This window comes from Chryseobacterium sp. GW821-FHT04C04 (assembly GCF_059420365.1).
The window spans coordinates 57,672-173,014 of record NZ_JBWKTO010000001.1 but is presented as its reverse complement, the minus strand read 5'-3'; the positions used below and the strand labels follow the sequence as shown (position 1 = coordinate 173,014).

The following is a 115,343-nucleotide window of genomic DNA, read 5'->3' as shown; positions in this document are numbered from 1 at the left end:
AAGGCTAAGATAGACCAATTAACTTCCCAGGGTAAACAAATAGTAGCGGTTCACCTTTACACTGACGGTCTACTTTGTATTCCAAGTGTGAGGTTTATTAAAATGACTGTGAAAGTATTATAAATAGTTCTGCTAAAATTCAAAGCCCCAATTATGGGGCTTTTTTATTTAGGTATCCAGAAATCTGTTATTATTGCTTTTATCTACTTAATGAAGTTGTGCAGTTTTAATATAATTTCAGCCAAAAATAGGATTGATTGAGAAGTTATTGAATGAGAAAAGGAGGCTTTTAGCGGCAATAAGCATATTTTTATTTAATATAGTTGAATAAAAATTACAAAATAGTTGTACATATCATTTAAATACTTACTTTTGTACCGCTTTAAAAAACGGGGGATTGGCGCAGTTGGCTAGCGCGTTTGACTGGCAGTCAAAAGGTCACGGGTTCGAATCCCGTATTCTCCACTTGGTGCAACTGATACAATCTTCAAAATGCACAAAAAGGTTTATAAATCCTGCAAAAAATAAAAATTTTGCAGGATTTTTTTTATTTCTCAACTTGTAAAATCTTTAAATAAACTCATAAAGTTTGTGGCAAAATCACGGCCATTTTATTTTTTCTTATAAATAAAATTCAATGGTTTGATTATCAATGTCTAAATAAGCTTATCGACTTGTTTTCAAATACTTTTAATTCGACTTTTATTAATCTTTAAACGTTGTATTATGTTAGAACAAAGTTATGGAATGTCTTATTTTTTTAAGAGTTCAAAAAACAAATCAATCCGTATTTTTAGTAGGAGTTCATTAGATTGAGAAAGCAATTTTTGAATTTATATTTGTGGATATTTTTCCACAAGCTGATAAATGTATTTCCACAACATTTATAAAAACCTGCATAAATCTTAAAATATCTTTGTTCCCGTAATAACAATATCAATTAAGATATATAAAAGAATAATTAATGGTTAAAATTTACACAAAATTATTTTTTGCAGTGTTAGCTTTAAGTCCTGCTATTGTCTTTTCCCAGGCAGGAAATGTTGGTATTAATACTGTAAATCCAGGTTCCACTATGGATATCTCCGGATCATTAGCAGCAAATTATAATGCTGTCAATACAAATTCTTATAATTTGACCTCATCAGACTTCCATGTCTCTTATAATGGGAGTTCCGATGCTGTTTTTAATCTTCCTTCTGCAATCAGTGGGATAGGAAATTATAAAGGACGCATCTATAGGATTAAAAATAATACAAACTTTAGTATTACAGTAAATTCTGCAGCTCCGGAAACCATTAATGGAAATTCCAGCGTTCTTGTGCCAGCAAATCAAAGTGTAGAATTAATTAATACCGGGCTTACTGGAGCTGCTTCGACTTGGGAAATACTTTCAAAAGGAACTTCTTCTACAGGAGATTATATTATTGTAAAGCCTAATGCTATTCAATCAGTATCTACCGGATCAGATATTACATTCGGGTCTGTAATTGCATCTAATAATATTACTTATAATGCCGGTGTTTTTAATTTGAAAGCCGGGAAAACATATGTGCTCCGTTGTCAACTGCATGCTACAGAGTTTTCACTGGCTGGAGGTTTCTTTGTCTATGAATGGGTTGATGCTTCGAATAATTCTGTGCTTCCTTCCGGTACCACCGGTGTTGTTGATGCAATCAATAATTATCCTGCAACCTCAATCGGCGGACAGCCAGAGGCTTATGCTATTTACAGGCCTGCGGTTGATACTTCTGTAAAAGTAAGATTGGGAGGAGCAGGAACAGCTCAGCTGAATCCTCAAATAGGATTTATGACCATAACAGAACTTGCAGGAGGTAACGGAAATGGCGGAACAACGATTATTAATAACAATATTACCGCAAGTAATGCGCTTACTTTATCAGGTACAGAGGTAAAATTGGGAGGAACTCTTTCACAAGCTACTGATATTGCAATGGCGGGAAACAATTTAAGTATTAATGGTGCCGGGAAAGTCCTGATGGGGACCAATACAGTACCGTTAGGTGCATCTAATGCAAAAGTTGTTATTGATAACGGGACTACCAATGGAGCTATTCAGATTAAAGACGGTACTCAGCAGTTGGGTTATGTACTGACGAGTGATGCCAACGGTTTAGCAACATGGTCATCCACTGTTACGACAGCATTTGCCAATAACTGGACACCATATACCGGAACACTGATAAATCCTTATACGGGGGGAACCGGGGCTGCCGGATTAAATACGGGAGTTCAGGTCACTATTCCGGCAAAGGGCTGGTATTTTTTCCGATGTGGAATGGCCATTAATTCTGACTGTAATGATTACTTTTTCTATATTAATGGTATTGGTGATGTCTGGAGAAGCTACTGTGGATCAAACACTGCTGCATTCATGTTTCCAAGAGATCAGAACCGGGTATTATATTTCCCAACACCTGGAACTTATACTGTTTTAGCGGGTAAAACAAATGGAGTAGTACCAGCCTCATTTAACGCTGGAAACCCTTCTTTTTATCTGGATTTTGTAAAATTCCAAAACTAATATAGCCGCCTTTTTATCAGAATAATAAGGTTCAGCGATTCTAAAAACACATAATACTTTACTGCAAGGATTTATTATTCATATAAATTAACTGGCAGTCAAAAGGTCACGGGTTCGAATCCCGTATTCTCCACAAAAGAGCTGTAATACATTGTATTACAGCTCTTTTTATTTTCAGTATTGACATCTTTCTTAAACTTCTCGGAATTTCAAAAGAATAGCCTAGATTTGGAGAAAAATAGAACATGGAATTTTCTCCTTTTAATCCTGTGATCAAGCTTTGCCTGCAAGGGATGAGCTTTGAAGACAAAGGAATGCCTGAAGAAGCCAACAGATTATTTTTGCAAGCCTGGGAAGAGTCTTCAAATGACCATGAAAAATTTCTGGCTGCTCATTACGCAGCGCATCATCAGAAAACGATTGTTGATCGGTTAAAATGGCTTGAAACCTCTTTAGAATTTGCTTTAAAAATAAATGATGATACGGTTAAAAGTGCTCTGCCTTCTCTTTACCAGAATATTTCCAAATGTTACGAGGAGTTAGGAGATACAGAAACATCAAAAAAGAATGCTGAACTGGCATTGTTACTTAAAAATAACCCGTCTGATAAAGGTCCTTTCTACCACGGAACAAAAGCCGATCTGCCTATTGGAGATCTGCTTACGGCTGGCGGAAACTCGAACTATAAATCGGAATTAAAAATGAAGCATGTTTATTTCACAGCATTGACCAATGGAGCAGGACTGGCTGCTGCACTGGCAAAAGGTGATGGAGCAGAGCGGGTATATATGGTGGAGCCAACAGGAGATTTTGAAAATGATCCCAATGTTACAGATAAGAAGTTTCCCGGAAATCCCACTCGTTCTTATCGCTCCGAAATGCCTCTGAAAATCATTGGGGAAATTACGGATTGGAGTAAGCCGGCTCCTGAAGATCTTCAAAAATTTCGTGAAAAATTAGATAATAATAAAGGAGAAATCATTAATTAATATTTAAATGACACTATTTGATTATACTCATAAAGTGGCGGTTACATCCTTTCATAGATTTTAAACCATGAAAAATTTCAGAAAACTAACGAGAGACAATTTAAAAGACATTTCAGGAGGTGCAGGTCCAATTCCTCATTGCAGAATAGGATACATCTATATGTGTCAGGCAGAAGGAGCTTGTTTTCCTGATCAGGATATTTGGGATTGCGCTTGCGGGTGTGTACCTGTAACAAAACCAGTATAATACAAAGCCCTCTGAAAAGTGAGTTTCCTTTTAATAAAAACAGCCACAATATTTCATTGTGGCTTCTCTTTTTTGAAATAAAATATCAAGTATTATAAAGATCTGGAGCGGGCGATGTTGATAAGATACACAAGATGTGCATACATGTTTCGCTTTACAGACTCTATTTTTATATCTCCGGTCGTTTGATTGATTGTTGTTACAATGTCAGTATTACATTGCCCGCCGAAATTACCACTCCCTAAATAGTTTACTGTATTAGTGGCTGCTGTATAAGAAATTCTTGGATAGTCAGGAGCGGTTTGATTGGCAACAGCAGTTGCGTTCGAGAATCCTTTGTTATCTACATATCGAGCTGTCCATGTTCCCAGGAACTGCCCGTTAAATGTATTAATTCCCTGGCCTACCACAACCTGAGTGTCTACTGGATTGGTAAATCCTGCGCAGGAAGTATAATGGTTTAAAGAAACCGTACAGGAAGAAGCATTATCTGTAGGTTGGAAGCATTTTCCTTCATATAAGGTTAATCTTTGTTCAGTAGATGACATAGAGGTGTTGAGTAGAGCTTTTGGAGCAAAAATTTCTTCCGGGGAAATCAGAGTCAAAACTCCCTGATCATCAGCTGCAACAATTTTTTTTTCAGCATTTGAAAGTCCTCTTACTCTTACCAGACCATTGATATCCAACGTGTGAGATGGAGTGCTTGTATTAATCCCTACCTGCGCTGTTAAAGTACCACATAAAGCAATTGCTGCCAAAAAGAATGTTTTTGTTTTCATGTTATTTTTTGAAAAAGGTTAAATTTTTCACTAAGGTAAGAAATATCTTCAAAATAAGAAGAAAAACCCCTGAAATCTAATATAAAGTAATTGTAAACAAATATTGAATATAATAATATTGGTTTTTGAGTTTATTTTTAAAATAACTCAAAATTTAAACACCTTGTATTTGTTTGAAAAATATTTGTATTTTAGCCAAAATATGTTGTTTTTTAATAAACATATTGGACACTAATTAAAATTCAGATAATTTGAAGAAAAAATTAGTAGATTTGCACGGAACAAAAAAATAATAAATATTAAACACTATTCTCTGTAAAGGAACTTTTAAGAGAAACTCTATAGAGAATAACAGGACTTTAGGTTATAAAACTACTGAAACTATGAAGAAACTTTTTTTACTTTTATTAACGGCGTTTTTATTTATCGGTTGCAGCTCCAATGATGATACCATTTATGATTATGTAGGAACATGGTCTGGTTCTTATGAAGGAAATGATAAAGGAGTATGGAACATTGTGGTAGACAAGAGTGGTAAAGTGGTAGGTACCATGCATTCCGATGTTAATAATGAAAACTATAATATTTCCGGAAATTTAAGTGAAACAGGAGATCTTAACGCAAGAGTAGGACTTCCTTCACAAGGAGATTTCAAAGGAACTTTAACTACGGATAAAAAAGGTAACGGAAACTGGTCCAACTCAATTCCTACCCCTGCAAGAGCAGGAACCTGGAAGGGAGAAAAGAAATAAAACAAGAAAGTCTGCAGATTCTGCAGACTTTTTTATTTAAACAAACCCCATATGGGTAATTGTATTATTCTCATTCTTTAATGCTGTAAAATAGAGGAGAAGATCATCATCTGAAAAATCTTTTTTAAAAGAGCATTTCTGTTGCTTATCAAAACCCAATACTTCTTCAGTACATTCAGTACTATAGTTTTCAGAATCCAATTTTATTGTTAAAACAATTGCTGTATTTACATTGCAATGATCATCCTTATATAGGATATTATTTTGAATGCTGATACAATCCGAAACATTCTGAATGGTACCCAGCTGGAATCCTCTCAGAAGTTTTCTTCCTTCTTCAGTTTTTAATCCATTTTCAACAGTTCGTTTTCCTCTTTCGGAAACTACATCTAAATCTTTGATCGTGGTCATCAGCTTGGCAAACTTCTGGTAGAGGAGGGGATCTCCTGCTTCTTTTATATAGTCTGTAAGACTGTTTCTTATAGTCTTTCCAATTTTTGAACAATGCCCGAATTCCGAACTGTTTTGGCGGACTTTCTCATACGACGCATTTTTTTTAAAAGCCGTTTTATTGAACCCGCTTTTCTTCCGAACCACGTTTTTGCCATTCAGCTTATAAAATACCAGGTCGCCTAACGCCCCTGTGATCTTGATTACACTTTCATATGTTGCCATATCTTCAAAATAGAGATCAAATATACCAATAAATAATGGAAATCAAATTTTTAACATATATTTATAATATAGTTGTAGTATAGTTATACCGTAATTAAAATATAAAATGTATATTTGTAAAGAATTAGTTAAATAAGTATAAATCAGAGGAGTATGGGATTGGGATTATTTACACAAAGAATAAAAATAAAGCAGTTGTCTTTTTTGCTGATTACATCTGCTTTCGTGGTTTCCTGCGGATCATCGAAAAGTGCTTCCAGCAATAAGAAATCAGGGACCAAAACAGTCGCGAAATCTGAGAACCTCAGAAAACTGGATTCAAAATTTAATGGTAATGTCTCCAGGTCTATTAATGATATTCTTAAAGATGCCGAGAAATACATTGGCACTCCTTACAAATTCGGAGGAAATACATCATCGGGATTTGACTGTTCCGGGTTTACCGTAAAAGTATTTGAAGAAAACGATTTTAACCTTCCCAGAAGATCTTCTGACCAGGCTGAAGCCGGAAAGAATATTGATATCAAAGACGTAAAGCCTGGAGATTTGTTATTTTTTGCTACCGCTGGAGGAAGCAGGGTATCCCATGTAGGCATTGTTCATGATATTGGTTCGGATGGAGAGGTCAGATTCATTCATGCTTCTACTTCAAAAGGCGTCATGATCTCATCCCTGAACGAAAAATACTGGAATAAAGCATACCTTCATGCCCAAAGAGTTCTGTAAAAATATCTTTTAAAATGATAGAGAACCGGACATTTGCTTTTATTAAATCGGATAAAAAACTGATCAAGCTTTTCTTCAAAGATATCAATGTCATCAAGGGGCTTGGCAATTATGTGGAAATTCATACCATTGATCATAAAAGATTTATGTATTACAAAACACTTAAAGATCTGATTGAAACGCTGCCGGATGAATTCATGCGCGTTCACAATTCATATATTGTCAATTTAACGAATATTACGTCTTTTGAAGACAATCGGCTGATGTGTGGTGACTTAAAAATTACAGTTGCCAAAAGCTACAAAGAATGTCTTCATTCCACTCTCAGTAAAATGATGCTTTAAATCGAATCAACATCAGGAAAACATTCATCCAAATCATATTTCTGACCCTGTACATAAAAAATTTTTCCTTTCTGTTTTCTTGTCCTAGTTTTACCAAAAATTAAGATAATGAATAAAAACAGCGCACTAGATTACATTAAAAACAACAATATTATCGGAATAAAAGCAGGCCTGCAAAGACCGGATTTTCTTGAAATCTGGATGGTTGTTGTTCAAAATAGAGTATTTGCAAGATCGTGGGGGCTTGCCGAGAAAAGCTGGTATAATACCTTTTTAAAAGATTCAGCAGGAGAGATCTTGTGTGGCGAAACCATTTATCCTATAAAAGCAGTCATTCCCGAAGATATCAATGACCTTACCGAAGAAATTAATCAGGCCTATTTGAATAAATACAATACGGGTCATAACATCCAATATTCACAAGGAATTGTTCAGGAAAAACATGCTGCAAAAACAATGGAGTTCATTATTTTGGATTAAATAAATTTAAATCTGTATAATCTCCTCAATCTGCGTAAGAACGGTATGAAATATTCAATAGGAACGGGCTTTAGCCTGTTTAATGAGAAAACAAACGTTCAAATTGGCTTCAGCCAAAACTTACTTTGTTATATTCTTTAACCACCCTGCCAAAAATTCTTTGAATTTTCGCCACCCCTCCAAAGGATGGGAATTCTTAGGTTTCCAATTGAAACCTTTCTGCAATTAAAATAGACTGCTTTTCATTGCAATAGTATTGCATCATAAATCTGATGAAATTTGTCAAAAACAATTGTACTATGACCGATTTCATCAGATTCTTTATTCCCTTATACTTTATTCTTTTCCTTATTGTTTCCTTTTTAGGAATAAGTTATAAAGTAGCACAACAGATTGGTAAAAACCCTAACGTTCTCCCAAGAGACGGATCCGCCTATGCATTGGTAGGATTATACTTTAAACTGATTTTGCTGGCGCTGCTGGCATATGTGATGCTCCTTTTATTTTTTCCTGAAGATATTTTCCCTGCTTTTAAAATCAATTGTATGGAGGAGGATATTTTTAAATACACAGGCTTCGTGGTAATGATTTTCGCTTTTATTTGGGTATGTATTGCTCAGCTGCAAATGAAAGAATCGTGGCGCATCGGGATTGACCGCGAAATAAAAACGGAGCTGATCACTCATGGACTATTCCGTTTTTCAAGAAACCCTATATTTTTAGGAATAACCATAAGCCTGATTGGTTTTTTCTTTGTTGTTCCAAACGTCATTGTTTTTGCTTTCCTATTGATTGGGAGTATTTTGATGCAAATTCAGATACGGCTTGAAGAAGAGTATTTGCTGAAACAGCACGGAGAAATCTACCAGGCCTATAAAAAGAGGGTAAAGCGTATGTTGAACCTTTATTAAAAGCAGCATGTTAAAAACTGTTTTGCTGAACTTTTTTGTATCTTTGGGCAGTATAATTTTTCAAACTAATTTAAATAAGAAACATGTCGTTACAACAAACTATTGAAAATATCTGGGACAACAGAGAATTATTGCAGAATGAAGACAGCCAAAAGGCGATCAGAGAGGTTATTTCTTTAGTTGATAAAGGTGAACTTCGTACTGCAGAACCTACAGAAAACGGATGGCAGGTAAATGAATGGGTGAAAAAAGCTGTAGTAATGTATTTCCCGATTCAGAAAATGGAAACTATTGAAGTAGGTCCGTTCGAATTTCATGATAAAATGCCTTTGAAGAGAAACTATGCTGAAAAAGGGGTGAGAGTTGTACCACATGCAGTGGCGAGAGAAGGAGCTTACATTGCTCCTGGAGTTATTTTAATGCCATCTTACGTAAACATTGGTGCTTATGTAGATTCAGGAACGATGGTTGATACTTGGGCAACAGTGGGAAGCTGTGCACAGATCGGTAAAAATGTTCACCTGAGTGGGGGTGTAGGGATCGGTGGAGTATTGGAGCCATTACAGGCTGCTCCGGTAATCATTGAAGATGATTGCTTTATCGGTTCAAGATGTATCGTTGTAGAAGGAGTTCACGTAGAAAAAGAAGCAGTATTGGGTGCAAACGTAGTATTGACAGCTTCTACAAAAATTATCGATGTTACAGGAGATACGCCTATTGAAATTAAAGGAAGAGTTCCTGCACGTTCTGTAGTAATCCCTGGAAGCTATACAAAACAGTATCCTGCCGGAGAATATCAGGTTCCATGTGCATTGATCATCGGTCAGAGAAAGGAATCTACAGATAAGAAAACATCTCTGAATGATGCATTGAGAGAAAATAATGTAGCTGTTTAAGATTAATATTCTAAGCTAATACTACAATCTTGAAAGAAAAATTTCTTAAAATACTTTTAAACCCTAAATATATATTTGGGGTTTATCTTATTATATCGGTTGTTACAGCAATTTCCAAATACCTGAGAGGAGATTATGCGATCAATAATTATCTGATTTTTAAAAACGTATTCTTTAATACCATTCATCAGAAAAATTTATTTATCCATTATCCTGACCTGTATTTTGATCTAAATCATTATGGTATATTTTTCAGTGTATTGATTGCCCCGTTCGCTATGATGCCGGACTGGCTGGGAATCTCACTTTGGAATATTGCCAATACTTTTATCTTTATCTACGGGGTATATAAACTTCCATTTTCAGATAGTAAAAAAGCGATTTTTGGACTCCTTTGTCTTCAGGAATACATTACTGCAGCTTTAAGTTTGCAGTTCAATGTAGCACTGACAGGACTTTTACTCTTATCTGCAGTATACATTTACGAAAGAAAAGAAGTGAAATCTGTAGCCGCAATTTTAATCGGAATATTTGTGAAAATCTACGGAATTGTAGGATTGACACAGTTTTTCTTTATTAAAAATAAAACCAAATTTATTCTTTCAGGAGTTGTCATTGCTGTCCTGTTTTTCGTACTGCCCATGGCCTATTCAAGCCCACAATTTGTGATTCAGTGTTACTCGGACTGGTTTCAGTCTATTGTAGAAAAGAACAGTGAAAATCAGGTATTAGGAAACATGCAGGACATCTCGCTGATGGGCTTTGTAAGAAGAGTTTTAGGAGATGCATCTATTTCCAACCTCGTGTTTTTGGCAGGTGGATTACCGCTTTTTGCTTTACCTTATATCAGAGTTAAGCAATACAAGCACTATGCATTCCAATTGATGATCCTGGCCTCTACATTACTGTTTTTGGTATTGTTCAGCTCCAGTTCAGAATCTCCAACGTATATTATTGCTGTTGTAGGAGTACTGATATGGTTTTTCCTTCAGAAAGAAAGAACACCGTTGATTATAGGATTGCTTGTTTTTGTCATTATTTTCACTTGTTTTTCAACGTCGGATCTATTTCCGAAATTTGTAAAAGAAAACTATATCATCAAATATTCATTAAAAGCCGTACCTTGTATTGTGATCTGGTTGAGAGTGACTTATGAGCTTTTGACTAAAGATTTTGAGAAAAATTACAGCCTGAATTAATACATATGAAGAAAATTTCAATTGTAATTCCCGCCTATAACGAAGAAGGAAATGTTGCGATGATCCATCAGAAAATTAAAGAAGTTTTTGATGGCTTAAGCAGCTATGACTTTGAAATCATATTTGTCAATGATGGAAGTAGAGACAGTACGCAACAGAAATTAGAAGAACTTTCCCATCAATATGATGAAGTGAAATTCATCGAATTTTCCCGCAATTTTGGACACCAGCCTGCAGTGAAAGCAGGAATGGACAATGCGCTTGGAAATGCAGTCATTTCTATGGATGGAGATCTTCAGCATCCGCCGGAGCTTATCCCTGAAATGATTCAGAAATGGGAAGAAGGCTATGACGTAGTTTTTACCTATAGAACTTATCCCAAGGAGATTTCTTTTTTTAAAAGAAAAACATCAGACTTATTTTACAAGCTTTTATCAAGCCTGTCAGATGTTAATTTAACGAAGGGTGGCGGTTCAGATTTCAGACTGTTGGATGCAAGAGCTGTTGAAGTCATGAGAAATTTTAATGAAGACGATCTGTTCCTTAGAGGATTAACGAGTTGGATGGGTTTTAAACAAGCAGGGATTGACTTTACTGCTGCAGAAAGACTCTCAGGAAAAAGCAGTTACAACCTTAAAAAGATGTTTACTTTTGCCTTTACCGGGATCACAGCTTTCAGTGTGAAACCTCTTTATCTGGCAGCATATCTGGGCTTTTTGTTCTCGGCACTTTCTGTGATCGGGTATGGAACGTATGTGATTCATTCATTTATCGCCAAAACGGAGATTTCAGGTTGGGCATCATTGATTATGACCATTGTTTTCTTCGGTGGACTTCAGCTTATTATCTTAGGGATCATGGGAATTTATTTAGGCAAAATATTCAAACAGGTAAAAGACAGACCTAATTATATTATTAAAAACAAAAATTTTTAGAATGGTTTTATTGAGTTTTGACATTGAAGAATTTGATATGCCATTAGAATATAAGGGTGAAATTCCCTTTGAAAAGCAGATTTCAATTTCACAAACAGGATTAGAGAGAATACTTAATATCCTTAAAAAACATAATGCTAAAGCTACTTTCTTTTCTACAGTAGTTTTTGCAGAAAACAGCAGACACCTTATCGAAAGGTTATTAAATGAAGGTCATGAACTGGCTTCTCACACGTGGTTTCATTCAGAATTTGAAGATAAACACCTGAAGGAATCAAGAGAAAAACTGGAAGAATTATTTTCCACAAAAGTAACCGGATTAAGGATGCCGAGAATGATGCCTGTAGATGAAAAAGAAGTGGAAAGGGCAGGGTATTCATACAATTCATCAATCAATCCAACGTTTTTACCAGGAAGATATAACAACTTAAAAGTTTCAAGAACTTATTTCAAAGAAGGAAATGTTACTCAGGTTCCGGCCTCGGTTTCGCCTAACTTTAGAATTCCTTTGTTTTGGTTAAGCTTTCATAATTTTCCGTTGTCTTTTTACAAAAAACTGGCTTCAGATACGTTGAAAAAAGACAATTATCTCAATATTTATTTCCATCCCTGGGAATTTGCAGAAATTAAGGACAAAGCATTTAAGCTTCCTGGGTTTACTGTAAAAAATTCCGGGAAAGAGATGGTAGAAAGATTTGATTCATTTGTAGGCTGGCTGAAAGAAAAAGGGCATAGATTCGGTACATTTCAGGAATTTCAAAAACAGATACAACGATGAAGATTGCTTTTGATGCAAAACGGTTTTTTCACAATACTTCGGGTCTTGGAAATTACTCAAGAGACCTTGTAAGAATACTTTCCGAATATGAACCGGATAATGAATATCTGTTGCTCAACAAAAACAAATCGGAGCGGGGGAAAGATATCCTGAAGCGCCCGAATGTTCAGTTCATTGAAACCTCAAAAGGAAACTTTTCCCGTCAGCTGAAAATGGGTAAAGATGCCCAGAAGCAAGGTGCGGAGATTTTCCATGGTTTATCCGGTGAACTTCCTTTAAAATGGGATTCAAAACCTATTAAAAAAGTGGTTACCATTCATGATCTGATCTTTGTTAGATATCCGCAGTATTATTCCTTTTTTGACAGGAGAATCCATTTCTGGAAATTTAAAAAAGCGGCTGACATGGCAGATAAAATCATTGCTATTTCAGAACAGACCAAAAGAGATATTATTCAGTATTTAAAGGTTCCTGAGACTAAGATTGACGTTATTTACCAAGGTTGTCACCAGGCTTTTAAAGAACAGCAGTCAGCAGAACTGATGCAGGCTTCAAAAGACAAATATAAGCTTCCCGAAAGGTTTATTCTCAACGTAGGAACTATTGAAGCGCGTAAAAATCTTCTAAATGTTGTAAAAGCAATCAACGGTACCGGAATTCCTCTCGTAGTGGTGGGAAGGAAGGCAAAGTATTATCAGAAAATAGAAAATTTTCTGAAAAAGAACAAGATGGAAAAACAAGTGTTGTTCCTGGAGGGTGTTTCCATGGATGAGCTAGCTTGTCTCTATAAACTGGCAGATATTTTTGTGTATCCTAGTTTCTTTGAAGGCTTCGGAATCCCTGTTATTGAGGCACTTTTCTCTAAAACTGTTGTGGTGACAAGCAATACAAGCTGTCTTCCGGAAGCAGGAGGAAAAGACTCTGTTTATGTCAATCCCGATAACGATCTTGATATCCGTGCCAAAATACAATTTCTCTGGGAAAATGAATCCGAGAGAAAACGCCGTGAGGAAAAGGGTTTTGAGTTTGTTCAGAAGTTTAATGACGAACCCATTGCAAAAGAGCTGATGAATTTTTATCAAAAATTGATCTGAAAAAACTTTGTATTTTAAAAATAAATCCTACATTTGCATCACAATTCAATACAATGAAACCAATTTTTTTAGCATTACATCATTATTATCATCATCTCTGTTAGGCGGAATTGATTGATATATGTGTATGCTAAAATCAAAAATAATTAAAAACCGTCTGAGTAAATAGACGGTTTTTTTTGTTTCCTGAATTCTCCTCAGAAATTTCAATAGATCAGTTTTTATTTACTCAGACCCAAAAAGGCAAAATGAGTAAATTAAAAATTGCAATCCAAAAAAGCGGCCGGCTTTATGAAGAATCCCTACAGCTTCTCAAAGACTGTGGAATCTTCGTCAACAACGGAAAAGACCAGCTCAAAGTTTCAGTAGATAACTTTCCGATGGAAATCATGTACCTTCGGAATTCAGACATCCCGCAATACCTGGAAGACGGAGTGGTAGATGTTGCTATTCTAGGCGAAAATCTTCTGGTTGAGAAAGGCAGAAATATCAGAACAATCCAGAAACTTGGTTTTTCAAAATGCCGTGTTTCATTGGCCGTTCCCAAAGAAGTAGAAACCGATGAACTGTCTTACTTTCAAGGAAAAAAAATTGCCACTTCTTATCCCAATACCCTCAAAAATTTTTTAGAAAAAAAAGAAATTGTTTCAGACATTCACGTGATTTCAGGTTCTGTAGAAATTGCTCCTAATATTGGTCTTGCAGATGGGATATGTGATATTGTCAGCTCCGGAAGCACCTTATTCAAAAACGGATTAAGAGAAACGGTCACTCTATTGAAATCGGAGGCTGTTTTAGCTCAAACACCACAATTGTCCCCTGAAAAAGAAGCCATTCTGGAAAAATTGGTATTTAGGATCAAAGCTGTTTTAAAAGCAAAAAATTCAAAATATATTCTGATGAATGTTCCCAACGAAAAAATCCAGAAAGTAGCTGAAGTTCTTCCGGTATTGAAAAGTCCTACTGTTATTCCACTGGCAGAAGAAGGCTGGAGCAGCATTCATTCCGTGATTGATGAAGAGCGTTTCTGGGAAGTGATCGACGAACTGAAAGACAATGGTGCGCAGGATATCCTAATCATTCCCATTGATAAAATGGTTATTTAAAAATTGATAATAATTAACCATTAAGGTTATGAAGAGATTAAGAATAATTAATGTTGGAAAACGCAAAGGCGCAAAGTTTTTTCCTTTCTTCTTTAAAGTGCAAGAAAATCTTAGATTTTCAGCAAGATATAAATATGATTCTGTGTGTATTTAAGTATACATTATTCAATTTTATCGAAGATAAAATCCTTGCGCCTTAAAAAAGCATAGTATTCAAAGAGACTTTGCGCCTTTGCGTTTATCAAAAAGAATATAAACAATATAACAACTTAAAGAATCTTAATGGTTTAAAAAGGTTTAAAAATAATACAATGAAAATATACAGATATCCCACAAAAAACACCTGGAATGATTTGGTAAAGCGTCCTGTTTTGGAACAGAAAGAAATTTCAGGCCTGATTACAGAAATATTCTCAGAAGTTGAAAAAAATGGCGATAAAGCTTTAATAGAATTCAATAAAAAGTTTGATAAAGCAGAAACGGAGAACATAAAGGTTTCTGATGCTGAAATTCAGGAGGCAGAAAAACAGATTAAGAATGAATTAAAACAAGCCATTCAACAAGCGAAAGAAAATATTTCAAAGTTTCACACTTCTCAAAAGCAAGAAGTTCAGAAAATTGAAACAACGAAAGGGGTGGTTTGCTGGCGCGAAAACAGGGCTGTAGAAAGAGTTGGAATTTATATTCCCGGAGGAACGGCTCCTTTATTTTCTACAGTGCTTATGCTTGCTGTTCCTGCAAATCTGGCAGGATGTAAAGAGATTGTGCTGTGTACACCACCAGATAAAAACGGAAATATCAATCCTGCGATCCTGTATGCCGCAAAACTTTGCGGAGTTTCAAAAATATTTAAGACAGGAGGAGCGCAAGCTGTGGCTGCAATGACTTTGGGAACGGAAAGCATTCCTGCAGTTTATAAAATTTTCGGTCCGGGAAATCAATTTGTCGTAGCTGCTAAGGAATATGCACAACGTTACGGAGTCGCTATCGATATGCCGGCTGGTCCGAGTGAAGTTCTTGTTATAGCCGATGAGCAGGCTGTTCCTGAATTTTGTGCCGCAGATCTTCTTTCCCAGGCAGAACATGGCAGCGACAGTCAGGTTGCTTTTATTACGACAGACCTTAAAGTGTTTGAAGAGACAATAGAAGCTGTTGGGCAGCAAGTCAGAGACTTACCCAGAAATGAATTTGCAGGTCAGGCTTTGGGAAATAGTTCTTTTATTTTAGTAAACTCACTGGAAGAGGCTCTTGAATTCAGTAATCTTTATGCTCCGGAACACCTTATTTTGGCGATCAATGATTTTGAAAAATACATTCCGGGGGTTCAAAATGCAGGCTCTGTTTTTCTTGGAAATTACTCCTGTGAGAGTGCTGGAGATTACGCCAGCGGAACCAATCACACACTTCCTACCAACGCATATGCGAAGAACTATAGCGGAGTCTCACTGGATAGTTTTGTGAAGAAAATAACGTTCCAGCATCTTTCAAAAGAAGGGCTTCAGAATTTAGGAAAAACAATAGAACTCATGGCAGAAGCAGAAGGTTTGTTTGCCCACAAAAATGCTGTGTCAATAAGATTAAAATAATGAGGCTTGGAAAACGCAAAGACGCCTAAAAACATTCGATGAAAAAACTTTGCGCCTTTGCGTTTATCCAAAAAAGAATTCAAACCATTAAGGAAGCGAAGCTTTTAAGTAGAATTAAGATTCAAATACATTTGAATTTAGTTTACTGCTTAATAAATATCTGAAGATATTTCCTTCACTATTCTTAATAACTCAATTCATCTTAATGGTTTAAAAACGATTTTATATTAAATAATTATTTGATAATTAATTTTTAAAACGAAAAGCAATACAATGAAAAATAACAGTATCAAAACTTTAGTAAGAGACAATATATTACAATTACAGCCTTACATCAGTTTCAGGGACCACAATGAATTCAATGCTCCCGTTATGCTGGATGCCAATGAAAGTCCTTTTGGAGAGTGCAACCGCTACCCGGATTCTACCCAGAAAAAGCTTAAAAGCAGGCTTGCGGGGCTTAAAAACCTTTTACCTTCACAGATTGCCATAGGAAACGGAAGCGACGAGCTGATAGACCTTATCATCAAAATATTTTGTGAGCCTAAAAAAGATGCCATTCTGATGATGAATCCTTCCTTCGCGATGTATGGCTTTTATGCGACAATCAATGAGAATAAAGTGTTGAAGCTGGATCTGGATGAAAACTTCGAGATGATCAAAAATAACTTTTTACAGGTTTCACAAGATCCCTTTCTTAAGATTTTCTTTTTATGCTCACCCAATAACCCTACAGGAAACAGTGTAGATGATATTGAATTTTATCTTCAGAATTTCAACGGAATTGTAGTGGTAGATGAAGCGTATATTGAGTTTTCCGGGAAAAAATCGAGTCTGGAGCTTTTAGATCAATACTCTAATTTAATTGTACTGCAAACCTTTTCTAAAGCATGGGGAATCGCCGGAGCAAGAGTAGGTATGGCTTACGCATCGGAAGAAATTATCAGTCTTATCAATACGGTAAAGGCACCTTATAACGTGAACGTATTGAGCCAGGAACTGATTTTAAAGACATTGGATGATGAAAACAGACTTCAGGATAATGTAAGTAATATTCTGGAAGAGAGAACATGGCTGCAGGAACAGTTTAATGAAATTGAATGCATTGCAAAAGTATTTTCCACAGATGCCAACTTCTTTCTGATCAGAATGAAAAATGTGGATGAAGTATATGGAAAAATGTTGGAAGAAGAGATTTTAACCAGCCGAAGAGATCCTGCTATTCCCGGATGTATCAGAATCAATGTGGGAAATCGTAGTGAAAATGAAAAGCTGATTAGTCTTTTAAAAGGAATATAAATAAAATTACTTGCTACAATATAAACCATTAAGGAAAAGAAAGATGATAAGAAAAGTTAAGGTTCATCAAAGATGAAATAAATAAGAGAGCTGAATAAAATAGCTTTAGCTATGCTCTTAATCATTCTTAATCTTAAAAAACTTAATGGTTAAAAAAAAATATAAAAAACATATGAAAAAAGTACTCTTTATAGACCGCGACGGAACGCTGATTATTGAACCACCTACAGATTTTCAGGTAGATTCTCTGGAAAAGCTTGAGTTTTATCCGGGTGTTTTTCAAAACCTTTCAAAAATAGCCAATGAGCTGGATTACGAACTGGTGATGGTAACCAATCAGGATGGTCTCGGAACAGAAAGTTTTCCTGAAGAAAATTTCATTAAACCCCATGAAAAAATGGTGCAGGCATTTGAAAATGAAGGGATCATTTTTAGTGATATTTTAATTGATAAAAGCTTTGAATCCGAAAATCTTCCTACCCGGAAACCAGGAATCGGAATGCTTGGAAAATACATCTATGGCAATTATGATCTGGAAAATTCATATGTAATTGGTGATCGAAGTACTGATGTTCAACTTGCTAAAAACCTTAAATCTAAGGCTATTTATTTTAACCAAAACTTTAACAATGAAGCTGAGCTTTCTACCACAAAATGGGCAGACATTTACCAGTTCTTAAAATCAGGAATGAGAAAAGCAAAAGTGTCCCGAAAGACCAATGAGACCGATATAGAAATTGAAGTCAATATTGATGGAAATGGAAGGTCAGATATCTCAACCGGACTTCACTTTTTCGACCACATGCTGGATCAGATCGCCAGACACGGAAATATGGATCTTACCATTAAAGTGAACGGAGATCTGGCTGTAGATGAGCACCACACGATAGAAGATACGGGAATTGTGCTGGGAGAAGCCATTGTGAAAGCTTTAGGAAAGAAAAAAGGGATCGAAAGATATGGTTTTCTGCTTCCGATGGACGACTGTCTCTCTCAGGTGGCTATTGATTTCGGCGGAAGACCCTGGCTGGTTTGGGATGCAACGTTTAAAAGAGAAAAAATTGGAGATGTACCTACGGAAATGTTCTTTCACTTCTTTAAATCTTTTACGGATTCCTCGAAATCGAATCTGAACATTAAAGCAGAAGGAGATAATGAGCACCACAAAATTGAATCTATCTTTAAAGCCTTTGCAAAAGCCGTTAAAATGGCGGTAAATCAATCGGATACCAATTACAGCCTGCCTTCTACAAAAGGAAGTTTATAAATATGATTGCTATAATAAAATACAACGGAGGAAATGTAAACTCTGTTCAGAACGCCCTCAACAGACTAGGAGTTGATTCTGTGATCACCGATGATCCCGAGCAGATTTTAAAAGCTGATAAAGTAATCTTTCCGGGCGTAGGAGAAGCTTCATCTACCATGAAATTATTAAAGGAAAAAGAACTTGATCTTCTTATTCCAAGTCTTAAACAACCGGTTTTAGGAATATGTCTGGGCATGCAGCTGATGTGTAAAGGAAATGAAGAGGGAGATACTGAAGGAATGGGAATTTTTGATATCAATGTCAGAAAGTTTCCATCAAAAGATATTGTTCCGCATATGGGCTGGAATACGGTTTCAGGGCAGTCTTCACCATTGTTTTCAGGAATGGATAAGAACAGTGATGTTTATTTTGTTCACAGTTATTATTGTGAGCTTTCGGACTTTACGACTTCAGTTTGTAATTACATCCTGCCGTTCAGTGCTTCTTTGCAGAAAGATAATTTCTATGCCGTACAGTTTCACCCTGAAAAATCAGGAATAGTGGGAAATCAGATAGTAAGTAACTTTATAAATTTATAATGATGAAAATAATTCCGGCTATTGATATTATCGACGGGAAATGTGTCCGTTTATCAAAAGGAGATTACAATACAAAGAAAATATACAATGAAGACCCTGTAGAAGTGGCGAAAGAGTTTGAAAGTTTCGGCATTCAGTTTCTTCATTTGGTAGATCTTGATGGGGCGAAATCCAAGCATATTGTCAATCAGAAGGTTCTGGAAAATATTGCTGGATCGACTTCATTACATATCGACTTTGGGGGAGGCTTAAAAACGCAGGAAGATATTGAAACAGCCTTTAATTCCGGAGCAAAACAAATTACTTTAGGAAGTATTGCGGTTCAGGATCCTGAATTCTGTTTCGAAATGATACAAAAATATGGTGCTGAGAAAATTATTTTAGGAGCAGACTGTGAAAACCGGAAAATTAAAACTTCAGGATGGTTGGAAGAAAGTGATCATGACATCATTGATTTTATTCTTCAATATCAGGAAAAAGGAATGCAAACCGCTATATGTACCGATATTTCAAAGGATGGAATGCTGGAAGGTCCCTCAACAGGACTGTATATTGAAATTTTATATAAAACTTCAATTCAGCTGGTAGCAAGCGGCGGGATTTCGGGGATCGCTGATGTCTATAAAATGAAAGATATCGGATGTACGGGGACAATCATCGGAAAAGCGATTTATGAGGGTAAAATAAGCTTACAACAACTTCAAAATTTTATTGAAAATGCTTAAAAAAAGAATTATTCCATGTCTGGATATTAAAGACGGATGTACGGTGAAAGGAGTCAATTTTGAAGATCTTAAAAATGCAGGAGATCCTGTAGAACTCGCCAAAAAATACGAGAAGGAAGGTGCTGATGAACTTGTTTTCCTGGATATTACCGCCACTATTGAAGATAGAAAAACATTGGTAGAATTGGTAAAAGATATCGCAAAAGAACTTAGTATTCCTTTTACTGTAGGAGGTGGGATTTCGTCTGTAGAAGATGTTAGAAAGCTTTTGGAAGCGGGTGCAGATAAGATCAGCATCAATTCTTCTGCGGTAAAAAATCCAATGCTTATTGCTGATTTGGCTAAAGAATTCGGAAGCCAGTGTGTGGTAGTGGCTATTGATACAAAAAGGGTTGGTGATACTGATCTTGTTCATATCAAAGGAGGGAGAGAAGCTACGGAACTTCTTACTGTGGAATGGGCAAAAGAAGCTGCATCTCTGGGAGCAGGAGAAATTCTGTTGACTTCTATGAATGGTGATGGTACAAAAAACGGTTTTGAACTTCGTATCACGAAGGTGGTTTCAGAGGCAGTCAGTATTCCTGTGATTGCTTCAGGTGGTGCGGGAACGGTTGATGACTTTGTTAAAGTATTTAATGAAACAAAGGCTACAGGAGCATTAGCAGCCAGCGTATTTCATTTTAATGAAATAGGAATTCAGGATTTAAAAACTCAATTAAAAACTCAAAAAATAGAAGTACGATGAACATAGATTTTAATAAAGATAACGGTCTTGTTCCTGTGGTTATTCAGGACAGCAGAACCTTACAGGTATTGATGCTGGGCTATATGAATGAAGAAGCTTTTGAAAAAACAAAAGAAGAAGGTATCGTTACTTTTTTCAGCCGTTCCAAAAACAGACTCTGGACAAAAGGTGAGGAGTCTGGTAATTTCTTAACGGTAGAAAGTATTGATATAGACTGCGATCAGGATACAATATTAATTAAAGCTGTTCCTAAAAATGTAGTCTGTCACACAGGAAGTTTCAGCTGTTTCGGAGAAAAGAATACCAAAGGATTTTTATATGAACTGGAAGATAAAATAGCCCAGAGAATAGAGGGTAAAACTGAAGATTCTTATACTTACGCACTCTATCAGAGAGGAATCAATAAAATGGCTCAAAAAGTAGGTGAGGAAGCGGTAGAACTTGTCATAGAAGCAAAAGATAATAACGAAAAACTCTTTAAAAATGAAGCTGCAGATCTGTTGTATCACTTCCTGATCTTATTAAAAGCCAAAGGATTTTCGCTGGAAGAAATTGAAGAAATTCTTAAAAACAGAGATAAATAAAGAGGTGTTTTAAAAGTGTCATTCTGAATGAAATGAAATGTAGTGAAGAATCTCATGTGTCTAGTTATCAATAAGATTCTTCCTTTGTCAGAAATCGAAGATTCGACGTAGTCAATGACAAAATCCACATAATTTGGCTTTTGAGACAGCTCTTTTTCGTTAACACAGGAAAAAATTATGAAATCAAATATATTGAGGGAGCTTTTATACATGACGATTATCAGTTAACATTGATAAAATAAAGTTTATTCTAAATCTTGATTTATTATTTTATTTAAATAGGCTTTATAGATGCATTTAAAACTAAGTCATATGGCTAGCTGTTAAAACACCCAAATTTCGGAAACTGCTAAAAACCGTACTTTTGTTTTTAATTATTCTAAATAACACTTAAGTATGAATAAATCTATTTTTTTGATAGGGAGCCTTGTGGCATTTTCTCAGGTCGCTGCCCAGAAAAAAGATTCATTAGAACAGAACAGGCTTGATGAAGTGATTGTTACCGCATCAAGGTCTCCGGAAATTGTAAAGAAAACAGCTTCTACCGTTAATATCGTCAGCAAAAAAGAAATTGCAGAACAATCATTAATTTCTGCAGATCTCAGTAATATTCTTGCCTACAAAGTACCCGGATTAGCGTTTGGGAATAATCTGGTGAGCAATAGAGGACAGACATTAAGAGGAAGAAACGTTCTGATCATGATCGACGGAATTCCACAATCAAGCCCCTTGCGTAACAATGACAGAGAAATCAGAAGCATTGATCCTTCGGTTTTAGAACGAATTGAAGTCGTAAAAGGAGCAACTTCCATTTATGGGAATGGTGCAGAAGGAGGGATCATCAATTATATTACTCAGAAAAGTACTTCTGGTAAAACCTTTTCAGGAAGAACCGTATTAGGATTTACCAGCCATGATTTGTTTAATAACAAAATGTTCAAATCAGATGGCGGTGCAGGATACAGGGTTTCACAAAGTTTCTTTGGAAAAGCAGGAAAGTTCGATTATCTTGTGAATGGGACTCTTACTCAGAACGGAGTAAAAATAGACGGTGAAGGGTTGGTTCAGAATCCGCGATATGGATTGGGAGAAACTGCTGTCAATAATATTTTTGCGAAAATAGGGTATGACCTTAATGAGAACAACAGGCTGGAAGTAATGTATAATTACTATTCGAGTCTGCAGGATTCCAAATATATTTTGGATCTCGGGAAATATGGAGAACAGCCTTCTACCGGAAAATTAGGAGATAGAGAAGGGGTGAAAGAAGGAACAAGATATAATCATAACGGGTACCTTAAATATATCAACAAGAATATTTTCCGTAATACAAGCCTTAATACAACCTTGTATTTCCAGGACTTCTATACCATTTATGACTATAGAAATGCGCCGAGATGGAAAACAGGAGGACAATCGGCCATTTTAGAGAAAAAATACGGTTTCAGAGCAGATTTCAATACGGAGTTTGGAAAAGATAAAGGATTAAAAGGTTCATTGACTTATGGGTTGGATCTTTTAAATGAAAAAACAAGCCAGCCGTTGGTAGACGGGAGAATGTGGGTTCCTGAAATGAATATGCTGGCTGCAGCGCCTTTTGTACAAGGAAAATTATTCCTTACCGATGATCTGACAGTAAAGGCAGGAGTTCGATGGGATAAAATGTCTGTAAAAGTTCCGGATTATACTACGTTACCATCTAATAAAGATGTCCCATTTAATGTAGAGGGAGGAAGATTAAATTATTCAAATCTCTCTTACAATGTAGGAGTAAGCTATGTGGCATTTGATTTCTTCCAGCCTTTCACTTCTTATTCCAGAGGGTTTAATATCTATGACTTGGGCCGTGTACTTAGAGATGCTAAAAGCAATGTCTTAAGTGAAATTAATACTGATCCTGTGGTCATTGACAATTATGAAATCGGTTTCAACAGTAAAATCGGGCAGTATGTAGATTTTTCGGCCAGTTATTTCTATAATTATTCCAAGCTGGGTGCTGATCTCGTTTCTGTGAATGGTTTCTGGACTCCGCTTAGGGCTCCTCAGTACATCAACGGAGTTGAATTGTCAGTGAATGTCTATCCGACACGAGGCTTAACTATCGGAACCAGTTATACTTACCAGGAAGGGAAGGTAGATGTAAAGAATGATAACAGCTACGAAAAATATTTAAGCGGTTTAAGAATTGCACCCGCAAGGTTGAATTCTTTCGTTAAATGGAATGATAAAGCTCAAAAATTACAATTAGGAGTCTATCATATGTACTCATTTAAAAGAGATAAGTTTGAGCCCACAGCTTCAGGAAAGTATGATGAAGGAGAAGGACCTGTGAAAAGTTTTAACCTTTTCAATGTTCAGGGAAGCTATAAACTAAATAAATTCCTGACCATAGGGCTTGGAATAGAGAATATATTCAATACCTCTTATTTCACACCTACCTCAATGTATACTGCGCGTGATGCAGAATATGTACGCGGAAACGGAAGATATTATACGGTTTCTCTTAATTTTAATTATTAATATGAATCTTTTTTATAAAAACAGCCCTTTTCACAATAGAAAAGGGCTTATTTTTTAGTGAAATTATATTTTATTTTTCAATCATGATATTTGGAAGAATGCTTAATTTAGGAATTTAAATGGATTATTATAGAAAATGAAATATGCTTTAGAAGTCATAGGTGAGAATTTGTTTTATCACTGTACTCTTTTTTAATTTGAAGTAATGTTTTAAAAAGAGAAATAAAATGAGAAGATTATTTATACTGCTTTCTTTTCTTTCATTGATTAATTGTAAACCACAATTGAAGCTGGGAAGATATGCGAGTGTCTGTTATGTTACAGATGCACCAGGTACTATACTTGTACTTAAGAAGAATAGTAATTTCGTTTTGATTTATCCCGGTTCTGTAGAACAATTTTCCGGAATATGGAGTGTAAAAGAGGATACTTTATTTCTGAAATCACAATATCATAATACGCTGGGACAAAATGATAGCGCTTTTGTAAATGAAAAGGAATATTTCATAATAAAAAGAAAGAAATTAATACCTGCTCAAAATAAAAAATGTTTTTTAGTTTTAAAAAAAATAGATCAATCTCCTAAATAATGACTCCGTTACAAAAAGCTAAAGATTTGATGGATAGCGGGCAATATATGTCCGCTGTTATAATTTTGCAAAATATAAATGGATTATCTCCAAAGTCTGAAAACTACAGACTATTATTCATGTCAAACTGTTGGTACAAGTTAGAAGAATATCAGTGGGCTATCGATATTGCTAATAATGTATTACAAAAAGATGAATACAATGAAATAGCATCCCAGATAAAATATTTGTCCTATTGTGAACTTAAAGATTTTGATAACGCTTTAGCAGAGATTATACATTTTTTATCATTTAATGAGGCGGATCTTTATAAAGTAACGCTGGAGGAATTATTGACAGATATCAGAGATGGTTTTATTAATGACGAGGATATTGTTTCTAAAATCAAAGAATTGGCATTAAAAAATAACTGTTTTGAATAAAAATATTTGAACGTCTTCTTTTACAAATAAGAACAGCAGGAATATTCCTGCTGTTTTTTATTATAGATTGATTTTTTATCTTTCAATCATGATATTTTTAACAAGCGTCTGATCACCCACTTTCAAAACTCCGATATAGACTCCGTTTTGAAGACCGGAAACATCAACCTTTTTTTCATTATTCACTTTAAGCATTGTTCTTCCGAGTGAATTGTTGATTTCAAAACTGAAATTACTTTCTTTAGAATCCGGTAATTCAATGTTAATAACATTGCTGGCGGGATTAGGATAGATCTTTACAGCCTCTAATGAATTTTTTGCTACAGGTAATGTTGTAGAAGCCGTTGCAAAATGCTGTAATGCACCTACTGTAGCCTTTCCAATGTTATATACATAAACAGGATCCATATTGGTAAAAGTATCTTTGGAGGTATGTGGATAATTGCTTCTTATTCTTTCAAAAAAACCGGTAATCACTTCACCTTTCTGTTCAAAAGGAATATAATCGGTATCTGCTGCCGGATCTACGGCCGTCTGAAGAGGAGAGTAAAGTGCTGTACAGTTTCTCAGTTGCTGCGTTACCGCTGCAGAAGCAGCATTGTTGCTGGAAAGACCTCCCTGATCTTCATCACAATACACCGTGTTGTTGTTATTTCCTTTCACACCGCCTACCTGGTCCAGGTTGATGACCAGTTTGATATCCAATTTGCGGACACCCCCCTGATATACCACATTATTGACATAGTGGCTGCTTCCTCTCAATCCCTGCTCTTCGCCGGAAAAGTGAATGAATTTTATAGAATATTCAGTCGAAACATTTTTCAGAATCCTTGCTGCTTCAAGAATAATAGAAGTTCCGCTGCCATTGTCGTTTACACCGGGGCCAGTAATGGTGTCAAAATGCCCGCAAATAATAACATATTTGTTGGGATAAAGTGTTCCTGTTTTAGTGATGATTAGGTTTTTAGAGCTGGTGCTCCCGAAAGTAAAAGGGCTTTCCTCAATTTGGCTGGCTGTATACCCGTAAGAAAGGTACTTGTTTTTAATCCAGTTCATGGTATTGACATTAGCTTGCGAGCCCGTAGTTTTTACTCCCAGATTACTAAATTCCTGTAAGTTGGCAGTGATATTAGACTGAGTAACCATATCAGCCCTGTTTTTATAGGCTTGAATAAAACTTTGAGCTGAAATACCCTGCATCATTACTGCAGTGCATACAAGTGTTGCGATTTTTTTCATATATAATATTATTTTGGTAACACGAATGTAGTAAATAAATCACAACGAAGTGTTTAATGTTAATAAAATAAAATGAATTTTATTATGAATATCATATTAATAAATGGTAACGTGTTGTAAATATCTCAATATCAATACTGGCAAAAAAAATAAAACCTCTGAATTGCTTCAAAGGTTTTGTATATAATAAGATTTTATGGTAATCTGAATTTATCTTTCAATCATCACTTTTCTTACTACCGTTTGATCTCCGACTTTTAAAATACCAAGATAAGCGCCATTTTCCAGTCCTGAAGCATTGATTTTTGTTTCGTTGGTTCTCTTGAAAATAGACCGTCCCTGAAAGTCAGTAATTTCAAACGTGAAATTCTTAATCCCAGAATCAGGAAGTTCAATATTGATGATGTCTTTTACGGGATTAGGATAAATTTTTACGGTTTCCAATGTGTTTTTCAAAACAGCTTCATGGGTACCCAATGTTCCGGTAGCAACGGCAAAATGCTGTAAAGCACCTACAGCGGCCTTTCCTATATTGTAAATGTACACAGGATCTGTATTGGCAAAAGTATCATTCACAGTATGCGGGTAGCTGCTCCTGATTCTTTCAAAGTAGCCTGTGATCACTTCTCCTTTCTGCTCAAATGGAATATAATCTGTGGCTTCAGCAGGGTCTACAGCCGTCTGAAGAGGGGAGTAGAGTGCTGTACAGTTTCTTAATTCCTGTGTTACTACTGCAGAAGCGGCATTGTTTGAGGTAAGCCCTCCGAGATCCTGATCACAATAAACGGTATTGTTATTATTTCCCATCACGCCGCCTACCTGATCCAGATTAAAGACCAGTTTGATATCCAAAACACGGTTGCTTCCCTGATAAGCCACAGTATTTGCATAGTGACTGCTGCCGAGAAGCCCTTGCTCTTCCCCGGAAAAATGAATGAATTTTATAGAATATTCCGTTGGTACATCTTTCAGAATCCTGGCTGCTTCAAGAATAATAGAAGTTCCGCTTCCATTATCATTGATTCCCAAGCCTGTAATACTATCGAAATGTCCACAGATGATTATGTATTTATTAGGATATACAGTTCCTGTCTTGGTAATTATCAAATTTTTAGAAGTATACCCTGCTTCAGTAAAAGGATCCTCTACCATCTGACTGGCTGCATATCCATAGGAAGTATACTTATTTTTAAGCCATGTCAACGCATTGGCATTAGCCGGTGAACCGGTAGTCTTTACCCCTAAGTTGGCAAATTCCTGAAGGTACGTTGTAATATTGGTCTGAGTTACCATATTCGCTCTGTCCTGATAAGCCTGAATAAAACTTTGAGCCCCAATACTTTGAATAACGAGAGAAGCCAGTAAAAAAGTAGTGATTTTCTTCATTCTTTAATCTTAATATGTGATATACTGATGAGAGTAAGCTTGCATCAGCATTTCCGGTCCGGCATTATTTGTTGATGATTATTTTTTTTGATGTATTTCCTTTATCAGTCTTAATCAGAATGGTATACACTCCATTTTTTAAGCTGGAAGTATTTATTTTTTCCTGATTTTCAACTTGTAAAACAATGTTTCCTACCATATCATTAATTTCAACTTTAAATTGTTTTACTTTTTGTTGAAACTCTACTGTAACAAGATCTTTAGCAGGATTAGGATAAATTCTGATGGCTTCTGCTGATTTTTGTGCAGCGCTTTCATTAGTGCTTAAAAGATTATTGGCTGTTGTGGCAACGGCAAAATGCTGCAATGCACCTACAGTGGCTTTTCCAACATTGAAAATATACACAGGATCAAGATTAGCGAAAGTATCACTTACGGTATGTTGATTATTACTTTCGATAGTTTCATAAAATCCGGTAATGGTATATCCTTTAGCTTCAAAAGGCATATAATCTGAGTTGTAAGCATGAGATAGATTGGTCTGAAGAGGAGAGTAAAGAGTAGTACAGGTCATCAGTTCCTGAGTTATCGTATTGGATATTGCATTGTTGGAAGATACTCCGCCTTCATCTCTTTCACAGTTGATGGTATTGTTATTATTTCCTATCAGGCCTCCTACCTGGTCAATATTTAAAACAAGTTTGATATCCAGAACACGGGTGCCTCCTTGATAAGCAACATTATTTACATAATGATTACTTCCTACAAGACCTTGTTCTTCCCCGGAAAAATGGATAAACTTGATAGAATATTCTGTTGGAACGTCTTTCAAAATTCTTGCTGCTTCCAGGATAATAGAAGTTCCACTGCCATTATCACTCACTCCAGGCCCTGTAATGGTATCGTAATGTCCGCAGATAATGACATATTTGTTGGGATATAAAGTTCCGGTTTTGGTAATAATCAGGTTTTTTGATGTATTGCTTCCGTAGGTGAAGGCATCTTCAGAAAAGTCACTTGCGGTATATCCATAAGAAAGATATTTGTTTTTAATCCAGTCCAAAGCATTGTTATTAGCTGTTGTACCTGTTCTTTTTATCCCAAACCCGGCAAATTCCTGAAGGTTTGTATTGATATTGGTTTGAGTAACCATATTCGCCCGGTCTTTATAAACCTGAATAAAACTTTGTGCATCAATGGCTTGTAGTGCAATTGATGTTAACAAAAAAGCTGCAACTTTTTTCATTTTTGATACTTTCTTTAAAGATTGCTAATATAGCAATAAATCATCACTTATTGTTGGTAATTGTATTCATTTGTGTTATTTCAATTGTTTTTTTAATAATAATACATCGTTTTATACAGTTTATTAGAATTATAGATTTTAATTCATTTAATGATGGTTTTTTATTTATTTTTTTCTTTGGTTTTATTGGTATCATGTTAAATGTTTGGTATTTTGATCTTTAATATGATATTTTTATTTGATGATATGTCAATTTATATGAAAATGTGTTGGCTGAAACCAGATTTTGAAATAAAAATTAAAGTGTTTGTATGTTTAATTGATTTAATTTAATAAACATCGGTAATAATAAGAAAGCAATTGAATCTTCGTACCAGTCTTATAATATATCTTATTGTGTAGGGCAGCAGTATAAAAACAAAAAATCCCGGGCGAACCCGGGACTTATATTGATAACAAAATCTATTCTACATTATTTTACTTGATCTACAACAGCTTTGAAAGCTTCAGGGTGATTCATTGCTAAATCTGCTAAAACTTTTCTGTTTAGTTCGATGTTGTTCTTCTTAAGAGTTCCCATAAATTGAGAGTAAGACATTCCGTGCTCTCTAGCTCCCGCGTTGATACGAGTGATCCAAAGTGCTCTGAAATTTCTCTTTTTCTCTTTTCTACCACGGTAAGCATATTGCATTGCTTTTTCTACCGCGTTTTTAGCTACAGTCCAAACGTTCTTTCTTCTTCCGAAATAACCTTTAGCGTGCTTAAAAATTTTCTTTCTGCGAGCTCTTGAAGCTACGGCATTTACTGATCTTGGCATAATTTAAATTGTTTTTTTGAAAAGGGCGGCAACATATATTGCTCTTAGTGGCACCGTTTCAGGGTTAAAGTGTTGAATTTGTTTGAATTCTTATAAACCGAATATAGATTTATAAAAACTACTTAATTGCTAATTGACGTTGAACGCTTTTTTCGTCCACTTTAGCTACGTAAGAAGTAGTAGTAAGATTTCTCTTCTGCTTAGTTTCTTTCTTAGTTAAGATGTGGCTTTTGTAAGCATTTTTTCTTTTGATCTTACCAGAACCAGTAAGAGCAAAACGCTTTTTAGCACCTGATTTCGTTTTTAATTTTGGCATTGTTTTGCTTTTTTATTGTTTTTGTTATCAATATCTGTATTGGTTACCCCTAAGGACATTAGGAATAATAGTTTGCAAAATTACGAAAAAAATGTGACACGTGAAAGTAATTTTTAATCTGTATCTGTAGAGGGATTCTTATCATGAAATTTAAAAGGCAAACCCGCATCAATACGGGTTTGCCTTTTTATAATAGTAAGCTAATTAACTTCGTCTTTTAAAACTATGATTTGAAGAATTCTAAAAGATCTTTGTTGATCGTTTCAGCTTCCGTTGTCGGCATACCGTGCGGGAAACCAGGATACGAGATAAGCTTTCCATTTTTAAGAAGGGTAGCAGCTACTTTACCTGTGGTCTCAAAAGGAACGATCTGATCATCTTCACCATGCATAACAAGCACTGGTACCTCTACGCTTTTAAGATCCTCCGTGAAGTCTGTTTCAGAAAAAGCCTTTACACAATCATAATGCGCTTTAATAGAACCGTTCATTCCCTGTCTCCACCAGTTTCTCTGAATTCCTTCGGAAACATTGGCCCCTTCTCTGTTGTAACCGTAAAAAGGGAAGGTAATATCAATGAAGAATTGCTGTCTGTGGTGAGCTGTATTATTTCGGATATCATCAAAAACCGAAATAGGAACTCCGTTCGGATTATTCTCATTCTGAACCATAATAGGAGTAACTGCACTTATCAGAACCGCTTTTGAAACTCTTCCGTTACCATGTTTTGCTACATATCGGATGACTTCACCTCCTCCTGTAGAATGTCCTACATGGATGACATCTTTTATATCCAATGCTGTAACGATTTCTGCTACGTCAGAAGCATAAGTATCCATGTCATGACCGTAAGGAGTTTGTTCAGATTTCCCGTGTCCTCTTCTGTCATGAGCAATTACTCTGTAACCCTTTTCTAAGAAAAAGAACATCTGTGCATCCCAGTCATCACTTGATAGCGGCCATCCGTGATGGAAGAAAATCGGCTGTCCTTTTCCCCAATCTTTATAATAAATCTCTGTTCCGTCTTTTAATGTAAGTGTGTTCATTGTTTCTTTTTTAATGATTAATAAATAGTGTATTTGATTTTTTTATATTCACAAATGTAGATAGAAAATCTTCACTATATATTGATCTAAGATAATTATTGATTAAGAATTTTTAAACAATAATAAGATACAGGTAATAGTAGTTGAAATGCATGGTGTCTGCCATAAAATATAGCTGATAATCGGGATTGTCTTATCCTTCGATTCTCTCTAATATTGATTAAGATGATCAATAAAATTTCGAAACTTGAAAACAATAGTATTTAGTATCCTTTTTATGGCAGCTTCGACAGTGGCTTGTACACAGGAGAAAAAAGAAAACTCTTCATTAGTACCATCAAAAACAAAAACCATAAATAGTATTCCGTTTTTAACTAAGCAGCATGATTTTGTCTATGTAGATAAGATAAGTTTGAAATCTGTTACCAATCAGAAATTCAAAAATGCATCTGTGTTTACACCTACCGGTTTTGCAGTGGTTGAAAATCAGAAAAATGAATATGCCGTCATCGATGAAAATGGAAAGGCTGTTTTGGATTTCTCACCCAGCGAAGTCAATTTAAATGTGGTAAATGGACTTACCTTTTATAAAAAAGATATTGAATACGAAAAGAAAATGCCTGCCTGGAAATGGGATTGGAATATTTTGGGAGGCGGTATCAAGAAAGAACAAACCTATCATAAAATTGAGATTGGAGTATTGGAAACCAAACAAATCTTACTTCATGAAGATGTTCCGTATCTGGAGGATCATTATTATTTGAATTTTGTTTCTGTAGATGAAAACCATGTTTTTTGGAATGGGAGCCTTTACGAAATGAAAAAAAACCGCTTAGATAAAACTGAAGATAATATTGCTGAGCTATTGGAGAACAAACGATTTCTCAAAGCTTCAAACACAAATTTTTCAATATATGAACTGAATCAGAAAAAACCAATTTTCAGCGGACTAAAAGGTGCTGAAACTCTTTCTATCCGCTTTGGAAATGAAAATATACTATTGAATGAAGTGAATAAAGAACGGTATGAACCGGAAGTCCCTAAACTTTTAGCAGATAGCAAAACCGGTCATATTTACCCTTTTCCACAATATGAAAAAGTATTTCCGAAAGAAATTACAAAAGCAACAGCTTCTCAAATTGATTTTATAAAAAAAGCTTCCTTAGTATATTCTATTACCAATTCACCTTATTTTTTACTCGGTGTTTTCAATTACGATCATGATATCTGGGCTTTCGATTGGTTATATATCGATACCAAAGGAAAGGTTACAGATTCTATTGATACCTATAATTTTAAGGTTCTGGATCAGCTTGGCAATGTGATTTGGCCCGATAGAAAAATGATTTTACCCAGTGAATTCATTGAGAAAAACTGGAAATTCGGGAAAATAAAATCTTATCAGGGAATGGATGATTTATACCTTATTTCCATTGAAAACGAAAAAGAATTGAGAACAAAAGGCTTGTGGAACAGCAGTAAAAAGAGCTGGGAAATAAAACCTGAATACAACGAAATCTCGGTGTTGGATATAGAAAAACAGATCTATGCTCTTCAAAAAGAGAAAGATGGTTTGTACCTACTTTACGATAACAAGACTCAAAAAAATATTGGATCAAAAGCCTATCAATCCATTAATTCGGATGGTTTGGTGACTGCTAAGCTTAATTCCGGACAGGATTTATACTACTATATTGATATCTACTCAGGCAAAGAATATAAAGAATGATTATCTGAGTATTCTTACTACTGAACAGATTAAAAATAAGTATCAGATCGTGCAGATGTTCAAAATGAAATGAACTAAAAAACCACCAGTATCAGGGATATTTTCATGTGACACCTTTGACTATCTTTGGCTCAAAGATTTGTTTAAAATAAACGAGTGAAACATCTGATGATTTTAACCTTCTTAATTTTATAACTTTTATAGCTTTCTTTTTCACACCCAATTCAATGATAAATTCTTATTTCGAACACTACAATAAAAAAGATGGGTAAAAACAATAGCCAAATAAAATTGAGTGAAGAAGAAGCTGTAAAAGTAAGCAGATATTGGATTTTATAAAACCATATCATCAACTTCTGTGAAATTGGTGATGCAGACAAAGATAACTTTCCTGAGTTTTACCTTACTTATTTTGAAGAATCAGACGGATTAGATGTCAAGCCTTTGAAAGTTATTGTTTACACTAACACAGGGGGAAAAGTACTTTCAAAAGCAAAAATTATAGGTTGGATTTCGTTTCAGGAAGAAAACAAGTATCGGGAAGAAAAGGATGCCAATTTCAAGTTATTGCCTAAAGCGATAAGGATGAAAGCCGAAAAGATATTGAAAGATGCCAAAAACGGAATGAACTAGAGCTGCTAAAAAACCACCATTATCGGGGATATTTTCATCCACCTTCTTTAATTATCTTTAATTAAAAATAAAGCGGTGAAAAACCTCATGATTTTAACTTCATTTTTAACCCTGTTTGGGTGTAAAATCAGTGCTCAGAAAATGGAAGTGACTACCATTTATTCAGAACCCAAACGGATTACAAGAGAAGTTCCGGAAACAGGTAAAACATATACCTATACGAGCCATATGGAAGTTACAGAACGTCTTGCTCCCCTCATTTTCATGCTTTCCAAAAATGGTAAAACACTAAAATTCCGGATACAGGGAAATATCAGTTCTGGTGGACATATCATTCATCAGATAAGAAAAATCCGTTTTGAAGAAGGAGAACAAAATGGCAATTCCACTATACTGAGATATTTTGTAGAGATTAAAAATGTTCCGGGTAAAGAAAGCGCTAATATAAAGGGTTATAATTATACAAAAGATGAAATCTACACAATACCGAATGATGTTAAAATAATAAAAATTGAATTGTACGAAGACCGGATCAATAATGCATCAGGTACAATCCCAAAGCTTATTGCCCAACAGACCTTTAATTTCTTTGCAAAAATCTAAACACCTGAAAACCATAATAGGGAATACGGATTTTGGAGAAAATTGAATAAGTAATTAATACACTAAGCTACAATGAAAAAAACTTTTGCTTTCTCATTTTTGAGCGTCATTTTGATAATGATCTCCAGTTGCAAAAATCCGGAAAGAAAAAAAACAAATTTCCAGAATTACCTGAAAAACACCAACTGGATTGTAGATAGTGGCGGACCTATGACCCCAGATGGCGAGAAAACCTATTATCTATCCAAGAGAATAGACACTGCAATTATTTTCAACTTTCACGCGGTAAACTTTTTAGATGAAGGAAAATTCAAAAGCTATGATGTCTGGCAATGTGGAAACGATTGCTTCACAGAGATATATGGCAGATATTATTTTACGGAAGTCAACCAGATAAAAATGGAAGTCGATAGTATTAGAAAATCTGAATTCTGTAACGCGCCTACACAAACATTCAAACCACCCAAAGTCATGTCTTTTAACCTTTCAAAAGAAAGAAAACAGCTAAAATTAATAAGAAAATAAAATGAAGTTTCAAAGGTCAAATTTCAGTATGATATGAAAGATATGCGAGAGGGATTTAACCCCAATAAAGTTATCCTGAAAATAAAAAAAAAAATTGAGAATCATTATTCTGATAAATTTACATATGCTATGCCTGATTGGGCTATGTTGAGTGCTGAGCCTGATATTATATCCATTCTTAATATTCATAGTGAGGATGGGGTACGGATAGCAAAACAAAAAGTTAATTTTCCAGTTGATTTTTATAATATTTCTTCTGTTATAGACTATGTAGATTTTCTATCTAATCAAATGAATAGCCAGAAAGAAATAATAGGATATGTAATTTTTTATAACAAGAATACTCTCATTATAAAAGATCCCAATTATTTGCAGGATTTGACTGCATTTCAAGAAAATGAACTTAACAAGTATAACCAGACTCAATCGCAAGTTGATATTTCTCTCCTATTTACAGATCAAAATTGGGATGAAGTAGATGTACTTGATGATTTGTTGAATTAGATGAAATATAATTCTAATGACTATAAATACACATCATCTAAAATTGAAAAGAAAGTAAAATGACAGATTTAATAAAAATATTCCCCGCCTACGAAGACGTATTTTATGATGATATTGAAAATCATAAAAAGTATTTCCTTCCGATTTGCTCAATTAATTTAAAGATGATTGATCCATCAGAAGATCAATGGCTGCATATTGTTTCTGTAAAGGAAATTTACGATGGCTGTGTTGGGGAAGATAAACCAGAATATCATACAGAATTTACCAAAGCGGATATGTTTGGCTTTGATGTGATTGATGGCAAATACAAATTTGATGCAGATTGGAAGTATTTTTCAGCCCATACCGAGATCACTCCGGAAGATTATGGAAACAATTATTCAGATTTAGAGATTGAATACAATATGAATGAGGCAATGTATCAATTAAAAAAAGACTATTACCAAAAACACAATAAGCTTTATGATAAAGATTTCAATCGGCCGGGTTTAGAGGTTTACGACATTCGCCGTTTAGAGCGTTTACGTAAGCTTACGGTTGAAGATCTGGAGAAAGATGATTACTCAGAATATGCAGAGGAACGTTTGCAAAAGAAAATTTATGGTGTTTTTGAAGAGCTTAATACCAATGCGCTCCCCTTAGAAGAAACTCACTTCGGAGGAGATAACCTGACTGAGAAACCTTATAAAAATAATCATACATTGATGGATTATATCGGGTGCATAGAAGGCTATGATTTCCAAAATACAGCAGCAGATCAATTATATTTATTTTATGACAAAGAACTTAAAAAAGCAGTTATCTGTTTTGAGTATACTTAATCTGAAATTGGATCTATCAAATCACTGTAAACAAATATATTTCAAAACTTTACGATTTACTAATTTTAGCGAATGGCACACCGTATTTATTTATACAATTACGATCAGAAAACGAATCAATCTTTCGATACCTATTTAGGCGAATGGAACTACGAAATTCCCTTATTGCTGTATCCCCTTATTGCAGAAGATATTAAAGTGGAAGGCGTTGAGTTTTTCTCTAATAAAGAACAAGGCATCGTTCAGTTGCGTTATTTTTTCAATCTGCTGGCTGATACCTATCAACTGCATTACAAAAAAGCTTACTACGAACCCGTCAACAAAATGTTTGAGTTCCTGGAAGCATTGCCTTATGATTCCTTCGTACTGAATGCAACAGATGTATTCAATATGAATGAAGAAAAGCATAAAGTACAGGCAAAGGAATGGGTGGTGGAAATTCAACAGAAAAGCAAGCTGTATAAAAAGGCTGTGGAAACCCAGAATCTTTCATTATTAGATTCCTTGTTTTCGCATACAGGCTATTCCTCATTTCTTGATATTTTACAAACCGACTGGATCAATTACGGATTAGGTTATTTTGAGGAGCTTGCTTATAAGAAAGTAGCCTCTTCTGTATTTGAAGAAAACGGAAAATTGGGTCTGAAGGATGCAAAAGGTACTATTTTGGTTCCGGCCGTTTATGATGAAATATTTGAAGCAGACTATAATTACGGTATATCGGTGATCCAAAAAGAAGGACTGTTCGGGTACCTGCAAAGTGACGGGAAAGAATTGGTTCCTCCAATGTATGAAGAAGCTTTTGATGTGTTCGATTTTGCACTGGAACCTTTAGGAGAGGTAAAGGTGAACGCGAAATCGGGGATTTTAAAAATCTATTCAAAAACCTGGCTGGTTCCGGCTGATTATGATGCAGTCGAAAGAGTGGCATATGGATTTTTAGGGGTGGAAAATGAAGGTAAATTTGGAGTGTATGGTGATGAAAATAGTATCATTATTCCTGTAGAAAGCGAAACTCCTTATGAATATGACTATTTCCCAGAGTTGTTTTTCACCAAACAAAAGGGAACCAGTAAACGCAGGTATTATACAAAAGAAGGACATTATTTGGGTGATTTTTTAGAAGGCAGTATTTTAAAAACGAATGCTTGTTTCTGGATTAAACCGAACAAATTTGACAAAAAAGGCAGATTGATCGATGAAAAAGGTAATCTTATAATAGATGAAGCCGATCAATTGATTTTAATAGATAATTTTGAAGCACTGGCTGTTCGTAAAGATAAAAACTGGAAAATCTATCATGCCTTAAAACATAGATTTTTGTTAGACAATGAATATATTATTAAAGTAAAAGCAGAATCAAGTAGTGGATATAAAAACAATGCTTTTATCCTGGAAACCCAAACCGGATTAGGACTTTTTGATGCAGACAATGAAAATTGGTTAATCGCTCCTCAATCAGAAATTAAACAGATTCATTATTTGGAAAACGGATTTTTATCCGTCAAAAAAAATGAAGGATATCAATTGTTTGATTTCGAAAATGATTTGTCGGCTGAATTGTATGACTATATTTCTAATCCTTTGAACTATAGAATGGAAGAAGGATTGCTGTTTCTATATAAAGAGGCCAATATGTTTAGGATAAATGAAGATAGAAGCATTCAGCCGGTAAAGGCAGCTGAGTATGGAACTATTTATCTCGATCGGTATTCATTCCGTGGAAAAGATTTGGAATATTTTATTTCCTTTTATAACCGTTGGAAAAGCCAGGCAGGTAGTAACTTTGAACAGTTCATGGATGTTGAAATCATTAAAAAAATGGCTTTTGAAGCAAAAGAAAATCAAAATTACCGGGAAGCGCTTCGCCTGTTTGAACTAGCTGCTCAGAAAAACGATGTAGATAGCTGGGTAGAAATGGGGATCTTACTCACCGATCCTGAAATAGAATCATTATTTAACCCACAAAAAGGGATTGCATATTACGAAAAAGCGGCCCAACAAAATCACCCTGTAGCCTGGAACAATATAGGGGCTTTGTACCACAACGGGACCGGATATTCTTTTAATATCAAAAAAGCGATTCAGGCGTACAGAAAAGGCGCTGAGCTTGGTGATGGAATGGCGCTTGCCAATTTAGGTGATTTGTACTATTTTGGAGAACATGTCATACAGGATTATGATAAAGCTTTGGATTTTTATCAAAAGGCCGAGAAAAAATACTACTATAACTACGATAAAATTTCAGAAATCTATTACCAGTTAAGAGACTATAAAAATCTTTTAATGTATTTAAAGAAAGACTATGATCAGTCTTATTCGGGAATCTATTACGGTATTATCTACGAACATGGTATGGGTGTAAAAGCCGATGCAAAGAAAGCTATTAAGTACTACGAACAGGCTAATGCCTACAATGCCTACGAATATGCTACTCAGCGTCTGGTGTACTACTACGGTGAAGATCCGGCATTTAAAAATGAAAAAAAGCTTCAGAAGTGGAGAACTTTCGCTGAAGAAAATGGCTTCAAAATCAATTAGCAGGTATTTACTTATATTTACATTCTTTACTACAATACAACTTAATAAAGATAAGGGTTTGATGCACAGGTTATTGTTTATATTTATTGTACTTTTTTGTCCGTTTTTTGTTCAGGCACAAGATCTTTTAAGCAAATTAGAAAAGGAATATAACCATGCTTCAAACAATACGGCAGAGCAGCTGAATCTGGCTCCTAAATACGCTACAGCCTTATTTTTTCATAACCTTAAACCTAAATCTTATCAGGTTTTAGAAACCAACATCTCCATCGCCACAAAACAGGCTGACGGGAAATACGCCACCATTTTGTACGCTGTACAAGCCATGAATTATCGGCTTGATAATAAAGGAGCAGAATCCCAAAAAAGTCTGGACATGGCAAAGGGGTATAGTTTAAAAACGAATAGCAACGAAGCCAAAGGCTATCTGCAATATGCCAAAGGCTGGATTTTGGTACGTAATAATAAAACGACTGATGCTGTTGCTGCTTATCTAAAAGCGATCGAATATTACGAAAATTCGCCAACGACCTCCACCCTGTACGGAAGATTTGGTAATACAGCCAAAGAGTTGTCTGCCATTTATTCCAACCTCAATGAATACCAACTGGAAGAGAAATACAGCAAACAATTTCTACTGTTGGCATCCAAACAAAATGATCCTAATCTTATCTTCGATGCCTATATGCGAATGGGCTACGTATACGAACAAAAATACACCCAAAATTCATCGAATAAAGAGTTTAGAAATAAAACAGAGCAGTATTATCTGCAGGCTATCACGACTTTCAACAAAAACAAAGGGGCTATGCTCAACAGGAGCAGCCTTTCCTATGCTGCGATCAATTTAGCCAATCTGTATACTGGTTTTGATAGGGAGAAAGCCATGCAATATGCCAGGTTAGCCAACAGCGTGAGTCTGGAAATAGGAGACCCCATTCATATCGCTTCTTCATTTGGGATTCTGGCAGAATTGGCCCTACAGGATAAAAATTATGACTTAGCTAAATCTTATTTTCTAAAAGCCTCTATGGAAATTGGGAAAAGCCCGGTCAGAGATCATAATATAGAATTGTCTATTCTTGAATCTTTATCCAGAATCAGCGAAGAGCAGGGCAGTGATAAAGAAGCACTTACGTATTATAAAAGTTATATTGACAAATATAAAAGCGTTTACGATCAGGAAAAACTGGATATTACCAAAAGATTAGAATCTCAGTTTGATAAAGAACGACAAGAACAGAAGTATATAAAACTACAGCTGGAAAGTGATAAAAAAGTACAGGAAATTAAGTTGATCAACATCCTGCGGGCACAGCGCGAACAGGTATACAACAACTTAAAACTGGTAGAAGAAAACCAGCGTGAGCGGCTGAAATTCTCAGAACTTGAATCGGAGAAAAAAGAACAGCAGCTTCACCTGGCAAAATTAGAAACCCAACAGAAGAACAACGATATCAACAACTACAAAAAGCTGCTGGCCTTTAAAGAAAAGATCAATACCTACTATATTTTCTTTATTATATTCTTCATTGTTTTGATCCTCTTACTGCTTTATGCCTATAAACAGCGTGCGAAGTCCATCAAGCGGAGAGATGAGCTTCATACTTTAGCCATGGAAAAAGAGAAACAAAACTCAAAAATATCCACGCTTACAGCATTGCTCGAAGGGCAGGAACAGGAGCGTGGCCGCCTCGCCCGTGATCTCCATGACGGATTGGGAGGCTTGCTTTCAGGAACCAAACATCAGTTGTCTTATTTGAATCCTTATGAGTCCGGGAATATAGAAGAAGGGATTTCTAAATCAATTGACCAGATTGATGGTGCAGTGGAGGAGTTAAGACGTGTAGCGCACAATTTAATGCCCGATTTACTAATGAAGTACGGTCTGGAAATCGCCATTCAGGAGTTTGCCCTGCGTATTTCCAATAATGCATTAGAAATTCACACCGAATTTATCAATTACAGCAATTCCATATCGCAGGAAAAGCAATTGATCATTTACAGGATCATCCAGGAATTGGTCAACAATGCCATAAAACATGCCAATACTTCCGAAATTATTATTCAGATCAGTGAGGAAGAAAATGCATTAAACCTTACCGTAGAGGACAATGGCAAAGGTTTTGACCCTGCAAGCTTAGACGAGAAAAAAACAGCCGGTTTTCACAATATAGAACTCAGAGTCCAGTTTTTAAAAGGAACGATGAACATCACCTCCGAACTGAATATTGGAACCAGTATAGAACTTCAAATTCCTATTCATTAAACATGATAAAAGTAGCCATAACAGACGATCATCCACTTCTCTTAGAAGGATTGAAGAATATTTTAGGAAACAGCAATACCATAGATGTCGTAGATTGTTTCAGAAACGTTTCAGAAATGAATGCAGGCCTTGCAAAGCAAGCCATTGATATTTTGTTGCTGGATATCAATCTGGTAGATACCAACAGCATTGAACTCATAAAACCTTTAAAGAAAAAATATGGAAACCTCCAGATTATTATCCTTAGCGTTCACAATGAACTGCCTGTCATAAATAGTTCTTTGGCTGAAGGTGCTTTGGGATACATTCAAAAAAATGCTTCAGTTTCTGAAATTCTGGAAGGCATTACTACCGTATATGAAGGTAATCGGTTTTTATGCTCCCAAACTAAGTCTGTTCTGGAAAAAAAATCGGTAGATGGATTAAGCCAGGTCCCGAAATTGACAAGAAGGGAAAAAGAAATCCTGGGGGAAGCAGCGAAAGGGCTTACGACCAATCAAATGGCAGAAAAACTCTTTATCAGCCCGCATACGGTAGAGAGCCACAGGAAAAACCTTATTGAAAAATTTCAAACATCCAATCTCAGCTCAGCGATAAAATTAGCGATAGAATACGGTTTGATTATCGCGTAAAAATATTCATTCCAGAAAAAAGGCTTGCTTTCATTACGGAAGCAGACCTTTTTTATATAATCAAATAATTTAGGTGTGTAGTCATTAATCTTTGAATTTCAACGCAGCCTGAAACAGATTTTTCTTTCCTATTAAATCATACTCATCGTTATATTCAGGCTGATACATTAATAGATAAACGCTGCCATCAAAATCTTTTAAATTGATGGGCTGATCGACCATGATATCATAAAACCTTGTAATAGTACGGGTAGCTGTCCATTGTTTGATGTTACCTTTAGGGTTTTTATCAAATCTATGGTCTCTCGCGTCTGTATAATACCAATACGAAGGTGCAGAATCCATCAGAAACATTTCTTTGTCCTTGTTATACAGCTCCTCTGCCATCCCCGTATTCTGGAACCAGGGAACCTCTGTATTGAAAAGACCTAAAGCTCCGGCATAAATATCCTTATTGGTAGTGGCCCCCACTAAAAATCCTTCCAGATTGGTAGAGGTAATTTCGAACAGGAATGTAGATTTTTTTAGTTCATAAACATCATTCACGGGCTCAATCACTTTTCCATCCTGTTTTATAACTACTTTTAAGGATTGTGCGAAAGTCATAAAACTTAATAAACAAAAAAGGAGGGTTAAACTTAATTTTTTCATTGTATCTCTTTAAATAATTGCAGCAAAGATATTAGACTTTGTTCCCTTAGACACTCGCTGGTTTCAGGGGTTTTTATCTTATTGATAGATATTAAAACGCATTTTTACTTAAAACAGATTAGCCTTCAGCTGAATTTTGATAAAAGCCGTTTTCTGTTTTTTACCATTGGCTGAAGCAGAATTGAGTGGATAAACTTCTGCATAAAAGGTCTCATTATCTGTCCAGAATGCCTTTTTTTCATCGGCTATTTTGAAATTGGTAAAATTTGCATATAAAAGGTTCTCCTGTCTTTTAGTTTGTGGTAAGTATTGAGTGATCACAAAATTACTCCCCACATCATTATTGGATGAGATGTAGGTGACCCAGCTCTTAGTGGGTAGAATCTGTGGATAACCCTGTGTACCCAATTCAAACATGGGTGCATTTTTTATATTGTAAAAAGAATAGAAAGAATCTACGGCTTCATCAGTATTTTCTTTGAAAACCTCCAGGTTTAAGAAAGGTGATCGTCCTATATATTCATTAGCAAGCGGCCCGGTCTCTGTAGATATATTTTCATGTTGTGTGATAATCTCTTTTCTGCTATTGTCAGTGTATACCCAGTTACCATTCTGCAGTTGTATATTCGGATTTTTTACCAACGCTTCACCGATTCGGTTTTTTGAGCTTGCTTTAAATTCCTGCTCTGAAATCTCAGCAATTGTTCCGTATTTGCTAAAAGATTTATTCTTAAAATCGTCAGATTTTCTAAATGTGCTGCTTCTGATCTCATAAAGATCCACCCCTTTTAAAGTCAGTTCAAATGATGCCTTGAATTCTGATTTCAAAACAAAAGCTTCAATGCTGTTTGAAATATTATTATTAATGCTGTAATGAATGGAGTAGAAGTCCTCAAATTCTTCAAACCCATAATAGTTATCAAGTTTATGATAAGCTATTTTCAGATGAGCGGCATCTTTGCTTGGGGTTACAAAAAACTGTATAGAATCCAGCTTGGTGAACAACTGAAAGGGGACATCCTGTACATTATCTACTCCTTTTATTTTTTTGAAATCGGCAAAGGTTATTGTTTTTTGCTTAACTTCAGTTTCTGCCTTGTTGGTTTCTGATATTTTATTCTGTTGGTTACACCCCACAAAAACAAGCATAGATGATATAAAGAATTGATTTAAGAGTTTCATTTTTATATTTTTTGGCAAATGTATCAGTATTCAGACCAGCAGCCAATAAAACCGCCTAAAATGGGGAATAAATGGCTGAAAACAGGGATATATCAAACGATAGAATTTGAACAATTTTACAAAGTGATACACTAAGTATTGTAAATTATTTTTATAAAAATGAAAAACGTAATAATCAGCTTTTCAGTTGTCATGACTTTATTAGCTTCCTGCTCACCTGCTACAGAAAAAAAAGTGGAAAAAAAGGCTTCTCCAGATGTGAAAACAGCTCCGGTTTCTAAAACTGATCCGGAAAAGAAAGACATAACCAAATTAGAAGTGCCCAGTGATTTTACATCCTTAGTTCCTATTGATGTTTTGAATGGTAAAAGCACAAATGTGTATGAGAAATATGGGATTGAGTTCTCGGGCAACTGTTATTCGTGCGATTTGGCAAGTTTGTCCATTACAAAGAAGAAAATACAATGGACGAATGTCTGTGATGAAAAGGACATCTTTGAAATCCATGATTTTTCATATTCTATAGAAGGAAATAAAACTATTTTTAAAACCCCGGAAAGAACTTATACGTTAATTCAAATAGATAAATCTCCGGTTTACGAACTTGTTATAAAAGGTCAGAAACTGGAAATGAAAAACAAAAGAATATCCACCTATTTCACCACTCAAAAAGCTTTGCCTCTTTTTACAGAGCATGATTGTGGTGATTTTGAAGGATGATTTCTAAGAAGAGTATCGTTGATTCAGGCGGTAGAGTAGTCTGAATCAACAATTTCTATAATTTTCCTACAAATTTTACAACAAAAAAACCTCAAATTGCTTTGAGGTTTATATGTAAAATAATGATTTAATTATTTTGCTGGTTTTTTAGGACTCATCATCATAATCATCCTTTTTCCTTCAAGCTTAGGAAGCTGATCTACTTTACCAACATGCTCCAATTCCTGAGCAAGTTTTAAAAGCAAAATTTCTCCCTGGTCCTTAAAGATAATCGAACGTCCTTTAAAAAATACGTAGGTTTTTAATTTTGAACCTTCTTCAAGGAATTTTTCAGCATGCTTCTTCTTGAATTCATAATCGTGATCATCAGTCTGAGGTCCGAAACGGATCTCTTTTACAACCACTTTTACTTGCTTAGCTTTAAGTTCCTTCTGTTTTTTCTTTTGCTCATACAAGAATTTTTTATATTCTAATATTCTTGCAATAAAAGGTTCTGCTTTATCAGAAATTACTACTAAATCCAACTCCTGATCCGCAGCAATCTGTCTTGCTTTGTCAATTGGATAAATTCCTGGCTCTACGTTATCGCCCACCAAACGAAGCTCTCTCACACGAATTTTATCGTTGATCAAGTGTAAGTCCTCCTGTACAGGACGTCTTTGTGGGCCCCTGTTGTTAAATCTTTGTGCTATTGTATTATAATTTTATTGGTTAATTACTTAATTTAATTGATTTAAATATTTAAAATTGAAAGATCCCATTAATTTTTGAATCCTTCAATCTTTTAATTTAAATTTATATTGCTGCTTCTTTTTTGAAGTACGCTACAAAATCCTCTAGTTTCATCACTCCAAGATCTCCTTCTCCACGTCTTCTTACAGAAATCGTGCCTTCTTTTTCTTCATTTTCTCCTACTACAAGCATGAAAGGAATCTTCTTCAATTCAGCATCACGGATCTTTTTACCTGTCTTCTCGTTTCTGTCATCAATCTGACCGCTAATATCGTGATTTTCCAAAAATTCTGAAACTTTTTTCGAATAATCTACATATTTTTCACTGATTGGTAGAATAATAAACTGATCCGGGCTCAGCCATAATGGGAAATCACCTGCCGTGTTTTCTAACAAAATAGCAATGAAACGTTCCATAGAACCGAAAGGAGCTCTGTGGATCATTACCGGTCTGTGTTTTTCATTATCATTTCCGATATAATGAAGATCAAACCTTTCCGGTAGGTTATAATCTACCTGAATGGTTCCCAGCTGCCATTTTCTTCCCAAAGCATCCTTCACCATGAAGTCAAGTTTAGGACCGTAGAATGCTGCTTCACCATATTCAATAACTGTTTTCAACCCTTTCTTTTGAGCTGCATTGATGATTGCACTTTCTGCTTTCTCCCAGTTCTCATCAGAACCGATATATTTTTCTTTGTTTTCAGGATCTCTTAATGAAACCTGAGTGACAAAATCTTCAAAACCTAGAGATTTGAAAACATAAAGAGTCAAGTCAATAACTTTTTCAAATTCTTCAGAAAGCTGATCTGGAGTACAGAAAAGGTGAGCATCATCCTGGGTAAATCCACGAACTCTTGTTAAGCCATGAAGCTCTCCACTCTGCTCGTATCTGTACACTGTACCGAATTCTGCATATCTCTTTGGCAAGTCTCTGTAGCTCCATTGTGAAGTCTTGTAAATTTCACAGTGGTGAGGACAGTTCATTGGCTTCAGCAAAAACTCTTCTCCTTCGTTCGGAGTTTTAATCGGCTGGAAGCTGTCTGCTCCATATTTATCCCAGTGACCAGAAGTTACGTATAATTCTTTAGATCCAATATGGGGAGACATGACAAATTCATACCCTCCTTTTTTCTGAGCTTCTGAAAGGAAGTTTTCCAGTTTTCTTCTTAAAGCAGTACCTTTTGGCAGCCATAGTGGTAAACCGGCACCTACTTTTTCAGAAAATGCGAAAATTCCAAGTTCTTTACCTAATTTTCTGTGGTCTCTTCTTTTTGCCTCTTCCAATCTTTCAAGATATTCAGTAAGGTCTTTCTGTTTAGGGAAAGAAATACCATATACTCTTGTCAATTGTGGGTTCTTTTCATTTCCTCTCCAATAGGCTCCTGCTGCATTTAAAATTTTAACCGCTTTTACAATTCCTGTATTCGGAATGTGACCACCACGACATAAATCTGTGAAATTATCGTGTGTTACAAAAGTGATTTCTCCATCATTAAGATTAGAGATCAATTCTACTTTGTATGGGTTGTCTGCATATGTTTTTAAAGCTTCATCTTTAGAAACAGGATATAGGGAGAAGGTAGAACCTTTCTTCGCATTTTCTAAGATCTTTTTCTCAATCTTTTCAAAATCTTTTTCAGATAAGTTTTCATCCCCGAAATCTACATCATAATAGAATCCGCTTTCAATGGCAGGCCCGATGGTCAACTTAGCATTAGGATAAAATTCAAGGATTGCCTGCGCCAAAAGGTGGGCAGAAGAGTGCCAGAAAGCCTTCTTTCCAAGATCATCATTCCATGTCAATAGCTGTACTGTAGAATCCGTGGTTATAGGTGTGGTCGTTTCTACTTGTTTGTCATTAACAATTGCGGAAATGGTGTTTCTAGCCAATCCCTCGCTTATAGATTTTGCCACATCTAGTGGAGTCACTGCTCCCTCGAATTCTTTGACACTATTGTCTGGAAGTGTAATTTTTATCATTGTTTACTAAGAAATTTTAAGATGCAAAAATACGGAATTTTTAGATAATATACTATATTAGCCTATATATTTAGAATGAGAATTAATATTTAAAAATAGAAAGGCACTGGAAATTTTGATTACATTGAATTCTATATTCAGTTTTTTACAGAAAATACCCCGGATTTTCTATGGCTTTAAACTTCAATATTGAGACTTTTTTTATTTCGCAATTCTTTTAAAATAAACAAATTACAATTTATTATGAATACTATAAATATTGATCTTCACTGTGATTTATTGTATTACCTCTTAAGTCCTGATGCTGCTATTGATGACAAAGAAATTGGATGCTCACTGCCTTATTTGCAGGAAGGCAATGTAAAACTTCAGGTGATGGCGATATATGCAGGAACAGGGGCAAATAGTACAGGTTATGGACTGGAACAAAGCAAATTATTTGCAAATCTTATCAAAAATGAAAACTTTTTCCTCTTTAATCATGATCATTTCAACGCTCCGCAAAATAAAAATCGGGTAGGAATCATTGCTTCTATTGAAAATGCATCTGCTTTCTGTGATGAAGATCAAAGCCTGGAATCCGGATTCAAAAACCTGGAAACCATTATTCAGAACACAGAGAAAGTCCTTTATATCGGGATTACCCATCACCTTGAAAATCGTTTCGGCGGAGGAAATAGTGCTGCGGCAGGTTTAAAAGAAGATGGAAAAGTGCTGATCGATTATATTGCTGACAGAAAAATTGCCATTGATCTGGCCCATACAAGTGATCAGCTGGCTTATGATATTTTCAATTATATTGACCAGCGAAATTACTCAATTCCTATTCTGGCAAGCCATTCCAACTACAGAAGCGTTTATAAAAATAACAGAAATCTTCCTGATGAACTGGCTCAGGAAGTTATTAAAAGAAAAGGTCTGATTGGGCTTAATTTTATCAAAGATTATGTTGATATTCATCATGCTGAAAGGCTTTATGAACATATTCAATATGGGCTGGATCTTGGTGGTGAAGACTGTATTGCCTATGGAGCTGATTATTTTTATTGGAAAGATCATCCGGACAAATCCCGCCATCCTTTTTTCTTTCCTGAGCATTCCAATGCTTCAGTATATCCGGCGGTCAATCATGAAATTGAAGAACGTTTTTCATCTGAATTGGTAGAAAAGATCAGTCATAGAAATGTTTTGAATTTTTTAGAACGCATTTATAAATAATACAATCATAAGATCATTTTATTCTCTCGCAGATTGAGCAGATGATGCAGATCTTTTTATAGGGATCTGCGAAATTCTTTCAACCTGCGAGAGATTATTTTTAAAATAAATTGATTGTTTTTAATATTTAATTTTAAATTAAATAAAGTAGTTCAATTAACTTTAAAACAATATATTACGTGTTTTTAATTAATGCTTTCTTTTGTACTTTACTTTCTGTTTGATGATTTCAATGACATCTACATTCTGAACTTTCGATTGGATCCATCCATGAATATCAATATAAAATAATGACCGTCTGTAATATTCGTTATTGGAAAATTCTTCCAGTTTTTTATCAAAACTTTCAAAAGCTTTCTGTCTTTGATTCAACACCTGATTATTAAGATTCTTAAAAAACTGAATGCTTTCAAAATGAAAGTCCTCTGGCTTTTTCATTTTTTTTGCAAACTTCAATGTCGAGGCAATAAATTCATCATAATCCTCATCATTTCCAGACTCATACTTCGCCATTAAAATCAAAATTCGGGTATGAAACAGCAGGTCTTCCTGTACATTTCCTTTTGATTCTATCACCCTCATCGAGTACTCAATCGATTTTGCAAACATTTTACTGCCGAAAAACATCGCTGCCATTTTAAGATAGAGAATCATAAAGTGGTGTTCGTCAATTCTTTCTCTGAGTTTTTCCATTTTTAATTCCACTTCAGGAATAAGCTTGGTTCCCGTGAAAAACTCGCCTTTTACAAAGTGAATATTCATCAGTGTATTGTAGTGGGTAAGGAAAATAAGAGATTGAAGGTTTTCATTCTGTGCAAAGTTCTCAGCATTCACCATCTTATTAAAATTAGCAAAATGCTCTTCCAGAATGTCAATATTTCCGTAGAGAAACAGAATTTTCAGCAGATACGTATTGCCTTTGATATACCAAACCGGATGGCTGAAGATCATTTCAGGCTTCTTATGAAACAGATCTACCCATTGATAAGCATATTTCAATGTATACTTATAATCCTGTAAAAGCTGGTTTTTCCAGACATGGGCCTTATAATACCAAAGCTTTTCAGTAAAGTTCAGTTTTTCCGGGCTTATATTTTTAATATGAGCATTGAAAACATCCATCACTTCCTGCCGGTCTGTATCATTTTTCACATAGCCATGGGTAAGCATTTCGCTGTATAATTTCAGTGAAAGATTAGATAATTTTGTGGTATAACGGTTCTGTTTACTTATTTCCTGGGATTGTTTGATGAGCTCTTCGGCGCGTCCTTCAATACTTCGTGTAATGAACTGTGATTCAATTACTTTTTCGAGATCTATGATTTCAGAAGCAATGCTTTTTTCATCCAGTTCGAGGGCAGATTGCTTGGTTTTATCCAATATTTTTAAAGCCTGCTTGTAAAGCCCTTTTTGATAGAGGATATTGGCGAAATCCAACTGTTCCCGGAGCTGAATTCTATAATTCTGATGACTAGGGTTCATGCGGAGGCTTACCAGAATCTGTTTGTAAAGGTGGGCTTTAAGATTGGAAAGCTGCTGCTTTGTAGAGATTTTTTTCTCAATAATTACACTTTCATCATATTCCTTCATCTTGTCTATTTCGGAAAATAACAGGAGAAATTTGGCATCTACGTTGATTCCGAGACGGTTTACATATAACTTAAACTGTCGTTTTTCTGAGGTGGTCAATGACTTTACCAATACAAACAAAAAATCTTTCTGCAATTCTGCCATTGTAAATTTTTATAAATTAAAATACTGACTAATAAATGAATACGATCATTTTTTCAACTGTTGAATATTGTAGTTTTCAGAAAAAGTGAAAATCAAAAAATATTGCAAGCTGTAGTTTTGAACCAAAATTAAGTAAAAAACTTCACTTATGAATTCCGATAAAATTGAAATTTTTGATACAACACTGAGAGATGGGGAGCAGGTTCCGGGATGTAAACTCAACACGGAACAAAAACTGATTATTGCTGAAAGGCTTGATGGGCTGGGGATTGATATCATTGAAGCAGGATTTCCGATTTCCAGTCCTGGAGATTTTGAATCTGTTTCTGAAATTTCAAAACTGGTGAAAAATGCAAAAGTATGTGGATTGACGAGAGCGAATAAGAAAGATATTGATGTTGCTGCAGAAGCATTGAAATTTGCCAAAAGACCTAGAATACACACCGGAATCGGAACTTCCGATTCCCATATCAGATATAAATTCAATTCAACGAGAGAAGATATCATTGAGAGAGCTGCAGAAGCGGTTCGATATGCAAAAAGCTATGTAGAAGATGTAGAATTTTACGCTGAAGATGCCGGAAGAACGGATAATGATTATCTGGCACAGGTATGCGAAGCTGTAATTAAAGCCGGAGCTACGGTGTTAAATATTCCCGATACCACAGGATATTGTCTGCCAGAAGAGTATGGACAGAAAATAAAATACCTGCGAGAAAATGTAAAAGGAATTGAAAAAGCAGTATTGTCATGTCATTGTCACAATGATCTTGGGCTGGCTACTGCCAATTCTATTGCCGGAGCCATCAATGGTGCCCGTCAGATCGAATGTACCATCAACGGGTTGGGAGAAAGAGCAGGAAATACGGCATTAGAAGAGGTCGTCATGATTTTAAAACAGCATAAAAATCTAAATCTGCATACTGATGTCAATTCCAGAATGTTGAATGAAATGAGTACAATGGTATCTGAACTGATGGGGATGTCTGTGCAGCCGAATAAAGCTATTGTAGGGGCTAACGCATTTGCCCACAGCTCAGGAATTCATCAGGATGGTGTCATCAAAAACAGAGAAACTTATGAAATCATTGATCCCGCTGAAGTAGGAGTGAATGCATCTTCTATAATTCTTACTGCAAGAAGCGGACGTTCAGCGTTGGCATACCGCTTTAAAAATATCGGGTATGATATTACCAAGAATGAACTTGACTATTTATATCAGGAATTTTTGAAAATTGCTGACCTTAAAAAAGAAATAGGTAACGATGATTTGAGCATAATGATGGATTCTTTCAGTAGAAAAATAGGGTAAGGTTTGATTTAAATCAAGATAAAGTAAACAATGAACAGTAATAAAAAGACACTTTTCGATAAAGTTTGGGACGCTCATGTGGTAGAAACTATTCCTGACGGACCTCAGATTATTTACATAGACAAGCACCTTATCCATGAGGTAACAAGCCCTCAGGCTTTTGCGGAACTTGAGTCCAGAAACCTGGAGGTATTCAGACCGGAACAGATTGTAGCAACAGCTGATCATAATGTACCCACTTTGCATCAGGAGCAACCCATCAGGGATGAGCTTTCAAGAAATCAGGTAGAGCAGCTTACTGAAAACTGTAAGAAAAATAATATTGAACTCTTCGGTTTGGGGCATCAATATCAGGGAATCGTTCATATCATTGCTCCGGAACTGGGAATTACACAACCGGGAATGAGTATTGTTTGCGGTGACAGCCATACTTCTACACATGGAGCATTCGGATCTATTGCTTTTGGGATTGGAACGAGCCAGGTCGCGCAGGTTTTTGCCAGCCAATGTCTGTTGCTGAACAAGCCAAAATCAATGAGAATTACTGTGACTGGTACCTTGAATGAAAATGTTCAGTCTAAGGATGTTATTCTTTATATCATTTCAAAAATAGGAACAGATGGTGGAACAGGATATTTCTGTGAATATGCCGGAAATGTATTTGAAGAAATGTCGATGGAAGGAAGAATGACCGTATGCAATATGAGCATTGAAATGGGTGCCAGAGGCGGAATGATTGCCCCTGATGAAACGACTTTTGAATATGTAAAAGATAAAAAATTCGCTCCGCAGGGTGAAGAATGGGAAGAGAAAGTAGAGTATTGGAGAACCCTGAAAACAGATAATGGGGCTATTTTCGATAAAGAACTCAGCTTTGATGCTGCAGACATCTATCCGATGATTACCTACGGAACAAACCCGGGAATGGGGATTTCTATCCGTGAAGTAATTCCGGCTCCCCAGAGTGAATCTGAAGAGAAGGCATTACGGTATATGGGATTGGAAGCAGGGCAGGAACTATCCAATATAAAAGTCAATTATGTATTTATTGGAAGCTGTACCAATGCAAGAATAGAGGATTTCCGTTCAGCAGCTCAATATATAAAAGGGAAAAGTAAGTCTGAAGCAGTGAAGGCTCTTATAGTACCTGGATCTCAGCAGGTTGTTAAGCAGATCTATGAAGAAGGACTAGATAAGATATTCAATGAAGCGGGATTTCAGATTCGTCAGCCGGGATGTTCAGCGTGTCTGGCGATGAATGATGATAAGATTCCTGAAGGAGAATATTGTGTATCCACTTCCAACAGAAACTTTGAAGGCAGGCAGGGACAGGGAGCAAGAACCATTCTTGCCAGTCCGCTTACCGCAGCAAAAGCAGCGATAGAAGGTAAAATTTCCGCTTTTGAAAGTGTACACTAACAAGGAATTTTAAAATGTGTTTTAACCACAAAGTCTAACAATATAGAATACATGCAAAAATTAGTTATTATAAAATCCACTGCAGTTCCATTGCCGGCAGAAAATATAGATACAGATCAGATTATTCCTGCAAGGTTTCTGAAAAGTATAGACAGAAAAGGCTTTGGCGAGAATCTGTTCAGAGACTGGAGATTCAATATTCATACAGGTGAACCGAATCCTGACTTTGTTTTAAACAATCCTAAGTTCAGTGGTGAGATTCTGGTGGCGGGAAATAATTTCGGCTGCGGAAGCAGTCGTGAACATGCTGCCTGGTCTTTAACGGATTATGGTTTTAAAGTAATTGTTTCCAGCTATTTTGCGGATATCTTTAAAGGAAATGCTTTGAATAACGGGCTTCTTCCTGTAAAAGTTTCTGAAGAGTTTTTAAAAGAAATTTTAGAAGGAATTAATGAAAATCCAGACAATGAAATTGCTATTGATGTAGAATTGCAGTCTATCAGCTTTAAAGATACCACTGAAACCTTTGATATTGATTCTTACAAGAAAATATGCCTATTAAACGGCTATGATGATATTGATTTTTTAATCAGCAAAAAACAGGCGATTACAAAGTTTGAACTAAAGACACAAAAAACAAATGAGCGACAATTATTTTAAAATCGCGGTTCTTCCCGGAGATGGGATCGGCCCGGAAATCATCAGTGAAAGCATTAAAATATTAGATGTTATTGCTGAAGCTTTTCAATGCAAATTCCATTTTGATTATGGATTAATCGGTGCAGAAGCTATTTTCAAGACAGGAAATCCTTTGCCGGATGAGACCCTGAAAATTTGTAAAGAATCTGATGCTGTTCTCTTTGGGGCCATCGGAGATCCTATTTTTGATAATAATCCGGAAGCAAAAGTAAGACCTGAACAAGGGTTGTTAAAACTTCGCAAAGAGCTGGGATTGTTTGCCAATATCCGTCCTTTGAAAACGTATGCCTCTTTAATTGATAAGAGCCCGCTCAAAAGAGAGATTATTGAAGGAGCGGATATTCAGATCTTCAGAGAGCTGGTAAGTGGAATCTATTTTGGTGAAAAATTTACAGATCCGGAAGGGGCTTATGCTTATGACGTATGTAAATACAGCCGTGAAGATATTATTCCGATTGCTCATATGGCATTTCAGGAAGCGCAGAAAAGAAGTAAAAAGCTTACGCTTATTGATAAAGCCAATGTTCTGGATACTTCAAGATTATGGAGAAAAACATGTCAGGAAATTGCCACAGAATATCCTGATGTACAGCTTGATTATATGTTTGTGGATAATGCAGCGATGCAGCTGATCCTTAATCCTAAGCACTTTGATGTTATTTTGACTGAAAATATGTTTGGAGATATTATTTCAGATGAAGCAAGTGTGATTGGGGGGTCTATCGGACTTCTGCCATCTGCTTCAGTGGGAGAGAAGAATGCTTTATTTGAGCCTATCCATGGATCTTATCCTCAGGCTAAAGGAAAAGGGATTGCAAACCCTGTTGCCTCTATTTTAAGTGTGGCCATGATGCTGGATCATCTTAACCTACAGGCTGCAGCCAGCAAATTAAGGCAGTCTGTGGAGCATGCTATTGAAAATAAGTATGTTACTGTAGATCTGAATACGAAGCAGTATTACTCAACAAGTGAAGTGGGAAGCTTTATTGCCGACCATATCAGATATTCCGAAAAATCGTATTACAATTTTGAAAATATCAAGATCGGAAAATCAACCATTGTATAGAAACAAAAAGTTCATTTAGATAGTTAGAAAGAAAAGTTCCGCCTCATATGAAGCGGAACTTTTCGTTTTTTAATTATAAAGAAGCCTGATGGCTCTTTTATCTTTTTGTATTATCCGTTTTTCCTGATTTATTTTTTGAAGCCTTTTGAATGTCTTCTTTGTCAATCTCAGGTGGATTGGTCTTTTTAGAGGCAGCAGGAATATCCTGGAAATCCTCATTCTGCTTTTTAGTTTCTGCAGTGTTGGCAGATTCTTTTTTGTTGGTATTTCCTTTTGTATTCATGACTTTAAATTTTTAATTTCAAAAATATATGAAATTATCATTCAAAGCGCTTGCCAAAATCAAAAAGCATAAATTATCCTCCGCGTGTTCCTGATTTCTGGGTTAGTGACTTGGGAACATCTTCTTTATCACAAGCAGGTGTATTGTTAAGATTCTCATCCTGTTGTATTCCTTCGGATTTACCTTTGGTATTTACTTTTGGGTCCATAGTTTTAAGTTTTAATATTTTTATTTTTTGAATAATAATATTTATACTTGTAAGCTATGCTCCTACTTAACCTCCAGTTTTACCGGATTTGTTTGTAGAAGATTTTGGAACATCTTTTTTCTCTGTCTTTTTTGGAGATGGGTTGTTTTCCAAATCTTGATTCTGTAACGTCTCTTCTTTTTCTTTTTTGTCTTCTGTTGAATTCATGATATTAGTATTTAGTCTTAGAGACCTAAGATACCAATTTTTCCTGTCTTATCTTCAATAGTGTAATTCAAAGCTTTTGCCAGAACGAAAATGTTATTAAGGTTTTCCATCAGCTGCTTATGGCCTTCACTCCTCAGTTGATTCTGGTCAATTGATTTTTCTGCAGTTTCTTTAGCTTTTTGAGTAACATTCTTAATGTCTTTTTCCTCAATTCGGTTAAAGAAAGAATCATCTAAAGACTGGATTTCAACGCTTGGCGTGATTCTGATATCTGCGTCAGGAAGTTCTGTAATAACCAGTTTTTTGTTGATAGAATCTACTTCGATCTTCATTTTGTTAAGATCATAAGAAACCTGCGCATTGGTCTTTGTATAGGTAATAATACTGTTGCTTGACACTTCCTTTCCGAATACTTCAAATCCCAGCTTCGTTTTCTGCATACTGGAGGTATTCTGTTCGATTACCACCATCTTATTCATCTTGGAAATCTGATTGGTCAGGATATAATAATCCGATTTCTCGGTTTTGTTTCCCAAGTTTAGGCAGGATTTAAGACCGAAAAAGAGCAGTATCACAACGCCAGCGCCGGCTGCAAAAGACAAAATTGTTTTATAATTTCTCAAAATCTATTTAAAAATTTCTTTGATAACAGATGAATCATTTTTTTTCAGAATCTGAACTAGATCTCTTTCAATATATCCTGTAGTAGGCATTTCTATAATTCTCCCAATTTCTTTTCCATATCTTTTCAGGATAATAGTAGGAACTTTCTGAAGATTATAGAGGCTTTCATCCCCGGTAGGAGATTCCTTCTTACGGTTTACAGCAATAATGTTTAATTTATTTTCCGGATAATTTACCGCTTCCAATATTTTCATCAGTCTTGGAAAATCTCTGTGGCTGTCCTCACACCATGTTCCCATAAAAACAATCATGTCATAAGTGCCAATCTTCTCTTTTTTCAATTCACTGACTGCCTTTTGGTCAAGAACATATTCGTCATGTTCTTTTACATACCAATCTGCATAAGGAGCTTTTAAAAATTGCTCTTTCAATTGATTTCCTAAAAGCATTTTGCCATCTTTCTGGGTTTCAACCTCACGATTCATCACTACTTTTTGAGCGCTCAACTGCTGAGCGGCTAAAAATAAGCTTGAAAAGGCAACAATATTGGTAATAAATTTCTTCATATTTATTTTTCGATAATTGATTTTAAATCAGCAGGAGAGTAGTATTTGTTTTTTAATACTTTATGATCTACCTGTCTGTAAACATTAAATTTTTCTCCAGACTTTTCATAAAAAGATTCTACTTCCTTTTCTTTATAGAATTCAACAGTTTCCTTTGCCTGCTCTTCATTATCACATGCCTTCGACATATTGGAACGCTGAACTTCGTTGAATAGCTCTACAAATTTGCTGCCAAGTCCGAATTCCAGTACAGCACCACTCAAAACGTATTGAAGATCACATAATGCATCCGCAATTTCTACAATATCATTATCTGCAATGGCCTGCTTCAGTTCATTTAATTCTTCTTGTAAAAGTTCTACTCTCAGATTGCATCTTTCCGGAGAAGGAATTTGTGGAGTATCTAAAATAGGGGCTTTGAAAGTAGTATGGAATTCTGCTACTTGATTCAAACTATCAATTTTATCCATGAATTTTTTTATTTCCCACAAAGATAGAAAAGGATTTGTAAAATGTGAAATGTAGAGCGTAAAAAGAACAAACTGTCAGGAATCTCAGTCTCTTTCTGATGATTTAAAATTAAAAGGCATTCGGAATTTTGATCGTATCGGTATTCCTTTAATTTTTCCAGGATTCCATTTTACTTTGATTCTTTTCATTATAGATTTTATATCCTCAAAAAACTTTTCACTATTTTCTACCTTAGGTTCGACATCTACATTAGAAATATTGCCATCTGTATCTATGATGAAGGATATAATAAATTTCCCTTTTGGGTTGTAGGATTCCGGATCTATATTGTCTTCCAGTTTTTTGTGGATTTCTTTTCTTAGTTCTCCCAATCCACCAGGTAGTTCAGCAGGCTGATATATTTTTGAAATATCATAATCAGATTTATAATTTTCAAAAAAATCTTCTGGTAAAAAAGGAAAATCAAAATAAGCGTTAACTTTTTCTCCCTGTTCTTCTGCAGGCTGCCAGTTCTTTAAACTCCCCAGGGATTTGACAGCAAGATTGAAGGCGCATTTGTTTCTTTCTATAGCACTTTCATCACTTTTTTTCTTTATCAAAGAAGGTTTGCCATTTTCATCTATTTTCAAGGTTACATAATATATTTCGTTTTTATCACAGGGTTTTGTGCCGCTTTTCAAAAAATAGTCCTGCATTTCTGAAGACATTTGAATGGGCCCTCCTTTATAAGGAAACTGGCCATCAGGATATTTTGCGAGTGTTTTTTGTGAAAATGCTGATTCAGAGAGTAGAATAAGGAGAAATAAGGTTGTTTTTTTCATTTTAGAAGTGTTTCCACGGTTAAAAATACTTTGAATACGATTAGTTTGTTTGCTAAATTAAGAAAAAGTCCACAACTTTCAGGTTGTGGACTTTTCTGTATTCGGTATAAATGATTTCAATTATTCATACTTCCATAAGCCAGAGATACTTAGAATCGTTAATCCTGGTTGTTTTTCCCCATAACTAAATACACCAATGTAGTGTGAGTGACAGGATGAACAATCGGTACCAAAATATAAAGTTGGCTGATCATTGACTGTCAATTCTCCGAAATACATCATTCTTTGAGAAGTTTCGCTGACGATTCCGTGCTTTAACAATTCACTTTTGGATAAAACCTGATCTTCGTTGTATAGCTGAAGTATTGCGAATCCTGATTCGTAGGGTTTTATTTCTACGGTATTTTCATGACCACAGCTGCAGCAGGTAAAAGTGGTGATTGCAGAAGGAAGAGCTTCATCATTCATGAAAGTACTTTTTGCAACAGAAGCTTTTTTAATAATGCTTATTTTTTTTGATATTGAATACATCTGAGTTAATTTATGGCTGAATAACTGTGCCCACTAAGTTAGGATATTTTCCGCTTGGACTTTTCTTAATGGTCACTTTTATGTAACCTTCTTCTGCCAGTTTATTCCATGTTTTCTGATAACCTGTGTTAATATCAATCGGAATTTTCCACATGGTCTGCTTTCCTTTTCCAGCTTGGCTAAACCAAGGAATAATATCTGCTGTCTGAGTTTTGAACTGCATGGAGTTGTTCAGTACATCAATCTCATAATAGAAGTCGTATTTGTCTTCCGCCTGATTTAAAGCTCTTTGGGTAAACGTGTAGGTATATCCATTGATGATAGGACTTGTAAAGCTCCCTCCTAAAGTAGGAACTCCCGTTCCATTATAGCTTCCGACAGCACCACTATAACGGTCAAATTTTTGTCCAACCTGTAAAGATACTTCATCCACAATATTGTATCCGCCGTTGGCAGGAGGCCATCCACCATTTAAATTATTGGCTTTAAATAGAGATTCCAATTCACTCCATTTACCTTGTTTGTAAAGGTCGTAGGCTTGATTTCTAATGGTTTGGCTTACGGTATTATTGTTATCGTAGGTTGCTGCCAGTTCATCAGCATTTTTGTAGAATACGGTGGTAACTTCCGGATTTGTTTCAACTTCATCATCCCTGTCCGAATTACAGGCAACCGATAGCGAGGTAATCGCTAAAAAAAAAATGTACTTAAATAAATGTTTCATATATAAAATTTTAAATTATTTAAAATTGTTAAGGTATTAAAGGAGTCTGCCTTTTTGAAACATCATTTTCTTTACAAAAATCTTAAGTGAAATAGTAGTATGAAATAGTATTGCTATTTTCCAGCCTGTAAAAGAAAATTTCAGAACTGAAATTGGGTTGAATAATACACTTTTCTGACAATAAACTGTTGAAATATCAATTCATCTCAGAATAGGATCAAAAGAAGCAACAGCATCAGACGTCAAAATAGGGCCTGGAGCTTCCTTAAATACAATCTGGGTAAACGGCACAACAAAATATTGTTATGCAATAAATTTAAATCAAAAAACTCAAATATTAGTAATTTTATTTTAAATAAAATATTATTATGGAATTAATTGCATTAATAAATGTATTATGTATAATATTTTACACTATAAAAAAATAAAACTGCCCCCTAAAGGGCAGTTTTTCACATCGTTTAATTGTAAGGTTCTTAATTTTTAATAAACCTCTTGGATGATTCTCCAATTTGAAGCATATAAGCACCTTTGATAAGATTACTTACATTTACTGAGCCTCTCTGTAGTTTTCCTGAGTCAATTAGTTTTCCACCCATATCGAAAATCTTGTAGTCTTCCGAAGTTGTATTGGAAATATAAAGTAGATCTCTAACCGGGTTTGGATAAAGCTTAATATCTGTGATCAGATCTTTTGTGTTCTGAAGATCTCCTTTTCCTGAAGAAACGATATTAAGGGTATAATCTTCAACCTGGCCATAAGTGAAAGCTTCACATGATGAAGTAGGTATTGAGCTGTACTTCATCATCACTCTCATTCTTGTAGATCCCACAGTAGCTGTAGCTGGAATTGTAATAGATCCTGTAACCGGGCTGGTTGTAGATCCTGCTTTTGTCCATGCTAATTCTCCGCTGTCCGTAAAGTCTCCGTCTCCGTTATAATCAATGTAAACAGCATATGCTTCGCTGTATTTTGTAGAAGTCCAAACCGGAGTGATAGAAATGGTGTAAGCACTTCCTCTTGTTACGTTGGTAGAAACTGAAGTGAAATTTTCATAACCTGCTGTTCCTGTAGAAGTGTTATTAATCGATCCGAATGTTACATTTCCGATTCTTTCATCCGCTGTATTAGATGCTGAAGAAGAGCAATAAGAAACTGTTCCTCCTGAAAGAGTGGTAACATTTACTGTATTACTGGAAACGGAAGCATTTCCTGCCGCATCTTTTGCTTTAACAGAGAAAGAATACGTTGTTGCAGGAGTAAGTCCTGTTACGGTATACGTTGTAGAAGCTGAAGATCCTATTAATGAAGCTCCCTGATAGACATCATATCCTGTAACTCCTACATTATCTGTTGCCCCTGACCATGAAAGGTTAGTGGTCGTAGCAGTTGTTCCTGAAGCAGCAAGGGTAGGAGCTGTAGGAGCAACGGTATCAGGAGTTCCGGAACCGGCATTCACAGAGATGTTGGCATTGTTTACATCAAAGAAAATGTGATTGGATCCTTTTACCATGATTCTTCCTGTCGTTGTAGTAGAATTTGGAATGGTAACAGCCTGCGAACCATCGTTTGGAGTTCCTGCTAATAGAGTAGTCCATGTATTTCCGTTATCTGTAGACCAAAGAATATCTACATTGGCTGCATTGACACCATTTGCTGTAGTTCCTGCTACACTCCATGTAATCGTTTGAGAGCTTCCTCCTGCATAGGTTGTTGCTGAATTCTGTGAAGTTATAGCAAACGGACCTGCGGTTGCGTTTACTGTGATTAAAGCATCATCAGAATTATTTCCTGAACCTCCGGCTTTGTTGTCACGAACGGTAAATCTGAAGTTTAATGTTCTGGCCACTGAAGAAAGAGCTTCCACAGTGATTTCAGAACCCGCTGTAGTGGTTGCGCCTGTTAATACAGAAGCCATTCTTGGAAAATATCTTGCTGGAGATGTTGTTGGAACCCATGATCTGAAGTTAGGTCCTGAAGCTTTTGTTGCGCTGGCTGCAGAGCTTGCTCCTGTTTGAGAAGAAGAAGCATTGTCCATCTGCTCCCAGATGTAGGTTAAAGAATCTCCGTCAGCATCCGTTCCTGTACCCGTTAGTACAAATGGAGTTCCTTTTGGGATTGTATAGTCTAAGCCTGCATTAGCTGTTGGAATAGAATTTCCTGTATTGGTATTGACAGAGCAGGTTTTAGCTTTAATATTATTGGTGATCTGCTGAATGCTTATCGCATGGAAAAATGCATCAGAATGCGGTTGGATATCCTGGCTGGTAATTCCTGCATACCCCATGATTGTTGATCCTGATCCCGGTTCCATATTGACCCCTGTTCCTTCATTGTTCATAGAGAAGGTGTGGTTTCCTCCGAACTGGTGTCCCATTTCGTGAGCCACGTAGTCGATGTCAAAATTATCTCCTGAAGGAATAGCATCTGCCGGAGATGTGTATCCGCTTCCTTTGGATCCGTTTGTACAGATACAGCCGATACAGCCTGCATTTCCTCCACCTCCTGAAGCTCCGAACAAGTGTCCGATGTCGTAGTTGGCTTCACCAATTACAGAAGTTAGAGTACTTTGTAATTGAGAATTCCAGCTGCTCATTCCTGAAGCTGCGGAATATGGGTCTGTAGATGCATTGGTGTAAATCACGGCATCATTGTTGGCGATCAGAACCATTCTTGCAGCAAAATCTTTTTCAAAAACACCGTTTACACGAGTCATTGTCGTATTCATTGCGGCCAGAGCCTGAGCTTTTGTACCTCCAAAATAAGTGGTGTATTCTCCTGTACACGATAGAGCCAGTCTGAATGTTCTCAGTTTGGCATCGTCAGCATTAGGTCTTGCAGCAAGAGCAGAGCTGGAAACTCCTTTCTGTGCAGCATCTACTACGGTACACTCAAACTTGTTAAGATCGTCTTTTTTGTCAGATTTTCTGTACACTACATAAGTGGAAAGATCTTTAGTGTAAGGTTCGATGAATACTGCTGATTTATCACCATAAATTTCCATCGATGACAGTCCGAGTGGAGAAACACTGAAGTAGACTGTAGCGTTAGGATCATCCAGACCTTCTCCTACGTAGGATTTGATATCCGGATATTTTGCTGCCAATTCAGGGGCAAAATTGGAATTCTCCCTCACTTTAAAATTTTCCATTCTGCCTTCAGAATTGGGAAAAGAGATGATGAGTTCTGATTTTTCGCCTGCTGCAAGTCTTTTGGGAGCCTTTGCCAGAACATTTTTCAATCCGTTGATGTTCAGGTTGTACACCTTTGGATTGCTGATGCTGGATTTGTTTTCAAAAATCTCTGATGAAGCCTTTCTGGAACCTTCGGACCAAAGACGGTCAGTCTGTGCGAAAGAAATACCCGAAATAAGGAGCATTCCAATCAGCGTTAATTGTTTTTTCATATTAAATATTAAATTTGATTGTGGAATATCAAAGCTAATAAAAAATATATTATAGAAAACTAAATTTTTTAAGAAAATTTTAGACTTTCCGTCTAATGTATTATGCGATGCATTAAGTATAATTGAAAAGGCCTTTCTTTAAAAGAAAAATGACATACACCGCAGCATATGTCATTCTTAATTATTCAATATAATATTTTCAATTACATTTTATCATCAGCAGTAGGACCGTAAAGCCCGGGAACTTTATTGCCGGTTGATCTTAAATAAACAACCAGCTCTCCTCTGTGATGGTACAAATGATTATAAAGAAAGCCTCTTATCACCTGAATCTTCGGAGACGGAGGGAAAAGTACATTCCCATTCATTTCCATTTTCCACTCATTAAAATAAGTGTTTTCGTCAGAGTTCTCAAGAACTTTCTGTGCATTGGCAACATTTTCTTCAAATTTTGCTAAGATATTTTCAGCTTTAGAAATATCTCCTTTGTTATACTTATACGCACCCATATCAAAAGTATCCTGATTGAAAGTGGGTTCGTACCAATTGTATACTTCAGCAATATGAGAAGCCAGCTGACCGGTTGTCCAGTTCTTTTCAGAGGGTTTCCAGTCTAGTGCACTGTCAGGGATTGCCTGTAAAATTTTTCTGGTGTTTTTAGCTTCGTGCAGAAACTCACCTAAAAGTGCCTGTTTAATCATTTGTATTTATTTAAAAGTAAGTTATCTTGTGATATCTCTTCCAATTACCAGTCTCTGGATTTCAGAAGTACCTTCACCGATGGTGCAAAGTTTAGAATCTCTGTAGAATTTTTCAACAGGGAAGTCTTTTGTGTAACCGTATCCTCCGAAAATCTGAACTGCATTGTTGGAAATTCTCACACAAGCTTCAGAAGCATATAGTTTTGCCATAGCTCCTTCTTTTGTCATTTTTTGTTTAGCGTTTTTCAATGTAGAAGCTCTTTGAATAAGAAGTTCTGCAGCATCAATTTCTGTTGCCATATCTGCCAGCATAAAGTTGACTGCCTGGAAATCTGAAATTGGCTTTCCAAATTGGTGTCTTTCTTTTGCATATTTCAAAGCCGCTTGATAAGCTCCTCTTGCAGTACCCAAACTTAGTGCAGCGATAGAAATTCTACCACCGTCCAATACTTTCATTGCCTGCTTGAAACCTTCTCCTACTTCTCCTAAACGGTGAGAGTCTGGTACACGTACATTATCGAAAATCAGTTCTGCTGTTTCAGAAGCACGCATTCCTAATTTATTTTCTTTTTTCCCGGAAGTAAAGCCAGGCATTCCTTTTTCTAAAACAAAAGCGGTAGAGTTATTCTTAGCTCCTATTTCTCCTGTTCTTGTCATTACTACGGCAATATCTCCTGAAATAGCGTGAGTAATAAAGTTTTTAGCTCCATTAATGATCCACTCATCACCATCCTTTACAGCTGTAGTAGACATTCCTCCTGAGTCCGAACCTGTGTTGTGCTCTGTAAGCCCCCAAGCTCCGATTACTTTTCCGGAAGCTAGCTGAGGAAGCCATTTGTGTCTCTGCTCTTCATTTCCGAATTCATAAATATGATTGGTACAAAGTGAGTTGTGTGCTGCTACAGAAAGACCAATAGAGGGGTCAACCTGAGAAATTTCGTCCAGAATAGTAACATATTCATGATATCCTAAGCCGGAACCTCCATATTGTTCAGGAACTACGATCCCCATGAAACCCATTTCACCTAATTGGTGGAACAGATCTTTAGGAAATGTTTGGCTTTCATCCCATTCCATAATGTTCGGTCTGATATTCTTTTCCGCAAATTCTCTAGCCGTCTCCGCTATCATTTTGATGTTGTCAATAGTCTCTGTATTCATATGATAATAATAGTTAGTTCCCAAAGATAACCAAATTGGCGGAATGCTAAAAAAAATTATTTCATTCATAATATTGAGAGGGCAATTCTATTAATTTTCAATTTTTTATATTTTAAAAATTAATACTTTCGTAATAAAATATTCTGCATTTTGCGTTTTTTATTTCACTATTTTAGTCCCCCAATTTTTAAGGCATGAAAAAAATTCTACTTCCTATCATTTTAATTTCCTCTTATTTTTCTGCGCAGGCTCCTGCCGGATATTATAACGGAACAGCCGGATTGACGGGGTATGCCCTGAAATCGAAACTTCACGATATTATTTCGGAAAAAATGGTCAATTGGCATTATGACGATCTTAAATTGTTATATGGCCAGACTGATCTTGACAAATATTATGATCATGATGCTTCCAATACCCAGTATCTGCTGGATATCTATTCTGAAATCCCTTCTGGGCCGGATGCTTATGAGTATACATTAGATCAGTTAATAAGTACTGCAGGTGCAGAAGGACTAGGGTATAACAGAGAGCATATGATGCCGCAAAGTACGTTCAGTACAAGTTCGTCAATCAGTGATTATCCAATGTATTCTGATCTGAATTTTATTATTCCGGCTGATGCAAGGATTAATCAGTTAAGGAATAACTATCCTTATGGAATAGGAAACAGTACGAATCATTATATTTTCAGCAATACTTCGAGGATGTCTAATGCTGCAATTCCCAATTACCCTTATACCGGAAGAGTTTACGAACCTATTAATGAATTTAAAGGTGATATTGCAAGGACTTTATTATACTTTGCAGTGAGATATGAAGGGAAGTTAGGTTCGTTTAATACGGCTTATAGCACATCTGCAAACATAACACCAGCTACAGACCAATGTCCGCTTGACGGAACAGAAGAAAGAGCCGTTGATCTTCCTTATATTGCTATGCTCAAGCAATGGAGCAATGCAGACCCTGTTTCGCAAAGAGAAATTGATAGGAACAATGCTATATATACCATACAAAAAAACAGAAACCCATTTATTGATCATCCTGAATGGATTAATATAATTTGGTCTGAAACGCCGGACAGTGTTGCTCCGGCAGCTCCAGGATCACTGGTTTCAACACAGCAGAATGCTTATTTTGTGAATTTAAACTGGACTGCTTCTCCCGATACCGACGTGCTGGGATACAGAGTGTATATGAATGGTTCGGCAGCGCCTGTTGCGGTTACAAAGGGAACTTCTGTAAGTATCGATCACCTGAGCCCGTCAACCACTTATACTTTTACTGTAAAAGCTTTTGATAAAGGATACCTGGAGTCTCCGTTCAGTAATACGGTTACAGCTTCTACGATTGCTTTGGATTCTTATGCTCCGGATCTTATGATTACAAAGTATATATCAGGAACCAATAACAGCAACAATACCATTAAGAATAACGCGCTGGAAATCGTTAATAAGACGGGTCATGAAGTTAATCTGAATAATTACAGGATAAATATCCAGTTTAAAAATAACAGTTCAGGAGCCATCTACAGTGGGGATACGTATGAACTGGAGGGTAAAGTAGGGAATAATGAAACTTTTGTTATTTTGAATCCAAAAGCAACCTTATCATGTTATACCAATGATCAGGCAAGGTTTGTGACAGCTTCTGATCCTTTGACGTTTACCGGAGGCAACTACGTAGAGCTTGCTTATAATAAGACGGTTACGGTAGATGCTATTGGGGTAAAATATACAACGAACAATAACGGTAATGTGTCTTTGTATAGAAAAAGTACAATCAATAAGCCCGCGGATACCTTTAATATCAGTGAGTGGGATTCTTATCCTTCTAATTATTGTCAAAATCTGGGTGGTACCTTGTCTGCTTCAGAATTGATTGCTTCTCATAATGAATTTACAATCTATCCAAACCCGGTTTATGATAACCTTTATGTAAAAGGAGAAACGGAAAAAATAAAAACAGCCCAAATTATAGATCTTTCCGGAAAAGTGATTTATACAGAGAAAGATCCGTTCAGAAATAAGAAAAATATTTCTGTACAGGGAATTCCAACAGGAATCTATTTCTTAAAACTTGATGAGAATGCCCATCAGTTTATCAAAAAATAAAAGATTGTCAGTATTTAAATAATAATCATTTTTGTGACAAGCCAAACCTCACAGGTTTTAAAAACCTGTGAGGTTTATTTTTTATAATGGGTAAAGGAAATTGATGAAATTGCTTCGCTTTGCCCGCGATGACGGGTTTAGCCCTGATAGAAGCGGTTACCCCGGAGCATGGTGTAGGGTTGGAGGGTTAAGGGGTTGGGATAGCAATGAGCGAGGAGTATGAGCGGATAGCAGGAATGGCTTCTCACTAAAAAAATGAAAAAAGTAGAGTTAAAGGAAATGTAATTTTAAAAAGTTTCTCCGTTTTTTGTTTTTATATAATTTTGCAATTTTTATATAAAGCCTTAAAAACCTTATGTTTACTACATAATCGATATAAGCAGATTCACTAATAATCAATATCTATAAGTGTTTCTGCTTATATTTTTTATATATAAGTAATTATGCTTATATTTGCAGTATGATAGCGGTCATTACCGGTGATATTATAAATTCACAGCATGCGGATACTGAAGTTTGGATTACCAGACTAAAACATCTTCTCGAAAAATGGGGGAGCGCTCCTCTCACATGGGAAATCTACAGGGGAGATGAGTTTCAGTTCAAATGCAATATTGATGACGTTTTCTGGCGTTTTCTAGCCATAAAATCTCTTATTAAAAGTCAGGAAAATTTAGATGTAAGAATGGCCATAGGTATTGGTGAGGAAAATTTTTCTTCTGAGAAGATCACTGAATCTAATGGTACCGCGTATGTCAATTCCGGGAGACTTTTGAATGACCTTAAAAATGACGGCCACACCGTGGCTATCAAAACATCCAGTGACGCGGTTGACAGAGATCTTAATATTCTGTTGAAATGGTCGTCCAAAGATTTTGATAACTGGACGATGGCTACGTCAGAGATTATTCATGAAATGATCATGAACCAGGATATTACACAGGAAGATCTTGCCAAGAGATTTGCTATTTCACAGTCTTCTGTAAGCCAGAGACTGAAGCGAGCCAACTATGAGCTCATCGTGGAAACCAACCAGTATTTCAGAAAGAAAATCTCAGAACTATAGGCATGATCTTTATCAAACTCATATTGGCACATCTACTCGGAGATTTTATACTTCAGCCAAATTCATGGGTTGCAGATAAGGAAAACTATAAACTAAAAAGCAAATTTTTATACTTTCATGTTCTGATTCACATCGCTTTAAGCCTTATTTTCCTTTGGGATCTGCAGCTTTGGTGGGTGGCTGTTTTAGTGGGGATTACTCATTTTATGATAGATGCCGCAAAGCTTAGCTTTCAGAATATAAAAAATAAAAAAGTATGGTTTTTCATTGATCAGGTGCTGCATGTTCTGGTCATTGCAGGAGTTTCTTTTTATTTTCAGGAATTCAGCTTCAGCTTTTTACAAAATCAGGAATTTTTAAAGCTCATCATGGCTGCGTTGTTTCTGACAACACCTGCTTCCATTTTTATCAAAATATTATTGTCATCCTGGACCCCTGCTCCGGATGGCCCCAACACTATTCAAACCGAATCTTTATCAAGTGCCGGAAAATATATCGGAATTTTAGAACGTCTGCTGGTTTTCACTTTTATCATGGTGAATCACTGGGAAGGCGTGGGTTTCATGGTAGCTGCCAAATCTGTTTTCAGATTCAGCGACCTTGCACAGGCAAAACAGAGAAAACTTACAGAATATGTATTAATTGGTACACTGCTGAGTTTTGGGCTGGCTGTCTTAACAGGAATAATAATAAAATAAATCAATAAATCTAACTACAATTTAGAAAGTAAAATTATGAGTCAAAAGAAAGAAATGTTGTACGAGGGGAAAGCAAAACAGGTATTTGCTACCGATAATCCTGATGAAGTAGTAGTACGTTTCAAAGACGATGCTACAGCATTTAATGCTCAAAAGAAAGGTCAGGTTGATCTGAAAGGGGAAATGAACAATGCTATTACAACCCTTATTTTTGAATATTTAAATGAAAAAGGGATCAAAACTCATTTCATCAAACAATTGGACGAAAGAGAGCAGTTGGTAAGAAAAGTATCTATCATTCCTTTGGAAATGGTAGTAAGAAACTACTCTGCAGGAAGTATGGCACAAAGATTAGGAGTGGAAGAAGGAATCAAATCTCCGGTAACGATCTTCGATATCTGCTATAAAAAAGACGAATTGGGAGATCCGCTTATCAACGATCACCATGCTGTTTTCTTAGGTGCTGCTACGTATGAAGAGCTTGACGAAATGTATGAGTTAACTTCAGACATTAATGAGATCCTTATCGACCTGTTTGACAAAATCAATATCATCCTTGTAGATTTCAAAATCGAACTGGGTAAAACTTCAGACGGAGAAATCATCTTAGCTGACGAAATTTCTCCTGATACTTGCAGACTATGGGATAAAGATACCATGAAAAAATTAGATAAAGACAGATTCAGAAGAGACTTAGGAGAAGTTACTGAAGCTTATGTAGAAATCTACAACCGTCTTAAGAATCTTTTACAGAAATAAGACTTCAGATACCAGATTTCAGATATCAGATGCTGGTACTGAAAATACTTTGTTAGTTAAAACAAAATTAAAGTTTGAAGTTAGCTTTTAGTCTGAGATCTGAAATCTGACTTCTAAGATCTACAATTAGAAAAAATAGAAATGAAAAGTTTAGACATTCATAAAAGTGAATATTTAAAACAGTTTGAAACCCAGACTTACGGGAGAAATCTTTTCAGAACTCAGGAAGAGGAAAGATTGGATGCTCCCAATGAAGAATGTGGGATCTTCGGATTGTATTCGGATAATGATCTGGATACTTTCTCTCTTTCACAGTTCGGGCTTTTTGCATTACAGCACAGAGGTCAGGAGGCTTGTGGTATTTCCGTTTTAAAAGATGGAAGAATTACCAACATGAAAGACGAAGGACTGGTTTTAGATGTTTATAAAGACATTCAGGAACCTGAAACTTTTATGGGAAATTCTGCAATTGGGCATACCCGTTATACCACTGCAGGAGATAAAAAGAAATATAACTTCCAGCCATTTTTCGCGAAAAACGAATATGACCAGATTATACTTTCTATAGCGCACAATGGTAACCTTACCAATGCGAAAGAATTAAAAACAGAATTAGAAGCTGAAGGCGTTGTTTTCAGAGCTACATCCGATTCTGAGGTGATCCTGAGACTGATCCAGAAAAACCTTGATTTAGGTCTTCGTGGAGCGATTAAAGCAACGATGGAAAAGATCGAAGGAGCTTATTCTGTAGTGGGGATGACGAGAAACAAATTCTTTGCATTCAGAGACTTCAACGGAATTCGTCCATTGGTTCTAGGAGCTATCGACGAAAGATCTTACGTAGTTGCTTCCGAGTCTGTTGCACTGGATGCAGTAGGAGCTCAGTATGTACGTGATATTCTTCCGGGAGAGATCATTTATACCAATGAAAACGAACCTGGAAAACTTCACTCTTACATGATGGATGAGGCGAAAGGAAAGCAGAGAATCTGCTCTTTTGAATACATCTATTTTGCAAGACCTGACTCTACCTTAGAAAACATCAACGTATATGAGATCAGAGAAAAATCAGGGGAGAAGATCTGGGAGCAGGCTCCTGTAGATGCCGATTTGGTTATTGGGGTTCCGGATTCCGGAGTTCCGGCTGCAATTGGTTTCTCTAAGGCTTCAGGAATACCTTTCCGTCCTGTTTTGATCAAAAACAGATATATCGGAAGAAGTTTCATCGTTCCTACACAGGAAATGAGAGAAAGGGTAGTGAACCTTAAACTGAACCCAATCATCTCTGAGATGAAGGATAAGAGAGTAGTGATCATTGATGACTCTATTGTTCGTGGGACAACATCAAAAAGACTGGTTAAAATTTTAAAAGATGCAGGCGTAAAAGAGATTCACTTCAGAAGTGTTTCTCCACCTATTATTGCTCCATGTTATCTGGGAATTGACACTCCGTCTAAAGATGATTTAATTTCTGCGAATATGACTACAGAGGAACTTAAAAACTATCTGGGAGTAGATTCTTTAGAATTTTTAAGTATTGATAACCTGAAAACTATTTTAGGATCTGCTAATCACTGCTTCGGATGCTTCACTGAAGAATATCCGGTAGAAAAAGGAGAGGAGGTAGAATTATTCAATTAATATTTTTATTAAAATATAAAAATAAAAAGAGCCAGGGACAGTCCTGGCTCTTTTGCTTTATAAATGTAGCAAAAGCTTAATATTCCTGTATTATATAGTACACAACGAAGTTTTAATTTTGTCAGATTAAAACTTCAGGATATGAAAAACGCATTTTTGACGGGTATTTTTCTGGTATGTGCCCAGCTTTATTCTTCACAGTCTTTCGACAAACAGGCACACCGCGGTGGAAAATCTCTTTACCCCGAAAATACGATCCCGGCCATGAAGAATGCCTTGAAAATGAATATCACAACACTGGAAATGGATCTGGCCATTACCAAAGACAAAAAGGTAATTCTTTCTCATGATGCTTTCCTTTCTCCTGAATTGGTCACAAAGCCGGATGGAACCTATATTCCAAAAGACTCAGGTTTTTATTATAAAATCTACGAGATGCCTTATGCAAAGATTAAAACTTTTGATGTGGGGTTAAAGAAATTAAATAATTATCCTGATCAAAAGAAAATGAAGGTTCAAAAACCACTCTTTTCAGACATCATAGATGCATGCGAGTCGTATGCCCGTGAACTGAAAAGACCACTGCCTTTTTATAATATAGAAACTAAAACCCGCCCGTTCTCAGATCATATATTTCACCCCGAACCGAAAGAATTTGTTGATCTGATGATGAAAATTATCGTAGAGAAAAAAATCCAGGATAGGGTCATTATTCAGTCTTTTGATCCAAGAACACTAGAAATCCTTCATAAGCAATATCCTAAAATCATGACCGCTTTACTGGTAGAAAAAGTGGATGATAAAAAATTGGCGCAGCAGCAGGCTTATTTTAAAAATATTCCTGCAGAAAAATTCAAGATGTATCCTGACCACCTGAATGGAGTATCAGGGGATATGAAATTCCTCAGTTTTACCCCGACTATTTACAGCCCTGATCATACCCTTGTTACTCCCCAATTAATACAGGAATGCCATGCATTGGGAATGAAAGTAATCCCTTGGACCGTAAACTCAAAAGAAAGGTTACAGGAACTAAAGGATATGGGAATAGATGGCGTAATCAGTGATGATCCGCGGATATTTGAATAATCCATTTATCACTTTGTTTTCAATGACACCATGTAAATAGCCGGAAGAAATTCTTCCGGCTATTTTATACAATGCAGAAATCTGCATTTGGGGTTAAAAAATTGGTTTTACTGATTAAAACTTGTAGTTTACACCTAATTGGAAAACTCTGTTGTTGTATGAATTCTCACCAGCATCTCTTTCTTTGCTGATATTAGTCAAGCTATTTACATATCTTGCATTAATACCAATGTTAGATGTAATATCATATCCCAGACCTAGACCTAAACCAAAGTTGAATCTTTTGATATCATCTTTGTTGATGTCTTCAGAATGAGAAACTTGTGTAGTATTTGTTACGTTACCTGAAGTGGTAGTTGTTTTAATATTACCTTTGTTTTTTCCATTGATGAAATAACTGAACTCAGGTCCAGCTTCAATATAGAACTTTTCAAAAGGTCTCATTTGAACCATTAATGGAACGGAGATATAATTCAGCGTTAATTTGTCTTGTAATTCAGTTTTCACTCTCCCTGTTGGAGTAGTAACATCAGTAGACGAGATAACATCTCTTGCACCCATTTGGTTGTACATTACTTCTGGTTGGAAGCTGAATTGCTTAGAAATTGGAATATTTACAAATACCCCTGCATGAAAACCTATTTTTTGAGTGTTAAGTCCAAACTTTTGTTCACTGATATAAGCTGAGTTTCCTCCTGCTTTAATCCCGAATCTAATAGGTTCAACATCTTTTTTTAGCGGAGATGTATTTACTGTTTTTGTTTCCTGAGCAAAAGCTAATGTACCAGCAGTTAATGCTAATCCTAAAAATAACTTCTTCATAATTTTATTTTTTAATTTTACTATTTGTGTGTCTTATGATGTATCATCAGACTCGTATTATTTTGCAAATTGCTTGCCAAAGTTGAAAAATGCTTATTTATAGGGCTTTATAGATAGTTTTGGGAAAGTGTTTTTTCAATCATTTGTCACTTTTTGATGAATAAATATATTGAAAAACTTGATATTTTATGAAAAATTCAATAGTAAAAAAGCTTGATTGTTGATAATAGAAATAGTTAAAATTTTAAAATCAGGATAGATTTTTAGAAAAATAATGAGTTATTCAGATCGTTTTTAACACTAGAAATAAAAAATACCGAACTAAAAGTCCGGTATCAATTTTGAAAATAATAAATATCTCTATTTAAACTTATAAGCTACTCCCATCTGAAGTGCATTATTTCTTATCTTATCTTCTTGGTTGTATTTGTAAACTTCAGTAATGCCAGCCGTAAATCTTGCTGTAACAGCAAAGTTTTGAGTAAAATAATACCCGGCACCGATACCTATCCCCAGGTTGAAGCGGTTAAAGAGATCTTTTGAAATGCTTTTTGAAATATGTTCAGTATGGTCAATGTTTACTGAATTTCCGGTAGTCTCGATAATCGTTAAGTCTCCTTTTGTTTTTCCACCTAGCAAGTAACCAAATTCAGGACCTGCTTCCACATAAAGCTGAGGAAGAATATTATACTGAACCATTACAGGAAGACTAAGATAATTGAGTGTTGTACTGTAATCATAATGCTGTGTTCTTCTGTAATTACCAGAGCTTGTTCTGTAGTTATAATCTGATTTTGATCCCAGCTGGCTAAAAAGAAGTTCCGGCTGAATGCTAAATTTCGCAGAAACCGGAATATTTGCGAATACTCCTGCATGAAAACCTACTTTCATTTTTTCATTGTTATCATATTCATAGCCATCTCCTCTGGTCAATGTAGAACCATTTAATCCTGCTTTAACTCCAAATGTAACAGGAGAGGAAGGAGAAGCTGTCTGAGTTTTTTCTTGTGCGTTTGCAAAAAGAACACTTGTGAATGCAAGCGCTGCAAAGAATTTCTTCATGATTTAAAGTTTTAATTTTTCTTCATTGCGACAAAACACCTGCCACAAACGGGAAATGTGATAAAAATCATGCAGTAAGCGAAAAAGTCAGGCTTAAACAAATAAACCTGACTTTTTCTATTGAAATCAAAATGTATCTTAATTATATAACAAAATACTTTTCAGTATTCTGCTCTGCACTCTAATGTAGTTTTCGGTAAAAATTTATAATGGTAAAAGTTAGATTTCAGTTTTGAAATTCAATTGATTGATCAAAAGAATCAACACTTGTTTCATTGTAAAGACAGAAACCGTAAGTTGAGGATTTCCGAAATAGAGTACAATTACTACTCAGCACGCAAATTTCTTGCCAAAATATATGTCAAATAAAAAAGCCGGATAAATCTAATCCGGCTTTGTATTGAATATAAAGTTTTGCTGTCTGAAAACTGAATTCAGTTTTTAGAATTTATAAGCTAAACCTACCTGGAATACTCCATTTCTAGAAGCATCACCATTATTGTTTTTAGGAACATCAGATAATCCAGCGGTATATCTTACATTCACTCCGATATTTTGTGTGAAATAATATCCAGCTCCAAGACCAAGTCCGAAATCAAAAGTTTTTAAATTGTCTTTAACATCTACAGACACACCGCTACCTTTTGCTTTAGCACCGATAAGGAACCCGAATTGAGGACCTGCTTCCACATATAAGTTAGGAATCAGGTTGTATTGTAACATTACTGGTACTGCGATATAATCCATGTTAAGTTTTGCATCACTGTTAGACTTAAGTTTACCACCCATACCACTGTATAAAACTTCCGGCTGTACAGAGAAGTCTTGCGCTACCGGAATGTTTGCAAAAACACCACCATAGAATCCAGCTTTAGAATTGAATTCGCTGTTAGAAATGCTAGAAACATTCAGACCTGCCTTTACTCCAAATCTAACTGGAGAAGATGAAGCAGTTGAAGTCTTCTGAGCGAAAGTGAAAGTACCTGCTACTAAGGCAAGGCCTAAAATTAACTTTTTCATAAGTTTTGTATTTTAATAGTTTTTAAGTTTTATTTAACGTTTCATTAAGAAACAAACAGTGTGCCAAAGTTGACAAGTATTGTTAACTTATTGTTTTGTAGGTTTTTATGTAATAAAAAATCCGAACTCAAAATGAGCTCGGATCTACTTTAATTATAAAAACTTGTCGTGAAAAGCTGATAATGCTTTAGAATTTGTAGTTGACTCCTACCTGGAATACATTGTTTTTTACAGAACCAGTTCTGTCATATCCATAAAGATATCTATGACTTTTGTTTACAATATCAGAGAATCCTGCAGTATATCTTACATTCACACCGATGTTTTTGGTGAAATTATAACCTGCACCCAATCCGATTCCGAAGTCAAAACCTCTGGTTGCGTCTTTAAGCAGTAAACTTCCTTCATTGTCTTTCAATCGGGCATCCATTAAGAAATTAAATTGAGGACCTGCTTCTACATAAAATTTAGGAAGCGCTTTGTATTGAAACATTACCGGAACGGAAATATATTCTAAATTAAGTTTTGCATTACTGCCTCCTTTTTCTTTTGCTCCTACAGCACTATACAATACTTCCGGTTGTACAGAAAAATCTTTTGATACAGGAATGTTCACAAAAACACCACCATAAAATCCTGCTTTTGAATTCATATCCATATTAGAAAGGTTGGATACATTAAGTCCTGCCTTTAAACCGAATTTAATTTTGGATTTAGAAGGAGCTGATGAAACTGTTGTTTCAGTTGAAGTGGATGTGCTTTGAGCAAAAGCAAAAGTACCTGCAATAAGAGCCAGGCCTAAAAAAATCTTTTTCATAGATTAGTTTTATTTTTAAGTTGTTTAACATCCGACAATCAACAAACAATATGCCGTGAATCCCATGGATAAAGAATTTATCGTTTTTTTAACAGATGGAAAAATCAACATTTTGGGAGGTATGTTTAGTCTTTTATGAACTCAATAAAAATTTAACATAAAAAAAGACCAGATTAAAAAATTAACCTGATCTTTTCTATTGAATATAAAATTTGTTAGTGAATGGATAAGCTTATTTAAATTTATAAGCTAAGCCTACTTGGAATAGGTTGTTTCTTGTAGCATCAGATCCACTAGGTCTGTTTTTCGCTACATCTGTTAAACCTGCAACATATCTTGCGGTAAGTCCTAAGTTTGGTGTGAAGTAATATCCAGCACCAAGACCGATACCAAAGTTGAATGTGCTTAGATTGTCTTTGTAGTTATCTGTAGTAGATGACTGTCCATTAGATTCATTTTTGAACTTGTTCTTAGCACTTACCATGAAACCGAATTCTGGTCCTGCTTCTACATAAAGATCCGGGATCAAGTTATACTGGAACATTACCGGAACTGTAATATAATCTAATTTAGTAGAAGCTGAATATTTTGTTCCTGCTAAAGTATAATTAGATTTATTACCGTATTGTGAGTATTGCACCTCCGGTTGAACACTAAATGAACTTGCTAATGGAATGTTTGCAAATACACCTGCGTTGAATCCTATTTTAGATTTCTGATCGTCTAGACCACTATCTTTTGAAAGTGAAGATACGTTCATCCCACCTTTTACCCCAAATGTTACTGGGTTAGAAGAAGATGTGTTTGTTGTCTGTTGAGCGAATGCGAATGTTCCTGCAGTTAACGCTAATCCTAAAATTAACTTTTTCATAACTTTAATTTTTTAATTTTACTCTTTCTTAATTTTAAATTTTACTACTTGTTCAGCTTTTCAGTTGAACGCAGAGTATCTTTCAAATTGCTTGCCAAAAATCTTTTTTATGAGTGAAATCAATAAAAAAATCACTTAGTGTTTAAGTGATTTTTTAAATATTATGCTGATTTACAGTGTGTTATTTATTTAAATAAACATTTGTTTAGAAAGGGTTTAAATTGACAATTTTGTTAAACAACACGTTTTAAAGCATATTTGATTTCAGAAAATAATTAAGCATTATTCAAATTTCGGTAAAAAGATAACGACTCAAGGATGTTTTCCTGGCTGCACTGATGGTCATACGTACAAGAACCGATTCCTGAAAGCAGGGAAAAATTAATTTTATGGTCTGTATTCTTTTTATCATTCAATAGTAATGCGGTGATATCTTCATCTTTAAAATCACTGATGTCAAGATATGGATAGTATCTCTGGATATTTTCAATGATCACTTTTGCATCTTCTTCAGAAATAAGGTTTTCAAGAGAAGCAAGATGAGCTTCGGAAATCATTCCCATAGCAACTGCTTCTCCATGCAGAATAGGATTTCCCTGCTGTAAGCACAAACTTTCTACTGCATGACCTATTGTATGACCAAAGTTCAGGGTTTTTCTAATGTTTTGTTCATGGAAATCCTGATCTACCACAGTTTGTTTAATATTCATAGAAGCTTGAATATGTGGAACTACCGTTTCAACTTCCAGTTTACGGATCTGAATAAGCTGATCCCAATGATTTTTATCAGCAATTAATCCATGCTTCAGCATTTCAGCGAATCCGCTTCTTAACTCTTTAAAAGGTAATGTTTCCAAAAATTTTGGGAAAATAAAGATCTGTTCCGGGAAAGCGAAAGTTCCCACCATGTTTTTATAGTGCATCAAATCAATTCCTGTTTTTCCTCCTATAGAAGCATCACACATGGATAAAAGGGTAGTAGGGATATTGATAAACTGTATTCCTCTTTTATAAGTAGATGCAACAAATCCTCCCATATCGGTAATCACCCCACCTCCAAGGTTGATAACCAATGCCTTTCTGTCTGCCTGCATCTCTGTCAAAATTTCCCACAGCTGATTGGCTGTCTGGATATTTTTCATTTCCTCACCCGCTTCAATCTCTAAAATCTCAAAGCCAAGATCTGTTTCCATATTTCCTAAAAGAATAGGAAGACAGTATTCATGTGTGTTTTCATCTACCAGGATGAAAATTTTACTGAAAGTTTTTTCGTGAAGAAATGTATTGAGCTGAGAAAAATTATCGTTTAATATTGTTATCATCTTCGATTTTATGTAAAGTTAAAATGTAAACTATATTGCAAAGTTATGATTCTTAATTTTTAACTCGTAACTAAATTACTATCTTTGCAGAAATTTTTAGAATGAGCAGAGATAATAATAATTCAGACAGACCAAAGAGACCAAGAATTTCAACCAAGAAAAGTTCTGATGATTCTCGTGCTTCCAGATCTGGAAATTCTTCAGGATCAAAGTCTTTCAAGAAACCTTTTGCTAAAGAAGGAGGAAGAAAAGGCCCAGAACATCAAGGATCCAACTCAAGATTTGAAAAGAAACCTTTCAAAAGAAATACCGATAGTGCAGAAAACTCGAATGACGATTCTGGTTCAAAATCTGAAAGAAAACCTTATATCACGAACAAAAGTGAGGGCTATGAGAAAAAATCTTTTGGAAAACCTAAAAGAGGCGGAAGAGAATTCGATACCAGAGATAAGTATGAAAGAGGCAGCCTGAAATACGGAAGAAGACCCTCTAGCGGAGATGAAAGAAATGAAGACAAAACAAGATCTTTTGTACAGAAAAGGAGATTGAATAAAATCGAAAAAGACGTTCATAAAGACACTATCCGTCTTAACAAGTATATCGCTAATTCCGGGATCTGCAGCAGAAGAGAAGCTGATGAACTGATTACTCAGGGATTGGTGGAAGTAAACGGAAAAGTTGTCAATGAAATGGGGTATCAGGTACAGAAAACAGATAGAGTAGTTTTTGACGGACAAAATATTACTCCTGAAAAACCTGTATATGTACTTTTAAATAAGCCAAAAGGTTATATTTCTACTACAAAAGACGATAAAGCAAGAAAAACTGTAATGGATCTTGTAGCCAATGCTTCTCCTTACAGACTTTTCCCGGTTGGAAGACTGGACCGTTCTACAACAGGGGTTATTTTGTTAACGAATGACGGGCACATGACTAAAAAACTTACGCATCCCTCTTTTGATGCTAAAAAGATTTATCATGTAACGCTGGATAAAAAGCTTACGGCTGAAGATCTACGTCTTATTGCTGAAGGGATTCGTCTTGATGAAGGAGTTGCCGTTGTTGATCAGATTTCATACATTGAAGGGAAACCTAAAAATGAGATTGGAATTGAGATTCACATTGGATGGAACCGTGTTGTCAGAAGAATATTCCAAAGATTAGGATATGAAGTAGAATCTTTAGACAGAGTAATGTTTTCAGGATTAACGAAGAAGAATATTAAAAGAGGACACTGGAGAATCCTTACAGAACTGGAAGTAAACAACCTTAAAATGCTTTAGAATAATAATGAATGATGAGTGATAGATTATGAATAACAGATTCATATTTTAAACTTATTTCATTTATTCTTTTTAAGTATAAAGAATAAAAAAGCGCAGAATTTTCTGCGCTTTTTTTGTTTTGTATCTCCCGTCCTGAAATAAGTTGAGAATTAATCAATTTACATTATGAAAGATCAAGAGTTAAAAACTGTATTCGATATATTGTAACTCATAGTACACTTGCTATTCTTTTAAAAACTGGGGAACTTTTCTTTGTGGGTTAATCTGTTCAAATGTATAGGCCATATTGATCAGTTTACCTTCTTCCCATTTTCCGGCAAAAAAAGAAATACCAATAGGTAATTCATTTATATAGCCCATTGGTAAGGTAATGCTTGGATATCCGGCAATAGCTGCAGGGCTGGAACTTGAATAGAAATTTTCATAATTATCACCATTTTTCAAATCTGTTTTCCATGCTTCTGCAGTAGTAGGGGCTATTATGGCATCTAAATTATATTTTTTTATTACAGAGTCTATTCCTTGTTGGCTGCCTTTTTGGGCAATTGTAACTGCCTTTTTATAATTCTTATCTTTCTTCCCATTACCTTTAGCGGAAAGCTCTAAATATTCTTGTCCAAAGTATTGTAGTTCTTCTTGGTTGTTTTTGTTAAAAGCAATTAGCTCATCTATATTTTTTATTGCTGCATTTTTTCCTAAAGATTTTAAATAATCATTCAACTCATCCTTAAATTCACTGACCATCAATTCAAAGGAATTTTTTGAGATTTCGGGTGAAATCCAATCTTTCTCTATTTCAACCATTGTGGCACCCTGAGCTTCTAATACTTTTAATGTTTGTAAAAATAAATCGTCCACTTTTTTATTGGCTCCTTTGGTAATTCCTTTTACATATCCAAGCCTTTTTCCTTTCAATCCTGTTAGAGTAAGGAATTGGGTATAATCTTTATGTAGAAATGGCATATTACCAATGGTCTTCTTATCATTTTTATCTTCATCTGCCATCGTTCCAAGGCTTATAGCAATATCTTTCACCGTTCTTGCCATGGGTCCCGGGGTATCCTGTGAACTGGAAATGGGAATAATCCCTTGTCTGGAAATTAAACCAACAGTAGGTTTTAAGCCAACAATTCCATTGAAACTGGAGGGGCAAACGATAGATCCATTAGTTTCCGTACCAATTGCTATTATGCCGAGATTGGAGGAGATGGCAGCCCCCGAACCTGCACTGGATCCACAGGTGTTTCTATTAAGAATATAAGGGTTTTTGGTAAGTCCACCCAATCCACTCCAGCCACTTGTGGATTTTTCACCTCTGAAATTTGCCCATTCACTGAGATTGGTTTTTCCAATGATTACAGCCCCTGCATCTCTAAGTTTTTTAACGAGATAGCTATCCTGTAGTGGAAAAGAGTTTTTTAAAGCCAGAGAACCCGCCGTATTGGGCATTTTATCATGAGTATCTATATTGTCTTTCAATAATACAGGGATTCCAAATAATGGTTTATTTTTAAATTTTGAATCCAAATGATCCAAGGAGTCAGCAATTTTAATAGCATCCGGATTGGTAGTGATTATAGAGTTTAATTGTATTCCGTTTTTATCAATATCATTGATGCGTTTAAAATAAGCTTCAACAACTTCTTTTACCGTCACTTTATTATTTCTATACAAATTTTGGATCTTTTCAATATCATATTCCAGATATTTGAATTGTGAATCTGTTACATCTTGAGCCTTGGTAAGAACTCCAAAAAAGGCTACAGCAGATAGAATTACTTTTTTCATTATAAATGTTTTTCTCAAATATAAAGAATTATACCAAATTCATCAAGCTGTTGGAGAACGTGTGTTTTGATGATAAAAAAAGCGCAGAAATAAAATCCCACGCTTTTGAATGTATATTACTCAGTACAATTACCGTACTAAAAGTGAGTTGAATATTGATTATCCAAGAACCGTAACTCCTTTTTCGATCATATCATAAATAGCATCTCTTGCATTATCGGGTTTTACGTTTACAGCACGTGTCCCGTTGAAATGAAGGCAGGTAACATATCCGTTGGCTACAGCATCTAAAGAGGTGAATTTAACGCAATAATCCAATGCCAATCCTACAATTTCCACCAATTGGATGTCGTGATATTTTAAGAAATCATCCAAACCGGTTTTCATAAAGTGATTATTGTCCTGGAAACCGCTATAGCTGTCAATTTCAATATTTTTCCCTTTCTGTATAATGTGTGTTACCTTATCTCTGTTCAGATCTTTATGGAATTCTGCTCCGAAAGTTCCCTGAATACAGTGATCAGGCCACATAAACTGAGGAACACCATTTAAAATAATACTTTCTCCTACCTTTCTTCCATTACTGCTTGCAAAGCTTTTGTGACCTGCAGGATGCCAGTCCTGCGTTAAAACTACCTGATCATATGCATTTTCCTCCATCAGAAGATTGATATATGGAATAATTTCGTTGGATCCAGGGACTGCAAGTGCTCCGCCTTCACAAAAATCATTCTGTACATCGACTATTATTAACGCTTTTTTCATATTTTGATTCTCGAATTTTTGATAAATTTACAAAACTAATCTTCAAAAATTTGTCCAAAACTGAATTATCGGACAAATCGGCAACATAAATTTCCAGTAAAGACAGGATAAGAGAACGAAAAATTAAAATAATTGAACTTTATGGATAGAGGAGCAGCTTTCAAAGCATAAACCAAATATCAATAGCTTATCTTTGCCATAAATAAGTATTTTATGTCATTTGAGTCTTTAGGATTATCACACAATATTATTCGTTCTGTCAACAAATTGGGGTATTTGAAGCCATTTCCCATACAGGAGCAGGCGGTGCCCGTTATTTTGCAGGGGAAAGATCTGATGGGTATAGCACAGACAGGTTCCGGAAAAACGGCTTGTTTTGTGATGCCGATTTTAGAAAAATTACAGAATTCGGAAGTTAAAAAAGACCGTAATGTTCAGGTCTTAATATTGGTGCCTACCCGTGAATTGGCCATTCAGATTGATGAGGTTTTCAGAGCTTTTACAGAAAATCTTAAAAGGGAAATTCGTACGATGGCAGTTTATGGAGGGGTTTCTATTAATCCGCAGATGAAAGGAATGTTTGGAGTGGAAGTTTTGATCGCAACTCCCGGGCGTTTATTAGATCTCATTGATCATAATGCATTGAGTATTTCAGGAATCCAGCACCTGGTGATTGATGAAGCAGATAAAATGTTTCAGCTAGGTTTTGGTGAAGAAATGAATAAGCTTTTTGCAATGATGCCTGTCGTGAAGCAAACTACTTTGTTTTCGGCAACTTTAAATGATAAGGTTTCTGAGATGAAGGAACGTTTGTCCATTAATCCTGTCATTATTGAAATTAAGAAAGAAGAAGTTGAAATTGATAATATCGAGCAGCTGGCTTATCATGTTTCTCCTGAAAATAAAGGTCCTTTTTTACGCTATCTGATTAAAGAAAAGAAAGTTGAAAAAGCATTGATTTTTGTTTCGTCTACAAGATCTGCAGATAACTTAGTAGAAAAGCTTAAAAAGAATAAAATTAAAGCCGTAGCCATCCACAGTCAGAAATCTCAGGGTGCCCGTAGAAATAATCTGGAAGAATTCAAAGTAAACGGAGCTCAGATTTTGGTTGCTACAGACTTAATAGGCCGTGGAATTCATATCGAGTCATTACCATGTGTAATCAATTACGAATTGCCGCGTTCCCCTTTAGATTACATTCACCGTATTGGTAGAACAGGGCGTGCTAATGAAAAAGGAACGGCTATTAGCATTCTGACTGATGACGAATTGCAGCATTTCAGAGTCATTCAAAAGAAAATGGGTAAAAAAGTTACTCTGCAAAGAACAGAAGGTATTGATTTACACGGTTATTAATATCTGATTTAAAATAATAAAGGCTTCAGTTGTAAAGATTGAAGCCTTTATTATTTTCTGTCCTGTAAATTGTTATAGGTACAATTAATACTTTCTTCACCTTAGATTCTTGAATTTTTGATAAATTTACACAAGCTGATATTTACAAATCGTTCAAAAAGTTATAATCGGACGAATCGGCAGTATTAAAAAAAATAAAACCTTGAGCAATGAGTGATTTAGAGAAAAAAAAGTTTCCAATAGGACCGTTTGAAGCTCCCGAGAACATCTGTGACACCACGTTGGATACTTACATCAAAGTGATCAAAGATTTTCCCGGCAGACTAAAAAACCTCATTGAGCATTTTACAGATGATCAGTTGGACACTCCTTACAGGGAGGGAGGATGGACCGTTAGGCAGCTTGTGAACCATCTTTCAGATAGCCACATCAATAGTTTTATCCGTTTTAAACTGGCTCTTACGGAAGATAATCCTACCATAAAACCTTATGATGAGGCTCAATGGGCAGAGCTTCAGGACAGCTTTCATATGCCTGTAAAACCGGCCATGAGAATGCTGAAAGGAACCCACCAAAGATGGGTTGTACTCCTTAAAAGTCTTACTAATAAGCAATTTGAAAGAACGTTTCATCACCCTGAACACAACAAAAATTATAATTTAAGGGAGAGCCTTGCTTTATATGTCTGGCACTGTAATCACCATTTTGCTCATATTGAAAATCTGAAAAACGAAAAAGGTTGGTAAGAAAGCATCTTAATAATCCAATATATTATAAGGAGATTGTAAACAGAATTTCCATGTTATCTGAAAACTCCTCAGGAAAATGGGGAAAAATGAACGTGTCCCAAATGCTAAAGCATTGTGACCTAGTTCTTCAGGTAGCTTTGAAAAAAGTAGACCTTCCCCGTATCAATGTCCTGTTTGAGACAATAGGAATCTTTACAAAAGTAGAAATGTATGTTTTCAATAATGGAATTCCCAGAAACATGCCTACTTTTCAAAAACTAATCGTTAATTTTGAGTGTGATTTTGATGAATCAAAAACCAATCTGCTGAAAACGCTGGAGGAGTTTCGGGAGGCTTGTGCAAAAAGCAACCTGCCCAACCGTCACAGATTATTCGGAAATATGACTGAAAAAGACTGGGAATTTTTAGAATACAAACATCTTGATCATCATTTAAAACAATTTAGTGTATGAGTTTTTTTGATAAAATATTCGGTGGAAAGAACGAAACCCCTGACCAGAAATCGTTCTGGAAAAAAATAGAATCTGAAGAAGATCTGAAAAAAGCTATAGAAGATTCTTTTCAGAATAAGATAGCCATATTTAAACATTCAACAAGCTGTTTCATCAGCAAGACTGTACTGAAAAACTTTGAAAGAGAAGTTGAACATTCAGATAAGCCGGTTAATTTATATTATTTGGATTTGTTGGCCAATAGGGCTATTTCAAGTAAAATAGCGGTAGAACTTGGGGTGCGGCATGAAAGTCCGCAGCTGATCGTTATAGAGAACGGGAAGCCTATCAATAATGCTTCACACCAGGATATTTCTTTAAGCCAGATTGTATCATGAAGAATATAAATAATTATCTAGCCAAAGTTTTAAATGTTCCGCTTCAGAACGTTAATACCTGTAGTCTGCATTATGAAGTAAAGAAGATCCCTAAAAATCAGTTTCTTCTTCAGTACGGCGAAATATGCCGTCATATATTCTTTGTAGAAAAAGGACTGATAAAAATGTATTCCATCGATAAAAACGGAAAGGAACATATTATACAGTTTGCTCCGGAAAGCTGGCTGATTTCTGATCGAAGCAGTCTTTATTTCAATGAAAAATCCATTTATTATATAGAAGCAGTTGAAGATTCAGAAGTATTGTTTCTGCATCCTGATTTCTTCAACAAATTGGTGGAGCAGTTTCCCAATAGTATTGAAAGAAGTGATTTTCTCCTTCAGAAACATATCAGAAGCCTTCAGAACAGAATCAATTCATTACTGGGAGAGACTGCGGAAGAAAGATACATGAAGTTCATCAAAATGTATCCGGATTTGCTCTTGAGAGTTCCGCAATGGATGATTGCTTCTTATCTTGGGATTACTCCTGAAAGTCTGAGCCGTGTAAGAAAAGAACTGGCGAGAAAAAATTTCGTTCCGGATAATAAATAGAAAAGGCCGGAAGAGGGAAGAGGAAGACTTGAAGTTCTAGTGAACACAAAAGAACTTATGGAGTTATTGTTGGGATGTCATTTATATTACCAATAAGAATTGACATAAGTTTTCTTAAGTCTACAATGACTTCCTTCTTCCAGCCTCTATCTTCCTTATTTCATATAAATTTTTTTGGCAAGATTTCCGACCTGTCTGAGCTTTGTCTGTGTATTTTCCGTCCAGGGAAGTCCTATACAAAGCCGCATGCAGTTTTCAAACTGCTCCTGAAAGGTAAACATTCTTCCGGGAGCAATACTTATGTTTTGTTTGATGGCCAGATCATATAATTCCGTTGTGCGTATCTTTTTATCAAACTCTACCCATAATGATAATCCTCCCTGCGGACGGCTTGTTTTGGTGCCTTCCGGGAACGACTCTGCAATGGTCTGAACATAATTCTGGTAATTAAACTGTAAAGTTCTGCGAAGCTGTTGGAGGTGTTTTTCATATTTTCCGGATTTCAGAAAGTTGGCAACCGCTTCATTTACAATGGAAATAGATGAAGTGGAGTGCAGGAGTTTAAGTTTCATGATTTTATCTTTATATCTTCCCGGAGCAATCCACCCCACACGATATCCCGGTGCCAGTGTTTTTGAAATAGAACTGCAATACAGTACGCTTCCGTCTTTATCAAAAGATTTACAGCATTTCGGACGGGTAGATCCGAAATAAAGATCTCCATAGACGTCATCTTCAATCAATGGAATGTTGTTTTCAGAAAGTATTTTTACAATTTCCTTTTTGTTTTCATCCGGCATACAGCTTCCCAAAGGAGAGTTGAAATTGGGAATAAGCAGACACATATTTATTTGGGGAATTACCTTTTTCAAAGCCTCAATTTCTATTCCGGTAGTGGGATGGGTGGGAAGTTCCAGTACTTTTAAACCCAATCCGTTGGCCAGCTGTAGAATTCCGGGATAGCAAGGACTTTCAATCGCAATCGTATCACCAGGTTTCCCCAGCGCCATTAAGCAAAAAGATAAAGCATTCATCCCGCCATTGGTTGTGATCAGATCATTTTCACTCAAATTTCCGCCCCATTGTAAAGAACGTATGGCGATCATTCTCCTGAGTTTCAGATTTCCCTGAAGTTCTTCATATTCGGTGCCTCCTTCTTTTAATTCCCGGATGGCATTTACAATTTCTTTTTTCAGCTTTGCCTGAGGCAGCAGGTCTCCTGACGGAATACCGATTGAGAAAAAAGTAAGATCTTTTTTACCCATATTTTCATATACTTTGCTGATCAGCTCATCCGGTTCATCATTATTGGCAATCAATGATGGACGGCTCACTTCAGGTAAAGGGAGTTTTGCAGAGAGTAGCTGGCTTACAAAATAACCAGACTGAGGTTTTGATTCTACTAAAGACTGAGATTCCAGTTCCAGAAAAACACGCTTGGCTGTATTCATACTTACCTGATGTTCCTGGCATAGCATTCTTACCGAAGGAAGCTTATCTCCGGCTTTTAAAATACCATTTCTGATCTGTCCTGCAATTCCATCGGCAATTTCTGTATATAAAAATTCTTTACTCATATGTTCAACTGTGTTCATACAAATATACAAAACTGAGACTGTGTTTATCAAATTATCCTTTTTAATTTTGAACCATCAATTAAAACCTTTCTTAAAATGATGACAAATACAATTTCAAAAGACCAGGCGGTAAGCGGCTGGATAAATGGTTTCATAGGAGTATTGCTTTTTAGCGGTTCCATGCCTGCTACAAAATTAGCTGTCATGGAGATGGATCCTATATTTGTGACCATTGCACGTGCAGTGATTGCGGGAATACTGGCTCTTTCTGTTTTACTGATTTATAAAGAGAAGCGCCCTGCAAAGAATCAGATCTTTTCCTTAGTTCTTGTATCAATTGGCTGTGTGATAGGGTTTCCGCTGCTTTCTTCTTTGGCATTACAATATCTGACCTCTGCTCATTCTATTGTATTTTTGGGGATGCTGCCTTTAGCAACCGCTATTTTTGGCGTGTTTCGTGGAGGAGAAAGACCGCATCCTATATTTTGGCTCTTTTCGATTATTGGAAGTGTTTTGGTTATTGGTTATGCTTTTTCTCAGGGAATCTCGGCTTCTCCTATCGGCGATATTCTGATGCTGTTAGCTGTTATTTTATGTGGTCTTGGTTATGCTGAAGGAGCGAAGCTGTCAAAGACTTTAGGGGGATGGCAGGTCATTTCATGGGCACTGGTTTTATCTTTACCTATAATGCTGCCGTTATTTTTTATTTATTTTCCCACAAACTTGCAAGCAGTAAGCTTTAAAGGCTGGTTCGGGTTGGGATATATCTCATTATTCAGCATGTTTATTGGTTTTATATTCTGGTATAAAGGTTTGGCGCAGGGAGGGATTACTTCAGTAGGACAGCTGCAGCTTCTTCAGCCGTTCTTTGGTCTTGCTTTAGCAGCTTATTTTTTACATGAGCCGGTAAGTATGGGAATGCTGGGAGTTACAGTAGGAGTGATCTTATGTGTTGCCGGAACCAAAAAATTTGCGAAATAATTAAGATACAATATCCAATTTTATCCCTAGGCATAAGGATTTGAGACATTCAAAAAAGTATTGATGTCATCCGGACCTCTAAATAAAATACAAAAAAAATAGCAGTTTTTTCTGTTATTCCTTTTAAAACCCCGTTTTCACCCTGTGAAGCGGGGTTTATTGTCTTATTTTTTTACAAATAATTAAAAATGTTATTTGTGAAAATGTGGTATCAAAAATGTAAATTAATTTGAGTTTTAATGTAAATAAACAGTCAATAAGTTGAAAATTAATCAAATATGTCAATAATTTTAACTTTTTTTAACTTTATAGACAATGATTAAGGTGTGGTTTTTGCATGCATACCAAAATCAGTTCCCAATGATATTTTTACTAAGACTAAGAAGAGGATAAGAAGAAAACAACGCCAAAAACAATTATTATGGTTATCGACGAAAATATTTTGATTTCAGCGGGAGCAGAAACGAGACATTATACCCCTTCAGAAATGATTTTCTGTGAAGGAGATATCCCCAATTATTATTACCAAATTTGTAAAGGGGAGGTGAAACTGAACAATTATAATGAGGAAGGAAAAGAATTTATTCAAAACATTTTATCCGATGGGGAAAGCTGTGGAGAATCTATTCTTTTTATAAAAAAGCCTTATCCTATGAATGCTGAAGCCATTACAGAATGCAGTGTTCTAAGGCTCCATAAATCTGTTTTTTTTAATTTGCTGAGTGAATCTCCGGAATTATGCATGGAAGTGAGCAGTTACCTTTCAGAACGTCTGTATTATAAGTTTATCATGATGCAGAACCTTTCCTCACAAAATCCATCTATAAGATTAAAAGGATTGATGGATTATCTTAAAAGTTTTCAAAAGGATGTATCTCCTTACTCTTTTTTGGTGCCCCTGACAAGGCAGCAGATGGCAAGTCTTACAGGGCTTTGCGTAGAAACTGCGATAAGAACGATCAAACATATGGAAAGAGATAAAATCTTGAGAATTGAAAACCGTAAAATTTTATATTAAACCTATTTCAACTATTATTTTATGATTTTTTTATTTAAATTTTTATAAAACTATGAAAACAATAAGCTGCATGAACATTGATGAAAATCTGCTGTACTCCTTTGGTGCAGAAGATAGGGATCTGAAAAAACGGGATATGGTTTTTAAAGAAGGAGATCACGCACTTTATTATTTTCAGATCGGTGAGGGGAAAGTAAAGCTTAATAACTATAATGAAGACGGAAAGGAATTTATTCATAATATTTTAGGTAAAAAACAAAGTTTTGGAGAAGCTATGCTTTTTCTTAATCAGGATTACCCGATCAATGCAGTATGTCTTGAGGAAGCCAGAATTATAAGACTCCCCAAAAATAATTTCTTTGAGATGCTCAACGAGAATCACGATCTTTCGCTGGAAATGAATGCCTGCCTTTCTCAGGAAGTTTTTTATAAACTAAAAATGATGCAGAGTATGGCTTCTCAAAATCCAGAACAAAGATTGAGAGCTTTATTAGATTATCTTAAGAGCTATCATGATGAAGACTGCCATCAGTGTTTTCATATTGCATTTACCAGACAGCAGATTGCCAATCTTGTAGGTCTGCGGGTAGAAACGGTCATCAGAACGTTAAAAAAGATGGAAAAGGAGGGTAATATCACTTTAAAAGACCGAAAAATTTTATATTAATATCGGTTTTAATGATTCAAATCATAAAAAAGTGAATTATTATAGCCTATATTTGGAATAATTATTTTCAACACAATTTTTAAGATCTTACATAAGAGAAATATAAAGTTGTTTATCCTTTGTTCATCTTAGATGTAGTCTAATGCCATTTATGGGCTGTAATAATCAATAATATAAATTCATATTATGGCTGATAAAACCACAGAATCTAATACCACTGCCTCCACAGCTATAAAAACGAAACAAGATCATGCTGCTGTAAAGGAGGATGAAATGAAAAATGCTTTGCTTTACCCGTTTTTTATAAGTGCTCTTAAAGATATTCATAAGGCTGAGAGCCCAAATTGGCAACCTGTAGAGACGACTGAAATATCCATTAATTTTGATGAGAATAAGGAAGATTAAATGAATACAGCACACTTTATAGTTTATTCTATAGGTCTTGTTTTAACCCCTGAAATCAGAATAATATATGGACTCTCATAAAATAATAAATACCCTAAGGCACAAACAATTTATAAAAGTAGTTCATAAAGGAAATTGCTTTGAAGATGGAGCAGCAGTTTATGCTAAAGAGATCAGCGAAAACATTTTTCTTCTATTTATTGTTCTGAAAGATATTAATATTGAAAATATACAGGCATTGATTGCCCATTTTGACTGTTTCAACAGTATTGGATTAAAAGAACCGGAACAAATCATGTTTCATCTGTCTATTAAAGATAAAAGTGACCTCCATTATTTTGAGCAGTATTTAGAAGCTTCTAATAACTAATACCATTTTTTGAATATGATATTTGAGAACGAGACTTTACAGCATTCCGGGTTGTATGATAAAAATAATGAGATAGAGAATGAATCTTTATTTCCGCCTATCATCAATTCTTACGGAGTGACTGCTTTTCTGATCAAGTCTTTGGAAAAGATTAAAAATAATGCAAAATGTGAGATTCTGAAAGGAGTAATAGACACTTATATGGAAGAATATATCCTTCATATCCGTGAATTTCACAATAAGAATACAATAGAAACCAATGATTTGGATGCTGAAATAAGATTTGAATCTCCATCTTTTACCCTGTACGCCAAAACGGCTTACTATAAGGTTTTGAAAGAAGAAGAATATATCAGCAGATTTCTTGACATTCTGGAGAATAATAAAACCAACTAGTCCTCTGACTTTTTATTTAATAGCTTTTGATAAAGATTTAATAACAATACAAACACCTTCACATCATTTAAATATTTTAATCATAAAAGCTGCTGTTTTTAACCATTCAGCGGCTTTTTGATCCTATTATTTATTTTTTTATCCAATCACTCAAAATATTTTATTATGGAATTTCAAAAAAATCTTCTTGATTATATAAGCCAGTCTCTGTTAACTACTGATGAAACTATTTCTATTGCTGAAAGTGTCACTTCAGGGTGCTTGCAGCTGGCTTTTTCACAGATGCCCAACGCCTCTTTATTTTACAAAGGAGGGATGACGACTTATTCTTTAGAAGAAAAAGTAAAATTATTAAAAGTCAGCAGACCGGAAGCTGAAGAATGCGATTGCGTATCGGAAAATATTGCCCAAACAATGGCATTAAACGTTGCAAAGCTTTTTGAATCTGACTGGTCTATCGCAACCACCGGATATTGTACACCAATCCGGGATTCTGGGCATAAAATTTTTGCTTATTTCTCCTTCTCTTATAAAGGGGAGATCATTCTGAGTAAAAAACTGGAATTGCACCCCAAAACCCAAGCCCTAAACGCTCAGATGTATTACACGGAATTTATTCTGGGATGCTTTAAGAGTGAGCTCAATGGGCTTTTAATTTTAAAATAACTACACACTTTCAGTGGTATGCTGATTGTATCAAAGATTTAATTTTTGTTTAGTTTTGGCTTGGTCTGCATGATCGCGAAGTAAGATGACGTAAATGCAGAGAGACTTTGATATCCTACTTTATAAGCAACTTCACTCAGGGTATATTGCTTATTGTCAATCAGTTCAATGCTTTTTAAAATTCTTGTCAGCTGCAGATATTTTTGTAAAGTAATTCCTGTTTCGTTTTTAAAAATTCTTTGGAGACTTCTTACGGACATTTGTGCTTTTTCAGCTAGGGAATCAATATCCAGATTGTATTTGAAATTGGAATTGATATCATTACATACAGGAATCAGTCTTACATCCGTAGGAACAGGAATTTCCAGTCCGTTGCTTTCTCTGCAGAAATTGGGAAGACTTTTTAAAATAGCTTTAAAAAAGATATCCTGCTCTTCATTTTCATCCAATGATTGGTTCCATTTTGAAGCATACAAAAGCATTTCCTTTAAAACCGGTGGAACAGCAAATACCTGGACATTCTTATAAAATTCATCTTCAAAAACAGATTTAAAAAGGAATACCATCAAATTCACCGTCTGAGCTTCAGAAGTGATTTTGTGAGCTTTTTCTGAAGGAATCCAGATGACATGATGCTGCGGAACAAGATAAATTTTCCTGTCGATATGAAAATACTGGTATCCTTCTTCCACAAAAGTCAGCTGGGAACGGTTGTGCTTATGCTCATAATCATCATGTTTCCAGTTTTTTTCACACCACACATAGGCTTCTTTTTCGATGGAATCTACAAATTGGCTTTCCGTTTTTTCAATCAATCCACATTTCATGTTGTCGTTTTGTATGTATATTTTGGCAAATTTAATAAAAACGCCAGTAGTATTTTTGTACTATCAATTATATCAATAAAAATAAAACCTATATCTTATTCAGAATGAAAAAACTATGTCTTTTTTTTATTTTAATGTTATTATCTAATACCACCAACATCATGGCACAAAATAAAGCTAAAATATTGGTTCTTATCCATTCCGATAATGGGGGAACTTACGAACTGGCTAAGGAAATTGCCAAAGGAATTGAAAGCGAAAACAATGCAGTTCCCTATATCAAATTGGTCAAAGCATCACAAAATCCCAATCTGAAAAATCTGCCTGTTGCAACGGTAGATGAATTGACAAATTATGATGGAATCGCTTTTGGCTCACCGGTTTATTTCGGAAACATCAGTACAGGTATGAGTGAATTTTTATCCAAAACGGTTCAAATTTGGACCAATCATGGATTAGAAGGTGTTCCGGCGACGGTATTCATGTCGGCAGGAAGTGGAGCGGGAAAAGAGCTGGCACTTCAGGCATTCTGGAACAGTCTTGCGGTACACGGAATGGTATTGGTTTCTAATGGAATTCGAGGAACTGAAGAACTTAATAAAGCGATTCCGCAGGGAAATACTGTTTTAGGAGTGACGAGTATGGCTTCTTTAAAAGATGTTGACCGACCTACAAAAGGGGAACGAAATATTGCTGAGCTACAAGGAAAAAACTTTGCAAAAGTAACGTTGGCACTAAAAGATACAAGACCTAAAAAGACGACAGCTATGGTGGAAAAACATCAGAATTTCAATGAAATATTGAAACAGAAAAATATTATACTTCCACAGGTTCCTAAACCGGCAGGAAATTATCAGCCGTTTGTACGTTCCGGAAATCTGGTATTTATTAATCAGGTTGCCTTGAAAGACGGAAAGATTTTCAATCCTGGCAAATTAGGAGTGGAAGTCAATGAACAAGAGGTAAAGGACGCTACAAAAGTGACTATGCTGAATGTTATTTCTGTATTGAATGAAGCTGTAGGCGGAGATTTAAGCAGAGTAAAACAATGTGTTCAGCTTACCGGAATTTTTAACACCAAAGATGATTATACCAAACATGCAGACCTGATGAACGTTGCTTCTGATCTGGCTGTTGAAGTCTTCGGAGAGAAAGGAAAACATGCCAGAGCTACTTTGGGAGCTTCCTCTATTCCTGTAGGCTCTTCAGTGGAGATTCAGGCTATTTTTGAAGTAGAGTAGACTTCAATTAAAATCTGCAATAGAATTATATCAACCACAGATGCATATGGATAATAAATGTTTAAAGGATACAATGGATCCTGATGAAAGCATAAAAATCTGTGTGCATCTGTGGTTCAAAATAATTAAGAAAATTTAGAAAAAACCTCTGAAATAATAAGAATGCTTTGCTCCAGCAGCTCCTCAGAAAGCGCTCCATAGCTTAGTCTGAAACCATTAACCTGATTTTGACTGTATTGTTTCGGATGAATGATCTTAATATTTTTTTCCAGCAGTAAATCTGTTACGATATCCCAATCCAATTGTGCTTTGGGAAGAATCCAAAAGGCGAGCCCCCCTTCAGGCAGTGTAAAATCTACAGTGTCTTTCATATGTTTTTTCAACAATTCAAAAACAAAGTCTCGCTTGTTTTTATAATATACCGTTGCTTTTTTAATATGTTTTTTCATAGCACCTTCTCTGATCAATTGAAGAACAGCCTGCTCCATAATCACGTCTCCATGTACATCAATAATTTTCCTCAGATCTCCTATTTTCTCCAGTAATTCCTGATTTTTAGTCGCCATATAACCAATTCTCAAAGCAGGGGCTACTACTTTACTCAATGTTCCGAAATATACATAATTGTGAAGTTCGGGAAAGCTTGAAATCGGCAGTATAGGACGATATCCAAAATGAAACTCATTATCATAATCATCTTCAATAATCGTGATATTGTACTGGTTCGATAATTCGACCAGTCTTAATCTTCTTGAGAGACTCAGGGTAACTGTAGTAGGATATTGCCTGTGAGGAGTTATGTATATGGCTTTTATAGTCTGATGCTGCGTTACCAGTCTTTCAATGGCTTCAATACTGATTCCTTCTTGATCTACAGGAACAGGTAGGAGGGTTGCTCCAGCATATTCAAAAGCACGCCATGCAGGCTGATATCCGGGATCTTCCACAATAATATGGTCTCCTGAAGTTAAAAGACTCTGCGCGGTGAGAAACATTCCCATCTGGCTGCCTCGTGTAATTGAAATTTCATTTTCATGAATATGCATTCCACGCTGGTGATTGAGCATCTGGGAGATTACTTTTCGAAATTCAATATCACCATGTTCATCTCCATAGCCCATCATCTGCCACTTTGCTTTGATGCTGAAGATCTGTCTGTAGGCTCTTGCCAGCTCCGTTACAGGTGCAATTTTACTATCTGGGTGACCATCGTCAAAATTGATTAAAAACCCAGTAGGCAATACCTTCTGCTGTTTGGTATTATTGATATGATCAGCACTTCTCTCATGCAGAACAGGCAGTTTTTCTGATACGAAAATACCTTTTCTTTCTTTAGAAATTACCCATTCTTCATTGATAAGCACCTGATAGGCTTCCACAACAGTATTCCTGTTGATTTTTAACATCTGCGCAAGATTCCTGCTTCCGGGAAGTGCATTCCCGGCTTTTAATCTGCCTGAACGGATATCATTGATAATAGTATCTGCAATCTGTAGATAAACTGCTTTATCAAGCTTTTTATCAATTTCTAATTCTAATTTCCAAGGTCGTAACATCTGGACTATCTATTTATATAAAAACTGAATCATTTTAACGGTCCAAATATAGAATAATTTTGTCATGCAATAAAGCACAAAACTATAATAATTTTAAAATCATGGACAAGAAAGAATTCAGTTCTAAAGATTTCCACGAAACTTTTGCAAGACCAAAGTATGTAAAGCCAAGCCATTTACTTCATAAGAATGTAGAGAACGCAGGAGAGCACAATCAGTTTTCAACGGAAAGGAAGCATCCGGTGTTCTTTGTAGATCTTCCGAGTAAAAATGTCAGTATGACAATCGGCGGACTACTTCCTGGGCAGCAGACCAATAAGCACCGTCATACTTATGAAACCGTATTGTTTGTCATTGAAGGAAAAGGATGGACAGAAGTAGAAGGTGAAAAAGTACATTGGGAAGCCGGAGATGCCGTATATATCCCTTCATGGGCATGGCATAAGCATCAGAACCTAAGTGATACGGAATCTGCCAAATATATTGCCTGCGAAAATGCTCCTCAACTACAGAACTTAGGAGTTGCTTTGAGAGAAGAGGAAGGCAGAGACCTTTAATATTTGAGATGTAAACCATTAAGGGATCGTTTTACAGATTTTATTGATAATGGATATGATTTTTTTTCCAAAGTGAAACTATTACTTAATGGTCTTAACAATTTAATCTCTCTTAATGGTTTAAGCCTTTTGCTAAAAATTATTTTAAATTTTTAAACTCACTAAACATGAAAAATGTGCCATTCAAAGGGATTATTGCCTATCCCATAACCCCTTTTGATGAAAATGAAAAAGTAAATATTACCCTTTTCAAACATCTTGTAGAAAGGCTGATCACTTCCGGAAGTCATGGGATTGCTCCGTTGGGAAGTACGGGAGTAATGCCTTATCTGTCCGATGAGGAAAAGGAAGAATTGACAGAAGCCACTTTACAGCAGGTAAAAGGAAGAATTCCGACGCTTGTAGGGGTTTCCAATCTTACAACGGAGAAAACAATCCATCATGCTCAATTTGCAGAGAAAGCAGGCGCAGATGCAGTAATGATTATTCCGATGAGCTACTGGAAACTTACTGATGATGAGATTGTAACACATTATGATGCGGTAGCCCGTAAAATTTCCATTCCTATTATGGCCTATAATAATCCTGCCACGAGTGGAGTAGATATGTCACCCGTTCTGTTGAAAAGACTTCTTGAGATTCCTAATGTAACCATGATCAAGGAAAGTACCGGAGATATACAGAGAATGCATTCTCTGAGAAGAGAATTGGGAGAAGAAGTAGCGTTCTATAATGGTTCAAATCCTTTGGCATTGGCAGCATTTTCTGCCGGAGCGAGAGGGTGGTGTACAGCAGCCCCGAATCTTATTCCTGAACTCAATATCAACCTGTATAATGCGGTGGAGGAAGGAAACCTTGAAAAAGCAAAAGCTATTTTCTACCAGCAGTTTGACCTCTTAAAATTTATTGTCAGTAAAGGATTGCCGAGAGCTGTAAAGGCAGGTCTCACTATTCTGGGTGAAGATGGCGGAAACCTGAGAAGTCCCTTAAAACCTCTTCAGGAAAAGGAAACCGAAGAATTAAAAAAGATTATTACAACCCTTACTCATTAATACAATCTTATGAAAAAATCCATTTTTTATCATGCCGGATGTCCTGTGTGCATCAGTGCAGAACACGATATTATCAATCTTGTAGGCCCTGAAAATGTTGAAATCATCCATTTGGGAAACGATAGAAATAAAATTGAAGACGCTGAAAAAGCGGGTGTACAATCTGTGCCTGCTTTAGTAACTCCTAACGGAAATGTTCTTCATATTAATTTTGGAGCATCTCTGGAAGATGTGAAAAAATAGTATTTTTAATCTTGTACAAACGGCTCAATTTCTTGAGCCGTTTTTTTTTGTTTTTGGAGAAATGCAAAGGTGCGGTTTCTGTTTTTTCTCTCGCGGAGTTCACAGATGATGCCGCTTTTTCTTTAAATAGTTGCATTTCCTTCTATGCCGTCAGAGTTATTGGTTTTATGTCCTGTTATTGCTGATGCAACAAAACTAAACAGACTCACCAGTTTTCCTGCTTTAGTATCCCAATAATAAGTTTCCTTGGGTTCTACCCGGATAATGGTAACATTAGGATCATCTTTTCCGTCAAACCAGGCCTTTGCGAGAGGAGACCATTTTTCTTCTATCGTAGCCTTGTCTTTATAAACAGAAGCTTTTCCATACACTGAAAGATATTGGGAGTCGCTGTTATTCATAAAAAACAGCTGTACTTTTCGGTCTTCTTTTATTTCAAAATTCTTGTTGCTGTTTCCACTGCTGATAAACCAGAGATTTCCGCTGTCGTCCGTTTCTTGCAGAGTCATGGGTCTTGAATTTACAGGAACAGTTTCCAAATCTGTACAAAACATACATATTCGGGCTTTTTCTGACAATTCCTTGATCTTTTTGATCGCTTCGAGATGGGTAAGATTTTGTGTTGACATAATTACTATTTTAAGTGATTGGTTGATATTTAAATGAATTTATTCAACAGAATTCGATGAATATTATGGATTAAAACATTCAAATACCCGACCAAAAGGGAATAAAATGTGGTACCTGAATCAGATTTCTTGTAAATATTTATTAAGGTTTGAGATGGAAAAGAGCAAAGGTGCTAAGAAATTTTCTACGTTTATATTGATTACTTTCATGTTTTAAGATAGGAGAACAGCTTTAAAAAGTTTTGTACATTTGAAGTATGCAGATTTCACCTCCCAAGCATTTGGCTCCTTTTATCAGGCATTATATTTTTTTAGAAAATTCTGAAAAAGAGGTAAAATCTGTACGACTGTTTACTGATGGGAGCAGCGGGCTTATTCTATCCGGAAATATGAATCTGTATTCAGGGATTTCGGAAGAACGTATGCCTCTTTCTTTTTTTTATGGAGCATTAAACGGCTATAAAGATTTTTCTTCAAAAGGCAGATTTTCCTTGATTGCTGTTGTATTCCAACCGTATTTTCTGAATATCCTTTTAAAAACATCTGCAAAAGAAATCCAAAATCAGATTATTTCTGTGGAAGATGTTTTAAAAAACAGATTGGAAGTCTTTCAGGAAAACCTTTTTAATAAAGCTCATCCTTCAAGTATTATTAATAACCTGAATACTTTTTTCACCGAATTTTTATCAGAAAGAATAAGTATTGATCACCAGATTATGATGGCTGCTCAAAAATATATTCTTCAGCATAAAGGTATTGTATCATCCAGGGACTTAGAAAAATTTACAGGATATTCAGAACGCCACCTGGAAAGAAAGTTTGAATATCATATGGGAGTAACCCCTAAAAAATATGGAAATATTATACGCCTTCATTATTTCTTAAGCCTTATTAATAAAGGTGTTGATCATAAAAATATGGCGATGCTTTCTTATGAAGCAGGCTATTCTGACCAGTCTCACCTTATCAGGGAATTTAAAAATAATATCGGTCTTACTCCCAAACAATACCTGAAGACAGAAAATAAAATGGCTGTTAATTTTATTGAGTTGTAACCTATTCATGTCGGTTTTATACAATTTTTTGATGACGATCTGATCTAGTTTTGTCAAAAAAAATCAATGAATATTAAAATTTCAACCGCACAATTTGAAAATAAAAGTGGAGACAAAGCTTATAACCTCTCCGTTATAGAAAAACTGGCTGGTAAAGCTGCTTCTGAAGGGTCTGATGTAATCGTTTTCCACGAATGCTCTGTTACAGGCTATACTTTCGCCCGAAAGCTTTCTAAAGAACAGCTGCTTGATGTTGCAGAGATGATTCCGGAAGGAGAAAGCATTCAAAAACTACAGGAGATTGCTGCTCACTATGATATCGTCATATTAGCCGGGTTGTTTGAAAAAGATGAGCATAATAATCTCTTCAAAGCTTACGTATGCGTTGATAAAACAGGGTTGAAAGCAAAATATAGAAAATTGCATCCTTTTATCAATCCCCATCTTACCCCCGGTAATGAGTATTGCGTATTCGATATTTTGGGATGGAAGTGTGGTATTCTCATCTGCTATGACAACAACATTATTGAAAATGTGAGGGCTACCAGACTTCTTGGTGCTGAAATTATTTTCATGCCTCACGTGACCATGTGTACGCCTTCCACAAGGCCGGGAGCTGGTTTTGTAGATCCTCAGCTTTGGGAAAACAGAGAAGCAGATCCTACTTCTTTACGGTTAGAATTTAATGGGATGAAGGGAAGAGACTGGCTGATGAAGTGGCTGCCATCAAGAGCTTATGATAACGGAGCTTATATTGTTTTCTCAAACCCGATTGGTATGGATGATGACCAATTGAAAAACGGATGCTCCATGATTATAGATCCTTTCGGTGATGTCATTGCAGAATGCCATTCCTTCGACGATAGTTTCGAATCTGCCGTGATTACTCCTGAAAAGCTTACCCAGGCAGGAGGGCATAGGTATATTAAAGCCCGCAGGCCGGAGTTGTATGGCGCAATAATAGGACAGGAACATTCATCTGAGCAGAAAGTGGTCTGGCTTGATGATAAAACAGTTTAAAATACAATCTCTCCTGTAGTATAATCTATAGGAGAGATTTATTTATTGATTAATGGTTTTCTGCAGATCGCTCCAGGCACCGCCATTGTAAATGTGCTTGAAACCCCTTTCTTTTAGAATATTTTCAGCTTTTACACTTCTTAACCCGTGAGAGCATACGGTGATGTATGTTTTTTCAGGATCAAGTTCTCTGTATCGCTCTCTGATGGTTCCCAGCGAAATATTGACGGAACCTTTTATATGTCCTGTTTCATATTCTTTTTCGGTTCTTACATCAAGAATAACGGCTCCTTTTTTCATCAAGGCAGGTAATCCATTATCTAGGGTTTGGAACCGGTAAATTCTATAGGCAACATACAAGATAAGCGCTATACCGCAGAATATAAGAAAACTCTTCATAGCTTGCTTAGTATTTTTTTATCAATATAAAACGTTCCGAACGGAATAAAGCAGGCTAAGATCACTTTCCATGTAACCTCTTTGAACTTCCAGTTTTGTTCTACCCCCACGCTCAGCGTATTGAACAGGAAAAGAAGGAATAATGTTCCATGAACGGGACCCAATACTCTTACAAATAGAGGGTTTCCCATCCCATATTTCATAGGAACAGCAATACATATTAGGCTCAACAGTGAAATGCCTTCTAAAATAGCCAGAATCCTCAACCGGCCGATCTTTGTTTTAAATAAATTCATCATAATTATCTGAAATAAGGTCTGTTTGCAAAAGGAGAAAAGGGCCAAGGAATCGCAATGAAAATAATGATCAGTGCAATGAAAAACCAGATTCCCATAGTCTTAAATTTTTCTTTATCTGAATCCTTTCGTTTGGCTAAAGCAGATCCGATCGTGATGATAATAATTGCCGTTATCATCAGTGAGATATGGATTAATCCGAAAAACAGATGTTCAAAAGATTCTTTGGCATCGCTCAGATTCTTCCAGAAGTATTGGATAACCGGGCTTTTAAAATAAAATATCATTCCTATGATCAATTGAATATGCGCTATAGTAGCGGTCCAATGCCGTACTGAATCATCCGTTTTGGTAAATTTTCTACTTGAAAAATATCCTTTAAAAGAACGGAAAATTGCATAAAGTAAGCTTAATAAAACCAGCCAGCGGGTCAGGGAGTGCAAAAAAGTAAGAGTCTGATACATCGGTTGTTTTTTCGAATGAAGCAAAGGTATGACAAAAACATACTAATTAGTATGTTTTTAGTCAAAAAAATTATTGAAGAGTATTGAAATAAGACTTAAGTCCTTTTAAATAAACAAGATAAACTTCTTTTGAGTTTTCAAGTTTACCCATATTTCTTACGCCCCAATATCCAGAAATTACAAAAACGCTCACTTCTCTTGAGCTCACTTCTTTTTTGATCAATCCGGCTTCTTTCCCTTTTTCAATACATTCTGTGAAAGCATTTTCCCATTCTTTTGAAAGTTTGTGCAGAGCTTCGGTAAAAGCAATATGCCATGGAGCCATCTGTTGTACAAAATTAGAAGTAGGACAGCCATATTCGACCCTTAGAAAATCATTTTCCATAAGAAGATTATAGAAGACCTGATAGATGTTTTCCAGAGGATTGGGGCCGTTTTGCAAAGTATCAATAAAAGTTTTTCTGAAGGTTGATTGCAAAAGTTCTGTGATAATGGCAAGACCCATTTCATCCTTAGTTTTGAAATGATAATAAAAAGCACCTTTTGTGACCTGAGTTTTTGCAATAATATCGTCAATACTCGTTGTCTGAAAGCCTTTTTCATAGATTAATTCAAATGCTTTCTGGAGAATAGTAAGACGGGTCGCTTCGGATTTTTTCATAAAAACTGCTGTTTATAATACAAAGGAACAAAATTTAAATAAAAAATAAAACTATCATTATTCTGATACATTAGTACAATTTAAATAATTTTTATAATACAATATTTCGTCGGAAATTTGCCTTGTCAATATCAACAAAATACAAGACAATGAATTTTCAAAAAGAAATACAGACCAATACTGCATCACAGACTGTAAAAAAGGGTCTTCCTGCAGCTTTATGGGCACTTACAATAAGTGCCTTCGCGATAGGAACTACAGAATTTGTGATTGTAGGCCTGCTTCCAACAGTAGCTTCTGATCTTGGAATCACGATTCCTTCAGCAGGATTGCTGGTGAGTCTTTACGCCATAGGAGTGGCAATTGGAGCTCCGATTTTAACGGCTTTAACAGGGAAGATTCCGCGTAAAATGCTTTTGGTTTCCATTATGCTGCTGTTTGTTATCGGGAATGGATTGGCATCTATTGCTCCCGGCTTTATAACACTTGTTTTGGCAAGAATATTAACAGGTTTTGCCCATGGGGTCTATTTTTCCATTGGTTCTACCATTGCGGCATCACTGGTTCCTGAAGAAAAAAGGGCAACCGCTATTTCTATTATGTTTGCAGGACTTACGCTGGCCATTGTAACAGGAGTTCCGCTGGGTACTTTTATCGGGCAGCATTTCGGATGGAGAGCGACCTTTATAGGCGTTTCAATTCTTGGCATCATCGGATTGGCAGCCAGCTTATTACTGGTTCCCAATAATCTGAAAAACGGGAAGTCCGCTTCTTTAAAAAGTCAGTTTAAAGTTTTGGGAAATAAACGTCTTATTTTTGCCTTTTTGATGACTGCAACGGGATATGGAGGAACATTTGTAGTTTTTACTTATCTGTCACCTATTTTACAGAAAATCACTGGATTTCACGAATCTACCGTTACGTTTATCCTGTTGATCTATGGAATTGCCATTGCATTGGGAAATCTGATTGGTGGAAAGGTAGCCAATAAAAATCCTTTGAAAGCTCTTCTATGGATGTTTGCAGCGCAGGGATTGGTTTTATTAGCATTTTATTTTACGGTAAGCAGTCCGGTTTTAAGTATCATTACCCTTTTCTTTTTAGGAGCATTATCGTTTGCTTCGGTTCCGGGACTTCAGCTATTGGTGGTACAGATTGCAGAAAAAGAACTTCCCGGTACTGAGGATGTCGCTTCAGGGATCAATATTGCGGCATTCAATATTGGTATTGCAATAGGATCTTATGCCGGAGGAATGATTGTAACTTCATCTTTGGGACTGGTGAGTACACCATGGATTGGAGCTTTATTCCTGGTAGTTACAGTATTGATTACCATGTACAGTATCAGCTTAAGCAAGAAAAAATAAGATTTCACTAATAGTTTTATCCGACTTATCAATCCATGTCAAGGTTTTAAACCTTGACATGGATAGAGCAAAAACCAGAATGTTAGAGGTATATAAATGAAGAGGAAACCAATACGGTGATGATGGAGTAGATGGTTTTATAAAGGCAGATTTTGATCTGCCTTTATTTTTTTTTGTAAAAAGTTTATATTAAAGTTTTTCTGCTTATGACAAGTGATCTGCATATATAAAAATCATATGATTATTCTTTAAGAATTCTTTTCATTATTTAAACAAGTATAGCTTATTTTGCTTGATTTAAAAGTGTTTAACATAATAAAAAATGGTCTTTATGTCTGAGTTAATTGTATATATTTATCATCTAATTTTAAATACATAAATAATGAAAAATTTAAAAAAATTATCCCGAAATGACCTTAAAATGGTAGAAGGAGGGTTACAACCACAAACTTGGATTGCAATTACTAAATGTGGCTTTACAGCTACAACAACTCAGGATTGGACCCCACAACAAGCAAATGCTTGGGTAGATGAAATTGAAAAAAATTACTGCAAAACACCTACTCATAGTGGTTCTAGTACAAATTTGGCATAGAAATTAATCTTAACTTAGGCACTTATAACGTAAATTAATGCGTTATAAGTGCAATTTTATAATGAAAAAATTTCCTATGCATAACCATAAAAAGTTATTCCAAATATTCATTCTACTGTATAGTATTTTATCCTATGCTCAATCATACAAACAGGATATGCTGCGTGGTGAGTTTACTTATATACTAAAAGCTAAATTTGATACGCGAATTGATAATAGACATGAAGAGGTATTTTCATTACAAATAGGGGATAATCGTGCATTTTTTGCAAGTAGCATATCCCTGAAAGGAGATTCGGTAATGGAGAATTCAAGAATAACAACAAATAATCCAAACGGAAGCATAACTCTTAGCTACAAGGAAGGAACAGTAATTCCAAAAACAGATTTTAACTTTACCATTGTACAATCCAATGAAAATATACAATATTTTGATTCAGTTTTCATGGCATTACTCACCTATAAAGAGCCGGTCATAAAGAACTGGAAACTTGTGAATGAAACTAAAGTAATCAATACCATACATTGCAAAAAAGCAGAAGTTACCTTTAAAGGAAGAAACTGGATAGCATGGTATGCCCCCGAAATTCCGTTTCCGTATGGCCCTATGAAATTCAGTGGATTACCCGGTTTGATTGTGAAAATAACGGATGACAAGGAAGATTTTGATTTTGAGCTGGTAAAATCTGTATCTGATTCTCAATTAAAAGGAAGATTAATCAATATTAAGAAAAGCAGATATACCGGGGCTGTAGAAACAACACAATCTAAATTGAAACAAGCACAAAGAAATAATGAAGCGAATACAGCTGCCGTACTTGCAAGCTATGGAACCACTATCGTAAAAGGACAGGAAATGTTAAAAAAGAGAGAAAAAACAAGGGAGGAAAACAGCCAATATCAAAATCCACTCGAATTAACACCTTAGGTTATTAAATTTCATAAATATCCGCATCGGTAAACACAAAAAATGTACTTTTCTTAGGCAGATTTTTAGTATCCAATCCTGTGAATTCACTGAAGGCTGGGAGCAATAACTGATTATTACTGAGAGCAAAGCAGGGGAGTCTTATATTTTTAACAGCAGAATTCAGGACAATTCCCGGATGAATATGACCGGTAATTTGGAATCCGGATCTTTCGGAATCAAAATCGTGAATAAAGGTAATGCCTTCTATTTCAAGACACTCAGTTTTGTGATTAAAACATAGTTTTTTCTCCAGAGCTTTTGAAATCCGGTCATGATTTCCTTCAATAAGATAAAACTGTATATGGGGATATTGGCTTTTCCATGTACAGAATTCGTCCACATCAGAATTGTCTCCGGCATGCAGCAGATCTCCAACCACAATAAATTTTTCAGGCTGAAAATATTCAATCAGAGCTGATAATCTTTCCAGATCGCTTTTCATAATATGATTCGCTAATGCGATACCATTTTTACGGAAATGGGCAGTTTTCCCGATGTGAAGATCAGAAAGGACTAATGCTTTTTCTCTATCCCAGAATGCTGCACGCTGATTGGTCAGAATAAAAATTTCGTTTTGGATAGAAATGCTTTTGGTTGCTATAAACACGCTTTATAATTGAAAATTTGAATAGACTTATTGAACTATATTAATTGCATCAGCTGACCTTCCTGCTTACATGAAACTTTTCATCAAAAACATAAGTCAGAGGAATTCCGGTCGCAATTTCCCGTTCTAAAATTTCCTCAGGAGACAGATGTTCCAGATACATAATCAAAGCACGCAGGCTGTTTCCATGAGCAACGATCAATACATTTTCTCCCTGCTTTAATAATGGTCTTATCTGACTTTCAAAATAGGGAATCACCCTGTTGCAGGTGTCTTTAAGACTTTCTCCTCCGGGAGGAACCACGTCATAGGACCTGCGCCAGGTATGAACCTGCTCGTCACCATATTTCAGGGCGGTTTCTGCTTTGTTTAATCCTTCAAGATTTCCGTAAGAACGTTCGTTTAATGCTTTATCCATAACGACCGGAATATTGGGATTTCCTATTTCATTCAGAATGATAGAGAGGGTATGCTGTGCTCTGATGAGTGCAGAAGTGAAAGCTATATCTATTTTTTCTCCTTGTAAAGAAAGACCTGCTTTTTTTGCTTCTTCAATACCAGCTTCTGTTATATCGATATCCTTCCAGCCTGTAAATCTGTTTTCAAGATTCCAGAGTGACTGTCCGTGACGGACTAAGAACAACTTTTCCATTATTTAAATTTTATTTTATACTTCTAAGAAGGTATACTCTAAGGTACGATGATTATTTAAATGTATCAAGAAAATTAACTTAGAATATTAGGCTAAGAATAAGATTAAAATGACAGGTAAATTCATTCAAAAAAGCGTTGATGAGCTCATCAGATATCGCTTATATTGGATAGTTTCAGCATTCTTTTAATTCTTGCATCCAGCCCTTCACTCGAAAGGGTCTGCCTCAGACTGTCTACTTTTATCGGGAAACTGAGCGGAGTAAAAGAACGGGAATGTTTTAAAATAATTTCAGACTTTTCAATCCTTTTAAAAGCTTCTACCAGCCGTTGTTCCTGAAGCTGCATATTAAAGACTTCTGTATAGGCTTGTTTTACTAAAAAATGATTGGAGTCGTGGTCTTCCAGAACTTTAAAAATAAGTCCGGCAGAACTTTGTAAAGATTTGTTGGAGCGCTGCTGTCCTGCATAGTTTTGAATAACCATTCCTGAAATCACGGCAATATCCCTGAATTTTCTTCTCGCCATTTCAGCAGAATTGATACTGGCAATCACATCATTCATGAGGTTCTCCCGGGTTAATATCTGCTGGAGATTATCTTCATTCAAAGGAATTTCCTTATCACTGAACAGCTCAAACCCGTAATCATTCATCGCCATCGAAAAGGAAATAGGAGCCAGCTTGGAAATACGATAGGCAATCAGAGCGGCCATCACTTCATGCACCAGACGGCCTTCAAAAGGATACATAAAGACATGATATCCTTCACGATTTTTGATCATTTCCACCAGAAATTCATTTTCTTTTGGGATATGGGAATTTTCTTCCTGATTGGCGAGCAGAGGATGCAGAAATTTAAGTTCTTTTTCCGAAGCTTTAGGATTTAAAGCATATGAAAGTTTTTCTCTTAAAAAATGTCCCAGATTGGAGCTCAGAGGCAGTCTTCCCCCAAGGTAACTCGGCACTAAAGCCCTTCCTTTTGCTGCTCTTACATAGACCGTCATATCCTTGATCATGGCGACTTCCAAGGTACGGCCCGCTAGAATGAATTTTTCTTCTTTTTTCAGTTTCGAAATAAAATATTCTTCAATCATTCCGATATATCCTCCGGAAATAAATTTTACTTTGAGCATGGCATCACTTACAATCACACCCATATTCATCCGGTGAAGCATGGCAATTTTTCTTGAAGTTACTTTGTAAAGCCCGTCTTCCATAATGACGATCTTATGGAATTCTTCATAGCTTTTCAGAACACTTCCGCCAATGGTAAGAAATTCAAGAATACTTTTCCATTCTTCATCCAGGATTTCCTGAAAGGCATATACTTTTTTGATTCTTTCGTACAGTTCATCAGGATAAAAACCATCACCCACAGCCAATGTCATCAGAAACTGAACCAGCACATCGAAGCATAAAACCTGTGGTTCTCTGGGCTCAACAACTTTCTGTTTTACGGCTTCTTTTAAAGCTGAAACTTCAATCAGTTCCAGAGAATGGGTTGGAACACAATAGATTCTGGAGGTTTCAAAAGGGGAGTGCCCACTACGGCCGGCTCTTTGCAGAAATCGTGCAACGCCTTTGGCAGATCCAATTTGAATAACGGTATCAACAGGTTTAAAATCAATTCCTAGATCAAGGGATGAGGTAGAAACCACAGCTTTTAATTTGCCGGAACTTAAATTTTCTTCAATCCAGATTCTCAAATGGGCATCAATGGAACTGTGATGGATAGCGATCTGACCTGCAAAATCAGGATAAGCATCCAACAGAAGCTGATACCACATTTCACTCTGGCTCCTGGTATTGGTAAAAACAATCGTAGATTTTGACTCCAGAATAATTGGAACAACTTTATCGGCAAGCTTGTTTCCAAGATGTCCTGCCCACGGTAATATTTCAATCTCGTTCGGAAAAACAGGAATAATATCTATCTTTTTGTGTTCTTTGGCTGTAATTTTTGTCTTTTTTATATCATAAGGAATAAGAACATGCATGGCTTCATCAAGATTTCCAATGGTTGCGGTAATACCCCATATTTTTATCTTGGGAACATATTTTCTAAGCTGTGAAATGCCCAGTTCTACCATAACACCGCGCTTTGAACCTAATAATTCATGCCATTCGTCCACAGCAACACATTTCATATCTCTGAAAAAGGTTTCATTGTTTTTCTGAGCCAGAAGCAGATGAAGACTTTCGGGAGTAACAACGAGAATTTCAGGCATTTTTTTCACCTGCTGCTGTCGCACTTTCGGATCGGTATCTCCATTTCTTACGCCTACAGCCCAATCAAGTCCAATTTCATCAATCGCTTCCTGCATGGCTTTCGCAATATCTTTGGATAAAGACCGCAATGGGGTAATCCAGATCATTTTTAGTCCTCTTTTGTATTGTTCAGGATGATTCAGGAAATCTGAAACCAATGCTAAAAAGACAGAAAACGTTTTTCCGAAACCGGTAGGGGCCACCACCATTCCACTGTAACCGTTTCCAAATTTCTTCCACGTTTCCAGCTGGAATTTAAAAGGAGCAATGCCTTTATCAGTCATCCATTGCTGAATGATCTTCAATCCGTCGGTATGTTCAAAAGCTGCCAATTTATATTTAGTTTAAATTTTTAACGCAAAAGACGCTAAGATTTTATATGATATTGTTTTATTTTCGATCGCAAGGGCGTTTCACTTAGTAAAGTCCATATTTTAATATAGATGAACGAAATGCTTTTGCGAACAAGAAAATAGTAGTCTTAAATTAAAAATCTTTGCGTCATTGCGTTATAATATTATTGTATTAATTTTTTGATTTCTTCAAGGTTGTCAATTTCATCTACCGTTTTATCTTTCCGCCATCTTACAATTCTTGGGAATCGAAGAGCAACACCACTTTTATGACGGTTGCTGAAACCAATGCCTTCAAAAGCAATTTCAAAAACAAGTTCTGCTTTTACGGTTCTCACAGGTCCAAATTTCTCAATGGCATTTTTGGTAACAAATCGACTTACTTCCATGATTTCTTTATCCGTCAATCCGGAATACGCTTTGGCTATGGTCACTAAAGCATCTCCATTTTTCACAGCAAAAGTATAATCGGTATAATAAGCACTTCGTCTGCCGCTTCCTTTCTGGGCATAAATAAGGACTGCATCAATAGTAAACGGATTGATTTTCCACTTCCACCAGTCGCCTTTTTTCCGGCCGGAATGGTAGGGTGAGTTTTTTTGTTTGAGCATCAAACCTTCACTGTTTACCGTTCTTGAATTTTCACGAAGCGAATCCAGTTCTTCCCATTTTTCAAAATCCAGACTGTTGGAAAGACTTATATTCTGAGGATTTTCATTTAATAATAATTCTTCAAGCAAGGCTCTTCTTGCAGAGATGGGCTTTTCTCTCAGATCATGATCTTCAAGTTCCAGCAAATCATAGGCAAAGACTTCAATCGGAATTTCCGATAACATTTTTTTAGTTAAAGTTTTCCTGTTTAATCTTTTTTGTAATTCATTAAAATTTAAAACCTTATTGTCTTTTACCGCAAGTATTTCTCCATCTATGACAAAGTTGCCTTTCATCGCTTTTACGACTTCTGTCACTTCTGGAAATTGTTCTGTAACGAGTTCTTCACCTCTTGACCAGATGAACACTTCGTCGTTTCTACGAATGATCTGCCCGCGTATTCCATCCCATTTGTATTCTACCAGCCATTCATCAGGATTTCCCAGTTCTTCAGGTAGTTTTTCCAAAGGATAGGCAAGGCAGAAGGGATAAGGTTTTGAATTGTCGGGATTCACATTTTCAGCATCAATAAGTTCTTTGAATGAGACCTCATCCGGCAGCCATTTTCCCATTAAACTATGCATCAATGCACTCGATTCCTGACCGGAGAATTTGGTCAGCGCATTGATTAATGTTTTATCTGAGACCCCGATACGGAAACTTCCGCCAATTAATTTATTGAAAATCAAGCGTTCAGTATAATCTAAACCATTCCATGAGTTTAAGACGAATTCTTTCTTTTCAGAATCTGTTTTGCCTTTCAAACCAACAATATCATTCATCCATTCGGACAAGGTACGTTCTATTTTCTCCTGTGGAGGCGGAAGAATCAATGATAGTGTTTCACCAAGATCTCCTACAGAAGAATAAGATTCCTGAAACAACCAGAAAGGAAGCCTGGTGATTTCCAGAGCCCATTCTTTCATATAATTGGTATTGACGTTTCTTTTGGGTCTTTTCCCGGTAAACAAAGCAATAAACCATACTTTATCTTCATCCGGAGCACGTTCCAGATAATCAATGATGGCATCAATTTTAGTATTGGTCTTATTGGTGGTTTCCAATGCATTGATAAGGTCTGCAAAATGTCTCATGATTCCGGATTTTCAATGGTTTCTTTTTCAGATTCTTCTTCATCTTCACCGAATAGGGTTTCCACAACATCTGCCTTGATTCCTATTTCATTCAGATATTTTGAAAACACTTCCGTCTGTCCGTGCGTTACATGTACGAGTTCTGCTTCTGTGGCTTTTACAGTCTGCAATAATCCCTTCCAATCTGCATGGTCACTCATGGCAAAGCCTGCATCTGCACTGCGCCATCTTCTGGCACCACGAACCTGCATCCAGCCGGAGCATATTGCGGTAGCCGGATCAGGAATTTTTTTGATGATATTACTGTCGAGTAAAGCTGGAGGGACAATGACAATTTCGTGTTCCATCTCTTTTGGGCGTTCCCTGAAGTCTGCAATGGTATACTCAGGAAGGTCGATTCCCACTGTTTCAAAGGCTTCATTCAGTTTTCCGATGGAATAGTGTACATATATTTTTCCCAGGCCTTCTACAGCCTTCATAATACGCTGGGCTTTTCCTAAAGAATATCCGATAAAGACTGATGTTTTATTATTTTCTTTATTCTTCAGTACCCAATTTTGTAATTTTTTATTTAAATCCGGAACTTCAAGCCAGTTGTAAATAGGGAGGCCAAAAGTACTTTCCGTAACAAATTCATTACATTTTACCAGCTCGAAAGGAGTACTCAGCCCGTCATCCTGAACTTTATAATCCCCTGAAATGACGGTCACATATCCTTTATATTCAAGCCTGATCTGTGCGGAACCAATAATATGTCCGGCAGGATGAAGCGAAAGTTTTACTCCATTGATGGTCACAATTTCTCCATATTCCAAACTTTGGCACTCGATATCCATGCCTATTCTTTGATGCAGAATAGGTTTCGTGAAATGATGGCAAAGGTATTTTTTCATTCCCCAACGGGCATGATCAGCATGCCCATGAGTAATAACCGCCATATCTACGGGTCTCCATGGATCTATATAAAATTTACCCTGCGGACAGTAAATTCCTTTTTTTGTAAATGTGATTAATTTCAATGGTGTGACTGGTTTTGTAGAATAAGCTTCAAAAACTTAACCAATTTACAACAAACTATTTATTTTTTTATCTTAGGTTTGGGCTAAAGCCGATGGAATATTTTAAAGATTAAATGGGCTTTACCCCCATTTATATTGATATTCAATAGCATTTAAATAATGAAAGGAAGGATTATAAGAAGATTGTAAAGCATAAAAAAAAGCTGCTTCTATTCGAAACAGCTTCTCTATATTATTTTTCATTCAGGACATCATTTACAAAATCAATCCATTGATAATCAGGAATTGTTTTGTCTATGAAATAGTCCGGCTGAATCCCTTTTCCGTCAATGGCCATCTCCGGGATACGGAAGCTTTTAGAGAGAGAATATCCTAATTTGAATTCGTTGCAGGGAGAGTTGACAAAATACATATTGGAGATATCCAAAACCCCGGCAGTTGTGGTTCCAAAAAGTTTTACTTTTTTGCTTTGTTTAGCAGCCAGCAAAAACTCTTCTGCCGTACTGCCATTTCCGCTGTTGATGATAATTCCTACATTTTGGGGATACGGTGAGATTTTATCCATTTTATTGACTCCTACTATATTTCCATCATCCTGCAGACTTACAAACTTGCCCAAATTCTGGGTTAGTTTGTCATAAGACTTTTTCAGATATTCCCTGTCCTCCGGAGAGATCCCATACTTTTGATAGTTTTCATAAAGGTCCAGCATTCTCTGATTATTCAGTTTTGTAGAGTAAAACTGTGTTCTTACGCTTCTTATAGGATTAGTGTAGAGATACGGAATGATTTTAGCAAAACTATTGTCACTTCCGCCGCCATTATTCCTAATGTCAATGATGAGATTTTCTGTGCGTTCAATTTTAGACTGATTGGCTGCGATAACGCTGTCTATATCTTTTTTCAATGCTCCGTTGAACGAAGGAATCCTTAAAAGAAGAGTACTTTTATTAATTTCTTTCAAAAAAGGTTTCTCAGCCATGGTTGCTTCAAAATAAGTCTCAATCTTTTCATCTTTTTCAAATTTCGGAGAAATTCTTTTTAAGGTAAAATCATTGATTTCAAGATAATTTTTTCCAATAAATCTTACATTGGTTATTTCCTGACCGGATTTGTTTCTTAAATAGAAAGTTCCTTTTGTTTTATCAGCATTAAGAGTGAGTTTTAATTCATAAGGTTTCCAGTTTTCAGCCCCCGATTTGATAATAAAACCCTTATAGATATCTCCAAATTTTTTAATTCCTATGGTGTAAGGCTGGACTTCCCATATTCCTTCAATATCTGAGTCTTTTTTAGAGACAACTTCCTTTTTAAAATTATCAATATCTACTTTTACACTTTCTGTTTTACTATTTTCCGTGGCTGCAGGTTCTGTCAGTTGATTGTTCTTTTCAATCATTGAAACGGAAAAATGACCGGATCTGAAGAATTTAAGCCACTCGTAAATGGTCTGAGCACATTCTAAATCTGCTTTTCTATTTTTGATTTTGTTCAGAAAGTCATTGTTATGAGCCTGATAAGCAGAAATTCCCTTTTTATCAATTGCATATTGATATCCGGCGTCATTTTCCTCAAATGTTTTTTTTACCCATTGAAAATTGCTTTCACAATCACAGTTTTGAGCAAAGCTAAAAGAAGAGGAGGAGATAAAAATTAAAAGAAGTGTCTTAATTTTAAGCATACAATGGTTTTTAGTTTAATAGGTGCAAATCTAACGATAAATATAATTTTTTATGATTTTGAAAGTATTTATTTAGCCAAACATTCCCTTCTCATAGGATTATCTGGACTTTTCAGCAATATAAAATTGAACGCTGCAGCAATATTGAGCTTCCTGAAATCTTTGAAATTTGTACCAACATTTAAAAAGAATACAATGAGTAAAACAATTTTAATTACAGGTGCAGCAAGTGGATTCGGAAAGATGGCTGCTTTTGATCTTGCTAAAAAAGGACATAAGGTAATTGCTACTGCACAGGTCTATCCTCAGATGAGTGATTTAATCCGGGAAGCTAAAGAACAGCATATTGACCTTACGGTGGATAAACTGGATGTAACCAGCCAAAGAGATATTGATTATATCTTAAAAAAGTATGAAATAGATATTTTAATCAGCAATGCCGGAATCATGGAAGGCGGCCCGATTGCTGAGCAGCCTGTTGATATTATCCGTTCTATGTTTGAGGTGAATGTGTTTGGTGCATTGAACCTTGCCCAGGGTTTTATCAAAAAGTTTGTTGAAAAAAAGAAGGGTAAAATTGTTTTCACCTCTTCAATGGGAGGTTTATGGACAGTTCCGTATGTCGCTGCATATTGTGCTTCAAAACATGCATTGGAATCTATCGCTGAAGGATTGAGAACAGAACTTGCTCCGTTTAATATCAAAATTGCAACCTGCAACCCGGGTGTATTTGGAACAGGATTTAATGACAGGGGAGTAGATTCTATTTTCCATTGGTATGATCCGAAAAATAACTTCACTCCGGAATCTGCTTTTGATGGAGCGGCAGAATCTTTAGCCCACCAGCTTGATCCACAGTCTATGGCAGACGTGATTGTAAATGTAGCTTTAGATGATGAGAGTCATTTCAGAAATGTACATCCAAAAGAAACTGAAGATTTTGTAAAACAACTTCAGGCAGATGCATGGACCTCAAAAAGCTAAATATCATGGAGTTGAATTATAATATTGCCGAAAAAGCCTTACATGCAGCCAAAGAAAAGGCATTGTCTATGAATATTCCTGTGACTATTGCCGTGGTAGATGCTGGAGGTCACCTGGTTGCATTGGCACGACTGGACAGTGTCTACGGAGTGATTGATTTTGCCATTAAAAAAGCAAAAACAGCAGTGATGTTTGGTGTAAACAGTGATCTGATGGGAGGAATTATCTCAGAAACCGGCATTCATGGGTACGGAATGCTGAATTCCAATGACGGACTTCTGACTATTGCTGGCGGTGTTGTCCTTAAGAATGCACAAGGTAAGATTATTGGTGCTATAGGCTCATCAGGCGGAACTCCCGAGCAGGATAAAGAAATTGCAGAGGCGGGCGCTCAGGTTATTGCTTAAATTTCAGATATTTGTAGTATGGAAAATACTTCTGAAATCATATTCGACAAACTGGTTTATTCATGTGCTTTTGAATCTTATAGAGGGCATGAGGAGTTCATTCCGGACCATTTTCTTGGATTTCAGATATCCGGGGAAACTCATGCTTTTCATGAACAGGGTAAAACGGTGATCAAAGAAAATACAGTGGTCCTGGTCAGGAAAAATCAACTGATCAGAACGATTAAATATCCTTCAGCTCATGAAAAGTATCAGTTTATCTCCATCACACTGGATGATGAAACACTGAGACAGTATGCCACTGATAACAAAATTGTTGTAAATAGCAATTTTCCAGGAAATCAGCGGTTGTTTTTTGAACCCAATGATTTTTTTGAAACCTATTTTGCTTCTCTTATTCCTTACGTCAATAAAACACAGGAAATTCCTCCGAAGTTAGCGGTTTTAAAGGTGAAAGAAGCCATAGAACTCCTTTTGCTGAGTAATCCTGATCTTAAAAATCTCCTTTTTGATTTTTCTGAACCTTATAAAATTGATCTTAAAGAGTTTATGAATAAGAATTTTATGTTCAATGTATCGGTAGATGCTTTTGCACGGCTTACAGGTCGTAGTCTTTCGGGTTTCAAGAGGGATTTTAATAAAACGTTTGAGATGACGCCCAAGCAATGGCTGAAAGAAAAAAGATTGACAGAAGCCTATTATTTAATTAAAAACAGGGATAAAAAGCCTTCAGATATTTATCTTGATCTGGGTTTTGAGAATTTATCCCATTTTTATTCTTCTTTCAAAAAGAAATTTGGCGTAACGACTACGGAAGTATAACTTTTAACCATAAAAAATACAAATTATACTATAATCTAACTATTGGAAAAACGCAAAGACGCAAGAAAAGTTTTACAATGTGATGATTTTAACGCAAGGATTTTATCTCCGATAAAATTGAACACTGAATATTTCAAAATTATAGTTGATTAACCACAGCATCTGCGTAATCTCTAAGATCTGCGAGAATCTATCAATCATTGATGATTTTCCTGGGTCTTTGCGTTTTCCTACATACTAGTAAGGGATTATATTTTCTGATCTCAGTCTTTCAAAAACATCTGTAAAAGAATTTTCTGTGCTTGTATAGGCTGTAAATCCAAGTTTTCTGCTTTTAGACATATCACACATCACCTCCAAAGGTCTTCCCAGATCCAGATCTGTATGCCATGCTGAAGACAGGCGGTCAAGATCTTTTTCTTTAAGGTTATATTTTTCTGCTATTTCTGACCAAATCTGGTGATCGTTTTCCAGTTCTTTTTCAAGAGGTCTTATAGTACCATTGAAGCCTTCAGCTTCTACATCGAACCAGTCTGCCAGCCTTTTCCATAGCCATTTCCATCGGAAAACATCTCCATTCGTGATATTGAATGCCTGATTCTTTGCGGATTCTGTAGTAGAAGCCCAAACCAATTGTGCAGCCAATATTCTGGCATCCGTTACGTCCGAAACTCCGTTCCATTGTGCTTCTGATCCCGGCCATATGAATTTTCTTCCGGTTTCCTTACAGATGCTCGCATATACGGCCAATGTGGTTGCAATATTCATCAGGTTTCCAATGGCATATCCAACAACGGTGTGAGGTCTGTGAATACTCCATCTGAAGCCATCTCTTTCGGAAGCTTTGTACACTTCGTCTTCCTGTGCATAATAAAAATTGGGAAGCGGAAGTCTTGGATGCTCTTCTCTTACAGGTGTTTCAGGTAAAACGCCTTCTTTAGCATAAGCCTCAAATGGTCCTAAATAATGTTTAAGCCCTGTAACCAAAGCCACATGCTTCACTGATTTTTTAGGCGATAAAACATTTAATAAATTTCTTACCAGTTTGCTGTTGACAATGATGTTTTCTTCTTCAGTATCGTTACGCATCCATGTCGTAAAGTAAATGTGGGTAGGAGAGATCCCTTCCAGTGCTTCAGTAAGGCATTGTTCATCCAGAAGATCTGCCTTTACAGGACGAAGACCTGGGGTATTGTTGTTGGGGTTTCTGGATAAGCCATAGGTTGTCCAGCCTTGTGCGATCAATTCTTCGGCAAGGTTACTTCCTGTAATTCCGGTAGCACCTACTACCAATGCAATATTTTCCATAAGTATTGTAAAATTTCTTGTACAAAATTATGAACGGAAACAGGTTTTTATCCTTGATGTGGGTCATGCGTTTGAGTTGATCTGGATCAAGTATTATTCAGGGAATTCTTTTTACGGATCCTGCTCACGGTTTCCGGAGCAAGGCCAAGATAAGAAGCAATAAGATTGTGCGGGACTCTTTTGATCATTTCCGGATTCTTATGAGTGAGTTGAAGATATTTTTCTTCAGCCGTGTAGCTGTTGGAAACAATAAGCCTGTAATCTTTCGTAACGAGGCTGTTTTGATATAAAATTCTGAAATAACGGTCCATCACAGGAATTTCCAGCATCATTT

120 protein-coding genes and 1 tRNA gene (2 of these 121 cut by a window edge) are annotated in these 115,343 nt (G+C 35.9%); 72 read left to right on the top strand and 49 right to left on the bottom strand.

What is annotated here, in order from left to right:
- From AC07UM_RS00850 to AC07UM_RS00830, 5 genes are all read left to right on the top strand, one after another.
- Positions 1–123: the 3' end of a hypothetical protein gene (locus AC07UM_RS00850; protein ID WP_494682906.1), read on the top strand. It extends 528 nt beyond the left edge of the window; only the last 123 of its 651 coding nucleotides appear in the window; the start codon falls outside the window, past its left edge; its stop codon occupies positions 121–123.
- Between the two features lie 268 nt (positions 124–391).
- Positions 392–465 (top strand) — tRNA-Ala (locus AC07UM_RS00845).
- Positions 466–964: 499 nt separating this feature from the next.
- Positions 965–2,545 carry an autotransporter outer membrane beta-barrel domain-containing protein gene (locus AC07UM_RS00840; RefSeq protein ID WP_494682907.1) on the top strand — a complete coding sequence of 527 codons (1,581 nt, stop codon included), beginning with the start codon at positions 965–967 and terminating at the stop codon, positions 2,543–2,545.
- Between the two features lie 575 nt (positions 2,546–3,120).
- Positions 3,121–3,534 (top strand): NAD(+)--rifampin ADP-ribosyltransferase, encoded by a 414-nt coding sequence (arr, locus tag AC07UM_RS00835; protein WP_494683065.1) that lies wholly within the window; start codon positions 3,121–3,123, stop codon positions 3,532–3,534.
- A 67-nt stretch (positions 3,535–3,601) separates the two neighbouring features.
- The gene (locus tag AC07UM_RS00830; RefSeq protein WP_494682908.1) at positions 3,602–3,781 is read left to right on the top strand and encodes a bacteriocin-like protein; all 180 of its coding nucleotides are present in this window, start codon (positions 3,602–3,604) and stop codon (positions 3,779–3,781) included.
- 92 nt (positions 3,782–3,873) lie between these two features.
- Here AC07UM_RS00830 and AC07UM_RS00825 read toward each other — a convergent pair whose 3' ends face one another.
- Positions 3,874–4,560 (bottom strand): hypothetical protein, encoded by a 687-nt coding sequence (locus tag AC07UM_RS00825; RefSeq protein ID WP_494682909.1) that lies wholly within the window; start codon positions 4,558–4,560, stop codon positions 3,874–3,876.
- Positions 4,561–4,943: 383 nt separating this feature from the next.
- On the opposite strand from AC07UM_RS00825, the gene AC07UM_RS00820 reads away from it, so the two are divergent.
- Positions 4,944–5,312: a hypothetical protein gene (locus tag AC07UM_RS00820; RefSeq protein WP_109739013.1), complete on the top strand. Its 369-nt coding sequence runs from the start codon at positions 4,944–4,946 to the stop codon at positions 5,310–5,312.
- Positions 5,313–5,348: 36 nt separating this feature from the next.
- On the opposite strand, the gene AC07UM_RS00815 is transcribed toward AC07UM_RS00820, so the two are convergent.
- Positions 5,349–5,987, bottom strand: coding sequence for a hypothetical protein (locus tag AC07UM_RS00815; protein WP_494682910.1), 639 nt, complete (start codon positions 5,985–5,987; stop codon positions 5,349–5,351).
- A gap of 153 nt (positions 5,988–6,140) precedes the next feature.
- Between AC07UM_RS00815 and AC07UM_RS00810 the strand changes: the two genes are divergently transcribed.
- From AC07UM_RS00810 to AC07UM_RS00715, 20 genes are all read left to right on the top strand, one after another.
- Positions 6,141–6,713, top strand: coding sequence for a C40 family peptidase (locus AC07UM_RS00810; protein ID WP_494682911.1), 573 nt, complete (start codon positions 6,141–6,143; stop codon positions 6,711–6,713).
- A gap of 14 nt (positions 6,714–6,727) precedes the next feature.
- Positions 6,728–7,057 (top strand): LytR/AlgR family response regulator transcription factor, encoded by a 330-nt coding sequence (locus tag AC07UM_RS00805; RefSeq protein ID WP_494682912.1) that lies wholly within the window; start codon positions 6,728–6,730, stop codon positions 7,055–7,057.
- A gap of 108 nt (positions 7,058–7,165) precedes the next feature.
- A complete protein-coding gene (locus AC07UM_RS00800) occupies positions 7,166–7,537 on the top strand; it encodes a DUF2255 family protein (protein ID WP_494682913.1) in 372 nt (123 codons plus the stop codon).
- A 299-nt stretch (positions 7,538–7,836) separates the two neighbouring features.
- Positions 7,837–8,448 (top strand): methyltransferase family protein, encoded by a 612-nt coding sequence (locus AC07UM_RS00795; RefSeq protein WP_494682914.1) that lies wholly within the window; start codon positions 7,837–7,839, stop codon positions 8,446–8,448.
- 83 nt (positions 8,449–8,531) lie between these two features.
- Positions 8,532–9,344: a 2,3,4,5-tetrahydropyridine-2,6-dicarboxylate N-succinyltransferase gene (locus tag AC07UM_RS00790; RefSeq protein ID WP_077417676.1), complete on the top strand. Its 813-nt coding sequence runs from the start codon at positions 8,532–8,534 to the stop codon at positions 9,342–9,344.
- 29 nt (positions 9,345–9,373) lie between these two features.
- A complete protein-coding gene (locus tag AC07UM_RS00785; protein WP_494682915.1) occupies positions 9,374–10,543 on the top strand; it encodes a glycosyltransferase family 87 protein in 1,170 nt (389 codons plus the stop codon).
- 5 nt (positions 10,544–10,548) lie between these two features.
- Entirely contained in the window at positions 10,549–11,478 is a 930-nt protein-coding gene (locus AC07UM_RS00780) for a glycosyltransferase family 2 protein (protein ID WP_494682916.1), read from the top strand.
- A 1-nt stretch (position 11,479) separates the two neighbouring features.
- Positions 11,480–12,256, top strand: coding sequence for a polysaccharide deacetylase family protein (locus AC07UM_RS00775; protein WP_494682917.1), 777 nt, complete (start codon positions 11,480–11,482; stop codon positions 12,254–12,256).
- Positions 12,253–13,350, top strand: a complete 1,098-nt coding sequence (locus tag AC07UM_RS00770) for a glycosyltransferase family 4 protein (protein WP_494682918.1) — start codon at positions 12,253–12,255, stop codon at positions 13,348–13,350. Before AC07UM_RS00775 ends, AC07UM_RS00770 begins: the two co-directional genes overlap by 4 nt.
- Before the next feature lie 248 nt (positions 13,351–13,598).
- Positions 13,599–14,456 (top strand): ATP phosphoribosyltransferase, encoded by an 858-nt coding sequence (hisG, locus tag AC07UM_RS00765; RefSeq protein ID WP_494682919.1) that lies wholly within the window; start codon positions 13,599–13,601, stop codon positions 14,454–14,456.
- A gap of 311 nt (positions 14,457–14,767) precedes the next feature.
- Positions 14,768–16,042, top strand: a complete 1,275-nt coding sequence (gene hisD / locus AC07UM_RS00760; RefSeq protein ID WP_494682920.1) for a histidinol dehydrogenase — start codon at positions 14,768–14,770, stop codon at positions 16,040–16,042.
- 273 nt (positions 16,043–16,315) lie between these two features.
- Positions 16,316–17,341, top strand: coding sequence for a histidinol-phosphate transaminase (gene hisC, locus AC07UM_RS00755; protein WP_494682921.1), 1,026 nt, complete (start codon positions 16,316–16,318; stop codon positions 17,339–17,341).
- A 172-nt stretch (positions 17,342–17,513) separates the two neighbouring features.
- On the top strand, positions 17,514–18,608 hold the full coding sequence (gene hisB / locus AC07UM_RS00750) for a bifunctional histidinol-phosphatase/imidazoleglycerol-phosphate dehydratase HisB (protein WP_494682922.1): 1,095 nt from the start codon (positions 17,514–17,516) through the stop codon (positions 18,606–18,608).
- A 2-nt stretch (positions 18,609–18,610) separates the two neighbouring features.
- Entirely contained in the window at positions 18,611–19,189 is a 579-nt protein-coding gene (hisH, locus tag AC07UM_RS00745) for an imidazole glycerol phosphate synthase subunit HisH (RefSeq protein ID WP_494682923.1), read from the top strand.
- Positions 19,190–19,191: 2 nt separating this feature from the next.
- Positions 19,192–19,914, top strand: a complete 723-nt coding sequence (gene hisA, locus AC07UM_RS00740; RefSeq protein WP_494683066.1) for a 1-(5-phosphoribosyl)-5-[(5-phosphoribosylamino)methylideneamino]imidazole-4-carboxamide isomerase — start codon at positions 19,192–19,194, stop codon at positions 19,912–19,914.
- Positions 19,907–20,659, top strand: coding sequence for an imidazole glycerol phosphate synthase subunit HisF (hisF, locus tag AC07UM_RS00735; RefSeq protein ID WP_494682924.1), 753 nt, complete (start codon positions 19,907–19,909; stop codon positions 20,657–20,659). Before hisA ends, hisF begins: the two co-directional genes overlap by 8 nt.
- Entirely contained in the window at positions 20,656–21,243 is a 588-nt protein-coding gene (gene hisIE / locus AC07UM_RS00730; RefSeq protein WP_494682925.1) for a bifunctional phosphoribosyl-AMP cyclohydrolase/phosphoribosyl-ATP diphosphatase HisIE, read from the top strand. The genes hisF and hisIE overlap by 4 nt, the downstream gene beginning before the upstream one ends.
- 396 nt (positions 21,244–21,639) lie before the next feature.
- Entirely contained in the window at positions 21,640–23,763 is a 2,124-nt protein-coding gene (locus AC07UM_RS00725; RefSeq protein ID WP_494682926.1) for a TonB-dependent receptor, read from the top strand.
- A gap of 227 nt (positions 23,764–23,990) precedes the next feature.
- Positions 23,991–24,353, top strand: coding sequence for a hypothetical protein (locus AC07UM_RS00720; protein ID WP_494682927.1), 363 nt, complete (start codon positions 23,991–23,993; stop codon positions 24,351–24,353).
- Positions 24,353–24,775: a hypothetical protein gene (locus tag AC07UM_RS00715; RefSeq protein ID WP_494682928.1), complete on the top strand. Its 423-nt coding sequence runs from the start codon at positions 24,353–24,355 to the stop codon at positions 24,773–24,775. Before AC07UM_RS00720 ends, AC07UM_RS00715 begins: the two co-directional genes overlap by 1 nt.
- Before the next feature lie 75 nt (positions 24,776–24,850).
- Here AC07UM_RS00715 and AC07UM_RS00710 read toward each other — a convergent pair whose 3' ends face one another.
- From AC07UM_RS00710 to AC07UM_RS00685, 6 genes are all read right to left on the bottom strand, one after another.
- Positions 24,851–26,014 (bottom strand): M28 family peptidase, encoded by a 1,164-nt coding sequence (locus AC07UM_RS00710; protein ID WP_494682929.1) that lies wholly within the window; start codon positions 26,012–26,014, stop codon positions 24,851–24,853.
- 210 nt (positions 26,015–26,224) lie between these two features.
- Complete coding sequence (locus tag AC07UM_RS00705) at positions 26,225–27,400, bottom strand: M28 family peptidase (protein ID WP_494682930.1); 1,176 nt, start codon at positions 27,398–27,400, stop codon at positions 26,225–26,227.
- Positions 27,401–27,464: 64 nt separating this feature from the next.
- Positions 27,465–28,646, bottom strand: a complete 1,182-nt coding sequence (locus tag AC07UM_RS00700; RefSeq protein ID WP_494682931.1) for a M28 family peptidase — start codon at positions 28,644–28,646, stop codon at positions 27,465–27,467.
- 472 nt (positions 28,647–29,118) lie between these two features.
- Positions 29,119–29,463 (bottom strand): 50S ribosomal protein L20, encoded by a 345-nt coding sequence (gene rplT / locus AC07UM_RS00695; protein ID WP_103233532.1) that lies wholly within the window; start codon positions 29,461–29,463, stop codon positions 29,119–29,121.
- A 118-nt stretch (positions 29,464–29,581) separates the two neighbouring features.
- Positions 29,582–29,779, bottom strand: coding sequence for a 50S ribosomal protein L35 (rpmI, locus tag AC07UM_RS00690; protein ID WP_002979658.1), 198 nt, complete (start codon positions 29,777–29,779; stop codon positions 29,582–29,584).
- A gap of 223 nt (positions 29,780–30,002) precedes the next feature.
- Positions 30,003–30,824, bottom strand: coding sequence for an alpha/beta fold hydrolase (locus tag AC07UM_RS00685; protein WP_494682932.1), 822 nt, complete (start codon positions 30,822–30,824; stop codon positions 30,003–30,005).
- A 247-nt stretch (positions 30,825–31,071) separates the two neighbouring features.
- On the opposite strand from AC07UM_RS00685, the gene AC07UM_RS00680 reads away from it, so the two are divergent.
- From AC07UM_RS00680 to AC07UM_RS00640, 9 genes are all read left to right on the top strand, one after another.
- Complete coding sequence (locus AC07UM_RS00680; protein ID WP_494682933.1) at positions 31,072–32,553, top strand: hypothetical protein; 1,482 nt, start codon at positions 31,072–31,074, stop codon at positions 32,551–32,553.
- Positions 32,554–32,997: 444 nt separating this feature from the next.
- A complete protein-coding gene (locus AC07UM_RS00675) occupies positions 32,998–33,186 on the top strand; it encodes a hypothetical protein (RefSeq protein ID WP_494682934.1) in 189 nt (62 codons plus the stop codon).
- An 87-nt stretch (positions 33,187–33,273) separates the two neighbouring features.
- On the top strand, positions 33,274–33,789 hold the full coding sequence (locus tag AC07UM_RS00670) for a hypothetical protein (protein ID WP_494682935.1): 516 nt from the start codon (positions 33,274–33,276) through the stop codon (positions 33,787–33,789).
- Positions 33,790–33,861: 72 nt separating this feature from the next.
- Entirely contained in the window at positions 33,862–34,314 is a 453-nt protein-coding gene (locus AC07UM_RS00665; protein WP_494682936.1) for a hypothetical protein, read from the top strand.
- A 33-nt stretch (positions 34,315–34,347) separates the two neighbouring features.
- Positions 34,348–34,818 (top strand): hypothetical protein, encoded by a 471-nt coding sequence (locus tag AC07UM_RS00660; protein ID WP_494682937.1) that lies wholly within the window; start codon positions 34,348–34,350, stop codon positions 34,816–34,818.
- Between the two features lie 59 nt (positions 34,819–34,877).
- Positions 34,878–35,642, top strand: coding sequence for a hypothetical protein (locus tag AC07UM_RS00655; protein WP_494682938.1), 765 nt, complete (start codon positions 34,878–34,880; stop codon positions 35,640–35,642).
- Between the two features lie 72 nt (positions 35,643–35,714).
- Positions 35,715–38,183, top strand: a complete 2,469-nt coding sequence (locus AC07UM_RS00650) for a tetratricopeptide repeat protein (RefSeq protein WP_494682939.1) — start codon at positions 35,715–35,717, stop codon at positions 38,181–38,183.
- Positions 38,122–40,452, top strand: coding sequence for a tetratricopeptide repeat-containing sensor histidine kinase (locus tag AC07UM_RS00645; RefSeq protein WP_494682940.1), 2,331 nt, complete (start codon positions 38,122–38,124; stop codon positions 40,450–40,452). The genes AC07UM_RS00650 and AC07UM_RS00645 overlap by 62 nt, the downstream gene beginning before the upstream one ends.
- Positions 40,453–40,454: 2 nt before the next feature.
- Positions 40,455–41,084 (top strand): response regulator, encoded by a 630-nt coding sequence (locus AC07UM_RS00640; protein ID WP_494682941.1) that lies wholly within the window; start codon positions 40,455–40,457, stop codon positions 41,082–41,084.
- 84 nt (positions 41,085–41,168) lie between these two features.
- Here the strand turns inward: AC07UM_RS00640 and AC07UM_RS00635 are convergent, their stop codons facing one another.
- Positions 41,169–41,735 carry a hypothetical protein gene (locus tag AC07UM_RS00635; protein ID WP_494682942.1) on the bottom strand — a complete coding sequence of 189 codons (567 nt, stop codon included), beginning with the start codon at positions 41,733–41,735 and terminating at the stop codon, positions 41,169–41,171.
- 108 nt (positions 41,736–41,843) lie between these two features.
- A complete protein-coding gene (locus AC07UM_RS00630) occupies positions 41,844–42,917 on the bottom strand; it encodes a resolvase (protein WP_494682943.1) in 1,074 nt (357 codons plus the stop codon).
- 159 nt (positions 42,918–43,076) lie between these two features.
- Here AC07UM_RS00630 and AC07UM_RS00625 point away from each other — a divergent pair, with 159 nt between their 5' ends.
- Positions 43,077–43,637: a hypothetical protein gene (locus tag AC07UM_RS00625; protein ID WP_494682944.1), complete on the top strand. Its 561-nt coding sequence runs from the start codon at positions 43,077–43,079 to the stop codon at positions 43,635–43,637.
- 131 nt (positions 43,638–43,768) lie between these two features.
- Here AC07UM_RS00625 and infC read toward each other — a convergent pair whose 3' ends face one another.
- Both infC and thrS read right to left on the bottom strand, forming a co-directional pair.
- The gene (gene infC / locus AC07UM_RS00620) at positions 43,769–44,269 is read right to left on the bottom strand and encodes a translation initiation factor IF-3 (RefSeq protein ID WP_185097810.1); all 501 of its coding nucleotides are present in this window, start codon (positions 44,267–44,269) and stop codon (positions 43,769–43,771) included.
- A gap of 163 nt (positions 44,270–44,432) precedes the next feature.
- Positions 44,433–46,352 carry a threonine--tRNA ligase gene (gene thrS, locus AC07UM_RS00615; RefSeq protein WP_124531271.1) on the bottom strand — a complete coding sequence of 640 codons (1,920 nt, stop codon included), beginning with the start codon at positions 46,350–46,352 and terminating at the stop codon, positions 44,433–44,435.
- A 243-nt stretch (positions 46,353–46,595) separates the two neighbouring features.
- On the opposite strand from thrS, the gene AC07UM_RS00610 reads away from it, so the two are divergent.
- Positions 46,596–47,570, top strand: a complete 975-nt coding sequence (locus AC07UM_RS00610) for a dipeptidase (protein ID WP_494682945.1) — start codon at positions 46,596–46,598, stop codon at positions 47,568–47,570.
- A gap of 189 nt (positions 47,571–47,759) precedes the next feature.
- On the opposite strand, the gene AC07UM_RS00605 is transcribed toward AC07UM_RS00610, so the two are convergent.
- Complete coding sequence (locus AC07UM_RS00605) at positions 47,760–49,304, bottom strand: hypothetical protein (RefSeq protein ID WP_494682946.1); 1,545 nt, start codon at positions 49,302–49,304, stop codon at positions 47,760–47,762.
- A 148-nt stretch (positions 49,305–49,452) separates the two neighbouring features.
- On the opposite strand from AC07UM_RS00605, the gene AC07UM_RS00600 reads away from it, so the two are divergent.
- The 4 genes from AC07UM_RS00600 to leuB are packed head-to-tail and all read left to right on the top strand — an operon-like array spanning position 49,453 to position 53,800.
- Positions 49,453–50,616: a 2-isopropylmalate synthase gene (locus AC07UM_RS00600; protein WP_494682947.1), complete on the top strand. Its 1,164-nt coding sequence runs from the start codon at positions 49,453–49,455 to the stop codon at positions 50,614–50,616.
- A gap of 30 nt (positions 50,617–50,646) precedes the next feature.
- A complete protein-coding gene (leuC, locus tag AC07UM_RS00595; RefSeq protein WP_494682948.1) occupies positions 50,647–52,035 on the top strand; it encodes a 3-isopropylmalate dehydratase large subunit in 1,389 nt (462 codons plus the stop codon).
- A gap of 51 nt (positions 52,036–52,086) precedes the next feature.
- Complete coding sequence (gene leuD / locus AC07UM_RS00590) at positions 52,087–52,695, top strand: 3-isopropylmalate dehydratase small subunit (protein WP_494682949.1); 609 nt, start codon at positions 52,087–52,089, stop codon at positions 52,693–52,695.
- Positions 52,676–53,800, top strand: a complete 1,125-nt coding sequence (gene leuB / locus AC07UM_RS00585) for a 3-isopropylmalate dehydrogenase (protein WP_494682950.1) — start codon at positions 52,676–52,678, stop codon at positions 53,798–53,800. The genes leuD and leuB overlap by 20 nt, the downstream gene beginning before the upstream one ends.
- 97 nt (positions 53,801–53,897) lie before the next feature.
- On the opposite strand, the gene AC07UM_RS00580 is transcribed toward leuB, so the two are convergent.
- The 12 genes from AC07UM_RS00580 to AC07UM_RS00525 all read right to left on the bottom strand — a co-directional run bounded on the left by AC07UM_RS00580 (position 53,898) and on the right by AC07UM_RS00525 (position 63,504).
- Positions 53,898–54,083, bottom strand: a complete 186-nt coding sequence (locus AC07UM_RS00580) for a hypothetical protein (RefSeq protein WP_103234663.1) — start codon at positions 54,081–54,083, stop codon at positions 53,898–53,900.
- A 73-nt stretch (positions 54,084–54,156) separates the two neighbouring features.
- Complete coding sequence (locus AC07UM_RS00575; protein WP_494682951.1) at positions 54,157–54,291, bottom strand: hypothetical protein; 135 nt, start codon at positions 54,289–54,291, stop codon at positions 54,157–54,159.
- 66 nt (positions 54,292–54,357) lie between these two features.
- A complete protein-coding gene (locus tag AC07UM_RS00570; RefSeq protein WP_185147139.1) occupies positions 54,358–54,498 on the bottom strand; it encodes a hypothetical protein in 141 nt (46 codons plus the stop codon).
- A 17-nt stretch (positions 54,499–54,515) separates the two neighbouring features.
- Positions 54,516–55,121, bottom strand: coding sequence for a DUF4230 domain-containing protein (locus AC07UM_RS00565; RefSeq protein WP_494682952.1), 606 nt, complete (start codon positions 55,119–55,121; stop codon positions 54,516–54,518).
- Positions 55,122–55,124: 3 nt separating this feature from the next.
- A complete protein-coding gene (locus tag AC07UM_RS00560) occupies positions 55,125–55,688 on the bottom strand; it encodes a TlpA family protein disulfide reductase (protein WP_494682953.1) in 564 nt (187 codons plus the stop codon).
- A 2-nt stretch (positions 55,689–55,690) separates the two neighbouring features.
- The gene (locus AC07UM_RS00555; protein ID WP_494682954.1) at positions 55,691–56,158 is read right to left on the bottom strand and encodes a pyrophosphohydrolase domain-containing protein; all 468 of its coding nucleotides are present in this window, start codon (positions 56,156–56,158) and stop codon (positions 55,691–55,693) included.
- An 84-nt stretch (positions 56,159–56,242) separates the two neighbouring features.
- Positions 56,243–56,980: an energy transducer TonB gene (locus tag AC07UM_RS00550; RefSeq protein WP_494682955.1), complete on the bottom strand. Its 738-nt coding sequence runs from the start codon at positions 56,978–56,980 to the stop codon at positions 56,243–56,245.
- A 120-nt stretch (positions 56,981–57,100) separates the two neighbouring features.
- Positions 57,101–57,511 (bottom strand): hypothetical protein, encoded by a 411-nt coding sequence (locus AC07UM_RS00545; protein WP_494682956.1) that lies wholly within the window; start codon positions 57,509–57,511, stop codon positions 57,101–57,103.
- A 10-nt stretch (positions 57,512–57,521) separates the two neighbouring features.
- On the bottom strand, positions 57,522–58,235 hold the full coding sequence (locus AC07UM_RS00540; protein ID WP_494682957.1) for a hypothetical protein: 714 nt from the start codon (positions 58,233–58,235) through the stop codon (positions 57,522–57,524).
- A gap of 476 nt (positions 58,236–58,711) precedes the next feature.
- Entirely contained in the window at positions 58,712–61,642 is a 2,931-nt protein-coding gene (locus AC07UM_RS00535; RefSeq protein WP_494682958.1) for a reprolysin-like metallopeptidase, read from the bottom strand.
- Positions 61,643–61,845: 203 nt separating this feature from the next.
- Positions 61,846–62,343, bottom strand: coding sequence for a DinB family protein (locus AC07UM_RS00530; RefSeq protein WP_494682959.1), 498 nt, complete (start codon positions 62,341–62,343; stop codon positions 61,846–61,848).
- A 21-nt stretch (positions 62,344–62,364) separates the two neighbouring features.
- Complete coding sequence (locus AC07UM_RS00525; RefSeq protein WP_494682960.1) at positions 62,365–63,504, bottom strand: acyl-CoA dehydrogenase family protein; 1,140 nt, start codon at positions 63,502–63,504, stop codon at positions 62,365–62,367.
- Between the two features lie 194 nt (positions 63,505–63,698).
- Here AC07UM_RS00525 and AC07UM_RS00520 point away from each other — a divergent pair, with 194 nt between their 5' ends.
- The 6 genes from AC07UM_RS00520 to AC07UM_RS00495 all read left to right on the top strand — a co-directional run bounded on the left by AC07UM_RS00520 (position 63,699) and on the right by AC07UM_RS00495 (position 70,871).
- Entirely contained in the window at positions 63,699–65,618 is a 1,920-nt protein-coding gene (locus AC07UM_RS00520) for an endonuclease (protein ID WP_494682961.1), read from the top strand.
- A gap of 460 nt (positions 65,619–66,078) precedes the next feature.
- Positions 66,079–66,684, top strand: a complete 606-nt coding sequence (locus AC07UM_RS00515; protein ID WP_494682962.1) for a SatD family protein — start codon at positions 66,079–66,081, stop codon at positions 66,682–66,684.
- Positions 66,685–66,686: 2 nt separating this feature from the next.
- A complete protein-coding gene (locus tag AC07UM_RS00510; RefSeq protein ID WP_494682963.1) occupies positions 66,687–67,382 on the top strand; it encodes a DUF3307 domain-containing protein in 696 nt (231 codons plus the stop codon).
- A 36-nt stretch (positions 67,383–67,418) separates the two neighbouring features.
- The gene (gene purC, locus AC07UM_RS00505) at positions 67,419–68,141 is read left to right on the top strand and encodes a phosphoribosylaminoimidazolesuccinocarboxamide synthase (protein ID WP_027372243.1); all 723 of its coding nucleotides are present in this window, start codon (positions 67,419–67,421) and stop codon (positions 68,139–68,141) included.
- A gap of 141 nt (positions 68,142–68,282) precedes the next feature.
- The gene (gene purF, locus AC07UM_RS00500; protein WP_494682964.1) at positions 68,283–69,782 is read left to right on the top strand and encodes an amidophosphoribosyltransferase; all 1,500 of its coding nucleotides are present in this window, start codon (positions 68,283–68,285) and stop codon (positions 69,780–69,782) included.
- Positions 69,783–69,923: 141 nt separating this feature from the next.
- Positions 69,924–70,871 carry a glycerophosphodiester phosphodiesterase family protein gene (locus tag AC07UM_RS00495; RefSeq protein WP_494682965.1) on the top strand — a complete coding sequence of 316 codons (948 nt, stop codon included), beginning with the start codon at positions 69,924–69,926 and terminating at the stop codon, positions 70,869–70,871.
- A gap of 114 nt (positions 70,872–70,985) precedes the next feature.
- Here the strand turns inward: AC07UM_RS00495 and AC07UM_RS00490 are convergent, their stop codons facing one another.
- The 6 genes from AC07UM_RS00490 to aroB all read right to left on the bottom strand — a co-directional run bounded on the left by AC07UM_RS00490 (position 70,986) and on the right by aroB (position 76,785).
- Positions 70,986–71,693, bottom strand: coding sequence for a porin family protein (locus tag AC07UM_RS00490; RefSeq protein WP_494682966.1), 708 nt, complete (start codon positions 71,691–71,693; stop codon positions 70,986–70,988).
- A gap of 360 nt (positions 71,694–72,053) precedes the next feature.
- The gene (locus AC07UM_RS00485) at positions 72,054–72,755 is read right to left on the bottom strand and encodes a porin family protein (RefSeq protein ID WP_494682967.1); all 702 of its coding nucleotides are present in this window, start codon (positions 72,753–72,755) and stop codon (positions 72,054–72,056) included.
- A 441-nt stretch (positions 72,756–73,196) separates the two neighbouring features.
- Positions 73,197–73,775 (bottom strand): porin family protein, encoded by a 579-nt coding sequence (locus AC07UM_RS00480; protein WP_494682968.1) that lies wholly within the window; start codon positions 73,773–73,775, stop codon positions 73,197–73,199.
- Positions 73,776–73,962: 187 nt separating this feature from the next.
- Positions 73,963–74,592 (bottom strand): porin family protein, encoded by a 630-nt coding sequence (locus AC07UM_RS00475; protein WP_494682969.1) that lies wholly within the window; start codon positions 74,590–74,592, stop codon positions 73,963–73,965.
- Positions 74,593–74,824: 232 nt separating this feature from the next.
- Complete coding sequence (locus AC07UM_RS00470) at positions 74,825–75,463, bottom strand: porin family protein (protein WP_103234874.1); 639 nt, start codon at positions 75,461–75,463, stop codon at positions 74,825–74,827.
- Positions 75,464–75,738: 275 nt separating this feature from the next.
- The gene (aroB, locus tag AC07UM_RS00465; protein WP_494682970.1) at positions 75,739–76,785 is read right to left on the bottom strand and encodes a 3-dehydroquinate synthase; all 1,047 of its coding nucleotides are present in this window, start codon (positions 76,783–76,785) and stop codon (positions 75,739–75,741) included.
- Positions 76,786–76,886: 101 nt separating this feature from the next.
- Between aroB and AC07UM_RS00460 the strand changes: the two genes are divergently transcribed.
- Complete coding sequence (locus tag AC07UM_RS00460) at positions 76,887–78,068, top strand: pseudouridine synthase (protein ID WP_124531318.1); 1,182 nt, start codon at positions 76,887–76,889, stop codon at positions 78,066–78,068.
- A 225-nt stretch (positions 78,069–78,293) separates the two neighbouring features.
- On the opposite strand, the gene AC07UM_RS00455 is transcribed toward AC07UM_RS00460, so the two are convergent.
- A complete protein-coding gene (locus tag AC07UM_RS00455; protein ID WP_494682971.1) occupies positions 78,294–79,859 on the bottom strand; it encodes an amidase in 1,566 nt (521 codons plus the stop codon).
- A gap of 159 nt (positions 79,860–80,018) precedes the next feature.
- The gene (pncA, locus tag AC07UM_RS00450) at positions 80,019–80,624 is read right to left on the bottom strand and encodes a bifunctional nicotinamidase/pyrazinamidase (RefSeq protein WP_236850053.1); all 606 of its coding nucleotides are present in this window, start codon (positions 80,622–80,624) and stop codon (positions 80,019–80,021) included.
- Positions 80,625–80,837: 213 nt separating this feature from the next.
- Between pncA and AC07UM_RS00445 the strand changes: the two genes are divergently transcribed.
- The 5 genes from AC07UM_RS00445 (at position 80,838) to AC07UM_RS00425 (ending at position 84,151) form a co-directional block, all read left to right on the top strand.
- Positions 80,838–81,980: a DEAD/DEAH box helicase gene (locus AC07UM_RS00445; RefSeq protein ID WP_109738943.1), complete on the top strand. Its 1,143-nt coding sequence runs from the start codon at positions 80,838–80,840 to the stop codon at positions 81,978–81,980.
- Between the two features lie 209 nt (positions 81,981–82,189).
- Positions 82,190–82,726, top strand: coding sequence for a YfiT family bacillithiol transferase (locus AC07UM_RS00440; RefSeq protein WP_494682972.1), 537 nt, complete (start codon positions 82,190–82,192; stop codon positions 82,724–82,726).
- Positions 82,720–83,181: a DUF1569 domain-containing protein gene (locus AC07UM_RS00435; RefSeq protein WP_494682973.1), complete on the top strand. Its 462-nt coding sequence runs from the start codon at positions 82,720–82,722 to the stop codon at positions 83,179–83,181. The genes AC07UM_RS00440 and AC07UM_RS00435 overlap by 7 nt, the downstream gene beginning before the upstream one ends.
- Complete coding sequence (gene ytxJ, locus AC07UM_RS00430) at positions 83,178–83,558, top strand: bacillithiol system redox-active protein YtxJ (RefSeq protein WP_494682974.1); 381 nt, start codon at positions 83,178–83,180, stop codon at positions 83,556–83,558. The genes AC07UM_RS00435 and ytxJ overlap by 4 nt, the downstream gene beginning before the upstream one ends.
- Positions 83,555–84,151 carry a Crp/Fnr family transcriptional regulator gene (locus AC07UM_RS00425; RefSeq protein ID WP_089691886.1) on the top strand — a complete coding sequence of 199 codons (597 nt, stop codon included), beginning with the start codon at positions 83,555–83,557 and terminating at the stop codon, positions 84,149–84,151. The genes ytxJ and AC07UM_RS00425 overlap by 4 nt, the downstream gene beginning before the upstream one ends.
- Positions 84,152–84,306: 155 nt before the next feature.
- On the opposite strand, the gene AC07UM_RS00420 is transcribed toward AC07UM_RS00425, so the two are convergent.
- Entirely contained in the window at positions 84,307–85,728 is a 1,422-nt protein-coding gene (locus AC07UM_RS00420) for an aminotransferase-like domain-containing protein (RefSeq protein ID WP_494682975.1), read from the bottom strand.
- A gap of 96 nt (positions 85,729–85,824) precedes the next feature.
- On the opposite strand from AC07UM_RS00420, the gene AC07UM_RS00415 reads away from it, so the two are divergent.
- The 7 genes from AC07UM_RS00415 to AC07UM_RS00385 all read left to right on the top strand — a co-directional run bounded on the left by AC07UM_RS00415 (position 85,825) and on the right by AC07UM_RS00385 (position 90,231).
- Entirely contained in the window at positions 85,825–86,709 is an 885-nt protein-coding gene (locus AC07UM_RS00415; RefSeq protein WP_494682976.1) for a DMT family transporter, read from the top strand.
- A gap of 421 nt (positions 86,710–87,130) precedes the next feature.
- Positions 87,131–87,727, top strand: coding sequence for a Crp/Fnr family transcriptional regulator (locus AC07UM_RS00410; protein ID WP_494682977.1), 597 nt, complete (start codon positions 87,131–87,133; stop codon positions 87,725–87,727).
- 52 nt (positions 87,728–87,779) lie between these two features.
- On the top strand, positions 87,780–88,394 hold the full coding sequence (locus AC07UM_RS00405; RefSeq protein WP_494682978.1) for a Crp/Fnr family transcriptional regulator: 615 nt from the start codon (positions 87,780–87,782) through the stop codon (positions 88,392–88,394).
- A 186-nt stretch (positions 88,395–88,580) separates the two neighbouring features.
- A complete protein-coding gene (locus tag AC07UM_RS00400) occupies positions 88,581–88,799 on the top strand; it encodes a hypothetical protein (protein WP_494682979.1) in 219 nt (72 codons plus the stop codon).
- 67 nt (positions 88,800–88,866) lie between these two features.
- Positions 88,867–89,169 carry a hypothetical protein gene (locus AC07UM_RS00395; protein WP_494682980.1) on the top strand — a complete coding sequence of 101 codons (303 nt, stop codon included), beginning with the start codon at positions 88,867–88,869 and terminating at the stop codon, positions 89,167–89,169.
- Positions 89,170–89,184: 15 nt separating this feature from the next.
- Positions 89,185–89,565 carry a hypothetical protein gene (locus AC07UM_RS00390; RefSeq protein ID WP_494682981.1) on the top strand — a complete coding sequence of 127 codons (381 nt, stop codon included), beginning with the start codon at positions 89,185–89,187 and terminating at the stop codon, positions 89,563–89,565.
- A gap of 165 nt (positions 89,566–89,730) precedes the next feature.
- Complete coding sequence (locus AC07UM_RS00385) at positions 89,731–90,231, top strand: CinA family protein (RefSeq protein WP_494682982.1); 501 nt, start codon at positions 89,731–89,733, stop codon at positions 90,229–90,231.
- Between the two features lie 38 nt (positions 90,232–90,269).
- On the opposite strand, the gene AC07UM_RS00380 is transcribed toward AC07UM_RS00385, so the two are convergent.
- The gene (locus tag AC07UM_RS00380; protein WP_494682983.1) at positions 90,270–91,058 is read right to left on the bottom strand and encodes an AraC family transcriptional regulator; all 789 of its coding nucleotides are present in this window, start codon (positions 91,056–91,058) and stop codon (positions 90,270–90,272) included.
- A gap of 104 nt (positions 91,059–91,162) precedes the next feature.
- Between AC07UM_RS00380 and AC07UM_RS00375 the strand changes: the two genes are divergently transcribed.
- The gene (locus tag AC07UM_RS00375) at positions 91,163–92,299 is read left to right on the top strand and encodes an Atu1372/SO_1960 family protein (RefSeq protein ID WP_494682984.1); all 1,137 of its coding nucleotides are present in this window, start codon (positions 91,163–91,165) and stop codon (positions 92,297–92,299) included.
- A gap of 125 nt (positions 92,300–92,424) precedes the next feature.
- Here AC07UM_RS00375 and pdxR read toward each other — a convergent pair whose 3' ends face one another.
- Complete coding sequence (gene pdxR / locus AC07UM_RS00370) at positions 92,425–93,855, bottom strand: MocR-like pyridoxine biosynthesis transcription factor PdxR (protein ID WP_494682985.1); 1,431 nt, start codon at positions 93,853–93,855, stop codon at positions 92,425–92,427.
- 101 nt (positions 93,856–93,956) lie between these two features.
- Here pdxR and AC07UM_RS00365 point away from each other — a divergent pair, with 101 nt between their 5' ends.
- The 3 genes from AC07UM_RS00365 to AC07UM_RS00355 all read left to right on the top strand — a co-directional run bounded on the left by AC07UM_RS00365 (position 93,957) and on the right by AC07UM_RS00355 (position 95,707).
- Positions 93,957–94,412: a cupin domain-containing protein gene (locus AC07UM_RS00365; protein WP_103234631.1), complete on the top strand. Its 456-nt coding sequence runs from the start codon at positions 93,957–93,959 to the stop codon at positions 94,410–94,412.
- A gap of 167 nt (positions 94,413–94,579) precedes the next feature.
- Positions 94,580–95,464: a dihydrodipicolinate synthase family protein gene (locus AC07UM_RS00360; protein ID WP_494682986.1), complete on the top strand. Its 885-nt coding sequence runs from the start codon at positions 94,580–94,582 to the stop codon at positions 95,462–95,464.
- A 9-nt stretch (positions 95,465–95,473) separates the two neighbouring features.
- Positions 95,474–95,707 (top strand): thioredoxin family protein, encoded by a 234-nt coding sequence (locus AC07UM_RS00355; protein WP_494682987.1) that lies wholly within the window; start codon positions 95,474–95,476, stop codon positions 95,705–95,707.
- Positions 95,708–95,829: 122 nt separating this feature from the next.
- Here the strand turns inward: AC07UM_RS00355 and AC07UM_RS00350 are convergent, their stop codons facing one another.
- Positions 95,830–96,336 (bottom strand): pyridoxamine 5'-phosphate oxidase family protein, encoded by a 507-nt coding sequence (locus AC07UM_RS00350; RefSeq protein ID WP_494682988.1) that lies wholly within the window; start codon positions 96,334–96,336, stop codon positions 95,830–95,832.
- Positions 96,337–96,593: 257 nt separating this feature from the next.
- Between AC07UM_RS00350 and AC07UM_RS00345 the strand changes: the two genes are divergently transcribed.
- Both AC07UM_RS00345 and AC07UM_RS00340 read left to right on the top strand, forming a co-directional pair.
- Positions 96,594–97,391, top strand: coding sequence for a DUF6597 domain-containing transcriptional factor (locus AC07UM_RS00345; protein WP_494682989.1), 798 nt, complete (start codon positions 96,594–96,596; stop codon positions 97,389–97,391).
- Positions 97,392–97,457: 66 nt separating this feature from the next.
- Positions 97,458–98,411, top strand: coding sequence for a nitrilase family protein (locus tag AC07UM_RS00340; protein ID WP_494682990.1), 954 nt, complete (start codon positions 97,458–97,460; stop codon positions 98,409–98,411).
- A gap of 42 nt (positions 98,412–98,453) precedes the next feature.
- On the opposite strand, the gene AC07UM_RS00335 is transcribed toward AC07UM_RS00340, so the two are convergent.
- The 4 genes from AC07UM_RS00335 to AC07UM_RS00320 form a co-directional block, all read right to left on the bottom strand.
- Positions 98,454–98,810 carry a rhodanese-like domain-containing protein gene (locus AC07UM_RS00335; RefSeq protein WP_494682991.1) on the bottom strand — a complete coding sequence of 119 codons (357 nt, stop codon included), beginning with the start codon at positions 98,808–98,810 and terminating at the stop codon, positions 98,454–98,456.
- Complete coding sequence (locus tag AC07UM_RS00330; protein WP_494682992.1) at positions 98,807–99,109, bottom strand: DUF3817 domain-containing protein; 303 nt, start codon at positions 99,107–99,109, stop codon at positions 98,807–98,809. The genes AC07UM_RS00335 and AC07UM_RS00330 overlap by 4 nt, the downstream gene beginning before the upstream one ends.
- Before the next feature lie 2 nt (positions 99,110–99,111).
- Positions 99,112–99,570: a hypothetical protein gene (locus tag AC07UM_RS00325; protein ID WP_494682993.1), complete on the bottom strand. Its 459-nt coding sequence runs from the start codon at positions 99,568–99,570 to the stop codon at positions 99,112–99,114.
- Positions 99,571–99,640: 70 nt separating this feature from the next.
- Positions 99,641–100,231 carry a TetR/AcrR family transcriptional regulator gene (locus AC07UM_RS00320; protein WP_494682994.1) on the bottom strand — a complete coding sequence of 197 codons (591 nt, stop codon included), beginning with the start codon at positions 100,229–100,231 and terminating at the stop codon, positions 99,641–99,643.
- A 149-nt stretch (positions 100,232–100,380) separates the two neighbouring features.
- On the opposite strand from AC07UM_RS00320, the gene AC07UM_RS00315 reads away from it, so the two are divergent.
- The 3 genes from AC07UM_RS00315 (at position 100,381) to AC07UM_RS00305 (ending at position 103,121) form a co-directional block, all read left to right on the top strand.
- On the top strand, positions 100,381–101,598 hold the full coding sequence (locus tag AC07UM_RS00315) for an MFS transporter (protein WP_494682995.1): 1,218 nt from the start codon (positions 100,381–100,383) through the stop codon (positions 101,596–101,598).
- Positions 101,599–101,980: 382 nt separating this feature from the next.
- On the top strand, positions 101,981–102,193 hold the full coding sequence (locus AC07UM_RS00310) for a bacteriocin-like protein (RefSeq protein ID WP_494682996.1): 213 nt from the start codon (positions 101,981–101,983) through the stop codon (positions 102,191–102,193).
- Positions 102,194–102,269: 76 nt separating this feature from the next.
- The gene (locus AC07UM_RS00305; RefSeq protein WP_494682997.1) at positions 102,270–103,121 is read left to right on the top strand and encodes a GLPGLI family protein; all 852 of its coding nucleotides are present in this window, start codon (positions 102,270–102,272) and stop codon (positions 103,119–103,121) included.
- A gap of 4 nt (positions 103,122–103,125) precedes the next feature.
- Here the strand turns inward: AC07UM_RS00305 and pdeM are convergent, their stop codons facing one another.
- From pdeM to AC07UM_RS00275, 6 genes are all read right to left on the bottom strand, one after another.
- Positions 103,126–103,770, bottom strand: a complete 645-nt coding sequence (gene pdeM, locus AC07UM_RS00300) for a ligase-associated DNA damage response endonuclease PdeM (protein WP_494682998.1) — start codon at positions 103,768–103,770, stop codon at positions 103,126–103,128.
- Between the two features lie 49 nt (positions 103,771–103,819).
- Positions 103,820–104,422 carry a 2,3-bisphosphoglycerate-dependent phosphoglycerate mutase gene (locus AC07UM_RS00295; RefSeq protein WP_494682999.1) on the bottom strand — a complete coding sequence of 201 codons (603 nt, stop codon included), beginning with the start codon at positions 104,420–104,422 and terminating at the stop codon, positions 103,820–103,822.
- A 149-nt stretch (positions 104,423–104,571) separates the two neighbouring features.
- A complete protein-coding gene (locus AC07UM_RS00290) occupies positions 104,572–107,022 on the bottom strand; it encodes a ligase-associated DNA damage response DEXH box helicase (RefSeq protein WP_494683000.1) in 2,451 nt (816 codons plus the stop codon).
- A gap of 185 nt (positions 107,023–107,207) precedes the next feature.
- Complete coding sequence (locus tag AC07UM_RS00285; protein ID WP_494683001.1) at positions 107,208–108,788, bottom strand: ATP-dependent DNA ligase; 1,581 nt, start codon at positions 108,786–108,788, stop codon at positions 107,208–107,210.
- Positions 108,785–109,807: a ligase-associated DNA damage response exonuclease gene (locus AC07UM_RS00280; RefSeq protein WP_494683002.1), complete on the bottom strand. Its 1,023-nt coding sequence runs from the start codon at positions 109,805–109,807 to the stop codon at positions 108,785–108,787. The genes AC07UM_RS00285 and AC07UM_RS00280 overlap by 4 nt, the downstream gene beginning before the upstream one ends.
- A gap of 232 nt (positions 109,808–110,039) precedes the next feature.
- Positions 110,040–111,488, bottom strand: a complete 1,449-nt coding sequence (locus tag AC07UM_RS00275; protein WP_494683003.1) for a S41 family peptidase — start codon at positions 111,486–111,488, stop codon at positions 110,040–110,042.
- A 195-nt stretch (positions 111,489–111,683) separates the two neighbouring features.
- Between AC07UM_RS00275 and AC07UM_RS00270 the strand changes: the two genes are divergently transcribed.
- From AC07UM_RS00270 to AC07UM_RS00260, 3 genes are read left to right on the top strand one after another with little or no spacing between them, the layout of a single operon-like run.
- Positions 111,684–112,472 carry an SDR family oxidoreductase gene (locus AC07UM_RS00270; protein WP_494683004.1) on the top strand — a complete coding sequence of 263 codons (789 nt, stop codon included), beginning with the start codon at positions 111,684–111,686 and terminating at the stop codon, positions 112,470–112,472.
- 5 nt (positions 112,473–112,477) lie between these two features.
- Positions 112,478–112,879: a GlcG/HbpS family heme-binding protein gene (locus AC07UM_RS00265; RefSeq protein ID WP_494683005.1), complete on the top strand. Its 402-nt coding sequence runs from the start codon at positions 112,478–112,480 to the stop codon at positions 112,877–112,879.
- A gap of 18 nt (positions 112,880–112,897) precedes the next feature.
- Entirely contained in the window at positions 112,898–113,701 is an 804-nt protein-coding gene (locus AC07UM_RS00260; RefSeq protein WP_494683006.1) for a helix-turn-helix domain-containing protein, read from the top strand.
- 237 nt (positions 113,702–113,938) lie between these two features.
- On the opposite strand, the gene AC07UM_RS00255 is transcribed toward AC07UM_RS00260, so the two are convergent.
- Together AC07UM_RS00255 and AC07UM_RS00250 are read right to left on the bottom strand one after the other, a co-directional pair.
- On the bottom strand, positions 113,939–115,009 hold the full coding sequence (locus AC07UM_RS00255; RefSeq protein WP_494683007.1) for an SDR family oxidoreductase: 1,071 nt from the start codon (positions 115,007–115,009) through the stop codon (positions 113,939–113,941).
- 86 nt (positions 115,010–115,095) lie between these two features.
- Positions 115,096–115,343 carry the 3' end of a Crp/Fnr family transcriptional regulator gene (locus AC07UM_RS00250; protein WP_494683008.1) on the bottom strand. 337 nt of this gene lie beyond the right edge of the window, so only the last 248 of its 585 coding nucleotides appear in the window; the start codon falls outside the window, past its right edge; its stop codon occupies positions 115,096–115,098.

Coding starts and splice junctions, on each gene's coding strand:
- AC07UM_RS00840 (WP_494682907.1), top strand. CDS start 965: ATGGTTAAAATTTACACAAAATTATTTTTTGCAGTGTTAGCTTTAAGT.
- AC07UM_RS00830 (WP_494682908.1), top strand. CDS start 3,602: ATGAAAAATTTCAGAAAACTAACGAGAGACAATTTAAAAGACATTTCA.
- AC07UM_RS00825 (WP_494682909.1), bottom strand. CDS start 4,560: ATGAAAACAAAAACATTCTTTTTGGCAGCAATTGCTTTATGTGGTACT.
- AC07UM_RS00820 (WP_109739013.1), top strand. CDS start 4,944: ATGAAGAAACTTTTTTTACTTTTATTAACGGCGTTTTTATTTATCGGT.
- AC07UM_RS00815 (WP_494682910.1), bottom strand. CDS start 5,987: ATGGCAACATATGAAAGTGTAATCAAGATCACAGGGGCGTTAGGCGAC.
- AC07UM_RS00810 (WP_494682911.1), top strand. CDS start 6,141: ATGGGATTGGGATTATTTACACAAAGAATAAAAATAAAGCAGTTGTCT.
- AC07UM_RS00805 (WP_494682912.1), top strand. CDS start 6,728: ATGATAGAGAACCGGACATTTGCTTTTATTAAATCGGATAAAAAACTG.
- AC07UM_RS00800 (WP_494682913.1), top strand. CDS start 7,166: ATGAATAAAAACAGCGCACTAGATTACATTAAAAACAACAATATTATC.
- AC07UM_RS00795 (WP_494682914.1), top strand. CDS start 7,837: ATGACCGATTTCATCAGATTCTTTATTCCCTTATACTTTATTCTTTTC.
- AC07UM_RS00790 (WP_077417676.1), top strand. CDS start 8,532: ATGTCGTTACAACAAACTATTGAAAATATCTGGGACAACAGAGAATTA.
- AC07UM_RS00780 (WP_494682916.1), top strand. CDS start 10,549: ATGAAGAAAATTTCAATTGTAATTCCCGCCTATAACGAAGAAGGAAAT.
- AC07UM_RS00775 (WP_494682917.1), top strand. CDS start 11,480: ATGGTTTTATTGAGTTTTGACATTGAAGAATTTGATATGCCATTAGAA.
- AC07UM_RS00770 (WP_494682918.1), top strand. CDS start 12,253: ATGAAGATTGCTTTTGATGCAAAACGGTTTTTTCACAATACTTCGGGT.
- hisG (WP_494682919.1), top strand. CDS start 13,599: ATGAGTAAATTAAAAATTGCAATCCAAAAAAGCGGCCGGCTTTATGAA.
- hisD (WP_494682920.1), top strand. CDS start 14,768: ATGAAAATATACAGATATCCCACAAAAAACACCTGGAATGATTTGGTA.
- hisC (WP_494682921.1), top strand. CDS start 16,316: ATGAAAAATAACAGTATCAAAACTTTAGTAAGAGACAATATATTACAA.
- hisB (WP_494682922.1), top strand. CDS start 17,514: ATGAAAAAAGTACTCTTTATAGACCGCGACGGAACGCTGATTATTGAA.
- hisH (WP_494682923.1), top strand. CDS start 18,611: ATGATTGCTATAATAAAATACAACGGAGGAAATGTAAACTCTGTTCAG.
- hisA (WP_494683066.1), top strand. CDS start 19,192: ATGAAAATAATTCCGGCTATTGATATTATCGACGGGAAATGTGTCCGT.
- hisF (WP_494682924.1), top strand. CDS start 19,907: ATGCTTAAAAAAAGAATTATTCCATGTCTGGATATTAAAGACGGATGT.
- hisIE (WP_494682925.1), top strand. CDS start 20,656: ATGAACATAGATTTTAATAAAGATAACGGTCTTGTTCCTGTGGTTATT.
- AC07UM_RS00725 (WP_494682926.1), top strand. CDS start 21,640: ATGAATAAATCTATTTTTTTGATAGGGAGCCTTGTGGCATTTTCTCAG.
- AC07UM_RS00720 (WP_494682927.1), top strand. CDS start 23,991: ATGAGAAGATTATTTATACTGCTTTCTTTTCTTTCATTGATTAATTGT.
- AC07UM_RS00715 (WP_494682928.1), top strand. CDS start 24,353: ATGACTCCGTTACAAAAAGCTAAAGATTTGATGGATAGCGGGCAATAT.
- AC07UM_RS00710 (WP_494682929.1), bottom strand. CDS start 26,014: ATGAAAAAAATCGCAACACTTGTATGCACTGCAGTAATGATGCAGGGT.
- AC07UM_RS00705 (WP_494682930.1), bottom strand. CDS start 27,400: ATGAAGAAAATCACTACTTTTTTACTGGCTTCTCTCGTTATTCAAAGT.
- AC07UM_RS00700 (WP_494682931.1), bottom strand. CDS start 28,646: ATGAAAAAAGTTGCAGCTTTTTTGTTAACATCAATTGCACTACAAGCC.
- rplT (WP_103233532.1), bottom strand. CDS start 29,463: ATGCCAAGATCAGTAAATGCCGTAGCTTCAAGAGCTCGCAGAAAGAAA.
- rpmI (WP_002979658.1), bottom strand. CDS start 29,779: ATGCCAAAATTAAAAACGAAATCAGGTGCTAAAAAGCGTTTTGCTCTT.
- AC07UM_RS00685 (WP_494682932.1), bottom strand. CDS start 30,824: ATGAACACACTTACATTAAAAGACGGAACAGAGATTTATTATAAAGAT.
- AC07UM_RS00670 (WP_494682935.1), top strand. CDS start 33,274: ATGATTTTAACTTCATTTTTAACCCTGTTTGGGTGTAAAATCAGTGCT.
- AC07UM_RS00665 (WP_494682936.1), top strand. CDS start 33,862: ATGAAAAAAACTTTTGCTTTCTCATTTTTGAGCGTCATTTTGATAATG.
- AC07UM_RS00660 (WP_494682937.1), top strand. CDS start 34,348: ATGAAAGATATGCGAGAGGGATTTAACCCCAATAAAGTTATCCTGAAA.
- AC07UM_RS00655 (WP_494682938.1), top strand. CDS start 34,878: ATGACAGATTTAATAAAAATATTCCCCGCCTACGAAGACGTATTTTAT.
- AC07UM_RS00650 (WP_494682939.1), top strand. CDS start 35,715: ATGGCACACCGTATTTATTTATACAATTACGATCAGAAAACGAATCAA.
- AC07UM_RS00645 (WP_494682940.1), top strand. CDS start 38,122: ATGAAAAAAAGCTTCAGAAGTGGAGAACTTTCGCTGAAGAAAATGGCT.
- AC07UM_RS00640 (WP_494682941.1), top strand. CDS start 40,455: ATGATAAAAGTAGCCATAACAGACGATCATCCACTTCTCTTAGAAGGA.
- AC07UM_RS00635 (WP_494682942.1), bottom strand. CDS start 41,735: ATGAAAAAATTAAGTTTAACCCTCCTTTTTTGTTTATTAAGTTTTATG.
- AC07UM_RS00630 (WP_494682943.1), bottom strand. CDS start 42,917: ATGAAACTCTTAAATCAATTCTTTATATCATCTATGCTTGTTTTTGTG.
- AC07UM_RS00625 (WP_494682944.1), top strand. CDS start 43,077: ATGAAAAACGTAATAATCAGCTTTTCAGTTGTCATGACTTTATTAGCT.
- thrS (WP_124531271.1), bottom strand. CDS start 46,352: ATGATAAAAATTACACTTCCAGACAATAGTGTCAAAGAATTCGAGGGA.
- AC07UM_RS00610 (WP_494682945.1), top strand. CDS start 46,596: ATGAATACTATAAATATTGATCTTCACTGTGATTTATTGTATTACCTC.
- AC07UM_RS00605 (WP_494682946.1), bottom strand. CDS start 49,304: ATGGCAGAATTGCAGAAAGATTTTTTGTTTGTATTGGTAAAGTCATTG.
- AC07UM_RS00600 (WP_494682947.1), top strand. CDS start 49,453: ATGAATTCCGATAAAATTGAAATTTTTGATACAACACTGAGAGATGGG.
- leuC (WP_494682948.1), top strand. CDS start 50,647: ATGAACAGTAATAAAAAGACACTTTTCGATAAAGTTTGGGACGCTCAT.
- leuD (WP_494682949.1), top strand. CDS start 52,087: ATGCAAAAATTAGTTATTATAAAATCCACTGCAGTTCCATTGCCGGCA.
- leuB (WP_494682950.1), top strand. CDS start 52,676: ATGAGCGACAATTATTTTAAAATCGCGGTTCTTCCCGGAGATGGGATC.
- AC07UM_RS00580 (WP_103234663.1), bottom strand. CDS start 54,083: ATGAATACAAAAGGAAATACCAACAAAAAAGAATCTGCCAACACTGCA.
- AC07UM_RS00575 (WP_494682951.1), bottom strand. CDS start 54,291: ATGGACCCAAAAGTAAATACCAAAGGTAAATCCGAAGGAATACAACAG.
- AC07UM_RS00570 (WP_185147139.1), bottom strand. CDS start 54,498: ATGAATTCAACAGAAGACAAAAAAGAAAAAGAAGAGACGTTACAGAAT.
- AC07UM_RS00560 (WP_494682953.1), bottom strand. CDS start 55,688: ATGAAGAAATTTATTACCAATATTGTTGCCTTTTCAAGCTTATTTTTA.
- AC07UM_RS00555 (WP_494682954.1), bottom strand. CDS start 56,158: ATGGATAAAATTGATAGTTTGAATCAAGTAGCAGAATTCCATACTACT.
- AC07UM_RS00550 (WP_494682955.1), bottom strand. CDS start 56,980: ATGAAAAAAACAACCTTATTTCTCCTTATTCTACTCTCTGAATCAGCA.
- AC07UM_RS00545 (WP_494682956.1), bottom strand. CDS start 57,511: ATGTATTCAATATCAAAAAAAATAAGCATTATTAAAAAAGCTTCTGTT.
- AC07UM_RS00540 (WP_494682957.1), bottom strand. CDS start 58,235: ATGAAACATTTATTTAAGTACATTTTTTTTTTAGCGATTACCTCGCTA.
- AC07UM_RS00535 (WP_494682958.1), bottom strand. CDS start 61,642: ATGAAAAAACAATTAACGCTGATTGGAATGCTCCTTATTTCGGGTATT.
- AC07UM_RS00530 (WP_494682959.1), bottom strand. CDS start 62,343: ATGATTAAACAGGCACTTTTAGGTGAGTTTCTGCACGAAGCTAAAAAC.
- AC07UM_RS00525 (WP_494682960.1), bottom strand. CDS start 63,504: ATGAATACAGAGACTATTGACAACATCAAAATGATAGCGGAGACGGCT.
- AC07UM_RS00520 (WP_494682961.1), top strand. CDS start 63,699: ATGAAAAAAATTCTACTTCCTATCATTTTAATTTCCTCTTATTTTTCT.
- AC07UM_RS00515 (WP_494682962.1), top strand. CDS start 66,079: ATGATAGCGGTCATTACCGGTGATATTATAAATTCACAGCATGCGGAT.
- AC07UM_RS00510 (WP_494682963.1), top strand. CDS start 66,687: ATGATCTTTATCAAACTCATATTGGCACATCTACTCGGAGATTTTATA.
- purC (WP_027372243.1), top strand. CDS start 67,419: ATGAGTCAAAAGAAAGAAATGTTGTACGAGGGGAAAGCAAAACAGGTA.
- purF (WP_494682964.1), top strand. CDS start 68,283: ATGAAAAGTTTAGACATTCATAAAAGTGAATATTTAAAACAGTTTGAA.
- AC07UM_RS00495 (WP_494682965.1), top strand. CDS start 69,924: ATGAAAAACGCATTTTTGACGGGTATTTTTCTGGTATGTGCCCAGCTT.
- AC07UM_RS00490 (WP_494682966.1), bottom strand. CDS start 71,693: ATGAAGAAGTTATTTTTAGGATTAGCATTAACTGCTGGTACATTAGCT.
- AC07UM_RS00485 (WP_494682967.1), bottom strand. CDS start 72,755: ATGAAGAAATTCTTTGCAGCGCTTGCATTCACAAGTGTTCTTTTTGCA.
- AC07UM_RS00480 (WP_494682968.1), bottom strand. CDS start 73,775: ATGAAAAAGTTAATTTTAGGCCTTGCCTTAGTAGCAGGTACTTTCACT.
- AC07UM_RS00475 (WP_494682969.1), bottom strand. CDS start 74,592: ATGAAAAAGATTTTTTTAGGCCTGGCTCTTATTGCAGGTACTTTTGCT.
- AC07UM_RS00470 (WP_103234874.1), bottom strand. CDS start 75,463: ATGAAAAAGTTAATTTTAGGATTAGCGTTAACTGCAGGAACATTCGCA.
- aroB (WP_494682970.1), bottom strand. CDS start 76,785: ATGATAACAATATTAAACGATAATTTTTCTCAGCTCAATACATTTCTT.
- AC07UM_RS00460 (WP_124531318.1), top strand. CDS start 76,887: ATGAGCAGAGATAATAATAATTCAGACAGACCAAAGAGACCAAGAATT.
- AC07UM_RS00455 (WP_494682971.1), bottom strand. CDS start 79,859: ATGAAAAAAGTAATTCTATCTGCTGTAGCCTTTTTTGGAGTTCTTACC.
- pncA (WP_236850053.1), bottom strand. CDS start 80,624: ATGAAAAAAGCGTTAATAATAGTCGATGTACAGAATGATTTTTGTGAA.
- AC07UM_RS00445 (WP_109738943.1), top strand. CDS start 80,838: ATGTCATTTGAGTCTTTAGGATTATCACACAATATTATTCGTTCTGTC.
- AC07UM_RS00440 (WP_494682972.1), top strand. CDS start 82,190: ATGAGTGATTTAGAGAAAAAAAAGTTTCCAATAGGACCGTTTGAAGCT.
- ytxJ (WP_494682974.1), top strand. CDS start 83,178: ATGAGTTTTTTTGATAAAATATTCGGTGGAAAGAACGAAACCCCTGAC.
- AC07UM_RS00425 (WP_089691886.1), top strand. CDS start 83,555: ATGAAGAATATAAATAATTATCTAGCCAAAGTTTTAAATGTTCCGCTT.
- AC07UM_RS00420 (WP_494682975.1), bottom strand. CDS start 85,728: ATGAGTAAAGAATTTTTATATACAGAAATTGCCGATGGAATTGCAGGA.
- AC07UM_RS00415 (WP_494682976.1), top strand. CDS start 85,825: ATGATGACAAATACAATTTCAAAAGACCAGGCGGTAAGCGGCTGGATA.
- AC07UM_RS00410 (WP_494682977.1), top strand. CDS start 87,131: ATGGTTATCGACGAAAATATTTTGATTTCAGCGGGAGCAGAAACGAGA.
- AC07UM_RS00405 (WP_494682978.1), top strand. CDS start 87,780: ATGAAAACAATAAGCTGCATGAACATTGATGAAAATCTGCTGTACTCC.
- AC07UM_RS00400 (WP_494682979.1), top strand. CDS start 88,581: ATGGCTGATAAAACCACAGAATCTAATACCACTGCCTCCACAGCTATA.
- AC07UM_RS00395 (WP_494682980.1), top strand. CDS start 88,867: ATGGACTCTCATAAAATAATAAATACCCTAAGGCACAAACAATTTATA.
- AC07UM_RS00390 (WP_494682981.1), top strand. CDS start 89,185: ATGATATTTGAGAACGAGACTTTACAGCATTCCGGGTTGTATGATAAA.
- AC07UM_RS00385 (WP_494682982.1), top strand. CDS start 89,731: ATGGAATTTCAAAAAAATCTTCTTGATTATATAAGCCAGTCTCTGTTA.
- AC07UM_RS00380 (WP_494682983.1), bottom strand. CDS start 91,058: ATGAAATGTGGATTGATTGAAAAAACGGAAAGCCAATTTGTAGATTCC.
- AC07UM_RS00375 (WP_494682984.1), top strand. CDS start 91,163: ATGAAAAAACTATGTCTTTTTTTTATTTTAATGTTATTATCTAATACC.
- pdxR (WP_494682985.1), bottom strand. CDS start 93,855: ATGTTACGACCTTGGAAATTAGAATTAGAAATTGATAAAAAGCTTGAT.
- AC07UM_RS00365 (WP_103234631.1), top strand. CDS start 93,957: ATGGACAAGAAAGAATTCAGTTCTAAAGATTTCCACGAAACTTTTGCA.
- AC07UM_RS00360 (WP_494682986.1), top strand. CDS start 94,580: ATGAAAAATGTGCCATTCAAAGGGATTATTGCCTATCCCATAACCCCT.
- AC07UM_RS00355 (WP_494682987.1), top strand. CDS start 95,474: ATGAAAAAATCCATTTTTTATCATGCCGGATGTCCTGTGTGCATCAGT.
- AC07UM_RS00350 (WP_494682988.1), bottom strand. CDS start 96,336: ATGTCAACACAAAATCTTACCCATCTCGAAGCGATCAAAAAGATCAAG.
- AC07UM_RS00345 (WP_494682989.1), top strand. CDS start 96,594: ATGCAGATTTCACCTCCCAAGCATTTGGCTCCTTTTATCAGGCATTAT.
- AC07UM_RS00340 (WP_494682990.1), top strand. CDS start 97,458: ATGAATATTAAAATTTCAACCGCACAATTTGAAAATAAAAGTGGAGAC.
- AC07UM_RS00335 (WP_494682991.1), bottom strand. CDS start 98,810: ATGAAGAGTTTTCTTATATTCTGCGGTATAGCGCTTATCTTGTATGTT.
- AC07UM_RS00330 (WP_494682992.1), bottom strand. CDS start 99,109: ATGATGAATTTATTTAAAACAAAGATCGGCCGGTTGAGGATTCTGGCT.
- AC07UM_RS00325 (WP_494682993.1), bottom strand. CDS start 99,570: ATGTATCAGACTCTTACTTTTTTGCACTCCCTGACCCGCTGGCTGGTT.
- AC07UM_RS00320 (WP_494682994.1), bottom strand. CDS start 100,231: ATGAAAAAATCCGAAGCGACCCGTCTTACTATTCTCCAGAAAGCATTT.
- AC07UM_RS00315 (WP_494682995.1), top strand. CDS start 100,381: ATGAATTTTCAAAAAGAAATACAGACCAATACTGCATCACAGACTGTA.
- AC07UM_RS00310 (WP_494682996.1), top strand. CDS start 101,981: ATGAAAAATTTAAAAAAATTATCCCGAAATGACCTTAAAATGGTAGAA.
- AC07UM_RS00305 (WP_494682997.1), top strand. CDS start 102,270: ATGCATAACCATAAAAAGTTATTCCAAATATTCATTCTACTGTATAGT.
- AC07UM_RS00295 (WP_494682999.1), bottom strand. CDS start 104,422: ATGGAAAAGTTGTTCTTAGTCCGTCACGGACAGTCACTCTGGAATCTT.
- AC07UM_RS00285 (WP_494683001.1), bottom strand. CDS start 108,788: ATGAGACATTTTGCAGACCTTATCAATGCATTGGAAACCACCAATAAG.
- AC07UM_RS00275 (WP_494683003.1), bottom strand. CDS start 111,488: ATGCTTAAAATTAAGACACTTCTTTTAATTTTTATCTCCTCCTCTTCT.
- AC07UM_RS00270 (WP_494683004.1), top strand. CDS start 111,684: ATGAGTAAAACAATTTTAATTACAGGTGCAGCAAGTGGATTCGGAAAG.
- AC07UM_RS00265 (WP_494683005.1), top strand. CDS start 112,478: ATGGAGTTGAATTATAATATTGCCGAAAAAGCCTTACATGCAGCCAAA.
- AC07UM_RS00260 (WP_494683006.1), top strand. CDS start 112,898: ATGGAAAATACTTCTGAAATCATATTCGACAAACTGGTTTATTCATGT.
- AC07UM_RS00255 (WP_494683007.1), bottom strand. CDS start 115,009: ATGGAAAATATTGCATTGGTAGTAGGTGCTACCGGAATTACAGGAAGT.